The sequence below is a fragment of the Modestobacter sp. I12A-02662 genome (assembly GCF_041028325.1).
GTDB lineage: Bacteria > Actinomycetota > Actinomycetes > Mycobacteriales > Geodermatophilaceae > Modestobacter.
On sequence record NZ_JABGDE010000015.1, the window covers coordinates 1 to 112,281 of the forward strand.

Consider the following 112,281-nt stretch of genomic DNA (forward strand, 5'->3'; position numbering starts at 1 on the left):
TCCCGGGCTCTACGGACGGCCGCCCACGATTCTCATCCTTGCTGGTGCCCCGCAGGGGCATCCGGGACTGAGTGGGCCGTTCGGGGACACCGGATCCACGAGGCGGCCTCTGGGACATCGACAGCGCCCGGGGAACGGCGGCCGAGCCGACCACTGGTCCTCCCGGACCGGGTGTTCGGGAGGACCTGCTGGGGGTAGTGGCAGCCCCCTGGCCGTCCGCACCTGGCGGCAGCCCTCGACTGGAAGGTCGGCATGGCCGAGAAGAGCGGTAAGGGCAGCGCCACAGCCAAGAAGGCGAACGCCAAGGCGAAGAAGGAAGGGAAGAAGAACCCCCGCAAGAGCTCGGCCGCACAGAGCGAGCTGGGGAAGAAGGGCGGCAAGAAGGGCGGCAAGAAGTCCTGACGCAGCGCGGCTGTCGTCCTTGCTGCCGCCGGGACGAGTAGCGCACCCGACCGCCCACGCCCACAGCGCGGAACGGTGAGCTGCTCGGGCTGGAAGCATCGGTAGGACGCCGGACCGGACGATCGCCAGTGTCCCTGACACGATGATCCCCCCAGGCAGCAGAGCACGAGCAGCCCAGAGCAGTGTGCGGCGGGAGGCGAGACGCTCGCCCACGTTCCCGCGGGAACGCCGTCGTCTGCGAATGGAACCGCTCAGGGCCTCGGCTGGCGTCGCCTCGCATCGCACCATCGCCGAATGCTGCGACGAACAGCCGGTGACGCGCCGGGCTCCCAAGGACCATCGTCGGGGACAGCATGGGACCGGTGCGCACCACTCGCGAAGCGTCGTGGTCGTGGTCGCGTCACTGAGTCATCGACGGGCCCGTGTCTCCCGGCATCAGTGTGCGGGTGACCCGCTCGAGGACAACGGACGCGGGCCCGGACGGCGCCGATCGCCCGCGCTCAGCCGTAGGGCGTGAGCAGCTGGTCGACCGGGGCGAAGTCGTCGGTGAGGACGGCGGCGTCCCCGACGAACCGGTCCAGCTCGCCGCCCTCCACCACCTGCCAGGCGAGCTGCCGGTCGGCCAGGCCGGCGGCGATCGCCACTGCGGGCAGCGGCCGCTGGGAGGCGACGGCCACCACGTTGCCGCCGTCCTGCCCGGCGACGACCGGAGCGCGCGCCAGCAGCAGGACGTGGTCGAAGACCGCGCGCAGAGTGGCGAGCTCCGCGCGGACGAAGCGCAGCGGCGGGTGGTCGATGAGGTTGACCGCGTAGACGCCGTCCGCGGTGAGCGCGGCGTCGACCAGCTCGAGCGCCTCGGTGGTGGTCAGCTGCCAGGGCACCGACAGGCCGCCGAAGGCGTCGCCGACCACGAGGTCCCGCTCCCCCGCCGGCTCGTCCAGCAGCCCGACCCGCGCGTCGCCCACCCGGACCTCCAGGGACGGGGAGGTCCGCAGCCCCAGCTCCTCCTCGTCGACCGCGACCACCCCGGGGTCGACCTCGAGCACCCGGCTCACCGTGCCCGGGCGGACCTCGGCCAGGTACCGCGGCAGCGTCAGCCCGCCGCCCCCCACGTGCAGGGCCGACAGCGGCTCACCGTCCGGGGCCAGCGCATCGGTGACCGCGGCGACCGCGCGGACGTACTCGAACTCCAGGTACGTCGGGTCGGCGAGGTCGACGTAGGAGTGGCGCAGCGTGTCCAGGCGGAGCACCCGGCCGGTGTCCCGCCCGGGGTCGGCGTCCACCCGCGCGCAGTGGTAGGCCGTCTCCCGCTCGCACGGGGTGGGCGCGACGACGGCGAGGCCCGGTGCCGCCAGGGCGAGGACCAGCAGGCCGACCGGCAGCCGGCCGGCGGCCCCCGGCGCGCGGCGCCGCAGCAGCAACGCCAGGGCCACCCCGACGAGGACGACGAGCAGCCCCGCCCCGACCAGGATCACGCTGCTCGGCAGCACCGCGACCAGCACGAAACCGGTCGCGAAGGTGGCCACGATCCCGCCGAGCGTGCCGATCCCGGACAGCCGGCCCACCACCGACCCGGTCTCGGCCAGGCTGCCCAGCTGCAGCTTGACCACCATCGGCGGCACGGCCGACAGCAGCGCGGCCGGCACCCCGACGGCGACGAACGCCAGCAGCAGCACGTTCCCCGCCTGGGCGCCGGTGAGCAGCGCACCGGCGAACCGCACCACCGGGACCACGGCGACGACCAGCGCACCCCCGCCGACCAGCAGCGGTGCGATCAGCCGCCGCGGGTCGCTGCGGTCGGCGGTGGTGCCGCCGGCCCAGGCCCCGAGCGCGATGGCGGCCAGCGCGCAGCCGATCACCGCCGTGCTGGTCTGCAGCGTCACCCCGACGTAGGGGGCGATCAGGCGCAGGCCGACCACCTCGAGCACCAGGACGGTCCCGGAGGCGAGGAAGGTGACCGCGGCCGCCACCCACCCGGGCAGCGCCCGCGGGGCCGGGTGGGGGTGCGGCGGCGCGGCGGACGGGCGCGGCGTCTCGGTGGTCAGCGGGTCACCTCGTGGGCTCGGGTCGGGCTCAGAACAGCGCAGGCTGATCGGCCGGCGCGCTCACCGACTCCAGGCGGGCGGTCAGCTGCGGCCCGTTGTTGGCCACGTTGCCCACCGCCGGGCCGACCGGGCGGATCTCCAGCCGCTCGACGTACTCCGGCGGGGTGGGCGTGGCCAGCTCGGCGACGTCCTGCCGCGCCGGGTCCAGCCACTCGGCCCACCGGTCGCGGGGCAGCACCAGCGGCATCCGCGGGTGCACCTCGGTGAGGGCACCGACGGCGGGCGCGGTGACCACCGTGCACGTGTACAGCCGGTCCTCACCCCTCCCCCAGACCTCCCAGAGGCCGGCGAAGGCCAGCCCGGACCCGTCCTCCGGCGTGACGTAGTACGGCTGCTTGCCCGGCCGGTCTTGGTGCGGCGCCCACTCGTACCAGCCGTCGGCGGGGACCAGGCAGCGCCGGGTGGCGGCGGCCGTGCGGAAGGCGGGCTTCTCGGTCAGCGACTCGACCCGGGCGTTGAGCAGCCGGTTGCCGATCGAGGCGTCCTTGGCCCACGAGGGCACCAGCCCCCAGCGGACGGCCCGCAGCTCCCGGTGCCCGCCGCCGGTGAGCGCGCCCTCGGCGTCCCGCTCCTTCTTGTGCCGGACGACGTACACGTCCTTCGTCGGCGCGACGTTGTAGTCGGCCGGCAGCGGGGGCTGCCCCTCGGCGGGCACCGCCTCGAACTCGACCGTGAGGTCCTCGGGACGGCGGCTGGCGGCGTACCGACCACACACGGCTGCTCCCTCCCCGGGCGGGCCGGTGCCCGGTCCCGTGGCCCCCGAGCCTAGGTGGGGGCACCGACGGTCGCCGCTCCCGCGCGTGCGCTCCCGCGGACGGGTAGGACGGAGCCGACGACGACCAGCCGACGGAGGCACGACGACGTGACCAGCGACCAGGCCCCGGCCAGCGGGCACCCCAAGACCGCCAGCGACGCCGGGGCCCGCCCCTACGCGACGGTGGACCCCTGCACCGGGGAGACCGAGCGGGAGTTCCCGTTCCTGGAGACCGACGCGGTCGACGGCGTCGTGGAGCGGGCGCACGCCGCCTTCGGGGAGTGGCGGCGCCGGCCGGTCGAGGAGCGGGCCGCCGTCGTCCGGCGGGCCGCGGACCTGATGCGCGAGCGGCAGGGCGACCTCGCCGCGCTCATCACCCGGGAGATGGGCAAGCGGATCAAGGAGGCCGCCGGCGAGGTGCGGCTGGCCGCGAGCATCCTCGACTACTACGCGACCCAGGGCCCGGGCTTCCTGGCGCCGAAGCCGATCGACGTGGCGCAGGGCGAGGCCGTCGTCGTGAACGAGCCGCTCGGCGTGCTGCTGGCCATCGAGCCGTGGAACTACCCGCTGTACCAGGTGGTCCGGGTGGCCGGCCCCAACCTGGTGCTGGGCAACACGGTCCTGCTCAAGCACGCGGAGCTGAACCCGCAGTGCGCCCTCGCGCTCGAGCAGCTGTTCCGCGACGCCGGGGCGCCCGACGGGGTCTACACGAACGTGTTCCTGCGCATCGCCGACGTGGAGCGGGTGATCGCGCACCGGCACGTGCGGGGCGTGACGCTCACCGGCAGCGAGCGGGCCGGCGCCAGCGTCGCGGAGATCGCCGGCCGGCACCTGAAGAAGTCCGTGCTGGAGCTCGGCGGCAGCGACCCGTTCGTCGTGCTCGACGCCCAGGACGTCGGTCGCACCGTCAAGGCCGCCACGATGGGCCGGATGGCCAACACCGGGCAGGCCTGCATCGCCGCCAAGCGGTTCATCGTGCTCGACGAGGTCTACGACCAGGTCGTGGGCGGCCTGCAGCAGGCGTTCGCCGGCTTCACCCCCGGCGACCCGGCCGATCCGTCGACGACCCTCGGCCCGCTCTCCTCCGAGCGCGCCGCTCAGGACCTCGTGGCGCAGATCCAGGACGCGGTCGACAAGGGCGCCACCGTGCTCGCCGGCGGTGGCCGCCCCGACCGCCCCGGCGCCTTCGTCGAGGCCACGCTGCTGGCCGACGTCACCCCGGACATGCGCGCCTGGTCCGAAGAGCTCTTCGGGCCCGCCGCCGTCGTGCACCGGGCGGCCGACGAGGAGGAGGCCGTCCGGCTGGCCAACGACAGCGAGTACGGCCTGTCCGCGGTCGTGTACTCGAGCGACCTGGAGCGGGCCCGGTCGGTCGCCGACCGGATCGAGTCGGGCATGGTCTGGATCAACCAGCCCACCGGCTCCTCGCCCGAGCTGCCCTTCGGCGGCGTGAAGCGCTCCGGCTACGGCCGCGAGCTGTCCGAGCTGGGCATGTTCGAGCTCGCGAACCGCCGGCTGGTGCGCACGCTGCCGGCGCAGAAGGCCGACGAGCCCGCCGGTGGGTGACCCCGGCACCCGGGACTGCCATCCTCTGCGGCCATGAGGTTCTCCACGACGGTGGTGCTGGGCGGCAGGACCGCGACGGGCCTGGAGGTGCCGGCCGAGGTCGTCACCGCACCGGGCGCCGGGAAACGGCCCCCGGTGACGGTGTCGGTGGGCGGGCACACCTACCGCAGCACCGTCGCGCCGATGGCCGGCAGCTGCTGGCTGCCGCTCGCCGCCGAGCACCGCACCGCGGCCGGGGTGGCGGCCGGGGACACCGTCGAGGTGGACGTCGAGCTCGACGAGGCGCCGCGGGTGGTGGAGGTGCCCGCAGACCTGGCCGCGGCGCTGGACGCCGAGCCCGAGGCGCGCCGCCGCTTCGACGCGCTCTCCTGCAGCAACCAGCGCCGGCACGTGCTGGCCGTCGAGGGCGCCAAGGCCGAGGCCACCCGGGCGCGGCGGGTCGCCGCCGCCGTCGCCACGCTGCGGGAGGGATGACCCGGCAGGGCAGGATGGAACCCATGGTCGAGGTCTGGACGACGCCGCGCTGCGGCGCGCCGCTGGACGCCGTGGTCTCCCTGCCCGGGTCCAAGTCGCTGACCGCGCGCGCCCTCGTGCTCGCCGCGCTGGCCGACGGGCCGAGCCGGCTGGTCCGGCCGCTGCGCGCCCGGGACACCGAGCTGATGGCCGCCGGGTTGCGCGCGCTCGGCGTGGGCGTCACCGACGACGGCTCCGCCTCCGACCCGGACTGGCTGGTCACCCCGGGAGAGCTGCGCGGGCCGGCCGAGGTCGACGCCGGCCTCGCGGGCACCGTGCTGCGCTTCCTGCCGCCGGTGGCGGCCCTGGCGACCGGCCCGGTCCGGCTGGACGGCGACCCGCGGCTGCACGACCGGCCCAACGCCGGGCTGATCGCCGGGCTGCGCGCGCTCGGCGTGCAGGTCGACGACGGCGGCCGCGGGCGGGCACCGTTCACCGTGCACGGCACCGGCGCGGTGCGCGGTGGCGCGGTGACCGTCGACGCGAGCGAGTCCAGCCAGGTGGTCTCCGGCCTCCTGCTGGCCGCGCCCCGGTTCACCGACGGCCTGGACCTGCGGGTGGCCGGGGAGCTCCCCTCGATGCCGCACGTGGAGATGACCGTCACGGCGCTGGCCGAGCACGGGGTGGACGTCGTCCCGACCGACGGCGGCTGGCGGGTGGCCCCCGGGCCGATCGCCGCCCTGGACCGGGTCCTCGAGCCCGACCTCTCCAACGCCGCGCCCTTCCTCGCGGCAGCGCTGGTTTCCGGGGGGCGGGTCACCGTCCGGGACTGGCCCGCCGGCACCACGCAGCCCGGCGCCCAGCTCGACCGGCTGCTCAGCACGATGGGTGCCGAGGTGACCCGCACGACCCAGGGCCTGCAGGTCACCGGCGGTGCGCGGATCACCCCCCTCGTGGCCGACCTCGGCGAGGTCGGCGAGCTCACCCCCGTCCTCGCCGCGCTGTGCGCCCTCGCCGACGGGCCGTCCCGGCTCACCGGCATCGCGCACCTGCGCGGGCACGAGACCGACCGGCTGCAGGCGCTCGACGAGGTGCTCACCGCGGTCGGCGCGCGGGTCCGGCAGCTGCCCGACGGGCTGGAGATCGAGCCCGGCCCGCGGCGGCCGGCCCGGCTGGGCTCCTACGCCGACCACCGCATGGTGCACGCGGCCGCGGTGCTGGGGCTGGCCGTCGAGGGCGTCGAGGCCGAGGACCCGGGCGCGGTGGGCAAGACGATGCCGGACTTCGTCGAGCGGTGGACGCAGCTGCTGGGCCAGCAGGTCGGGGCGGACCGCTGACGCCCCGGGACCCCGCATGAGCCGCCGGCACGACAGCCGCTCGGACGAGGACGACATCCGGGTCCGGCCCAGCCGGCGCGGCTCGCGGCCGCGCACCCGGACCCGGCCGGCGCACGCCGACGCCGTCCCCGGGCTCGTGGTGGCGGTGGACCGCGGCCGGATGCAGGTGCGGATCGAGGGCCCCGACGGCGCCCCGGTGGAGGTCACCGCGATGCGCGCCCGGGAGCTCGGCAAGCACGGGGTGGTCGTCGGCGACCAGGTGCGGCTGGTCGGCGACTCGTCCGGCCGGCCGGACACCCTCGCCCGCATCGTCGTCATCGAGGACCGGGTGACGTCGCTGCGCCGCACCGCCGACGACACCGACCCCACCGAGCGTATCGTGGTGGCCAACGCGGACCAGCTCGTCGTCGTCACCGCGGTGGCCGACCCCGAGCCGGCGCTGGGCTTCCTGGACCGGTGCCTGGTCGCCGCCTACGCCGGTGGTCTCCAGCCGCTGCTGTGCCTGACCAAGACCGACCTGGCCAGCGCCCAGCCGCTGCTGGACCGCTACGCCGGCCTCGAGGTCGAGGCGGTGCCGATGTCGCGGGAGACGCCGCTGGACGAGCTGCTGGTCCGGATCTCCGGGCGGATGAGCGTGCTGGTCGGGCAGTCCGGCGTCGGCAAGTCGACCCTGGTGAACCGGTTGGTGCCCGACGCCTTCCGGGCCACCGGGGACGTCAGCAAGATCGGCAAGGGCCGGCACACGTCGTCCTCGGTGGTGCTGCTGGACCTGCCGGGGGGCGGCACGGTCATCGACACCCCGGGCATCCGGTCGTTCGGCCTGGCCCACGTGACCGCCGACGACGTGCTCCAGGCCTTCGACGACCTCGCCGAGGCCGCCGTCGACTGCCCGCCCGGCTGCGGGCACGGCGCCGAGGACCCCGACTGCGCCCTCGACGGATGGGCGGACCAGGGACCCCCGGCCCGCCGGGAGCGGCTGGCCAGCTTCCGCCGGCTGGTCGACGCCGTCGGCCAGGTGACGTGAGGGAACGGCCCCCCAGCAGGGGTCCCGCCGCGAGCGAGCGGCGGGCCCCTGCAGCGGGCCGTCAGATCAGGCGGGCGGCCACCGGGCGCTCGGTCCAGCCGCCGTCGCCGTCCGCCCGGACCCGCCAGGCCCGGGCACCCGGGCGGACGGTCACCGCCTCGGCCAGCTCGGTGCCGATGTAGTGCAGCCCGACGCCGTCCTCGGTGGCGTAGCCGGGCGGCAGCACCGACTCGGCGACCAGCCGGCGGTACACCTCCCGCCGGGGCTGGGTGGTCCGGTCGTCGTGCACGCCGTTGCTGTGCGGCAGCAGGCGCAGGCCCTGGCCGAACGGCGCGAGCCCGGTGGACCACGAGTCGGTCGGCCCGCCGGCGTGCCAGCACAGCGAACCCTCCCCCTGGCCGACGAGCACGATCCCGGCCTCCCAGCACTCCCGCAGCACCGCGGGCAGGCCGTGCGCCCGCCAGACGGCCATCAGGTTCACCACGCTGCCGCCCTCGACGAACACGACGTCCTGCTGGAGCAGGTGGGTCCGCAGGTCGGGGACGCTGGGCCGGGGGAACAGCCGCAGCGAGGTCAGGACGACGTCCGGCCGGCCGCCGAAGACCTGCGCGTAGACGGCGACCGCCGCCGGGTCGTCCCCCACCGCGGTCGGCAGGTAGCAGAGCCGGACCGGCCCGTCGGCGCTCCGCCGAGCCCGCCCGAGCGCCAGCGCGTGGTCGACGAGCGGACGGTTGCCCCGCTCACCGGCCCGCGGCTCCAGCACCCCGGAGAAGGCGAACACCTGCCGTCTCACCCGTCAGCCTCCCCATCACACGTCGACGACACTGGCCGCGTTCCGGTCGCGGTCCGCTCCTCGTCGCTGGCGCTCCCTGCGTGCTCCCGCCACCGTCACACGTCGACGTAACCACCGCTGCGCCAGTACACCCCGGCGTCCCGGGAGAGCAGGGCCTCGTCCACCAGGTACCGCCGGAGGGCCGCCACGTCCGGGTGCCAGGCTGCCAGCAGCGCGTTGACCTCCCGCTCCGGGTACCGGACGCCGGGCTCGAACACGTGCACCAGGTGCTCCAGCACCACGCGCCGCTTGCTGTGCTGGGCGGGGATGGAGACCAGCCGGCCCTCGCGCAGGAACGACCGGAGGACGGCGTCCTGCGCCGGGTCCCCGGACAGCGGCTCCGCCGCCGGGGCGCCGGCCGCCGCGGCCCGGGCGGCCTCCCCGAACCGCTCTGTGTGCAGCGCCAGGTCGTGCCCGTCGCGGCGCACCAGCCCGGCCCGGGCCAGCCGCCGCGCGGCGAGCGCGACCTCCTTGAGCGACAGCCCGGAGGCCTGCGCGACCTCCTCGATCGTGCCGGCGCCGAGCGCCAGCGCGGAGACGACCCGCAACCGGACCGGATCGGCCAGCAGCCCCACGATCGTCCCGGCGTCCACGGCCCGACGGTATCCGTGCACCGGTCGGGCGGCTGGGGTACACCGGGCGGCACGGGGGTACGCCGGGCTGCATGGTGAGCCCCATCGACATCCAGAAGGCCCTCGGCGGCATGGACTACCCGGCCACGAAGGAGCAGATCGTCAAGCACGCCGAGGACAACGGCGGCGGCAAGGACGTCCTCGACGCGCTGAACGGGATCGAGGACCGCGAGTACGAGGGTCCGAGCGGGGTGAGCGCCGCCGTCTTCGACTGAGGGAGGACCGGCACGTCGCCATCGCCCGCGACCGGCCATGTTGGCCAACATGGCCGGTACGCGGCCGATAGGTTGCCTGCCATGACGTCGGCGCAGCGGGGCTACAACGAGGACATGCGCCTGGCGCACGTGCTGGCCGACCAGGCCGACTCGATCAGCCTGGACCGCTTCCGGGCGCAGGACCTGCGGGTGGACACCAAGCCGGACCTCACCCCGGTCACCGACGCCGACCGCGCGGTCGAGGAGCAGCTCCGCCAGAGCCTCGCCCGTGCCCGCACCCGGGACGCGGTGCTCGGCGAGGAGTTCGGCAGCACCGGCCGCGGCGATCGGCGGTGGGTCATCGACCCGATCGACGGCACCAAGAACTTCGTCCGCGGGGTGCCGGTGTGGGCCACGCTGATCGCGCTGATGGACGGCGACGAGCCGGTCGTGGGCCTGGTGTCCGCCCCGGCGCTGCACCGGCGGTGGTGGGCGGCCGCGGGCGTCGGGTCGTGGACCGGCCGGCGGCTGGAGAACGCCACCCGCTGCCGGGTGTCGCAGGTCGGCACCCTCGCCGACGCGAGCCTGTCCTACTCGAGCCTGACCGGGTGGGAAGAGCGGGGCCGCCTCGACGGCTTCCTCGACCTGACCCGGTCGGTGTGGCGCACCCGCGCGTACGGCGACTTCTGGAGCTACATGATGGTGGCCGAGGGCGCGGTGGACATCGCCTGCGAGCCCGAGGTCTCCCTGTGGGACCTCGCCGCCCTGGACGTGATCGTCCGCGAGGCCGGGGGCACCTTCACCGACCTGACCGGCGCGCCGGGGCCGGCCGGGGGCAGCGCGCTGGCCAGCAACGGCCTGCTGCACCCCGACGTGCTGACGGCGCTCGCCCCGCGGACGGGACGAGCGCCGTCGGTCTGAGCCGCGATCAGTAGGAGCGGCCGGTCCCGCTGCCGCCCCGGCCGCCCTGCATCCGACGCCGCGCGTCGTCGATGCGGGCGCGCGTCTTCGGGTCCTTCGCCATCTGCTGGGCCTTGTCCGTGGCCTGACGGATCACCTGCCGGCCCTTGGGGCTGTTGGCGAACTGGACGACCTTGTTGAACAGCGACGACGCCATGACGCGCCTCCCTCCCTCTGCGAGGAGCCACACCGGCCCCGTCCGTTCCGCTCAACGGTGCCAGGTGCCCGGACGTTCCGCGCGTCGAGCGCGATCACCCCAGCGCAGCGGCCCACCGGTCCCGGGCCGCGACGAGCCCCGGATGCGGAGCGGGCTCCACCACCGGACCGGCCACCCGCCGGGGGACGACGTCCCGCCCCACCCCCCGGGCGGCGAGCACCGCGGCACCGGCCGCCGACGCGCTGCGCACCTCCAGGTGCTGGACCGGGTCCCCGAGGACGTCGGCGAGCAGCTGCAGCACCCGGGGGTCGCGGGCGCCGCCGCCGGTGACCACCACCTGCTCCTCCCCGACCGGGCCCAGCAGCCGCCGGGCCGCCGCGACCGCGAACACGACCCCTTCCAGCGCGGCCCGGGCCAGGTCCGCGCGCGTGGTGTCGGCGGACAGCCCGGTCCACGCGCCGCGCGCCGAGGGGCCGGCGACGCCGCCGCGCTCGCCGGTGAGGAAGGGGCTGAAGACCGCACCGCCCGCGCCCGGCTCCGCCGCCGACAGACTGCCGACGAACGCCGTCCAGTCCAGCCCGAGCACCTCCTGCACCCACGACCACGCGGTGCCCCCGTTCCGCAGCGCGGCCATGCCGTACCAGCCGTCCGCGGCGTCGGCGTAGCAGTGGACGACGGGGTCCAGCGCCGGCGCCGGCGTCACCCCCGGCCGGATCAGCTGCACCCCGGACCCGAGGTTGACCTGGACCCCGGCGCGCGTGCCGGCGGCCAGCAGCGCCAGCGGGGTGTCCGCGCCGCCCACGACGACCGGCACCTCCCCCACCGGGGTCGCCGCGGTGCCGACCACCTCGGTCCCCGGGCGGACCGCAGGGAGCAGGCGCTGCGGAACACCCGCGGCCGCGAGCGCGGCCGCGGACCACTGCTCCCCGGGGACGTCCCACAGCAGGGTGGCCGATGCGTCGCTGCGGTCGGTGACCGCGCCGGGCACCAGCGTCGCGCGCACGGCGTCCTTGGGCAGCAGCACCGCGGCCGCCCGGTCGAGCAGGTGCGGCTCGTGCTCGGCGAGCCAGGCCACCATCGGGCCGGTCATCCCGGGCACCAGGGGGTTGGCCAGGGCGGCCCGGTCCGCGGCGGGCAGCGCCCGCCACCGGTCGACCTGGGCAGTGGCGCGGGCGTCGGGCCACAGCAGCGCCGGGGCGAGCGCCGTCCCCCCGCCGTCGACCAGCACCGCGCCGTGCATCTGCCCGGACAGCCCGAGGGCGGCCACCCGGCGACCGCCGAGCCGGCCGGCCAGCTCGGCCAGGGCGCCGTCCAGCGCCTCCCGCCAGACCGCCACCTCGGTCTGCGCCCAGCCCGGCCGCGGCCGCTGGACCGGGTACGCCGCCTCCGCCTCGGCGACCACCGCGCCGTCGGGGTCCAGCGCGGCGACCTTCAGGCCGCTGGTGCCGAGGTCGGCACCGGCGACGAGCTCGGCCACGCCGCTGCTCAGGCCCGCTCGGGGCTGTTCCCGTACGCGTAGGACGCGTCGGCGTACCGGCCGCCCTCGGCGACCCCGGGCGGGGCGATCTCCGCCAGCCGGGTCAGGTCCTCGGCGGTCAGCGCGACGCCGGCCGCGCCGACGTTCTCCTCCAGGTAGCCGCGCCGCTTGGTGCCCGGGATGGGGACGACGTCCTCCCCCTGCGCCAGCACCCAGGCCAGCGCCAGCTGGCCCGGGGTGACCCCCTTCTCCTCGGCCAGCGCCCGGACCGCGTCGACCAGCCGCAGGTTCGCGGTGAACGCCTCGCCGGTGAAGCGGGGGTGCGTGCGGCGCCAGTCGTCCTCGGCGAAGTCGTCGGGGCTGGTGATCGCGCCGGTCAGGAAACCCCGGCCGAGCGGGCTGAACGGCACGATGCCGATGCCGTGCTCCCGGGCGACGCCCACGACCTCGAACTCCAGGTCACGGGTCCACAACGACCACTCGCTCTGCAGGGCGGCGATCGGGTGGACGGCGACCGCCCGGCGGATCGAGGCCGCGCTGGCCTCGGACAGCCCCAGGTGGCGGACCTTGCCCTGCTGCACGAGCTCGGCCATCGCACCGACGGTGTCCTCGATCGGCACCCGCGGGTCGACCCGGTGCTGGTAGTACAGGTCGATCACCTCGACGCCGAGCCGGCGCAGGCTCGCCTCCGCGCACGCGCGCACGTTCTCGGGGCGGCCGTCGATGTCGTTGCCCCCGCGGTCGTTGCGCCGGAGGGAGAACTTGGTGGCCAGCTCGACCTCGTCGCGACGCCCGGCGATCGCCTCTCCGACCAGCTCCTCGTTGTGCCCGCTGCCGTAGACGTCGGAGGTGTCCAGGAAGGTGACCCCGAGGTCGAGGGCGCGGTGGATCGTCGCGATGGACTCGGTGCGGTCGGCGGCGCCGTACATCTGGCTCATGCCCATGCAGCCCAGGCCCAGGGCGGACACCTCCAGGCCGCCGAGGGTTCGCCGGGGGACGGTCGGCAGGCTGCGCGTCATGGGCGCATCCTGACGCCCGCGGCCGACCGCGCGCCAGCCGGTCAGGCGCCGGGCAGCGCCCCGGTGGAGACCAGCTGCTCGGCGACGTCCCGCAGCTTCACGTTGGTGCGCTGGGAGGAGTGGGTGAGCAGGGTGAACGCCTGCTCCGCGGTCACCTTGTACCGCTCCATGAGGATGCCCTTGGCCTGCTCGATCACCGCGCGGGAGACCATCGCCCGGCGCAGGTTGTCGGCGTCGGTGGTCGCGCGGGCCGTGGCCTCGGCGTTGGCGACCGCGATCGCCACGAAGGCGGCGACCTCCTCCCCCAGCGGGACGTCGGCCTCGCCGAACGAGCCCGCCTCGGTGGAGTAGATGTTCAGCGCCCCGATGGACGCCCCCTGGAACGGCAGCGGCACCGACAGCGAGCTGCCCACCCCGAGTTCCGCGGCGTGCCGGGTGTAGTCGGGCCAGCGGTCCTCGGTGTGCATGTCCGCGATCAGGAACACCTCTCCGGCCCGCCCGGCGTCCAGGCAGGGGCCGTAGCCGCGCACGTACTGCATCTCGTCGGCGTCCATGGCGATCTGCCCGTCGAAGGCGGCGGTGAAGGCCTCCTCCTGGCGGATCAGCGTGATCGACACGGCCTCGGCGCCGGGCAACGCCCGCCGGGAGATGCCCACGACCTCGGTGAGCACGTCCGGCAGCTCGCGGTCCACCAGGACGACCCCGGCCAGCTCGGCGTGCAGGCGGCCCAGCCCCTCGCTCATGTCCTGCTGGTCCTTCCCGTCGGCGGTCCCGCCGCTGCTCAGGACGGCCTCCTGGCCGAGCTCGAACCCGGCGGCGGCAGCGTATCCGCCGTGGACGACCAGCCGGCCCGGTCCGCGTGCCGCCGCACCGTCGCTGCCGTCGCCGGCGCGGTCTGATGGGATGAGGTCCACAGCCGGCAGCGTCACCCCGCCGCCGGCTCCCGCCGTCCGCCAGGGAGATCCCGTGCAGTACGCCGAGTCCGTCGTCGACCTGATCGGCGACACCCCGCTGGTCCGGCTCCGCCGCGTCACCGAGCACCTGGGACCCGACGCGCCGCTGGTCCTCGCCAAGGTCGAGTACCTCAACCCCGGCGGCTCGGTGAAGGACCGGATCGCGCTGCGGATGATCGAGGCCGCGGAGGCCTCCGGGGCGCTCCGGCCGGGCGGCACCATCGTCGAGCCGACCAGCGGCAACACCGGCATCGGGCTGGCCATCGTGGCCCAGCAGCGCGGGTACCGGTGCGTCTTCGTGTGCCCGGACAAGGTGGGCCAGGAGAAGATCAACGTGCTCAAGGCCTACGGCGCCGAGGTGCACGTCTGCCCCACCGCCGTCGACCCGGCCGATCCCCGCTCGTACTACTCGGTGTCCGACCGGCTGGCCCGGGAGATCCCCGGCGGCTGGAAGCCCGACCAGTACTCCAACCCGGCCAACCCGCGCTCGCACTACGAGACCACCGGCCCGGAGATCTGGGCGCAGACCGACGGGCGGATCACCTGCTTCGTCACCGGCGCGGGCACCGGCGGGACGATCAGCGGGGTCGGGCGCTACCTCAAGGAGGCCTCCGGCGGGCGGGTGCGTGTCGTCGGCGCGGACCCCGAGGGCTCCGTCTACTCCGGCGGCACCGGACGGCCCTACCTGGTCGAGGGCGTCGGCGAGGACTTCTGGCCCTCGACCTACGACCGGACCGTCGCCGACGAGATCGTCGCGGTCTCCGACGGCGACTCCTTCGCGATGACGCGCCGGCTGGCCCGCGAGGAGGGGATGCTGGTCGGCGGCTCCTGCGGGATGGCCGTCGTGGCGGCGCTGCGGGTGGCCGAGCGGCTGAGCAAGGACGACGTCCTGGTGGTGCTGCTGCCCGACGGCGGCCGCGGCTACCTGAACAAGATCTTCAACGACGAGTGGATGGCCGACTACGGCTTCCTGACCGCCGCCGGCGGCGAGACCGTCGGTGAGCTGCTCGACGCCAAGGCCGGGCAGACCCCCGCGCTGGTGCACACCCACCCCAACGAGACGGTGCGCGACGCGATCGACATCCTCCGCGAGTACGGCGTGAGCCAGCTGCCGGTCGTGCGCGCCGAACCGCCGGTGACCGCCGGCGAGGTGGTCGGGTCGGTCGCCGAGCGGACGCTGCTCGACGCGCTGTTCGCCGGCCGGGCCAACCTGTCGGACCCGGTGGAGCGGCACATGTCCGCGCCGCTGCCGATCATCGGCTCCGGCGAGCCGGTGACCGCCGCGGTGAGCGCGCTCGGCGACGCCGACGCGCTGCTGGTGCACGTGGACGGCAAGCCGGCCGGGGTGGTGACCCGGCAGGACGTGCTCGGGCACCTCGTGGGCCTGTCTCCTACGGTCGGCGCATGACCCAGCCCGGTTTCAACACCCGCGCCATCCACGCCGGCCAGGAGCCGGACCCGGCGACCGGGGCGGTGATCCCGCCGCTGCACCTGACGACCACGTACAAGCAGGACGGCGTCGGCGGCCTGCGCGGTGGCTACGAGTACAGCCGCAGCGCCAACCCGACCCGGGACACCCTGCAGACGGCGCTGGCCGCGCTCGAGCAGGGCACCCGCGGGATGGCGTTCGCCTCCGGGCTCGCCGCCGAGGACACCCTGCTGCGCACCGTGTGCCGGCCCGGCGACTCGGTCGTGCTCGGTGGCGACGCGTACGGCGGCACCTACCGGCTGATCTCCCGGGTGCTCGAGCCGTGGGGCGTCACGCACCAGCCGGTCGACCTCAACGACCTGGACGCCGTCCGCGCCGCCGTCGCCCCCGAGACGACCCGGGTGGTCTGGTGCGAGACCCCGAGCAACCCGCTGCTCAACGTCGCCGACATCGCGGTGCTGGCGGAGATCGCGCACGCCTCGGGCACGCTGCTCGTCGTCGACAACACCTTCGCCTCGCCCTACCTGCAGCAACCGCTGACCCTGGGCGCCGACGTCGTCGTGCACTCGACGACCAAGTACCTGGGCGGGCACTCCGACGTGGTCGGCGGGGCGCTCGTGGTCGCCGACACCGAGCTCGGTGAGCGGCTGGCCTACCACCAGAACGCGATGGGTGCGGTCGCCGGCCCGTTCGACGCGTGGCTGGTGCTGCGCAGCCTGAAGACCCTCGGCGTCCGGATGGACCGGCACGGCGCCAACGCCGCCCGGATCGCGGAGTGGCTGCTGGAGCACCCGGCGGTGGGCGAAGTGCTGTACCCGGGGCTGCCGCAGCACCGGAACCACGAGATCGCGGCGAAGCAGATGTCCGGCTTCGGCGGGATGCTCTCGTTCCGGCTGCGGAACGGCGAGGAGGCGGCGCTCGAGGTGTGCGAGCGGACCCGGCTGTTCACCCTCGCCGAGTCGCTGGGCGGGGTGGAGTCGCTCATCGAGCACCCGCACCGGATGACCCACGCGAGCGCCGCCGGTTCGCCGCTGGAGGTGCCCGGCGACCTGGTGCGGCTGTCGGTGGGCATCGAGGACGTCGACGACCTGCTCGCCGACCTCGAGCGAGCACTGAGCTGACGTCGGCGTCGCCGTTGTGCGCTCGTTGCTGCCACGGAGAGCCCGAGACAGCCATGAGCGCACAACGGTGGACCGTCAGCTCCGCGGCCTCGTGAGGATGCGCGGGCCGTCCGCGGTGACCGCGACCGTGTGCTCGACGTGCGCCGCGCGGCTGCCGTCGGCGCTGCGCAGCGTCCAGCCGTCGGCGTCGACGCGGTAGTCGTCGTTGCCGCCGGCCAGGAACCACGGCTCGATGGCGATCACCAGCCCGGCGCGCAGCGGCACGCCCCGCCCGGCCCGGCCCTCGTTCGGGACGTGCGGCGCCTCGTGCATCGTCCGGCCCACGCCGTGACCGCCCTGGTCGGTGTTGATGCCGCAGCCCCCGGCCCGGCCGACCGCCGCGATCGCCGCCGAGATGTCCCCGACCCGGTTGCCCACCACCGCCGCCGCGATCCCCGCCTGCAGCGCCCGCTCGGCGGTGTCGACCAGCGCCAGGTCCTCCGCACGCGGTGTACCGACCGCGAAGGTGGTCGCCGAGTCCCCCACCCAGCCGTCGAGGGTGGCACCGGCGTCGACGCTGAGCAGGTCGCCGTCCTCGAGCTCGGCCAGGGTGGGGATGCCGTGCAGCGCGACGTCGTTGACCGACAGGCAGACGACACCCGGGAACGGCGGGGTGGTCGGCTGCGGGGCGTACCCGAGGAAGGGCGACGTCGCGCCGGCGTCGGCGAGGACGGCGCGGGCCACCTCGTCCAGCTCGGTCAGCCGGACGCCGGGGGCCGCGGCCGCCCGGACGGCGGCGAGCATGTCGGCCACCACCGCCCCCGCGGCCCGCATGGCCTCCAGCTCACCGGGGGTGCGCAGCTCGATCACGCCCCGACTCTGCCAGGACGCCCCCCGCCGGCCGCGGGAGCCCCTCCGGTAGACAGCGGGGGTGCACCGCGTCAGCGTCGTCGTCGCCACCCGGGACCGGCGGGAGTCGCTGCTCCGCTCGCTCGCCCGCCTCGACCAGCCGCACGGCCCACCGGTGGTGGTGGTCGACAACGCCTCCGCCGACGGCACCGTCGCCGCGGTGCGCGCCGGGCACCCCCGGGTCGAGCTCGTCGCACTGCCGGCCAACGCGGGCGCGGTCGCCCGCACCGACGGCGTGCGCCGCACGTCGACGCGGTACGTCGCCTTCGCCGACGACGACTCCTGGTGGGCGCCCGGCGCCCTGGAGCGCGCCGCCGACCTGCTCGACGCGCACCCGCGGGTCGCCGTCGTGGTGGGCCGGGTGCGGCTGGCCGCCGACGGGTCGGAGGACGCCGTCACCAGGAAGCACCGGGCGGCGGTGCTGGGCCGCTCCCCCGGCGCGCCGGGCCCCGACGTCCTCAGCTTCCCGGCGTTCGCCGCCGTCGTCCGGCGGGACGCCTACCTCGCCGTCGGCGGGTTCTCCCGGCTGCTGTTCTTCGGCGGCGAGGAGCACCTGCTGGCCCTCGACCTGGCCGCGGCGGGCTGGCAGCTGGTGTTCTGCGAGGACGTCGTCGCCTGGCACGACCCGGCCGGCCCGGACCGGCCCACGCCGCAGCGCTGGGCGGTGCAGACCCGCAACGACGTGCTCGTCGACTGGCTCCGCCGGCCGCTGCCGGTGGCCCTGGCCGCGACCGTCCGGCTGGCCCGTCGGGCTCGCCTCGACCCGGCCGCCCGCCGGGCCCTGCTCGGCGTGCTCAGGCTCCTCCCCCGAGCGCTGCGCGAGCGCCGGCCGGTCCCCGCCGACCTGGAGCGCCGGTTCGCCACCGCCCAGCGCCCGCTGGGCTGACCATCGGACGCGGGGCGGACATGTCTCCCCGCACGCTCGTGCTCTGAGTGCCGTCCGCACTCAGAGCACGAGCGTGCGGGAGACTGCCTGCTGCATCCCACGGGACAGCGACAGGAGGCCGGGGTGGCTGCGACGACGGCGGCCGGGACGACGGTGGCCGAGGTGGTGGCCGAGCTGGCCGCGCTCGAGGACCCGCGGGCCCGCGAGGTGAACGAGCGGCACGGCGACGACCACGGGGTCAACCTCGGCAAGCTGCGCGCGGTCGCGAAGCGGCTGAAGACCCAGCAGGACCTCGCGCGCCGGCTGTGGGAGACCGGTGACACCGCGGCGAGGCTGCTGGCGCTCCTGATCTGCCGCCCGAAGGCGTTCGAGCGGGACGAGCTGGACGTGATGGTGCGCGAGTCCCGCACTCCCAAGGTGCACGACTGGCTCGTGAACTACGTGGTCAGGAAGAGCCCGCACGCCGAGGAGCTGCGCACCGCCTGGTCGGCCGATCCCGATCCCGTGGTGGCGAGCGCCGGCTGGGCGCTGACCACCGAACGCGTGGCGAAGCAGCCCGACGGCCTCGACCTCCCCGGGCTGCTCGACGTCATCGAGGCGGAGATGCGGGACGCCCCGGACCGCCTGCAGTGGGCGATGAACCACTGCCTGGCCCAGATCGGGATCGAGCACGCCGAGCACCGCGCCCGGGCCATCGACATCGGTGAGCGCCTGCAGGTGCTCAGGGACCACCCGACTCCCCCGAACTGCACGTCGCCGTTCGCGCCCGTCTGGATCGCCGAGATGGTGCGCCGACGGCACGAGCAGTAGCGAGCAGGCCGGTGCGGGTCAGCCCTCCGCGAGCTGCTCGGTGAGCCACGCGCGGGCGTGCGCGTTGCCCGCCGCGCCGCGCCGCCGGGCCTCGGCGATCTCGTCGCCGAGCGTGCCGGACAGCGCGTGCTCCAGGGCCGCGTCCAGCGTCGTCGCGTCCACCTCACCGGCACGGAGCACGACGGGCCATCCCAGCGCGGCCGCCTGCGCGCTGACCTTCGCGCCGCCGGCGACCCCGTCACAGGCCACCACCGGCACCCCGTGCGCGAGGGCCAGCACCATCCCGTGCAGCCGCATGGTGACCACCACGTCCGCCCGCCGGATCAGCGCCTCGACCTGCGAGGGGAAGCGCTCGTACGGCTTGTCGTACAGGTCCATGTCCAGCTCGAACCACGGCAGGGCCCGCGCGCGCAGCCAGCCCTCGATGGCCGCGCGCACCTGGTCGGCCTGGCTGCGCGCGCCGTACTCCTCCTGCGGCGGCGCGAACGCCACCGCCACGACCGGGACGTCGGGCGTCGACGTGCCGATCGCCAGGTCCGGCCGCGCGACGCCGCCCGGGGCGTCGCGCTCCCAGACGCGGTGGAACAGCGGCCGGGCGTCGTCGGGCACCACGGAGACGTTGACCGCCCACCGCTGCGCGTGCTCGAACGCCGCGGTCAGCTCACGCATCAACGGCATGTCCATCAGCGGGCCGCTGACGAACAGCAGGTGGGTGTACTGCGTGGGGTCCACGTCGCGCCAGTGCGGGCCGCGCTGCAGGTAGGGCGCCCAGGCGACGTCGTGCTCGAGGCCCAGCTCGTCGAGCCAGCCGGTGACCACGTCGGCCCCCAGCTCGTCGCCGATGGTGGCGACCACCTCGTCGAAGCTGAACCACCCGGCGACCAGGAAACGCATGCGCCCACCCTGTCAGGCGGCCGGGCGGCACCCGGGCACCGGGTTCACTGCTCGGTCGCGACCAGGTCCCGGTACTCGGGGTGCCGCTCGATCCAGCCGCGGACGAACGAGCAGTGCGGGACGACGGTCCCGCCCTTGCCGCGCACGTCGTCCAGCGCGGCCCGGACCAGGCGGCTGCCCAGCCCCGAGTGCTCCTCGTCGTCGTCGACCTCGGTGTGCGTGAACACGACCTGGCTCCCCCGCAGCTCGTAGGCCGCGATCCCGAGCAGCCGGTCGCCGTCCCGGATCTCGTAGCGGCTGTCCTGCGGTGCGTCGGTGACGGTCGGCTCCATGCCGTCCCGAACCCGCTGCCCGGCCGGGGTGTTCCCCGCGGTGCTCAGCAGATCCGGCGGGCGGCCGGGCCGGAGGTGACCGTCAGGGTGACCGGCTCCGCCAGGCCCCGCTGCCGGCAGGCGGCGAGGACCGCGTCGCCCACCGCCTCGGCGTCCCCGGGCCGGATCAGCGCGATCGCGGAGCCGCCGAAGCCGCCGCCGACCATGCGGGCGCCCAGCGCACCGGCCTCCCGGGCCGCGGCGACGACCACGTCGAGCTCCACCGCCGAGACCTCGTAGTCGTTCCGCAGCGAGGCGTGCGAGGCGTCCAGCAGCGGGCCGATCTCGGCCACGCGCCCGGCCCGCACCAGCTCGACCACCGTGTCGACCCGCTGGTTCTCGGAGACCACGTGCCGGGCCCGGGCCCGCAGGCGCGGGTCGGCCAGCCGCTCGACGTCGGCCGGGCCCGCGTCGCTGAGCCACTCCAGCCCCAGCTGCCGGGCGGCCTCGTCGCAGTCGGCGCGGCGCTCGGCGTACTGGCCGTCGGCGAGGGTGTGCGACACCCGGGTGTCGATGACCATGAGCTCCAGGCCGGCCTCGGCGAGGCCCAGGTGCACCGGCTCGGTGCGGAGGTCCCGGGTGTGGATGAGCAGCGCCGAGCCCTCCTCGGCGAGCAGGGCGACGGTCTGGTCCATCCCGCCGGTGCCGGCGCCGACGACCTCGTTCTCCGCCCGGATCGCGGCCCGGATGAGCAGGTGCCGCAGCGCCTCGTCGTCGTCCCGGCCGGCCAGCTCGGCCGCGGCGATCGCCACGGCCGCCTCCAGCGACGCGGAGCTGGACAGCCCCGCGCCCAGCGGGACGTCGCTGCTGACGGCGAGGTCCATGCCCGGCACGTCCACGCCCGCCTGCTGCACCGCCCACAGGGTGCCGGCGGCGTAGGCGGCCCAGCCGGAGACCGCGCCCGGGCCCAGGTCCGCCAGGGTGCCCTCGAACGGCGCGGCGGAAGGGTCGGTGCTGGCCAGCCGCACCCGGTCGTCGTCCCGGCGGCGCGCCGCCGCGGCGGTCACCCGGGTCAGCGCCAGGGGCAGGCAGCGGCCGCCGTTGTAGTCGACGTGCTCGCCGATCAGGTTCACCCGGCCGGGAGCAGCCCAGACGCCGTCCGGCTGCACGCCCCAGGCCGAGCGCAGCTCGGCGACCGCGAGCTCCGCCTGCTCCTCCGCACTGCTCACGAACCGACCTCGCGCAGCCGGTCCGCGATCCGCTCCGGCGTCGTGTCGTTGATCCACGCGCCCATGCCCGACTCCGAGCCGGCCAGGTACTTCAGCTTGCCCGGCGCGCGCAGCAGCGAGAACAGCTGCAGGTGCAGCCGGCCGAGCTCCCGCGCCTCCCCCGTCGGCGCCTGGTGCCAGCCGGCGATGTAGGGCACCTGGTCGACCCCGGGGTGGAAGCGGTCGACCCGGCGCAGCAGCTCCTGGTACAGCCCGGCGAGCTCGGCCCGCTCCGGGTCGTGCAGGGCGGCGAGGTCGGGCACGTCGCGGTGCGGCGCGAGGTGCACCTCGACCGGCCAGCGCGCGGCCCGGGGCACGTAGGCGGTGAAGTGCTCGCCGCGGAGCACCACCCGGGTGCCCTCGGACCGCTCGGCGTCGAGCACGTCCCGCAGCAGGTTGTTGCCGGTCGCCTGCCGGTGCCGGCGGGCCTGCTCGAGGAACTGCGCCGTCCGGGGCGGGACGAACGGGTAGGCGTAGACCTGCCCGTGCGGATGGCTGAGCGTCACCCCGATCTCCTCGCCCCGGTTCTCGAAGACGAAGACCTCGGCGATCCGCGGGTCGGCCGAGTGGGCCTCGGTGCGCTGCGCCCACGCCTCCACGATCGTGCGCATCCGGGCGGCCGGCAGCTCCACCACCGACGCCGCGTGGTCGCTGGAGAAGACGACGACGTCGCAGTGCCCGTAGGCGGTCCCGTCGGCCGGGCCCAGGACCGGCGGGTGTGGTGCGCCCGGGTCCACGGTGAGCGGCGCCAAGCTCGGGAAGCGGTTGGCGAAGACGGCGACGTCGTAGTCGCGGTCGGGGACCTCGCTGGGCCGGGCGGGGTCACGCGTCGGGCACAGCGGGCAGTCCGCCGCGCTGGGCAGGAACGTCCGGTTCATCCGGTGACCGGCGATGGTGACCCACTCGCCGGTCAGCACGTCGAAGCGGACCTCGCCGGCGCGTGGCGGCTCGGGCAGCGGGCGGGTGTCGACGGCGTCGTGCACCGGCTCCGGCGTCGCCTCGTCGTCGAAGTAGTGGATCGGCCGGCCGTCGGCCATGGCCCGCTGGGTGACCTGCCCGGGCCAGTGGTGCGGCGCGGGCTCCGCTGACGTCGCGGTCGAGGGTCCCGGTCCCATCCGTTCCTCCTGTTCCGGTCCACCGCTGGCGCAGCGGCAGGCAGACAGACGGAGGGCCCGGTCACCGCGTGCGGCGACCGGGCCCTCCGGTTGGTAGCGGGGACAGGATTTGAACCTGTGACCTCTGGGTTATGAGCCCAGCGAGCTACCGAGCTGCTCCACCCCGCGTCGGTGGGATCAGGTTACCCCAGGCCGGCAGGACGCCGCGCAGGGGGTGGGGAGCCCGGTCATCCCGCCGTCGCCGGGCGCACGGAGAAGGCGGTGAGCACGGCGTCGACGACGGCGTCGACGTACTCGCGGGTGACCGGGTCCCGGGTGATCAGCAGGCGCGTCCAGATCGGCCCGATCAGCAGGTCGATGAGCAGCTCCTGGTCGACCTGGGGCGCCAGCTCCCCCCGCGCGACGGCCAACGCCAGGACGCGCCGGTACGCCTGGCGGCGGGTGTGGAGCACGGTGGCGAGCAGGTCGGTGATCTCCGGGTGGTGCCCGGCCTCGCGCATCAGGCGCGGCACGAACTGGCCGCGACCGCGGGCGAAGGTCTCCACGGCGTTGTGCAGCAGCGCGTGCAGGTCATCCCGCAGGCTGCCCGAGTCGGGGACGTCGACGCTCTGCAGCGCGAGCAGCTCCACGCCGGCCGCGGCGACCGCGGCCTTCGACGGCCACCGGCGCAGGACGGTGGTCTTGGCGACGCCGCTGCGTGCGCTGGACCTGGCGGGTGCACCACTACGGCTACTCGGCCCTGGGCACCGACCGCTACCCGCCCTTCACGCTGGCGGACCTGCCGGACTACCCGGCGCGCCTCGACGTGCCCCACCCGGAGCGGCTCTCGCGCGGGCTGGTGCTGGTGAAGTGGTGGCTGCTGGCCATCCCGCACTACTTGGTGCTGTCGATCCTCGTCGGCGGCGGGATCTACGCGGGCAGCCAGGCGAGCTCCCCCGACGGGACGGAGACCGAGTGGAGCAGCGGACTGGGCCTGCTCACGCTCCTGGTGCTCATCGCCGCGGTCGGCGTGCTGTTCACCGGCCGCTACCCCCGCCCGCTGTACGACCTGGTCGTGGGCGTGAACCGCTGGGCGCTGCGGGTGACCGCGTACGCCGCCCTGATGACCGACCGTTACCCGCCGTTCCGCCTGGACATGGGCGGCGCCGACCCGGGGGCCGTCCCGACCGGTCCGCCGCCCGCGGCGCCCGGTGGAGCGGCCGCGAGCCCCTACGGCACCCGCACCGACGACGTCGCCGCCGGCTCGCAGGCCTGACCCGGCGGTCTCACCGGAGGGCTGCCGGACGGGTGGCCAGGTGGGCGGTGAAGCTCTGCCGTCCGTACGGCGCCCCCGGGACCAGGGCCGCACCCGATCGGTAGGCCGCGAACAGCTTCCCCGGCAGGGCCAGCGGCAGCACCGGCCGACGGGTGCCGGTGGCCCGCGCCCACATCCGGGCCAGCTCCGGGAGGCCGTGCTGCTCCGGGCCGCCGATGTCGGCCACCCGCCCGGCCGGGGCCGCGCCGGCGAGCTCGGCCAGCCGGTCGGCGACCTCCTCGACGGCGATCGGCTGCAGGCGGATCGCCGGCGCGACGACGACCGGCGAGCGGCGCTGCGCGGTGAACATCGCCTCGACGAAGGAGTGGAACTGGGTGGCCCGCAGGACCGTGGAGGGCAGGCCGGACTCCCGGACGAGCCGCTCGATCACCACCTTGTCCCGGTAGTAGGCCAGCGGGATGTCGTCGATCCCGACGATCGAGATGAGCACCAGGTGCCGCACCCCGGCGGCGGTGGCGGCGTCGAGCAGCCTGCGGGTCGCCTCGACGTCGCCCTTGCCCCGGGGCCCGGTGGCCAGGTGCAGCACCGTGTCCGCGCCGGCCACTGCCTCGGGGAGACCGGCGCCGGTGAGCAGGTCCCCCGTAGTCAGGCCAGGGCCGCTGCGCCGGCTGAGGGCGCGGACGTCGTGACCGGCGGCACGCAGCCGCTGGACGGTGGGGACGCCGAGTGCGCCGGTCGCCCCGGTGACCATGGTGGTCGTCATGGGTGGTTCTCCCTTCCTCACCCGCTCAGACCGGACAGCCCGCCGATCCGTGACAGCTGGCCCTGGACGTAGGTCAGCTTCTCCGGGTTCACGACCAGGTCCAGCCCGGCCAACCGCTCGCCGTCGGTCTGCAGCACCAGGACGGCGCGCAGGTCGCCCGCGTCGGTGAAGGCCACCGCCGGAGCGCCGTTGACCTCGACGAGGGCCGGGAGCAGCCCCTGCTGGAAGCGGTGGACGAGCCCGATGACGTAGCGGGCAACGTCGTTGCGTCCCCGCACCGGGCGGCGCGCCGCGTGCACCACGCCACCGCCGTCGGCGCGCGCCACCACGTCGGCGGCCAGCAGGGCCTCCAGCCCGGCGAGGTTCCCGTCCCGGGCGGCGACCAGGAACCGGGCGATGAGGTCCTGCCAGTGAGCGACGTCCACCTCCCGGGACTCGGCCACCGCGACGTGCCGCCTGGCCCGGGCGTGCAACTGCCGGGCGTTGGCCTCGCTCGTGCCGATCAGGTCGGCCACCTCCCGCGGGCTGTACGCGAAGGCCTCGCGCAGCACGTAGGCGGCCCGCTCCGCCGGGGGCAGCCGCTCCAGGAGCGCCAGCAGCGCGAAGGAGACGGCCTCCCGCTGCACGGCGTCCTCGAGCGGACCGAGCTCGGGCTCGGCGTCGCGCCCGGTGAGCACCGGCTCGGGGAGCCAGGGCCCGACGTACACCTCCCGGCGCGCGCGGGCCGAGGTCAGCGCGGTGAGGCACAGGTTGGTGACGGTGCGGGCCAGGAACGCCGCCGGGTCCGCCACCCGGGCCCGGTCGACGCCCTGCCAGCGCAGCCAGGCGTCCTGCAGCACGTCCTCGGCGTCGGTGGCCGAGCCGAGCATCCGGTAGGCGATGCCGAACAGCCGCCGGCGCTGTCCCTGGAACTCGTCGAGCGCCGTCGTCACGCGCGCCATCCTGGCAGCGGCCGGGCGCACGTCGGCGAACCCGGGAGCCGTGTCACGAGCGGCGTCCGCGTTGTGTGGGGGACCCGGGCCGAGAAGAGTGGGCTGGGCCGCCGACATGACGGGGGTGGGTATGGCACGCATCGGGGTGCGGGGCGGCGCGGGGGCCGACGCCCTGCGGCGGATCACGGTCAACGACGTGTCACTGGCCTACCGGGAGGTGGGGTCGGGCGACGCGGTGGTCTTCGTGCACGGTGGCGTCAGCGACCTGCGCACCTGGGCAGGACAGCTGGAGCCGATCGGCACCCGGGCGCGGGCGATCGCCTACAGCCGCCGCTACGCCTGGCCCAACGACGACATCACCCCGGGGGCTGCCGACCCGATGTCGCCGCACGTCGACGACCTCGTGGCCCTGCTCCACGTCCTGGACGCCTCACCGGCGCACCTGGTCGGCAACTCGTGGGGTGGCTTGATCTGCCTGCTCACCGCGGTCCGGCACCCGGAGGTCGTCCGCAGCCTGGTGCTCGAGGAGCCGCCACTGCTGCCGCTGGTGCTCGGCGCGGGCCCACGCCCTCGTCCCGGCACGCTGGTCTCCAGCCTGGTCCGCCGGCCACGCGCGACCCTGGCGGCCCTGGTCGTCGGGGTGCGGACGTTCGCCCCGATGGCCTGGGCCCACCGGCGAGGCGACGAGGAGCACGCCTGGCGGGTCTTCGCCCGCGGCGTCCTCGGCCGGGATGCCGTCGCCCGGCTGACACCCGAGCGCGAGCAGCAGATGCGCGACAACGCGTCCCTGCTGCGGGCGGAGCTCCGGGCCGGCTTCCCGCCTCTCTCCGAGGCGGACGTGCAGGCCATCGACGCTCCCACCCTGCTGGTCTCCGGCGGCCGGAGCCCCGCGGTGGTCACTGCACTCAGCGACTGGCTGCCATCCCTGGTCCGGCAGGCTCGGCAGGTACGCGTGCCGGACGCCTCTCATCTGGTGCACGAGGACGACGCGCCGTTCGTCAACGCCCTGGTCCTCGACTTCATCTCCGACCTCGGGGAGCGACGGTCGGGCGGGTGACGGGCTCTGGGACGGTGCCCCGTGCGGCACGCCGCGTGGCACGGGAGTGGCACGTGCTGAGCAGCCGCACCGAGCGGCCGGAGGCGTTCGACCCCGCGGTGCTCGACGGCCTGCCCGAGCCCGCCCGCCGGTGGCTGACGCACGCCATCGCACCCGGCACGCCGCTGTGGCAGGCGGTGGAGCTGTCCATGCGGGGCGAGATCCGCCTCAGCTCCTGGCGCCCGTTCACCGCGCGCCAGGTGCTCGCGCCGCCGGCCGGTTTCGTCTGGGCCGCCACCGCGCGCCTCTTCGGGCTCCCCGTGACCGGCTTCGACCGGCTCAGCTCGGGGTCCGGCGAGATGCGCTGGCGCCTCGGCGGGCTGGTCCCGGTCATGTCCGCGTCCGGGCCGGACGTCGCGCGCAGCGCCGCGGGGCGCCTGGCCGGGGAGGCGACCCTGGTGCCGACGGCGTTCCGCGCCGCCACCTGGGCGACGGGGTCCGCCGCGGACCGGGTCGTCGCCACGTGGCACGTCGGTGGGCGGGACGAGAGCGTCGAGCTGCACGTGGGCCCGGACGGCCGGCTGCTCGGCGCCGAGATGGACCGCTGGGGGAATCCCGGCGGCGAGCCGTTCGGCCGGCACCGCTTCGGGGTGGCCTTCGAGGCGGAGCGGACCTCCGCCGGCGTGACCATCGGCTCGGTGCTCCGCGCCGGCTGGTGGTGGGGGACGGACCGCCAGGCCGAGGGCGAGTTCTTCCGGGCCCGGATCACCGGCGCGACGTTCCGGTGACCCGGGCCCGTCGGCCGGGTCAGGAGCGCAGGCGGTAGAAGCGCCAGAAGCCGAACCCCTCGATCGGCAGGACGTCGACCGCCGCGAACCCGGCTCGCTGCGCGAGGTCACGCACGGTGGACGACCGGATCACCGTCCCGGTCGCCGCCGACGGCTGGTGCGACCGGGCGTCGGGCAGGCAGACCAGCGTGCTGAACCCGTAGAGCAGCCGCTCGACGTCGCCGGCCGGCGCGGTGAACTCCTCCTCGGCGGCCTCGTCCATCACGACGACCACTCCTCCGGGCCGCAGGGCCCGCCGCGCCGCCGCCAGCACGTCCACCGGGTGGGGCAGGTCGTGGAGGCACTCGAAGGCGAAGACGGCGTCCACCGACGCCTCCGGCAGCTGCGTGGCGACGTCGCCGGTGACGAACCCGACGCGCTCACCCAGGCCGGCCGCGGCGGCGTGCTCTGCCGCGGCGGTGGTGGACGGGGCGTCGACGTCGTACCCGTGCAGCGCGGCTCGCGGGTACGCCCGGGCGAGGGCGACCGTCGACCAGCCCTCACCGCACCCGACGTCGGCGATCCGGGCGCCCGGCCGGTCGAGCAGCTCGTGCAGGTCCGGCACGCGACGCAGCGCCGGGGCCAGCTCCTGCTCGTACCAGGGGCGGTTCATGTCGGCCTGGCCGGTGCGGGCGTCCGGGCCGAACTGCGCCCAGCTCACCCCGGAGCCGGTCCGGTAGGCGTCCGCCAGTGCGGGCAGCTGCCCGGCTGCGGCGGCCACGAAGCGGGCCAGCGGCGCGAGGTAGGCCAGGCTGGACCGGTCGGTGAACACCTCGGCCGCTCCCGGTGGCAGCTCGAACCGGCGGGGCACGCCCGGTCCGGCCGGCTCGACGGCGGTGAGCAGACCGCCGGCGGCCTGCTGCTCGAGCCACTCGCGGGCGTAGCGCTCGTCGGTGCCGGTGCGGCCGGCCAGCTCCGCCGGGGACAGCGGGCCGGCGCCGGCCATCGCCTGGTACCAGCCCAGCCGTTCGCCGAGGTAGATGGCCAGCGTGTCGAAGGCGCCGAGCGCGGCCTGGAACACGCGCTCGGCCACCTCGTCGGCGGTCGGTGCGGCAGCAGCCGGGGCGGCGGGGTCCTGGACGGTGGTCATCGGGTTCCTCCTCAGGGTGTGGGGGTCAGGCCGCACGGGCCGGGACGGCGGCGGTCGCGGCGATGAAGCGGGCGACCACGTCGTGCACCTGGGCGCGGTCGCACTCGTTGAGGACGTCGTGCAGGTCGCCCGGGAAGGCGACGATCGAGGCGTTCGGCAGCTGCGCCGCGTCGGCCCGCCCGTCGGCGAGCGGGACCACCTGGTCCTCCTCGCCGTGGACGAAGAGCACCGGGAGGTCCGGACGGCCGGCGTCCAGGCCGGCCCGCACCTCCGGCCAGGCCTCCACGATGGCGCGCAGCGTCTCGTGCCGGAACCCGCCGTGCCAGGTCAGCGGGTCGTGCAGCAGCGCGTGCACGTAGTCCGGGTGGCGGCTGAAGACCTCGGTGGGATCGACGTCGGCGGGCTCGGCCGGGGTCCCGCCGGCCAGCTCCTCCGTGATCCACGCCAGCGGGCGCAGCGGCGGCGCGGACAGCACCAGCGCGTCGGCGACCGACGGCGACCGGAGGGCGAGCAGGTAGGCGGCCAGGCCGCCGCCGGAGTGCCCCGCCAGCACCAGCGGACCGACCGGGTGCTCGGCCCGCGCGATCGCGGCCAGCCGTCGGGCGTCCTCGACGTAGGAGTCCCACGTGGCGATGACCGCCCGCTCCCCGTCGCTGCGGCCGTGGCCGCAGGCGTCCATCGCGTGCACGGCCCAGCCGTCGGCGGCGAGCCGGCGGCCCAGGGCGTCGTACAGCCCGGCGTGCTCGCCGTAGCCGTGCAGGAGGACGACGACGCCGCGCACCCCGCCCACGGGATGCCAGGCGGTGTGGTGGATGCGTCCGACGGAACCGCGGAACCAGGGCATGGACGTGCTCCTCTGCGCTCGGGAGGGGACAGCGGCCGGTGGCGGTGGCGCCACGCGGGGAACCGGTGCGAGGAGCCTGCGGGGGACGCCTGTCGGCGCGGTGTCGTCGTGCTGTCGCCGGCCCTGCGGGCGTGTCAGACTGCCCCGGTCAACCGTCGAGGTGGCCGCCGACATGTTCCGTGTGCTCGGTCCGCTCGAGGTCGAGGACGGCGACGAGCGGATCCTCCTGCCGGGCGTCCGGCTGCGCGCGCTCCTCGTCGCCCTTCTCCTGCAGCCGCGCACCACCGTTCCGGCGCACCGCCTCATCGAGGTGCTCTGGGACGAGGACCCGCCCCAGGTCCCCGGCAACGCGCTGCACCAGGTGGTCCGGCGGCTGCGGACCGCCCTCGGCCCGCTCGGGACGGCGGTCCGGACCCGGCCGGCCGGCTACGAGCTCGCCGTCGCCACCGGGCTGGTCGACGCCGAGGTGTTCGAGGCGGCGTACCGGGAGGCCGGGGCGCTGTCCGCCGCCGACCCCGACGCGGCCGCGGCCGTGCTGGACCGCGGGCTGGCGCTGTGGCGTGGACCCGCCTACGGCGAGTTCGCCGAGGGCTTCGCGCGGGCGCCGGCCGTCCGGCTGGAGGAGCTGCGGATCGCCGCCCTCGAGGAGCGGGCGGCGCTGCAGCTGGCGCGCGGCGCCGTCCCCGAGGCCGTCGCCGCCGGCCGCCAGCTCCTCGCGGGGCATCCACACCGGCCGCGCACGGTCGAGGTGCTCATGCGGGCGCTGTCCGCCGACGGTCGCGCGGCCGAGGCGCTCGACGTCTACCGCCGGCACCGGGAGCTGCTCGCCGACGAGCTGGGCATGGACCCGCGCGAGTCGCTCCGGGAGCTGCAGACCCAGATCCTGCGCGGCGCGGTGCCGGCGCCCCGCGAACCACCCCTCCGGCCGCCCCGGCCAACGCCGGCCGGAGCCGTCCGCGCGCTGCCCTGGCGGCCCGGCCCGCTGCTCGGGCGGGCAGCGGACCTGGCCCTGCTCGGCGACTGCCTGGCCGAGCAGCGGCTGGTGACCCTGGTCGGACCGGGCGGGGTCGGCAAGACCCGGCTGGCCGTGGAGGCGGCGCACCGCCGCGCCGGCGCCGACGCCGCGGTGTGGTGGGCGGACCTGTCGACGGCGACGCCGCAGCGGCTGGTCGGCTCCCTGGCGGAGGCGACCGCGGTCGACCTCCCTCGCGGGTCTGATGCCCCCGGGGCGCTCGCCGAGGCCTTGCGCGACGCCTGCGGCCTGCTGTGCCTGGACAACGCCGAGACCGTGCTGGCCGACCTCGCTCCGCTGGCGGAACGCCTGCTGGCCGAGGTCCCGGACCTGGCGCTCCTGGTGACCAGCCGCGAGCGGCTGGACGTGGCGCACGAGCACGTCCACGTCCTCGCGCCGCTGCCCGTGCCCGCCGACGCGGCCCGGGACACGCCGGCCGTGCGGCTGTTCATCGACCGGGCACCCGGGCTGGAGGCCGGCGCGCTCTCCGACGACGACGTCGCGGTCATCGCGGACACCTGCCGCCGGCTCGACGGTCTGCCGCTCGCGATCGAGCTCGGCGCCGCACGGGCCCCGACGTTCGGGCTGCGCGAGTTCGCGGCCCGCCTGGCGCAGGGCCTCGACCTGCTCTCCGGCGGGCGCCGCACGGCCGCCGCCCGGCACCGCTCGGTGCGCGCCGTCGTCGACTGGTCGTTCCGCCTGCTCCCCGACGACGAGGCGCGCCTGTTCACCCGGCTGGCGGTGTTCCCGTCCTCGTTCACCCTGGACCGGGCCGAGGCGGTGTGCGGAGGACCGCCGCTGACCACGCCCGCCGTCGCGCCGCTGCTGGCCCGGCTCGCCGAGAAGTCGCTGGTGCAGGCCGGTGACGGCCGGTTCTGGCTGCTGGAGACCCTGCGCGCCTTCGCCGACGAGCACCTCGGCGACGACGAGCGACGCGCGGTGCGCGCCCGGCACGCGGAGGACACCGCCGGGCGCCTGGCCGGGTGGAGCGCCCTGCTGTGGACACCTCGCGAGCCCGAGGCGGTGGCCGCGCTCGGCGTCCTCACGGCCGACCTCCACGCGGCCTGGGCGCACGCGGTGCGGGACGACCGGCCGCTCGCCGTCCGGCTGGCCGGTGACGTGCACGACTTCGCGTACTACCACCAGCGCGCGGACCTGCTGGAGTGGGGCCTCACCGTGGCCGGGTGGGAGGTCGAGCACCCTCGGCTCCCCGACGCGATGGCCACCGCGGCCGCCGCCGCGTGGGCGGTCGGCCGGATGGCCGACGCCGAGGAGCTGACCGGCCGGGGCCTGGTGGCCGCCGGCGGGCCGGACTCCCCCACCGCGGCCCGGGTGATGGACCAGCGGGCCGGACTGGCGATGTTCGCCGGGCAGACGGAGGAGGCCGTCCGGCGCTACCGCCGGGCCGCGGACCTCTACCGGCGGGCGGGCGAGCCCGTCCTCGGGCTGACGATCGACCTGTCGGTGTGCCAGGTCATGACCTACGACGGGGGCGCCGCCGAGGCCGCCGCCCGCGCCGCCGACCTGCGGGCCGCCGTCCGCGCGAGCGGCAACCCGAGCGCCCTCGCGTGGTGGCACTACGTCCTGGGCGAGGCGCTGGTCCACTCCGACCCGGCCGGCGCGCTGGCGAGCTACACGGCAGCGGTCGAGCACGCGTCCCGGGTGGACAACCGGCTGCTGGTCATGCTGGCCCGCAGCTCCGCTGCGCCCCTCCTCGGCGAGCAGGACTCCCCTCCGGTCGCGCTGCGGGAGCTGGGCCGTCTGCTCGACCAGTGGCAGGACCTCGGCAACACCGCCTCCCAGTGGTGGGTCCTGCTCAGCCTGGCGGTGCTCCTCGGGGAGCTCGGTGCGGACCGGGACGCCGCACTGCTGGCCGGGGCCGTGCGGTCCAACCAGCAGCACCAGCCCGCCTTCGTCCGGGACCGGCAGCGGCTCGAGCAGGCGCTCACCGCCGTCCGCCGCCGGCTGGGGGACGAGGCCACGGACGCGGCGTCGGTCGAGGGGGCGCGGATGCCCCTGCAGGAGGCACTCGCGGTCGCCCGGCAGCTCATCCCGACCGCGGGGACCCTTGCCCCGCCACCCCGGACCGAGGAGCGTGTGCCCGGCGTGACGCGACGGGAGGGCGCATGAGCGGCATCGCGGTGCTCGGTCCCGGCGGGGTGGGCGGGCTGCTCGCCGGGCTGCTGGCGCGCCGCGGGCAGGACGTCACCTGCCTGGCCGGCCCGGCCACCGTCGACGTCCTGGCCCGCGACGGGCTCCGTGTCGAGAGCCGGCAGTTCGGCACGTTCGCCGTCCGGGTGCGGGCCGCCGAGCGGCTCGACGACGGCGTCGACGTCTGCCTGATCGCGGTCAAGGCCACGCAGCTCGCCGACGCGCTGGAGCGCCTCCCGGCCGACGCGGTCGGCGGTGCCCTGGTGGTGCCGTTGCTCAACGGGGTCGAGCACGTCGACCTGCTGCAGCGCCGCTACCCCGGCGCCGGCGTAGTCCCGGCCACGATCCGCTGCGAGTCCACCCGCACGGCGCCCGGCGTCATCCGGCACGACAGCCCGTTCGTGCGGGTGGAGATGGCCGCGACCGGCCGGTCGGCCGACGCCGTCCGGCGCTTCGCCGACGACCTCACCGACGCCGGGGTCAGCGCGCAGGTCAGTGACGACCCGGCCACGGTGATGTGGAGCAAGCTGACCTTCCTGGCCGCGTTGGCCCTGCTCACCACGGCCGCGGGCGCCCCGGCCGGCGAGGTCCGGGAACGACGGCGCGACGACCTCGTCGCGCTGGTCGGCGAGGCCGCCGCGGTCGCCCGGGCCGAGGGCGCGGCGGTCGACGCGGCGGCCGTCGTGGCCTTCTTCGACGGCATCCCGGCCGGCATGCAGTCGTCGATGCAGCGCGACGCCGAGGCCGGCCGCCCTCTCGAGCTGGACGCCGTCGCGGGCGCGGTCGTGCGCACGGCCGCCCGGCACGGGATCCCCGTGCCGGTCACCTCCCGCTACGTCGACCTGCTCACCGACCGCAGCCGCTCCGCACTCCCCCGGGATGCCACCTGAGCCGACCGAGCCCACCTGGAGCGCCCGTGCCCGAGCACCGGACCGCAACGCTGCCCGCCGCCGTCCTCGTCCTGACCGCAGCCACCGGCTGCTCGGTGTTCGCCGATCCCGGCCCGGACACCACCCAGGACCGCCCCGTCGCCGACGTCACCAGCGTCCGGCTGGAGACGAGCGGGGACCTGTCCGTCGGGGCCGGCGACCGTCCGCAGCTCACCGTGACCGCCGGGAGCGAGGTGATCGACCGGCTCACCAGCGACGTCGTGGACGGGGTCCTCGTGCTGGGGATCGACGGCCGGGTCCTCGAGCTGGGGGACGTCCACTACTCCCTGACCCTCCCCCGGCTGGACGGCCTCGTCGTGGACGGATCCGGTGACGCGGAGGTCGCGTCGGTGCCGACCGACGCGCTCTCGCTCGCGGTCAACGGCTCCGGGGACGTCGAGGTGAGCGGCGTGGCCGTCCAGGACCTGCAGGTGGCGCTGGCCGGCTCGGGCAACGTGGAGACCGAGGGCACCGCCGCGGTCCAGGACGTGCTGGTCGAGGGGTCCGGGGACTACGACGGCTCCTCGCTGGACAGCCGGCAGGCCACCGTCACCGTGAGCGGTTCCGGCGACGCCGACGTCCGGGTCACCGGGGAGCTCACCGCCGTCGTCAACGGCAGCGGGGACATCGAGTACACCGGCGGGGCCCAGGTCACCAGCACCGTCCAGGGGTCCGGCCAGGTCGTCCCGAGCTGAGTTGCGTCCTCCGGGCATCATCGGTCCATGAGGGCCATCGACACGCCTGATCCGCGGGGCGAGGACCAGCTGGCGGACGAGGTCGTGGTCCGGCTCACCGACGACCTGGCCGGCCTGCACCGCGGCGTGCTCACCCGCGACGAGGTCGAGGACGTCGTCCGCTCGTCCTACGAGGAACTGGCCAGGAAGGCACGGATCACCGCGTTCCTCCCGGTGCTCGCCCGTCACCGCGCGGAGGACCGGCTGGTGGACCTGGCCCGGCAGCGCCACGAGTCCGCGCGCCCGGTGCCCAAGGTGGTCTTCGTCTGCCGGCACAACGAGGGCCGGTCCCAGCTCGCCGCCGCCCTGCTGGACCACCACGCCAAGGGCCGGGTCGACGTCCGCTCGACCGGCATCGAGCCGACCGGGCGGCTCAACCCGGTCGCGGTCCAGGCACTCGCCGAGCTGGGGGTCCCGCTCGCCGAGCCCTACCCCGAGCCGCCCTCGGACGCGCTGATCCGCCGGGCGGACGTCGTGGTGAACATCGGGGCGGCGGACGCCCGCCCGGACATCCCCGGTGCCCGCTACGTGGACTGGGACCTGCCGGACCCGGCGGGCCGGCCCCTGGAGGAGGTCCGGGAGCTGCGCGACGAACTCGATCGCCGAGTCCGCGTCCTGCTGGACGAACTCACCGCCTGAGCCCGGCCGCCGGCGGTCAGAGCGGCGGCGTGGTCGGCGGCGGCGTCCGGTGCCCGGTCGCCTCCTCGTACCCCCGCCCGGCGGCCAGCAGCAGCGGCTCGTCGAACGGGCGGGCCAGGAACTCGACGCCCACCGGCACCCCGATCGGCGCGCTCGCCGTCGGCTCGCTGAAGCCGCCCGGGAGGGTGAGGGCCGGGAAGCCGGTCAGCGCCCCGAGGATGCCGTTGCGGTCCCGCTGCTGCTGCTCCACGACCGGCTCCACCAGGCGGCTCTGCATCGGGTAGAAGAGCAGGTCGAGGTCCTGCTCGTCCATCATCGCGAGGACCCGGTCGCGGAGCTCCGCGATGCCGTCGAGCCGGGCGGCGTACTCGGCGCTGGCCCGGCCGTCCCCGGTCTCGTCCGCGGTGGCGAGGAAGTTCTCGACGGTCGGGTGCAGCGGGCCGGTCGCCCGGATCTCCTCGAGCGTGTCCACGGGGGCGTTGGTGGTGGCGAGGTAGCTCTCCAGCAGCGGCTCGAACTCGAACCGCTGGACGTCGTAGCTCGCCGACAGCTCGGCGGCCGTGGCACCCAGGTCGACGTCGACGAGCGTCGCGCCCTGCGCGGTGAGGTCCGCGCGTGCCCGGTCGACGACCGCGTTCACCGGGTCGTACAGCTCCCCCTCGAGCAGGAAGTTCGTGACCACGCCGATCCGGGCGCCACCGAGCACCTGGTCGTCCACGGCGGCCACGTAGTCCGGGAGCTCCCGCCCGACCAGGACGTCGGTGTAGGAATCAGCCGGGTCGTGGCCGGCCATGACCTGCAGGACTGCGGCGGCGTCGGCCACCGACCGGGCGATCGGGCCGGCGGCGTCCTGGGTCGAGGACACCGGCACGATGCCGTCCCGGCTGACCAGCCCGCGGGTGGGGCGCAGGCCGACCAGGCTGTTGGCCGAGGATGGCGACCGGATCGAGTTGACCGTGTCGCTGCCGGTCCCCACGGTGGCGAAGCCGGCCGTGATGCCCGCGCCGGTGCCGCCGCTGGACCCGCCGGGGGTCCGGGTGAGGTCGTAGGGGTTCAGCGTCTGCCCGCCCAGGGAGCTGGCGGTGACGCCGGTGACGGCGAACTCGTGCATGTTGGCCTTGCCGATGACGATCGCGCCGGCCTCGCGCAACCGCGCCACCGTCGTGGCGTCGTCCGGCGGCTGGGCGCCCTCCAGCGTCGCCGACGCGGCGGTGGTCGGGAGGTCCGCGGTGTCGTAGTTGTCCTTCAGGAGCACCGGCACGCAGTGCAGCGGGCCGGCGAAGCCCTCCTCCGCGTACTGCTCGTCGAGGGCCGCAGCGGTGCTCAGCGCGTCGTCGTCCACCTCGAGCACGGCGTTCAGCTGCGGGCCCTCGTCGTCGTAGGCCTCGATCCGGGCCAGCGACTCCTCGACCACGTCCTGGCAGGTGGCGGAGCCGTCCTCGATCGCGGCGCGGATCGACGCGACGCTGGCCTCTTCCACGGGGAGACCGCCGACGTCCGCTGCCGCCGGCGAGGCCCCGCCGACCGTGGCCGTGGCCGTGGCGACCAGTGCGGTGGCGGCGACCGCCGTGGCCAGTGCCCGTCTCCGCGTGATGTGCCCCATGCCGCGGAACGTAACACCGGGGCAGGCCCCCCGCTGGCGGATCAGGTGACCCTCGTCGCAGCCGGGACCCGGGTCCCGACAGTCGTCAGATCGTGAACCACCGGGACGGATCGTCCATCGGGATACCGGCGGCGGACAGCTCGGGCACGACGTCCGACTCGAGCGACCAGGCCAGCCAGCGATCCGGTGTCACGACGATGGTGACGTCCTCCACCTCGTGCAGCAGGCCGCCGACGACGTCCAGACCCTCGGCGGTCATCCACAACGCGTAGAGCCGGTGGTTGAGCTCGCGCGACTCCGGGCCGGTGAGCAGCTCCGCCGTGCCGACCGCGGACACCCACTCGATGGTCGTGCGGTCGTCGACGGTGACCGTGACCGCGGGATCAGCAGCCAGGTTCCGCACCTTCCTGGTGGCCGAGGACGTGGCCACGAGGAAGCGGTCGTCGGTGAACAGGTAGACGACCGGCACCAGGTGCGCCGACGCGTCCGGGTTGCGGGTCGCCAGGCTGAGGTAGCGGTGCCGCCCTAGGAACTCGCGCATCCGGCCGGTTGGTTCGCCTCCCGGCCGGATCGGGGTCGGCTCGGTCATGACGGGCCGGCCCTGGTCCCGTCGGGGTCAGCGGCCCACGGGGGTCCCGCCTGTCCGGTGCATGCACTCATCAACCGACAGCCTCATCCCCAGTGAGCCGGGCGACGACGTCGTGAGCGGAGGGTACGCCGGGCAGGCCGGCAGGGGTCCCGCGCGCGGCGCGGCGGGACGATCGGCACGACGATCGCTCGCACGGTGGGTGCCCGCAGTCTGAGCGAAGCCGCGCGCCCGGCGAGGTGGTTCCCGGCGGAAGTGGGTGCTGCCACGGATTCCGCGGCGGTCGCCGGGGCGGCGACCATGCGGAGGACACGGAACGGCCGCCAGCTGACGGGTCCGGGAGGAGGCCGTGTGCACCCTGCCGCCGAGGCCCTGGCCGACCACCCGGCCGCACTCCGGCGTGCCCCACTCCCCGGTGAACGACGTCCACGGTCACCGCGGAGGGAGGGGACGTGTCGGTCGCCGAGCTGAACGTCGTCGTCCTGGCGGTGACCGCCCTCCTGCTGATCGCCGTCGCGGCCGTGCGGCTGTCCACCCGGGCCGGGCTGCCGACCCTGCTGCTCTACCTCGGCCTCGGCGTGGTCGTCGGCGAGGCCGGGTTCGGTCTCGAGTTCGACGACGCCCAGCTCACGCAGGTGGTCGGCCTGGTGCTGCTGGCCATCATCATCGCCGAGGGTGGCCTCACCACGCGGTGGGAGGTGATCCGCCCGGTCCTGGCCCCATCGCTGCTGCTGGCGACGCTCGGCGTGGCCCTCAGCGTGGCGGTCACGGCCGCCGTGACGTACGCGCTGCTGGACGTGGACCTGCGGACCGCCCTCCTGCTGGGGGCCGTCGTCGGTTCCACCGACGCCGCAGCGGTGTTCTCCGTGCTCCGCCGCTTCCCCCTGCAGCGGCGACTGCGTGCCACCCTCGAGGCCGAGTCCGGGTCCAACGACCCCCTGGCCATCATCCTGGTCACCCTCATCGTGTCCGACGGGTGGGAACAGGCCGATCCGCTGGTGGCGGCCGCGCAGGTGCTCTACCAGCTGGTGGTCGGCGCCGTCGTGGGTCTCGCGGTGGCCCGGGTCGGCGAGAGGGTGCTGCGCCGCAGTGCGCTTCCGTCGGTGGGGCTGTACCCGATCGCCACCGTCGCCATCGTCATGTTCGCCTTCGCCGCCGCCGGCGTGGTGGCGGCCTCCTCGTTCATGGCGGTCTACGTCGCCGGCCTGTGGCTGGGCAACGCCCGACTGCCGCACCGCAACGCCACCCTGGGCTTCGCGGAGGGCCTGGCGTGGCTGTCCCAGATGGGGTTGTTCGTGCTGCTGGGGCTGCTGGTCAGCCCTGAACGGCTGCCCGCCGCGCTGCTGCCCGCGCTCATCGTGGGCGGGGGCCTGCTGCTGCTCGCCCGCCCGTTCTCCGTCCTGGTGTGCGCCGCGCCGTTCCTGGTGCCGTGGCGGGAGCAGGCGTTCATGTCCTGGGCGGGGCTGCGGGGCGCGGTGCCGATCGTCCTGGCCACGATCCCCCTCAGCACCCCGATGCCGGCCGCGCAGCAGGTCTTCGACATCGTGTTCGTCCTGGTGGTCGTCTTCACCCTCGTGCAGGCGCCCGCGCTGCCGACGCTGGCCCGGCGTCTGCGCGTGGGCGACGAGGAGGGCGCCGCGGAGGTGGCCATCGAGTCGGCTCCGCTGGCCAGCATCGACGCCGACCTGCTGCAGTTCGCCGTCCCGAGGGGCTCCCGGCTGCACGGCGTCGCGATGTGGGAGCTGCGGCTGCCGCCGGGGGCAGTGGTCTCCGTGATCGTGCGCGACGGCCAGCCGATCGTCCCCGACGCCCGGACCACCCTCCGCACCTACGACCAGCTGCTGCTCATCGTGCCCAGCAGGGCGCGGCGGCAGGTCGAACGCCGCCTGCTCGCGGTGCACCGCGCCGGTCGCCTGGCCAGCTGGCTCGGCGAGCGTGGGGACGCCCGTCCGCGGCCTCCCGAGGGCCGCGCTCCGCGGCCCCCCCGCCGACGGGACCGCGCCGACCGGCGGTTCCTCACCGCGGCGCGACGCCACGTGGGCCGGCGCAGCGACGACGAGAGGACCCCCGAGGTGCAGCGGGACGTGCGGGTCGGGCCCGGCCGATGACCGTCGTTCTGCTCCGCGGAAAGCGGCATCGACTGGAACGCCACCTTTCTGCTGTCGGGATGATGGTCATCGTCGGCGTCCTCAAGCAGACCGGGCTGTTCGACTACCTCGCCGTCTGGGCGGCCCAGAGGTAACGCGGCCGCCCGTTCCGGCTGATGGTGCTGCTGATCGTCGTGACGGCGGGCGCATCGGCCCTGCTCGACAACGTCACCACCGTCCTGCTGGTCGCGCCGGTGACGCTGATGATCTGCGAGAAGCTCGGCCTGCGCCCGGTGCTCTACCTGACCGGTGCCTCCTCGTCCTGGGACTGGTCACGACCGGGTTCTCGCTGCACTCCTGGCTCCACGTCCAGCCCTGCCTGATCGCGCTGCTCGGCGCCGGGACGATGGTCCTGGTCTCCCGCGCCACGCCGGCCCAGTTCCTGGAGGAGGTGGAGTGGCCGACGCTCGTGTTCTTCATGGCTCTGTTCGTCCTGGTCGGGGGCCTGGTCGAGGTGGGCGTGATCGACCGGCTGGGCCAGGCCGCGGTCGACGCCACCGATGGCAGGTTCTTCCTGGCCGCGACGGGCCTGCTGTTCGGCTCGGCGGTGCTGGGGGCGTTCGTCGACAACATCCCCTGCACCGCGACGATGGCGCCGATCGTCGAGGACCTGGCCGACGCCGCCCCCACCGCCACGCAGGGCGAGGCGCTGTGGTGGGCCTTCCCGCTGGGAGCCGACTTCGGCGGCAACACCACCGCGGTCGCCGCGGGCGCCAACGTCGTGATCATCGGCATCGCGGCCCGCCACCTGCACCCCATCAGCTTCTGGGAGTCCACCAGGTACGGCCTGTTCGTCACCGTCGTGACGCTCGTGCTCACCTGGCCCTACGTCTTCCTCCGCTACTTCGCCTTCGGCTGAGCCCGCGACGTCGGGCCCCGGGCACCGGTCCGGACGGCGACGACGGTCAGCGCGCCGCGGTCAGCGCGTCCGTGAGCAGCGTGACGAGCGCCTCGTGCTGCACGTCGGCCGACGACTGCACCTCCTCGTCGGAGCCGTCCAGCGCCCGGGCGGCGAGTCCCGCCTTGCTGTCGATCAGCTCGGCGATCCGCGCGTCGATGGTCTGCGCGGCGATGATCCGCCAGGCGGTGACGGGGTCGGTCTGCCCGATGCGGTGGCTGCGGTCGATGGCCTGGGTCTGCTCCGCATCGGTCCAGGAGAGCTCGGCGAGCACGATGTTGGAGGCGACCTGCAGGTTGATGCCGACGCCGGCCGCGGTCAGGGAGCAGACCGCGACGGCGACGCCGCGGTCGTTGACGAAGGCGTCGATGTGCTTCTGCCGGGCGGTGGGCGTCTGGTCGCCACGGATCGACGAGAACCGGATCCCCAGCTTGGTGAAGGTCTCCTCGGCGACGTCCATCACGTCGACGTGCTTGGCGAAGAAGACGACCTTGCCCGCGCTCCGCGCGAGCTGCGCGGTGTAGTCGGCGGCGAGGCCGGCCTTCGCCTGGCCGATGCGCCGCATCATGCCGAAGACGTTCTCGCCGGCCTCCGCCGTCGCCGCGTCCTTCAGCTCCCACCGGGCCACCCTGCGCACCAGTTCGTGGTCGATGCCCTCGACGGGGGCACCGGACTCGCGGGCCGCGAGCGCGCTCTCGTACCGCGACACCAGCCGGCGGGCGAGGTCCCGCTCGGCCGCCCGGATCGACCGGCCGGCCTTGTCGTCCAGCTCGACGGGGAGGTCCGCGATCCGGCGGGCGGGGATGTCGGCAGCCACGTCGACCTTGCGGCGACGGACGACGCCGAGGTCGATCACGCACCGGCGGGCGGCGGCGTGGAACCCGGGGTCGGCCGGAGAGAGGCCGGTCTCCTCGAGCGCGTCCATCAGGTCGGCGAGCGGCTTGGTCTCGTCGATCCAGCCGAGGAACTGCCAGATGGCCCGGAAGTCGTCGATGTCGTTGATCAGCGGGGTGCCGGTGAGGGCCATCAGCAGGGGGCGCGCGGTGCGGGACCGGATGCGCTCGGAGAGCTCCAGGACGTGCTGCGACCGCTGGGAGGTCTTGTTCTTGATGAAGTGCGCCTCGTCGACGACCATGCCGCGGAACCCGAACTCGCCGATCCAGCCCACGTGGCGGTCGAGCACCTCGTAGTTGACGACGACGATGTCGGCGAAGCCGTTGACCGTGTCACCGTTGCCGTGGACGACCGTGGCCGAGCGGTGCGGCGTCCAGAGGCCGGCCTCGCGGGCCCAGTTGGTCTTGACGACGCTCGGTACGACCACGAGCAGCGGGTAGGCGTTCGCCGCCTCCGCGGCGAGCAGCGCCTGCGCCGTCTTGCCCAGGCCGGGCTCGTCGGCGAGCAGGAAGGTGCGGTGGCCGGCGGCGGCTGCGGCGACCAGCTGCGCCTGGTGCGGCATCAGCTCCCGGCCACCCGGCGCGTGCCGGTCGGACGGCTCGGGCAGGGCCATGCACGCCGGGGCTCCGCCGCCGGCGCGCTCGAAGGAACTGAGCAGCGGGCCGAGCAGCTCCCACCCGGCCAGCCGGTGCGGCCGGGCCGTGCTGCTCTGCCGGACGGAGTCGTAGTCGGGGGCGAGGAAGGGGTTGGCCAGCTGCCGGGAGACGACCGACTGGGGCACGACCCGGCGCTCGGGCGGGGCGGACGCGGCCGCGCGCTCCGACGACGGGACCCCGTCGGGGGCCCCGACTCCGACGACGCCCCGCAGGTCCCGCCCGACCGACCTGGCCGGGTCGGCGGCGACGGCGTCCGAGGCGAGCAGCGCGAGGAGCGCGGGGTCGCGCACGGCGGTCCGGGCGAGGACGGTCGCGATCCCGTCGAGGCGCTTGAGCTGCTCCGCCCGGTGGCTCTCGCTGCTGGCCTGGTCCCCGCGGACCCGGGCGCGCTCCTCACGCAGCTCCAGCGCCACGGCCTGGAACTTCGTGCGCACGGCGGGCGTCACGGGACCGCGCTGGGCGGCTGCCTCGACCTCCCGGACGGCCCGGGCGAGCCCCGACAGCACGTCGTCGCGGGCGCGTCGCTCGTCCCGCGGGGCGGAACGGCGGGTGCCCGTCGGGCGCTGGCCTCGTCGAGCCACGGACTCCTCCTCTGGAATGCCCGGCACGGCTGCCGCGGCGGCGGGATGCCGCGCGCGGTCCCGCCGTCGCGGGGATGACGTCGTGGGATGACGTCGCGCGGCGCGGGCCCGGGGGAACCGCTCCGCGCACGCGACCCGGCCTCCGGATCCGCGAGACGCCGACGCCTCGGCCCGTCCACGGTGGAGAACCGTCGGCCACGTGTGGATGGCCTGGGCACCGACCGCGGAGGGCGCGCCGCCCGGACGAGCGGCGTCACCCGGGTCGGTGCTCGACCGATGCTAGCGCCTCGGCCCGGACGGGGACGGCCGCACGGACGGGAACGGCCCCACGGTGACTGTGGGAGATGTCGTACCCCGACCTCACAATCGCGGCGTCCGGGACGTCTACCCGGTATGGAGACGCGAACGATGAGCAGGACGCACACCGTGGTGCCCTCGCCGATCGGCCCGCTGACCGTCGTCCGGGAGGACGGCGCGCTGGTGCGGCTGGCCATGTCGCCGCCCGGGCTGTTCGTGGACGCCGAGCTGGGCGAGCGCACCGACGACGGGTTCGCCGACGTGACCCGGCAGCTCGGCGAGTACTTCGCCGGCGAGCGGACCGCCTTCGACCTGCCGCTACGGCCGGTCGGCAGCGACTTCGAGCTGGCCGTGTGGGACCAGCTGACCCGCATCCCGTACGGCGCGACCCGCTCCTACGGATCGGTCGCCGCGGCGGTCGGTCAGCCGGGCGGCGGGCAGGCGGTCGGCGCCGCCAACGGGCGCAACCCGCTGGCCATCGTCGTCCCCTGCCACCGGGTGATCGGCGCCGACGGCAGCCTGGTCGGCTTCGGCGGCGGGCTGGCCCGCAAGCGGTTCCTGCTCGACCTGGAGCAGCGCGACAGCCGGTTGTTCTGACGTGCCCCTCGAGCCGTTCGAGGCGGTCGTGCGGCGGCACGGACCGACCGTGCTGCGCGTCTGCCGCGCGGTCGTCGGTCCGGACGCCGCCGACGACGCCTGGTCCGAGACGTTCCTCGCGGCGCTGCGGGCCTACCCCGCGCTGCCGCTGGGCAGCGACGTCGAGGCATGGCTGGTGACGATCGCCCGCCGGAAGGCGGTCGACCAGCTGCGGGCGGCCGCCCGACGCGCCGTACCCGTCGCCGAGCCGCCGGAGGTGCCCAGCACCACCGGCCTGCCCGGCGAGCGGGACGGCGAGCTGTGGGCCGCGCTCGCCGGGCTGCCGGAGAAGCAGCGGCAGACCGTCGCCTACCACCACCTCGCCGGCCTGCCCTACGCCGAGATCGCCGCCCTCGTCGGCGGCACCCCCGAAGCCGCCCGCCGCGCTGCCGCCGACGGGATCGCGGCGCTGCGCCGCACCTACCGAGGAGCTCCCGATGACCGCTGATCTCGACCGCCTGGCCGCTCGCCTGGCGCGCGCCGCCGACGACGCCGGCCTGCTCGACGTCGCGTTCACCACCGTGGACACCCCGGTCGGGCCGCTGCTGCTGGCCGCCACCGGCCAGGGACTCGTCCGCGTGGCGTACGCCGCCGAGGACCACGACGCCGTCCTGCAGTCCCTCGCCGACCGGATCAGCCCGCGCGTGCTGCGGGCCCCGGCCCGGCTCGACCCCGCAGTCCGGCAGCTCGAGGAGTACTTCGCCGGCCGGCGCCGTGCCTTCGACCTGCCGCTGGACCTGCGGCTGTCGGCCGGGTTCCGCCGCGACGTGCTGACCCGGCTGCGCGAGGTCGGCTACGGGAGGACGGCCAGCTACGCCGCCCTCGCGGCGGCCGCCGGCAGCCCGCGGGCGGTCCGCGCGGTCGGGACGGCGTGCGCGACCAACCCGCTGCCGGTCGTCGTCCCCTGCCACCGGGTGGTGCGCAGCGACGGCGCGCTCGGCGACTACGTGGGCGGCGTCGCGGCCAAGCGCACGCTGCTGAGCCTGGAGGCAGCGGCATGAGCGACCGCGTGGACGCCCTCGGCCGGCTCGCGCTCGCCGCCGAGGCGCGCCGGCCTTGTACCGCACCCGTTGCCGATCGCCCGGGAGTGGGCGCCCCGGCCGCTACAGCGAGCACGTGAGCGCTCCATTCTGGTGACGACGCGCCGGCCGCCCGCGACGTCAGGTCGGTGAGGCATGCGCGACTGCATCTCCAGGTCGACGGGCTCGGAAGTCCGGGCACCCACACCGACGCCCCCCAGGGGCCGGACCCACGGAGATCAGCATGCGATCCACCCGAGCCATCCTCACCACCACCGCCGCCACCGCCGGAGCCCTGGCGCTCAGCGTCTTCGCCGCGCCCGCCGCCGGCGCCGACGAGGTCGGCGGCGTCACCACCGTCGTGCTGAACCCCGACGTCGTCCCCGTGCTGGTGGACGACCTGCACGTCGGCCTGATCGAGCCCGGCGAGCTCGGCGACGCGAGCGGCCTGGCGCAGTTGGCCTTCCCGATCACCGCGATCGAGGACGAGGACATCCGGCACAGCGGCGGCCTCAGCTTCACCACGCTCGACGGCGCGACGCTGGAGATCACCGAGTTCGCGATCCAACCCGGTGACGGCGAGCTCGAGGCCGAGGCCGCGCTCGACGGGGCGGCGCTGGAGGACGACGTCGACGTCTTCGACCTCGGCGACGTGCAGGCGATCGACGGCGAGCCTTCGTGCGACGGCGTCGCGGCCGGCCTCACCCTCGCCGACGAGGCGGCCGCCGCGCTGGGCGCCCCGGAGTTGGAGGGCGTCTTCATCGGCAACGCCTGCGTGCAGCCGGAGGCCTGAGTCCGGTCCGGTGCCCGACGGTCGGGGCGGCCGGAGCGGTGTCCCGCTCCGGCCGCCCGCCCAGCCTGTTCGGCGCCATGACCGCGACCACTCCATCGAGGTGTGCCTGGCCCTCGACGGTGAGATGTGGCTGATGCTGCACTGCGGCTCCCGCACCATCGGCACGGAGCTCGCCGAGCGGCACACCGGCGTCGCCCGGGGACGGAGGCGTTGGCCGGCGTCGCCGAGCGGGCGCCGGCGACCAGCAGGACGAGTGCGGCGGCGACCGCGGGCAGCGTGGCGGTGTCGAGGGCCGTCTCGGTGGCGTCCTGCTGAACGAGGACCCGACCCCGCAGGCCACGATGAGCGCGATCAGGATCCCGTCCACGGGGCGCTTCCCGCCCTGCGCCCGACCGCCGCGGCCGCCGGCCGATCGGCGGCCGTCGTCCCCGGCCCGCGGAGCATCACCCAGGTGCGCGGGCCACCGCAGGGCAGGTCGACGACGTCGGTCACCGCGAAGCCGAGGCTGCGGTAGAACCGCACGTTGAGCTCGGCGCTGGTCTCCAGGTGCACTGGCAGCCCGTCCCGGTCGGCGCGGTCGAGGCCCGGAGCCAGGGTCGCGGCACCGAGGCCCCGTCCCTGCCGGTGCGGCACGACACCCACGCTGGCCAGGGTCAGGTGCGGCTCACTCGGTCGGCGGTCGGCCAGCGCCGCCTCGGCCTCGGCCGCGGCCGCAGCCCGTTCTCCCGCCAGCTCGGCGGCCGCCGGGCCGACCCGTGCCCGCACGTCGTCGGGCAGCGCGGTGCTGGGCATCCACACCGCGACGCTCACGAGCTCCTCCCCGACCTGGCCGACGTCCACCTGCCCGAAGGGCACTGCGACGGCGGACAGGAACAGGTGGTGCAACGCCCGTAGCCGATCGCCGTGGCCGTCGGCGTCGACCGTCCACCGGGTCCACGGGTAGTCGGCGAAGGCGTCGGCCAGCGCCTCGGCGGCGGCTGGGACGTCGTCGAGCGCCGCCGCGCGCACATGCAGTGTCATCTTGGTTCCTCGGTCCGTTCTCGGGGCGTCCACGGCGGGTGGACCCAGTGGTCGAGCGGCGGCGGCCGCACGCTGATCGCAGCATGCGGGGCCGCCGGGTCCCGCGGTCAGGTGGCCTCGACGGTGAACGGCGCCGTGACCACGTCGCCGTCGGCGAGCCGGAACTGGGCCCACAGCTGGTAGGTCCCGGCGGTGGCGAACTCGGCGTGCACGTCGAGCTCGGGACCGAAGGTCTGGCCGGGCAGGGCGAAGACCGGGCGACCGGAGGCGTCCTCGACCTCGGCGTGCTCGTGGGCGAACGTCGTCCCGTCGGCCCGCATGACCACGACGTGGCCGGCAGCGGCGAGGTAGGGCTGCAGGTCGTCGACCGGCCGGCCGGTGGTGGCGTCGGTGATGGTGAAGTCCAGGTCGCTGCGCCCGCCGACCTCGGCGTCTCCCTCCAGCTCGACCCGGACCCCGTCGACGACGACGCTCCGCGGCCCGGCCGCCAGGACCACCGGCTCCGGTGCCACGCCGGCCACGGTGATCACCTGCCGGGAGTGCACATCACCCATCTCACCCTGCCGCCGGAACTCGGTGTTGACGATGTACTGGCCGGCGGTCGGGAACGTGACCTCCACGGCCAGCTGCCCGAGCTCGCCGGTGGGCTGCGGGTGGACGTGCGCGAAGGTGCCCAGGTCCTCCCGGGTGGCGATCAGGTGCATCCACGCCTCGTGGCTGCGGGTGAGGTCCTCGATCGGCTCCCCGGTCCCGCCGTCGACGACGGTGGCGACCAGCCGGGTCGGCTGCCCGGGGCGCACGCCGGCGGGCAGGTCGAGGCGGACGTCGAGACCGGCGTCGGTGGCGTCGGTGGGCGGCACCTCGGCGGTCATCATCTCGCTCATCGCCGGGCGCATCGGCATGCCGGTTCCCTGTGCCCAGGCCAACTGGCCGTTCATGCCGCGCTCGGCGAAGTCCATCCGCGACACGGCGGTCAGCCCGGCGCCGAGGGCGAGCGCGACGACCGCCACGCCGGTCAGGTAGGCGTACTGGCCGATGCGGGCGCGCAGCGGCGGGGACAGGATCTCGGCGGCCGTGGCCGGGCGGCGGAAGCGGCGCAGCCGCAGCGCGTTGGTGACGACGCTGACCGAGCTCATCGCCATCGCCGCCGAGGCGAGCACCGGGTCCAGCAGCAGCCCGTTCCACCAGTACAGGGCGCCGGCCGCGACCGGGATCAGCAGCAAGTTGTAGCCGAACGCCCAGCCCAGGCCCTGCTTCATGGTGGTCACGGTGCGGCGGGACAGTGCGATCGCCGAGACGATGCCGCGCAGGTCTCCGCCGACGAGGGTGATGTCGGAGGCGGCGATGGCCACGTCGGCGCCGGTGCCGATCGCGATGCCCACGTCGGCGGCCGACAACGCGGCGGCGTCGTTGATCCCGTCCCCGCAGAAGGCGACGACGTGCCCCCGCTCCTGCAGGCGGCGGACCTGCGCCGCCTTGTCCGCGGGCAGCACCTCCGCCAGCACGTGCTCGATGCCGACCTGGTCGGCGATCGCGGCGGCGGTCGCGGCGTTGTCGCCGGTGAGCATCCACACCTGCAGGCCCAGCGCCTGCAGCTGGGCGACGGCCTCGGCCGACTCGGGCTTGACGGTGTCGGCGACGGTCAGCACCGCGGCCGGCTGCCCGTCGACGGCGACGAACATCGGCGTCTGTCCCGCGGCGGCGGCCGCAGCGGCGGTGCTGGCGAGCGCGTCGACCTCCACGCCGCGGGCGGCCATCAGCGCGGCGTTGCCCACCAGCACGTGTCGCTCGCCGACGACGGCGTCGATGCCGTGACCGGGGACGGCGTCGAAGGAGCGCAGCGCCGGCAGGTCGAGGAAGCGGGCGGCGGCGGCGGCGACGAGCGCCTCACCGACCGGGTGCTCGCTGCCGGCCTCCGCGGCAGCGACCAGCGCCAGGACGTCGTCCTCGGCCCAGCCGCCGGTGGTGGTGACGCCGGTGAGGGCCGGCTTGCCGCGGGTGATGGTGCCGGTCTTGTCCAGCACGACGGCGGTGACCCGGCGAGCGGTCTCGAGCGCGTCGCCGTCGCGGATCAGGATGCCGAGCTCGGCGGCGCGGCCGGTGCCGACCATGACCGCGGTCGGCGTGGCGAGCCCGAGAGCGCACGGGCAGGCGATGATCAGCACGGCGATGGTGGTGGTGATCGCCATCGTCATCGCGCCGGTGTCCGGGCCGAGCAGCGCCCAGGCGGCGAACGTGGCCGCCGCCAGTCCCAGGACGATGGGCACGAACCAGGCCGAGACCCGGTCGGCGAGGCGCTGCAGCGGCACCTTCCCGCCCTGCGCGTCCTCCACCAGGCGGACGATCTGCGCCAGAGCCGTGTCGGCGCCGACCGCGGTCGCCCGCAGCACCACGGTGCCGGTGCGGTTGATCGTCGCGCCGATGACGGAGTCCCCGACCGTCTTGTCCACCGGCAGGCCCTCGCCGGTCAGCATGCTCTCGTCGACCGCGGTGGCGCCGTCGGTGACGACGCCGTCGACCGGCACCTTCTCCCCGGGCCGCACCCGCACCCGGTCGCCGACCACGACCTGCTCGACGGGGATGTCGACCTCGGCGCCGTCGCGCACCACCCGGGCTGTCCTCGGCGCCAGGCCGACCAGCGCGGTGATCGCCGCGGCAGTGGCCTTCTTGGCGCGGGCCTCCATCCACCGGCCGGCCAGGACCAGGGCGAGGATCACCAGCGAGGTCTCGAAGTACACGTGCAGCGGCAGCCCGAATCGCTCGGCGGCGGCCGGCCACAGGGTGACGAAGGCGCTGTAGACGTACGCGACGCCGGTGCCGAGGGCGACCAGGGTGTTCATGTTCGTCGACCGGTGCCGGGCCGCGGTCCACGCGGCGCGGTAGACGTCGCGGCCGGCCCAGAACTGCACGATGGTCGCGACCACGAGGATGGCCGGCATCAGCCAGTCCATCGTGTCCAGGTACAGCGGCACGTACATCAGCGCCATCAGCCCGAGGCCGGTGGCGAGGGTGACCTGCCACCTGCGCTTGAGCGCGGTCAGGTGCGCCTCGTCGTCCCGCCCCGCGGTGGCGGCGGGCGGCGCGGTGCCGGCGTCGGGCTGCGTGTCGCGGCGTGGGGTCGCGGTGTACCCGGCCCGGGTCACCGCGGCGGTCAGCTCCTCGAGGCCGACCTGGGCCGGATCGAAGCGGACGGTGGCGACCTCGGTGGCCAGGTTGACCTCCGCGGCGGCCACGCCCGTGAGCTTGCGCAGGGCCTTCTCCACGCGCCCGACGCAGGAGGCGCAGGTCATGCCGCCGACGTCGAGGGTGCAGCTGGCGGGCTCGGTCGCCGCGGCGGCGGGGGCCGGTGCGGTGGTCGTCATCGCGGTCTCCTGGTGGACGGGCCGGGTCGGCTACGGGTCGATCGTCAGTGGCGGTGGGCGGGCTCGGACCGGGGAAATCGCCAGGTTCGGCCGGCCCGGTGGTCGGCGCGGCCTGGTGGGATCAGGTGTCGGCGGCCAGCGCGGTGTACGCGGCGGGCGGCCAGGTGGCGAGGATCTGGGGCCGCAGGGCGGCGCCGAGGCGGCGGTAGAACCGCTGGGCGTGGAGGTTGCCGACTTCCATGCCTCACCGGATGAGCAGCTGCTCAGGTTCGGCCAGGTCGGCGAGGGCGGCCATGAGCCGCCGGCCCGACACCGGCGTCGCGGTGCCCGGGCCGGACGTAGAGGTCGTCGAGGTCGAGCACGTCGCCGCCGGTCCACAGGTGCAGCTGCCGCAGGGCGGAGACGTAGCCGACGGCTGCGCCGCCGCGCTCGGCGAGCAGCACGACCACCTCGGGCCGCTGTAGGAGGGTGCGCCACTGGGCGTCGAGAACGTGCACGTGCGCGGCCTGGTCCTCGTGCGCGGCGATCTCACGGACCATCGCCGCCACCTCGGTGGCGTCGGCCGGGGTGGCCCGGCGGACTCGGGTAGCGGGAGCGGCCACGGCGGTCTCCTGGAGGGGTCGGGGGCGCGGCGGGAGGGGCGGGCCGCTCCCGCCGCGCCGGTGGGCACGGGGCGGGGCGCCGCGGGTTCAGCAGTGCGCGTACTCGTGCGGGCGCAACAGCATCGCGGCGGCCATCGCCGGGAGCATGAGCACGTGGCCCCAGAGCATCAGGGCGCCGGTGCCGATGAGCCCGAGGGCGAGCGGGACGAAGAGCACCAGGAAGGGCAGGTACATGGCCGCGCCCATCTCGACGATGGGCCGCCAGCGGTGGCCGCGGACCTTCATCCACGCAGACATGGCTGCGGTCATGTTCGTCGCCATGATCAGCGAGCCCGTGTAGGGGTTGTCCATCAGGCCGGGAGCACCGAGCGCGTCGAGGACGAGGGTCCACACCGGGTGCAGGGCCACCATGCCAACGACCATCGCGACGACCATCTCCAGGAAGTGGAGGGTGAACTTCCTGGCGCTCAGGCCGTGCGCGGTCTCGGCGTGTGTGGTGGCGGGGCTGTGCGTGCGGGTCGTGGTGGGCACGGAAGGTCTCCGAGAAGAGTCGAGGTGGGCGGGGATCACGGGACGAGGGCGTAGCCGGCCTCGTCGACGGCGGCCGCGATGTCGGCCCGGTCCACGGGGCGCTCGGCGGTGACGGTGACGGCGCCGGAGGCCAGGTCGACGGTGACCGACGCGACGCCGTCGACGGCGGCGATCTCGTCGGTGACGGCACGCTGGCAGTGGCCGCACGTCATGCCGGTGACGGTGAAGGTGGTCGAGCCGATGAAGGTGCGCGGCGTGCTGGAAAGCATGGGATCTCCTCGAGGTTGCGGGTGGTGGTGCGGTCGGGGAGAAGCGTCGGCGCGGGGGTGAGGGCGTCTCACCGGGGAAATCGCCGGGATCTGAACCGGGAGGGTCAGGCAGCGACCGGGCCGTGGGGTGTGACCGTCGGCGGGGATGGCTTGCGGTCAGATGCCGCAGCAGCGGAAACGTCGCCACCGGGGCCGGAAGGGTTGCAGGCACCGGACGAGTGGGCCCGTTGCGCGTCGCGGATGAGCTCCTGCACGCGGGAGTGGGCCAGTGCTCCTGGGTGAAGGGCATGCGGAACTCTGGACGGGACGGGCGGTGGCGTGCCGGGCGGGTGGGGAGCCGCCGCGGGTGCTGCGGTGGTGGGCTGGCCGGATGCCGGTGCTCGAAGCGGATCGTCGGTCGTCCCGCTGAGCTGGTGCGCGGGCCGGTGAGCACGGGGCGGGCGGGCGGCGGCGATGCCGGCACTGGGCCTCGGCCGGTCCACGGTGGCAGTGGCGGGGCGGCGGACGTGGTCGACGCTGCGCCGGGCGGTGCGGCAGATTTCTCCACCGCACCGCCCGGCTGCCCGGAGCTCAGTGGCCGTGCGCCCCATGGGCGCCCGCACCGGCTGCGGGCTTGCCGGCGGGCACGGCGAACAGGGTGAGCACGAACAGCGCACCCAGCGCGCCGGCGGTGACGGTGAAGGCCCGGCCGTAGCCGTCGACGAGGCCGGCGGGGGTGGCCAGGTGGCCGGCGATCGCGGTGAGCGCGGCAACGCCGAGGGCAGCGCCGATCTCGTGGCCGGTCATCATCAGCCCCGAGGCCAGCCCGGAGCGCTCGGCGGGCACGTCGCTCATCGCGGCAACGGCGATGGCGACGAACATCGGGCCGACGCCGGCACCGACGAGTAGGAACCCGGGCAGGACATCCGCGGCATAGGAGGTGCCTCCGGCGCCGGTGGCCAGCAGCAGCACGCCGGCGGCCATGACCACCAGCCCACCGAGGATCAGGGGGCGCGCGCCGAGGTGGCCGATGACCTTCGACGCGGCGGCGGCCGCGGCGGTGATCGCGGCGGCCAGCGGCAGGAACTGCAGCCCGGCGACGACCGGCGACGATCCCACGATGGCCTGCAGGTACAGCGACGTCAGGAAGATCGCGCCGACCACCACACCGGTCACGCCGGCCATCACCGCCGAGGCGGAGACCAGCGACCGGATGCGCCACGTCGCAGGCGGCACCAGCGGGTCGGCGGCGCGGCGCTCCAGCCGGGCGAACGTCGTCAGCAGGACGGCCGCGGCGGCCAGCGCCATCCACGTGCGCGGCGCGCTCCAGCCGGCCGAGCGGGTGGCCTCGATGCCGGACACCAGCGCCAGCAGCCCCGCGACGAGCGTCAGCGCGCCGGGCACGTCCAGCCGGCGCAGCGCGCCGGGCCGGGAACCGCCGCGGGCCACGGCTGCCAGGGTTCCGGCGACGACAGCGAAGCCGATCGGGACGTTGATGAAGAACACCGACCGCCAGCCCAGCGCGCTGGTCAGCGACCCGCCGAAGAGCACACCCGCGGCGATGCCGAGACTGCCCACGGTGCCCCAGACGGCGAGCGCGGTCTGCCGCTGCCTGCCGGTGTAGGCGGTCATGGTGATCGACAGCGCGGCCGGGGTGAGCAGCGCCGCCCCCGCGCCCTGCGCCGCCCGGGCCAGGATGAGCGTCAGCGGGGTCTGCGCCAGACCGCTGACCAGCGAGGCAGCGGTGAACAGGCCGATACCGGCGAGGAACGCGCCGCGCCGGTCGAAGAGGTCGGCGATCCGGCCACCGAGCAGCAGCAGCCCACCGGAGAGCAGCACGTAGGCGCTGATCGTCCACTGGTGGTCCGCCGCGGACAGCTGCAGGTCCTCGCTGATCGACGGCAGCGCGACGTTCACCACTGACACGTCGAGGATGACCATGAACTGCGCGGCGATCATCAGCGCGAACACCGTCCACGGCCGGCGCAGCTTGTCGGCGGCCGTGGACGGGTGGCCGTGGGCGTGCCCGCCGGAGGCGTGCTGGTGCTCGTGGGCGGGGGCCGCCGGTTCGGCGGCGGGGTGGGCCGACATGGCTCCTCCTCGAGGTGGGGACTGCGGGACTGGCTGCCACGCTCGCCGCCGCCAGGTGTCCTGACGCCGGGAGAACCACCAGGTCCACGATCACCGGCCCCGTCCGCTGCGGTCGGTACGGTTCCGCCCGTGCTGGCCGGACGGGACGCCGAACGCGCGGCGATCGCCGCCCTGCTCGACGCCGCGCGCAGCGGAACCGGCGGCGCGCTGGTCGTCCGTGGCGTGGCCGGGTCGGGCAAGTCGGCACTGTTGGCCGACGCCCTGGACGACGCCGGGGACCTGCGGGTGCTGCGCACCTCCGGGGTGGAGTCGGAGTCGCCGCTGGCCTTCGCCGCGCTGCAGCGGCTGCTGTGGCCGCTGCGCAGCCGCCTCGACGCGCTGCCCGCACCCCAGCGGGCGGCGCTGGGGGCCGCGCTCGGCGAAGCCGCGGGCGCGGGCGACCGGTTCCTGGCCTTCCTCGGCACGCTGAGCCTGCTGGCCGACGCCGCCGAGGACAGCCCGGTCGTCGCCGTGGTCGACGACGCCCACTGGCTCGACGACGCCTCGGCTGCCGCGCTGCTGTTCGTCGCCCGCCGGCTGCAGGCCGAACGCATCGGCCTGCTGTTCGCCGCCCGCGACGGCAGTGAGCGCGAGTTCGAGGCCGAAGGTGTGCCGGCCATCGTGCTGGGCGGGGTCGCCGGCGAGGCCGCGGACGCGCTGCTGACCGGCCGGGCCGGGGTTGCAGTGGATCCGGCAGTGCGGGACCAGCTGGTGGCTTCGACCGGTGGCAACCCCCTGGCGCTCGTCGAGCTGGTTCCCGCGCTCACCACCGAGCAGTTGTCGGGCCGGGCACCGCTGCCGGCGCAGCTGCCGCTCACCGGCGGCGTGGAACGCGCCTTCCTGAACCGTTGCCGGCGGCTGGCCGAACCCGCGCAGCGCTTCCTGCTCCTCGCCGCCGCCGACGACACCAGCCGGCTCACCGTTGTCCGCGACGCCGCCGACCGGCTCGAGATCGATGACGACGCCCTGGACGCGGTCGAGCAGGCCGGGCTGCTGCGCATCGACGGCGATGACCTGGCCCTCCACCACCCGCTGGTGCGCTCGGCGGTGTACCAGGCGGCCACCAGCGCGCAGCGCCGCGCCGCGCACCGGGCGCTGGCCGATGCCCTCGGCGCCGACCCCGACCGGAGGGCCTGGCACCTGGCCGCCGCCGCCGACCGCCCCGACGAGTCGGTGGTCGCCGCCCTGGAGGGCGTCGCCGACCGCGCCGCTGCCCGCGGCGGCCACGAAGCCGCGTCTGCCGCCTGGGCACGCGCCGCCGAGCTGAGCATCGACAGCGAGGCCCGGGGCCGGCGGCTCTTCCTGGCCGCATCGTCTGCCTGGCTCGGCGCCCATCCGTCCCGGGCGACGGGGCTGGCGGCCGCCGCGGCGGCCGACGTGACCGACCCGGTGCAGCGCGCCCAGCTGCTGACCCTGCAGGGTCAGATCGAGTGGAACACCCACTCCCTCAGCGAGGGCTACGACCTCGTCCTGCAGGCCGCCCAGCTCGCCGCCGAGGTCGACGAGGCGACGGCGCGGCCGCTGGCCATGCTCGCCGCATCGCTGTCGGCATTCGGGGCGCGCTCGCCGCGCCCGGTGGACCCGGCCGCGCTCGTGTCCGAGCCTGCCGCCGACGCACCGGCCACGGCCCGGGCCGCCTGGGCGCTGCTGCAGGGATTCGCCGCCGTCGGCCGCCGCGACTGGGCGACCGGCGCGAGCTCCTTCCGGCGCGCCTTCGACCTCACCGACGCCGAGCCGCTCGACGGCGACCACGTGCTGCAGCCCAACCTCGGCATCGCCGCCTGGCAGATCGACGAGGACGAGCGCACGCTGCGGCTGCACGAGGAGCAACTGACCTCCGCGCGCCGCGCCGGTGCACTGAACATGGTCGAGCACGCCCTCACCCGGGGCTTCCACGCCCAGCTGGCGACCGGCGCGTGGGCGAAGGCCGCCGCCGCAGCCGCCGAGGCGCTGCCCCTGGCCGCCAGCACCGGCTCCACCGGTCTGACGGCGCTACCCACCGCCCAGTTGGCCGTGGTCGCGGCGCTGCGCGGGGATGAGGCCGCCGACCGGCACCTGGCCGAGGTCACCGCGATCCGCGCGGCGCATCCGGTCGGCATCACCGACAGCCTCGTGGCCGACCTGGCGCACTGGGCGCAGGCGCTGCGCACCGCCGGGCAGCCCGCGCCGGCGCTGCACCACCTGGAGCAGATGGGGCTCCCGATGCTGCGCCGGATGGCCGCTCTCGACGTGCTCGACGTCGCCATCCGGGCCGGCCGGACCGACGTCGCCCGCGCCTGGCTGGCCGAGGTCGAGCAGTTCGCCGCTGCCACCGGCACCGCGTCGGCGGTCGCCGTCACCGAGCACGGCCGCGCCCTGCTCGCCGACGGCGCCCATGCCGAGAAGCACTTCCTGGCCGCGCTGGACGCGCACGCCGGCTCCCCGCGCGTGCCCGACCGGGCCCGCACCCACCTGGCCTACGGCGAACACCTGCGGCGCGCCCGGCGGCGGATCGATGCCCGCGAGCACCTGCGGGCCGCCCTCACCCTGTTCGAGGAGCTGGGCGCGGCCCCTCACGCCGAACGCGCCGCCCAGGAGCTGCGCGCCTCGGGAGAGACCGCCCGACGCCGTGACGTCACCACCACCACGGAGCTGACCGCGCAGGAACGCCAGGTCGCCGGGCTGGTCCGGCAGGGGCTGTCCAACCGGGACGTCGCCGCGCGGCTGTTCGTGTCCCCCCGGACCGTCGACTTCCACCTGCGCAACGTGTTCAGCAAGCTCGGCGTGGCCTCCCGAGCCGAGCTCACCGCCCTCACGCTGGACTGACGTGCAGTCCCGGAGTCGCTCCGACCCCAGGGGCTGCACCCGCCAACCTGGCGGTTCTCCCGGCGTGACGCCGCCGACCCGCACCTAGCGTCCGAGACAGACCAGCCCGGACGAAGGAGCCCCCATGAGCAGCACCACCGCGGCGATCGCGGAGTCCACGACCCGCCGCCCCGGCCTGCGCGGCACACTGGCCCGCCGCTGGCCGACCGCCCTGGGCGCCGTCGCCGCCGTCAACACTCTCGTGCTCATCGCGCGCCTGCCCGAGCACACGCAGGCCTGGATCAGCGCCTGGTGCGTGCTGCTCGCCGCGGTCATCTACCTCACCTGGGGCACCGCCCGCGGCGACCTCGGCGACCGCGGGCTGCTCACCGCTCAGACCGCCGCGGTACTCGCCTTCGGCGCCGTGGCCCTCGCTGCGGTCGCCGTCGACCCGGACGCCGCCCGCTACGTGCTGGCCGCCGGCTGGCTCGCGCACGCCGCCTGGGACATCGCCCACCACCGCATCGGCCGGGTCGTGCCGCGCTGGTACGCCGAGACCTGCCTCGTCGCGGACCTCACCCTCGCCACCGCGCTGCTCGTCGTCTGCTTCGGCTGACCTCTCCGACCCGCCCGCCGCTGCGTCCCGCCCTCGCCTCACCTGGAGCACCCATGCCCGAGCCCGTGCGCCTGTCCCTGTCCACCGACGACCGCGCAGTCCTCGACGTGCTCGTCGTCGGAGCCGGTCAAGCCGGCCTCGCCCTCGGCCACCACCTCACCCTCGCCGGAGCCCGCTTCCTGTTGGTGGACGCCGGCCCGGAGATCGGACACGCGTGGCGCTCCCGCGGGGACTCCCTGCGGCTGTTCAGCCCCGCCCAGTACGACTCGCTGCCCGGCCTGCCGTTCCCCGCGCCGGCCGACACCCACCCCGGCAAGGACGACGTCGCCGACTACCTCGCCGGCTACGCCGCCCACTTCGCACTGCCGGTGCGGCTGAACTGTCCGGTGCTGCGGCTGCACCGCAACGCCGACGGGAGCTTCGCGGCCACCACGCCCACCGGCACCGTGCGCGCGAAGCAGGTCGTCGTCGCGACCGGGCCCTTCCAGGTCCCCCACGTGCCCGCCGTCGCCGACCGGCTGGACCCGGGCGTGCCGCAGCTGCACAGCGCCGACTACCGCAACCCCAGGCAGCTGCCCGGCGCCGGCCGGGTGCTGGTGGTCGGTGCGGCCAACTCCGGCCTGCAGATCGCCGCCGAGCTGGGCGCTACCCAGCCGGTCACCGTGGCGGTCGGTACCCGCCCGACCGAGCTGCCCCAGCGGATCGCCGGCCGCGACCTGTTCTCCTGGCTCACGAGATCCGGGTTCCTCACCGTGCCCGCGCACACCCGCATCGCCCGCCGGCTGCGCGCCCGCGGCGACCTGGTCATCGGCACCCGCAGCAGGGCCCTGCGCCGCCGCGGGATCGACTTCCGGCCGCGGTTGACCGACCTCGGCGGGCGCACCGCCACCTTCGCCGACGGCACCACGGTCGACGTCGACGCGGTCGTGTGGGCCACCGGCTACCGGCCCGACCACTCCTGGCTGCACGTGCCCGGCGTCGTCGTCGACGGGCACGTCCGCCACACCGCCGGGGTCACCGAGGTGCCGGGCCTGTACTTCCTCGGCCTGCCCTGGCAGACCTGCCGCGGCTCGGCGCTGCTCGGGTTCGTCGGCGCCGACGCCGCCAGACTCTCCGACCGTATCGCCACTGACGCCGCCCGGTGCTCCGCCCGCACGACCGACCGCGACCCGGCGGTTCTCCGGGCGTGACCTCCAACTGCCTCCCTGGCACCCCCGGCCGAAGGAGGCACCGGTGTCCCCCGCGGCCCTGGGCCATCCCCTCGTGCACGACGTGCCGCGGCGTCGGTCCCGACGACGCGCCCGGCCCCGGCGGCGGCGCCCTCGCCGGCGCACCGAGCGCCTTGCGGGAGGTGACACGGCTCCGGACGGCCGCGCGCAGCGTGCGCACATGCGAGGGGCCCTCACAGTCACTGTGAGGGCCCCTGCAGTTGTAGCGGGGGCAGGATTTGAACCTGCGACCTCTGGGTTATGAGCCCAGCGAGCTACCGAGCTGCTCCACCCCGCGTCGGTGGGACCACCATACCCCAGCCCCCGGCTCGTTGCCGCCAGGGGGTGGCCGGGCCGCCAGGACGGCGGCCCGGCCACCGGGATCACCCGGTCGGGCTCGCGCCCGCCTGTCCGACCGCCGCCTGGTACGCCTGGATCGCGGCTTGCAGGTCGGCCTGGGCCCGACCGATGCCCTCGAAGTCCGCGTTGCGCTGCGCCTCGGCGAGGGCCTCGAGGGCCGCGTTGATCTGACCGACGGCCTGGTCCCGCGCCGGGTTGTCCGAGCCGCCGTCGCCAGCCGGTGGCTCCGCGGTCGGTGACGGCTGGGCGTTGGGATCGGCCGGCGGCTCGGTGGTGGGCGCCTCGTCGTCCACCCCGGTGTCCGCGGCGTCCCCGCTGTCGGCGGCCGCCTCGCCCGCGCCCGCGCCGAACACCTGGTCCAGCGCCTCGGAGAGGGTGTTCGCGTAGCCGACCCGGTCGCCGTAGTTGACCAGGACCTTCTGCAGCAGCGGGAAGGCGTTCTCGCCGGACCCCTGGACGTACAGGGGCTCGACGTACAGCAGTCCGCTCTCCCCGATGGGCAGGGTCAGCAGGTTCCCGAACACGGCCTCGGAGTTGGCGCTGTTGAACAGCGTGAGGTCCGGTCTGACCTGGTTGTTGCTCAGGAACGAGTTCTGCACCTGCTGCGGCCCGCGGAACGGCGTGTTGCCCGGCAGCCGCAGGATCTGGATCTCCCCGTAGGTGGCCGGGTCGCTGGACGCGGAGATGAACGCCGACAGGTTCTCCCGTTCGAACGCGTTGAGCGCGCTGGTGAGCTGGAAGCTCGCGCCCTCGTCACCCGGCCGCTGGGCGAGGATGTAGTACGGCGGCTGGTCGTCGGTCGCGTTCGTGATGGTCGGGTCGCTCGGCACCTGCCAGCGGTCGTTCTGGTTGTAGAAGTCGACCGGGTTGGCCACGTGGTACCGGGTCAGCACGTCCCGCTGCAGCTTGAACAGGTCCTCCGGGTACCGGACGTGGCTGACCAGTTCGTCGTCCATCGCGCTGCGCGGCTCGATCACGCCGGGGAAGGCCTTGCGGTAGGTCTGCAGCACCGGGTCGCTCTCGTCCCAGGCGAACAGCTTCACCGTGCCGTCGTAGGCGTCGACCGTGGCCTTGACCGAGTTGCGGATGTAGTTGAACTGCTGGTCGGGCAGGGCCGTGGTGCCCGTGCCGGTGAGCGCGTCGGTCGCGCCCTCCCCCAGCGACATCTGCTCGGCGTAGGGGTAGGCGTCCGAGGTCGTGTAGCCGTCGAGGATCCACACGATCCGGCCGTCCACCACCGCCGGGTACGGGTCGCCGTCCACCTCGAGGAAGGGCGCGGCCTTCTCCACCCGGTCCCGGGGGTCGCGGACGTAGAGCACCTTGGACTCGTCGTTCACGGCGCCGGAGAGGATGAAGTTCCGCTCCCGGTAGTAGATGGCGTAGGTCAGCTGCCGGAAGAAGCTGCCCATCGAGACGCCGCCCTCGCCGTCGTACGTCGAGTTGATCTGGCCCTCGTCCGAGCCGCCCTCCGGCTGGTCGAACTCGCGCGGGTCGGCCCCGCCGACCACCGAGTACACGTCCTGGCCGTTGTCGTTGAGCAGCTCGCCGTAGTAGATGCGCGCCTGCTCGACCTCGATGTCGCCGCGGGTGGGGAGGTCGCCGGTGGTGAAGTTCGGCTCGCCGCCCTCCTGGCCGGCGACCACCTGGTTGGCCGGTGCGGCGACGAAGCCGTTGCCGTGGGTGTAGACGGTGTGCCGGTTGATCCAGCTGCTCTGGTTCTCACTGAGCCCGGAGCTGTTGAGCTCGCGGACGGCCACCACGTAGTCCTGGGTGACCCCGTCGATGGTGTACCGGTCGATGTCCAGCTTCTCCGGGAAGCCGTAGACGTTGCGGATCTGCTGGCGCGCGGTGAACGTCGGCGCCAGGACGTTGGGGTCCAGCAGCCGGGCGTTCGGGATCGTCTCGGTGTCGTTGCGCAGCTCGGCCAGCGCGGCCTGGGTGTCGGCCTCGCTGCCCGAGGACTCGGTGGCGTAGTTGACGTACTCGACCTCGGAGAGGTTGTAGGCGTCCAGCGTCGACCCGATGGCCCGCTGGATGTACTCCTGCTCCTTCTGGTCGGCCGAGGGGCGGACGACGAACTGCTGCACGATAGCGGGGTACGCGACCCCGATGACCAGGCTGGCGAGCAGCAGGAGCACCAGCGCGGCGGCCGGCAGCAGGGTGTTGCGCACCACGATGTTGGCGAAGAAGGCGATGGCGCAGATCGCGGCGACGAACACCAGGATGTTCTTCGCCGGCAGCAGCGCGTTGACGTCGGTGTAGGACGCCCCGGTGAACACGTCACCGCGGTCGGAGTAGACCAGCCCGAAGCGGTCCAGCCAGTAGGCGAAGGCCTTCAGCGCGACGAACAGGCCCAGCAGCACCGACAGCTGCACCCGGGCGGCGCTGCTGAGCTTCTGCCCGGGGGTCTGCAGCCGCAGCCCGCCGAAGACGTAGTGCGTGAGCACGGCGCCGATCAGCGACAGCAGCACGATGGCGAAGCCGAAGCCGAGCACCAGCCGGTAGAAGGGGTAGTCGAAGACGAAGAACGAGATGTCCCTGCCGAACTGCGGGTCGGTCCGACCGAAGTCGGTGCCGTTGCGGAACTGCAGCCAGGTCTGCCAGCTGCCCTGCGCGGTGAACCCGGCGAACAGGCCCAGCACCGCGGCGATCGCGGTCAGCACCGCCTTGCGGCGCGGCTCCAGCGACTGCCGGTAGCGCTCCAGGTTCTGCTGCTCCAGCGACATCGGCCGGAAGGTCGGCCGGAACCGGTACGCGAGGTGGACCGACAGCGCCACCAGCCCGCCGGTCGCCAGGCCGGCGACGGCGAACAGCAGCGCGCGGGTCTGGACCTCGGTCCAGAAGACCTCGGTGTAGTTGGTCTCGTCGAACCACAGGTAGTCGACGTAGACGTTGGTCAGCGTGCCGATGACGGTGAACAGCACCAGCAGCACGGCGACGGCGCCGATGACCAGCTTGGCGCGCCGGGACAGCGTCGGCACCGGCACGGGGGGCCGCATGGCCACGGTCGGTCTCCTGTCTTTCCTACGACCTCGGTGGTGGCGCGATTGCCACCGGACGGCGACCACGGGCGTCGGCACCGCCGGGAGGCGGGACGGGCCACACGGGTCCGTTCCCTCAACTTCTCCCGGCGACGGCGGGTTCCCGGTGTCGGCACAAGCACATCACGGTTCTGTGACAGCCGGTCCGGCGGTGTCCGCGGCCGGCGGTCAGCAGGGCTCCGGCGTCCTGCCCGCGCGCAGGTCGGCGAGCGCCTCGAGCGCGTCGTCCAGGGTGGCGACCTCGGCCATGGCCAGGCCCGGCTGGGCGTTCTGCACGGCCTCGGCGCAGTTCCCCGCCGGCACCAGGAACAGCTCCGCGCCGATCTCGCGGGCGGAGACCATCTTCAGCGGGATGCCGCCGATCGGGCCCACGGTCCCGTCGCCGTCGATGCTGCCGGTGCCGGCCACGACCGCGCCGCCGGTCAGGTCGACGTCCCCGACCAGGTCGATGATGCCCAGGCTGAGCATCAGGCCGGCCGACGGCCCGCCGACGTCGTCCACCTCGATCGAGACGTCGAACGGCGCGTGCGGCGTCAGCAGGACCATGACCCCCAGCGCGGACCCACCGCCCTCCGCGGCGGGGCCGGTCGTCACCGTGCCCGAGCCGGGGACGCCCAGCCGGGTGTAGGCGACGGGCACCGCGGTCCCCGGGGCGATGTCCGCGAGGACCGCCGAGAGCGTGTCCAGGTCGGGCGTCGCGGTGCCGGCCACCGCATCGATCGCGTCGCCCGCCTCCAGCTGGCCGGTGGACGGCGAGTCCTCGGTGAGGTCCTGGACGACGACCTTCTCCGGGTACCCGAGCTCCCCCAGCGCGGCGCTGCGCGCGGCCTGCTCGGAGGTGAGGAAGGCCTGCCGGTTCTGCTCCTGGGTCTCCTCCACCGACCGGTCGGAGGGGTACACCTGCTCCCGCGGGACGACGGTGACCTCGTCGTCGAACCAGCCCTGCACCGCCCCCACCAGGGTCAGCGGCCCCTGCGGCACGCCGACGGTGGTCAGGTTCAGGTTGCCCGAGCTGTCGTTGACCTCCCGGCCGGTGACGGTGATGATCGGCTGCCCGTCGATGTCGCCCAGCGTGTTGTAGGTCGGCCCGGGGACCTGCGCGATGTAGGGCACCGGCAGCAGGGCGCCGAGCACGCCGAAGACGAACAGCAGCACCGTCCCGGTGGCCAGGACGGTGGTCCGACGGCTCACGTCTCCTCCTCGCACGGGCGGCGGGACCCGGGCCCGCCCCGTCGAACGGCGAGGGTAGGCGACCGAGCTGACCGCCCGGCCGGGCGACGTCCGCTCAGGGCGGACGGCGGAGCCGCCCCGCACCCCTGCGCGGGCGCTCCGAGCAAGGTCAACCCGTCTACGGTGGTGCCATGAGCGATGTCCCCTTCGGCTTCGGGCTCCCCGACCGCGACCCCGAGCGCCGGGGCGAGCCCGGCGCCGGCGGCAACGACCCGTTCGGCTTCGGCGCCCTGTTCGGCGGCGGCGCGGGCGGCGGCGGCACGCCCGAGGAGCTGCTGGGCAAGATGCCGCTCTTCGCCGAGCTCCAGCGCCTCATGAGCTGGTCCGGCGGGCCGGTGAACTGGGACCTCGCCCGGCAGGGCGCGATCAGCCAGCTGGCACCGGGGCACCAGCCGACGTCGGCGGGCGAGCGGTCCGCCGTCACCGAGGCGCTGCGCCTGGCCGACCTCTGGCTGGACCAGGTCACCGAGCTGCCCTCGGGCGTGGACCGGGCGCTGGCCTGGTCCCGCGTCGAGTGGGTGGAGCAGACGCTGCCGGCGTGGACCGCGCTCATCGACCCGCTCGCGGAGCGGGTCGTGGCCGCCATGACCGGCGCGCTGCCGCAGGAGGCCGCCGCGATGGCCGGCCCGCTGAGCGGGCTGATGAGCCAGGTGGGCGGCGTCATGTTCGGCGCCCAGGTGGGCCAGGCCCTGGCCAGGCTCGCCGACGAGGTGGTCACCAGCACCGACGTCGGCCTGCCGCTGGGGCCCACCGGCGCCGGCGTACTGGTGCCGCAGAACGTCGCCGCGTTCGGTGCCGGCCTGGACCGGCCGGACGACGAGGTGCGCCTCTTCATCGCGCTGCGCGAGGCGGCCCACCAGCGCCTGTTCGCGCACGTGCCGTGGCTGCGCCAGCAGCTGTCCGACGCCGTCCACGCCTACGCCCGCGGCATCCACGTCGACCGCGAGGCGATCGAGCGGGGGCTGAACGAGGCGATGGGCGGCGGCCTGGGCGGCGGCTTCGACCCGAGCGACCCGGAGAGCATCCAGCGGCTGCTGGGCAGCGGCGTGCTGGAGCCGGAGGAGACCCCCGAGCAGCAGATGGCGCTGCGCCGGCTGGAGACCCTGCTCGCGCTGGTCGAGGGCTGGGTGGACAGCGTGGTCGCGGCCGCCGCGGCCGACCGGCTGCCGGGCTACCCGGCGCTCGCCGAGACGATGCGCCGGCGGCGGGCCTCCGGCGGCCCGGCCGAGCAGACGTTCGCCACCCTGGTGGGCCTGGAGCTGCGGCCCCGCCGCCTGCGCGACGCGAGCACGGTGTGGGGCGCCATGGCCCAGCAGCACGGGTCGGCCGAGCGGGACCGGCTGTGGTCGCACCCCGACCTGCTGCCGACCTCCGACGACCTCGACGAGCCGCTGGACTTCGTCGCGCGGCAGGGCGCGGCCGACCCGTTCGCCGAGCTGACCGGAGGGGACGCCGGGCAGGGCGGCGGCGACGACGAGGGCCCCGAGCCCCGCAGCTGATCGGCCCCCTGCAGGGGCCCGCCGCGGGCCTGCGAGCGGTGGGGGGTGGGGGTCCTTCCTCAGTCGACGGCGCCGGGCTCCAGCTCGTCGTCCTCGCCCGCCGGCGGCAGTGCGCCCGCGGCCCGGGACTCCACGCCCTCCAGGAAGCCCAGCGCGCGCTCCATCCGCGGGTAGACCTGCACCAGCCCCCAGAAGCGTGCGTCGTGACCGGGCTCCAGCAGGTGTGCCAGCTCGTGGACCAGCACGTAGTCGACGACGTACTCGGGCATGCCGCGCAGCCGGCTGGACAGCCGGATCGTCCGGTCGGCCGGGGTGCAGGAGCCCCAGCGGCGGTTCTGGTTGTCGACCCAGCGCACGCTCGCCGGCACGGCCCGGCCGCCCAGCCACGCCGCGGAGAGCTCCTGGGCGCGGGCCATCAGCTCGTCGTCCGACGTCAGGCCGCGCGACCGGCGCTCCTCGCGGGTCTGCAGCTTGGCGACCATCCGGTCGACCCAGCGGCGCTCCTCCGCGGCGCTGAAGGCGGCCGGGATTAGCACGACGGTGCGTCCGTTCTCGCGGTAGGCCGTCACCGTCCGCCGGCGGCGGGCGCTGCGGCGGACCTCCACCGGCTCGGTGGCCGTGTGCCCCGTCGACCCGAGCGCCGCCTGCCCGGGGGGAACGGGGACGGCGGCGGCGGGCGCAGCCGGCAGGCCGCGGTCGAGTCGCTGTTGCACGAACGCACCGTAGCCATCAGGCGACGGCCCGCCCAGCCCGGGGACACCCGACCGGGGGCAGGTGCACACAGGCGGTGGACAGCGGGTGGCCAGGGGTCCCCCGTTCGGTGGACGGCTGCCCGCCGTCCACAGGCGGGGGACGCCGTCCGCGCAGCTCAGCCCGCGGAACGGCGGACCGGTCGAGGAATTTTCCCGGGCCGGCCCCCCGTCGGTGCACAGCGACACTCCGACGGTTCCCCACCGTGTCCACAGTGTCGTCCACAGGCTGTGGGCAGCGGGCGCCGACCGTGCCGGGCGCTGGCACCCTGCGGCGGTGACCGAGAGCCCGCACCCCCTGCTCCCGCCCGGCACCGCGGTGCTGCGGCTCGGCGAGGACGAGTTCACCGGTGGAACGGTCCAGGTCGGCGGCGTGGACGGCGCCGACGGCGTCCGCATCTGCCCCGCCGGGCCGGGGATCGACGCGCTCCTCCGCCGGCTGGACGGGCGCCGCTCCGAGCGGCAGGTGCGCGGCGAGTCGGCCGCGGACGGCACCCCGGCCGACGTGGTCGACGACGTGCTGGGCGGGCTCCGCGCCGCGGGACTCGTGCACGACCTGACCGCCGCCGACCTGCTGGCCGTCGACCCGGGCCCGGCCGCCGCCGCCCGCGCCCTCCCCGAGCTGCCCTCGGCCGGAGCCCGCGCCGGTGCGGGCGGGCGCTGGCGGGACCGCCGGCAGAGCGCGGTGGTGGTCGACGGCGCCACCCGGGTGGGAACTCCGCTGGCCGCGGTCCTCGCGGCCAGCGGCGTGGGCCGCGTCCACGTGCGCGACCGGGGCAGCACCCTCGCCGCCGAGGCCGTGGTCGGCGGGGTCGCGGCGAGCGACGAGGGACGCCCCCGGTCCCTGGCCGCCGCGGACGCGGTCCGCCGGGTGAGCCCGCTGACCGAGCTGGGCCCCCTGCCGCCGGGCCGGTCCCCGGACGTGGTGGTGCTGTGCCGGCCGTGGGCGGCGCTTGACCCGCTGACGACCGCGCTGCAGCGTGAGGGCACCCCGCACCTGGTGGCCACCGTGCGCGGCGAGACGGGGGTGGTGGGGCCCCTCGTGCTGCCGGGTAGCAGCAGCTGCCTCCGCTGCGCCGACGCCTGGCGCCGGGAGGACGACCCGGCCTGGCCGCGACTGGCCACCCAGCTCAGCGCCCGGGAACCCGCCCACAGCGGGGCGACCGTCACCTGCCTGCTCACCGCGCTGACCGCGGCCGTCCAGGTGCTCGCCCACCTCGACGGGGACGCCACCCCGGCGGCGGTCGACGCCACGCTCGAGTTCCGTCCTCCCGCGCTGCTGCCCCGGTTGCGCCGCTGGCCGCGGCACCCGGGCTGCGCCTGCTCCGGCCCGGCCGGGGGCGCCGCGACCGGCCAGCATGGACAATGACCTGGTGACTGACACCGGACGGGACATCCCCCGTGGGACGGTCTCCCGGACGGCGAAGCTGGCGTCCCTGCCCCTGGGCGCCGCCGGGCGGGCCACCCTGGGCATCGGCAAGAGGTTGTCCGGGCGCTCGTCCGACGAGGTCAACGCCGAGCTCCAGCAGCGCACCGCCGAGCAGCTGTTCGCCGTCCTGGGGCAGCTCAAGGGCGGTGCGATGAAGCTCGGCCAGCAGCTGTCGATCTTCGAGGCCGCCGTTCCCGACGAGGTGGCCGGGCCGTACCGCGAGGCGCTGGTGAAGCTGCAGGAGGCCGCTCCGCCGATGCCGGTGAAGACGGTGCACGCCGTGCTGAACCAGCAGCTCGGCGGCCGGTGGCGGGAGCGGTTCCGGGACTTCGACGACGCGCCCGCCGCCGCCGCGAGCATCGGCCAGGTCCACCGGGCCACCTGGCGTGACGGCCGGGAGGTGGCCGTCAAGATCCAGTACCCGGGAGCCGGCCCGGCGCTGATGGCCGACCTCACCCAGCTGGCGCGCTTCGCCCGGCTGTTCGCGGCGCTGTTCCCCGGCATGGACGTCAAGCCGCTCATCGCCGAGCTCAAGGACCGGGTGGTCGAGGAGCTGGACTACGGGCTCGAGGCCGACGCGCAGCGGGCCTTCGCCGCCGCCTACGCCGGCGATCCGCAGATCGCCGTGCCGCGCGTCGTGGCGAGCGCGCCGAAGGTCATCGTCTCGGAGTGGCTGGAGGGCTTCCCGCTGTCCCGGGTCATCGCCGAGGGCACCCGCGAGCAGCGGGACCGGGCCGGTGTGCTCCTGGCCGAGCTGCACTTCTCCGGTCCGCAGCGGGCCGGGCTGCTGCACGCCGACCCGCACCCCGGCAACTTCCGGCTGCTGGCCGACGGCCGGCTGGGTGTCATCGACTTCGGCGCCACCGCGCGGCTGCCCGAGGGGCTCCCCGAGCCGATCGGCCGGCTGGTGCGGTGGGCGCTGGACGGCCGGGCCGACGACGTGCTGACCGACCTCCGCGCCGAGGGCTTCATCCTCCCGAGCGTCGAGGTCGACGCGCAGGGCGTGCTCGACTACCTGCTCCCCTTCCTGGACCCCATCGCCGCCCCGCGCTTCAAGTTCACCCGGCGCTGGATGCAGGAGCAGGCGGCCCGGATCGGCGACCCGCGCAGCGACGCCAGCCGGCTGGGCCGGCAGCTGAACCTCCCGCCGGCCTACCTGCTCATCCACCGGGTGACGATCGGGTCGATCGGGGTGCTCTGCCAGCTGGACGCCGAGGCGCCCTACCGGGGCGTGGTCGAGGAGTGGCTGCCCGGCTTCGCGGCGTGAGCCCGGCGGTCAGGTGCGGATGTGCTCCTCCTGACCGCGGTCCGGGTGCCAGGACCGGATGCGCAGCGCCGTCCGGTCGTCGGTGAGGCCGGTCCACACCACCTCGGTGAGGTCGAGGCGGAAGACGTGCGCGCCGCCGTCGCCGGGTGCCTCCTCGACCACCCGCCCGGCGACCTTCGCCTCTCCCGGCCAGGTCGACCCGTCCTCGCCCGGGTCGGCGGTGGGGCTGTGCAGCGCCACCCGCGGGTCGCGCAGCAGGTCCTGGGCCTTGCGCGCGCCCGGCATGGACCCGATGCGCAGCTCGCCGTCGTCGCCGAACTCCACCTCGGTGCCGCTGATCCGCGGTGCGCCGCTCGCCCGCAGGGTCGCCATCGTCGCGTGCCTGGCGGCCGTGAACGCCGCGCGGACGACGGCGGCCAGATCAGGGGTTGCTTCCTCGACCTCTCGCCAGCTCGCCATGCCCAGGAGTGTGACGGCGGGTGCCGACCGCGCACTCCCTCTCGAGCGCGCCGTCAGTGGGTGAGCTTGAGCCCGACGACGCAGCCGACGATGCCCATCAGCAGCAGCACGCGGACGACCGACACGGGCTCCTGCCCGGTCCACATCGCGTAGCCGGCGGTGAGGGCGGCGCCGATGCCCACCCAGACGGCGTACGCGGTGCCGATCGGCAGCCCGCGCATGGCGTAGGCGAGGCCGGCCATGCTGGCGGCGAGGGCGCCCGCGAAGACGACGGTCGGGGCCAGCCGGGTGAACCCCTCGCTCCGGCCGAGGGCGGTGGCCCAGACGGCCTCGAGGACGCCGGAGAGGACGAGGACGAACCAGTGCACGACAACTCCTGGAACGCCGTCTTGTCGCTGTCCGGGTACGGCGTACTCGTCCGGGAGTCCTGTCGCGGGACCCGTCCCCAGGATCTCACGACCGGCGCCGGTCGGGGCGGTGACGATGACCACCCGGCGGCCAGGCCGTGCCGGGCCGGGCGGCTCAGCGCTGCTCGTTGATCCGGATCAGGTTGCCCGCCGGGTCGCGGAAGGCGCAGTCACGGACGCCGTAGGGCTGCTCGGTCGGCTCCTGGACCACCTCGGCGCCGCCGGCCTGCAGCCGCTCGAAGGTGCCGTCGAGGTCCTTGGTGGCCAGCAGGATCATGGCGTAGGTGCCCTTGGCCATCATCTCGGAGATGGTGCGGCGCTCGTCCTCGGTGATGCCCGGGTCGGCGGCCGGCGGGTGCAGCACGATCGACGTGCCGGGCTGGTCGGGCGAGCCGACGGTGATCCAGCGCATCCCGCCGTAGCCCACGTCGTTGCGCACCTCGAAACCGAGGACGTCGCGGTAGAAGGCCAGGGAGGCGTCGGGGTCGTCGTGCGGGAGCATGGTCTGGTGGATGGCGAGGTCCATGGCGATCACGCTAGGTGCGGCTCGGCGGCCGGTGCTTCTCGATTCCTGACCGGTCTGGTCACCTGCTTGGCAACGCACGGCGGCATCCCCGCCGCAGCCTCCGAGGCGAGTCGCCGGTAGGCGCTGGGCGGCATCCCGACCAGCTCGGTGAAGCGGGTGCTGAAGGTGCCCAGCGACGAGCAGCCGACCGCGAAGCAGACCTCGGTGACGCTGAGGTCGCCGCGCCGCAGCAGCGCCATCGCCCGCTCGATGCGCCGCGTCATCAGGTAGCCGTACGGCGGCTCGCCGTAGGCCGCCCGGAACTCGCGGCTGAGGTGCCCGGCGGACATGTGCACGCCGCGCGCCAGCGCCTCGACGTCCAGCGGCTGCGCGTACTCCCGGTCGATCCGGTCACGGACCCGGCGCAGCCGGGCGAGGTCCCGCAGCCGCTGCGCCGCGGCAGGTGTGCCGGTCACCTGCCCGATCGTGCCGCATCGCACCGGCCGCCGGCGGTCCGGTCGTCGCGCGCGCAGGGGCCGGGCCCGGACGCAGCGCGCGTCCGGGCCCGGCGGTGCAGGAACGGGGTCACCACACGGCAGCGCTGAGCCGGGCGGCACGCCGGGACGCGCGCTCTGCCTTGCGGTTCCACCGGCGAGCGGCGGCGAGGCGCCGGGCGCGGGCGGCCCGGTCCGCCTCGGCGACCCGCTCCGCCATGTAGGCGCGGGTCAGGTCCTGGTCGATCAGGTACATCTCACGTCCTCGGGGTGTCGGCGCGCCGTGCGGCGCGTGCTGGTGCATCGGGTGGCAGGTCCCCCGGCGCCGGGGCGCAGGACGGAGGACGGTCGGGTGCTGCGGTGGGAGGTCACGCGGCGTCCTCTGCGCGGACCTTGCGCGGGCGGCCGCGCGGGCGTTTGCGGGCGATGACGACCCCGTGGTCGAAGATCTCGCCGCCCCAGACGCCCCACGGCTCCCCGCGGTCGAGGGCACCGGCCAGGCAGGCGGCCCGCACGGGGCACTGGTGGCACCACGTCTTGGCCTCCTCCAGGCGGGCCGGGCTCTCCGCGAACCACAGCTCGGGGTCCTGGACGCGGCAGGGCAGCACCCGGCGGGTGGGCGCGGTCTCGCGCTCCCTGGTGGACACGTGCGTGCGGTCGAACCCTCGCCGGCGCTGGGACGCCGCGGAGTCGATCGTGGTCGGCACGGCCGGTCCTCCTCTTCCTTCGTCGTGCGGCCGGACGGCGGATCCCGCCGACCGGTGGTCGGGGTCGGGTCCGCGGGGCCATCACAGGACGAAGGCCGCGGATCCCGGTGTCCGGGTTCCGCGGCCTCGAGGAGGACCAGCTGAGCGCGCTAGCTCAGTGGGTCTTCCGGGGGCAGGTCACCCGGGGTGGTGCGCTGCGCGGGGACGCCGGGAACGGCGAGACCCGTGCGGGTCTGGTGCTGGACGGAGGCGGGCGTGCCGGTGGACGCACCGGTGGCCTCGGGCGCGAGATCGCGCAGCCGGACCGTGGTCGCGGCGACGGGCAGACCGGTCCCCTGGAACGGAGCGGCGTACGGCGCCATCCGGACGACCTGCTCGGTCCAAGCGGGGGTGCACGCGCCGACGGCCGGCGGAGGGGTCGCGATGCCCGCGCCGGTGACGACGAAGTCGATGCTGATCACGGGGCCCCTCCTCTCCGGGGTCGGAGCCGGCCTGCCGGCCGGTCTCGCTGCGCATGCTGCGTCCTGGGTCACGACCAGGTGGTGCACGAAGGCTAGGGGAGCCCGCGGAAGCGGGTCAAACGAATTACGAGAACTTCCCGAGAAAAGATGAACTCGCAGGTCAGCGGCGCGTCAGGCGTCGACGGCCTCCAGTACGCCGGCGCCGTAGAGCTCCAGCTTGCGGGCCCCCACACCGGGCAGCGCGGACAGCTCCCGCAGCGACCTCGGCCGCGTCTCGGCGATCGCCTGCAGCGTCGCGTCGGTGAAGACGACGTAGGCCGGCACCGAGGCCTCCTGGGCGGTGGCGCTGCGCCACGCCCGGAGCCGTTCGAACAGCTCGCCGGCCTCCCCCTCCAGCACCACCTTCGGGCGCTTGGCCGGCCGCCGGGGAGCCGCCGGGAGGTCAGGGGTCAGCCCCTCGAGGAACCGGCTGCGCGGCCGGGACCGCCGCCCCCCGGGGTTGCGGGCCAGCGACCAGGACAGGTTCAGCTGCTCGCGCGCCCGGGTGACGGCGACGTAGAGCAGCCGCCGCTCCTCCTCCACCGACCCCGGGCGGGACAGCGACTGGGCGATGGGGACGACGCCGTCCACCAGCCCGACCACGAACACCGCGTCCCACTCCAGGCCCTTGGCGGCGTGCATGGACGCGAGCGTGACCCCCTGCACCGTGGGCGCGTGCTGCGCGTTGGCGCGCTCGGCGAGGTGGGCGACGAAGCCGGCCAGGTCGAGGCCGGGCTGCTCGGCCACCAGGTCGACGGCCAGGTCGACCAGCGCGGCCAGCGACTGCCAGCGGTCCCGGGCCGCGCCCCCGGCCGGCGGCAGGTGCTCGGCCCAGCCGGTCGAGGCCAGCACGTCGCGGACGGTGGGCACCAGCGCGCCGGCCTCGTGGCCGCCGGCGGCCGCGCCGCGCAGGAGGAGCACCGCCTCGCGCACCTCGGGCCGTTCGAAGAACCGCTCGCCGCCCTTGAGCACGTAGGGGACGCCGACGTCGGTCAGCGCGTTCTCGTAGACCTCCGACTGGGCGTTGATCCGGAACAGCACGGCGATCTCGCTGGCGGGCATCCCCTCGTCGATGAGCTGCCGGCACGCCCGGGCGACCGCGGCCGCCTCGGTGGGCTCGTCGGGGTGCTCGGCGAACCGGGGCGCCGGGCCTTCCGGGCGCTGGCCGAGCAGGCGCAGCCCGGGCAGCCCGCGCCGCAGCGGCGCCTGCCCGATCAGCTTGTTCGCCAGCGCGACGACCTGGGGCGTGGAGCGGTAGTCGCGCTCCAGCTTGACCACCTCCGCGTCGGGATACCGGTCGGCGAAGCCGAGCAGGTGGTCGGGGTCGGCGCCGGTGAAGGTGTAGATGGTCTGGTTGGGGTCACCGACGACGCAGACCTCCACCCGCCCGCCCAGCCAGGCGTCGAGCAGCCGCTGCTGCAGCGGGTTGACGTCCTGGTACTCGTCGACGACGAAGTGGCGGTACTGCGCGCGGACCTCGCGGGCGACGTCGTCGTGCTCCTCGATCGCGTAGGCGGTGACCAGCAGGAGGTCCTCGAAGTCCAGGACGCCGTCCCGCTGCTTGGCCGCCTCGTAGCTGCGGTACACCTCGGCCACGGCCGCGGCGTCGAAGGGGAGCTCCCGGCCGGCCGCCGCGGCCCGGGCCGGGTAGTCCTCGGGCGTGGCCAGCGTGGTCTTGGCCCACTCCACCTCGCTGGCGAGGTCGCGCAGGCTGGTGCGGTCGGTGCTCAGCCGGTGCCGGGACGCCGCGCCGGCGACGAGCCGCAGCTTGTTCTCGACCAGGCCGGGCATCGGACCGCCCAGCACCCGCGGCGCGAAGTAGCGCAGCTGGCGCATCGCGGCGGCGTGGAAGGTGCGGGCCTGGACACCGCCGACCCCGAGCGCCTGCAACCGCCCCCGCAGCTCCCCCGCCGCGCGGGCGGTGAACGTCACGGCCAGCACCTGCTCGGGGACGTACTCACCGAGGTGCACGCCGTACGCGATGCGGTGCGTGATGGTGCGGGTCTTGCCGGTGCCCGCGCCGGCGAGGATGCACACCGGTCCGCGCACCGCCGACGCGGCGGCCCGCTGCTCGTCGTCCAGCCCGGCGAGCACCGCCTCCGCCCCCGTCAGCGCCGCCCCGTCCACCCGTCCTGCTGTCCCCGGCGTCCCCACGTCCCCGATCCTCCCAGCCCGGGCCGACGACCCGGGGGAAGCATCCCCAGGCGATGGGTGTTGCCCTCAACTGACGAGCCCCGTGGCGCCTCCTCCTCCCTGGGGTGGTCGGCCCGGGGTGGAACGAGGGAGGATCCACCCGATGAGCGCCTCAGCGTCCACGGTGACCATGTACACGACCGACTGGTGCGGCTACTGCTTCCGGCTGAAGAAGCTGATGCAGCGCGAGTCGATCGACTTCGCCGAGGTGAACATCGAGCACGACGCGCAGGCCGCCGATCTGGTGATGCGCGCCAACGGTGGGAACCGGACGGTGCCGACCCTCCTCTTCGCCGACGGCACCGCGCTCACCAACCCGACCATCGACCAGGTCAAGGCCCAGATCGAGCAGCTCTCCGGCGCGTGATCCCGGACCCGCGGCCCCCAGCGGGTCATGATCCCCCGTAACGGGGGCCGCGGGGGTGCCCCGTCCGACACGTCGCCGGTACTGGGAGAGGGTGTGATGGACGCCTTCGCGGACCCCGCACGCCCGGACGTCCCCGCCGACCTCCTGCGCACCCCCGGCGGGCTGCCCGCCGCGCTCGTCGTCCGCAGCCATCGCGGCTGGACCGTGCTGGGCCCCGACGGCCCGGTGGACGCCCGGACCTCCGGTGCGGCGCTCGACGGGCTGTCGCTGGTCGAGGCGATGACCCTCGCCGACCTCGTGGCCGAGGAGCTCGGCGCGCACCCCGAGCCGGGTCGCCAAGCCCGCCGGGCCGCTCGCGGCTCGGCCACCGTGGCGGGTCCGGACGACGACCCCGGGGCCGCCGAGCTCGCCGAGCTGCGCCGGACCGTCGGCCAGCTCGAGCACGCCCTCGCCGCCCGCGTCTCGATCGAGCGGGCCATCGGCGTGCTCGCCGAGCGGCACCGCACCACGCCCCGCGTCGCCTTCGAGGAGCTGCGCCGCCGCGCCCGCTCCCAGGGCCGCCCCGCCCAGGAGCTGGCCGCGGAGGTGCTCGAGACGCTGTCCGGACCCGTTCCGGACGAACCCCCGGCACCCGTCCCCGGCCCGCTGCCGGAGGCGCCGCGCGTCGTCCGCCCGCGGCCGAGCCGGGTGCCGTCGGCGGACGGCGCCGTCCCGGAGACGTACAGCTGAGTCCACCGGTCCCGCTCTCCCCGGCCGCCCTCGCCGACCGGCTGGCCGGGCTGCTCGCCGACGTCCCGCCGGCGCCGGGGGCCGCGGCGCTCCGGGTCGCCGTCGACGGGCCCGACCTGCCCGTCCCCCCGGGCGGCACCGGGCCGCACGCGCTCGCCGCGGCGCTGGCCGATCGGCTGCCCGTGCACAGCCGGCCAGCGGTCGTCGTGCCGGTGGAGGGCTTCTACCGGCCGGCGTCGCTGCGGCTGGAGCACGGCCGCACCGATCCCGACGCGCGCTACACCGACTGGCTCGACACCGCCGCGCTCGCCCGCGAGGTGCTCGACCGCAGCGGGCCGCAGGGGCCGGGCGAGTACCTGCCGGCGCTGTGGGACCTCGCCCGCGACCGCGCGGCCCGGGAGAGCTACCGGCCGGTGCCGCCGGGCGCGGTCCTGCTCGTGCCGGGGTCGCTGCTGCAGGGGCTGGGACTGGCCTTCGACGTCGTCGTGCACCTGCGGGTGGGCCCGCAGGCGCGCCGCCGCCGGATGCCCGCGGACCGCGCCTGGGAGCTGCCGGCGTTCGACCGCTACGACGCCGAGGTCGACCCGGTGGCGCTCGCGGACGCCGTCGTCCTGGCCGACCACGCCGACCGCCCCGCCCTCGTCCTGCAAGGGAGATTCCTGTAGGCCCCGCTGCAGGGGCCCGCCACGAGCCTGCGAGTGGTGGGGGGCAGCGGGGTCCTTCAGCAGAGGTCGCCGGCGGCCCAGCGGTCGATGATGTGCCGGGCGATGGACACCGCGGGCGGCAGCGCCCGCGGGCCGGTGCCGGCGCGCAGCTCCTCCCGGCTGAACCAACGCGCCTCCTCGATCTCGTCCTCGTCGACGCGCAGGTCGGTGCCGACGGCCCGGGCGACGAACCCGAACATCAGGGACTGCGGGAACGGCCACGGCTGGCTGGCGACGTACCGGACGTCGGTGACCTCGAGCCCGACCTCCTCGGCGACCTCGCGGGCGACCGCGGCCTCCGCCGACTCCCCCGGCTCCACGAAGCCGGCCAGGATGGAGAACCGGCCGGCCGGCCAGACCGCCTGCCGGCCGAGCACGCACCGGTCGCCGCCGTCGTGCACGAGCATGATCACGGCGGGGTCGGTGCGCGGGAAGACCTCGACCCCGCTCTCGGGGTCGCGCTGCACCCAGCCGGCCCGCTCGACCGTGGTGCGGGCGCCGGTGAGCGGGCTGAACCGGTTGCGCTCGTGCCACTCGACCATCGCGACCGCCTCGGCCAGCAGCCCGGCGTCCAGGTCGCCGAGCGCGCCGCCCACCTCCCGCAGGCCGGCCCAGCGGTCCACCGTCCGGCCGGGGACGCCGACCCCCTGGGGCGTGCGGACCGCGGCGTACGCGACGCCGTCGGCCCGCCCCAGGTAGATGCCGCCCTCGGGGAAGTCCGCCCGCTCGTCGTAGACCAGCTCCGGACCGGCCCCGCCCTCCCGCACCGGCACGGTGCGGCGCTCGTCGACCAGCAGCACCCGCACCGGCCGGCCCTCGGCCGGGTCGGGCAGCGACCGGGCCAGGTGGCCCCGGTCGTGCCCGGTGCGCGACAGCAGCGGGACGTCGGTCGTCCGCCCGACCCGCCGGTCCTCGGGCCAGTCCCCACGGGCCGCCGGGGGCGGGTTGTCGGCCGGGGTGCTCCCGCCCGCCGGGACGCTCACGTCGTCAGCGGGACGGCGGGGGCGGTGACCTCGACCGGTCCCAGCGCACCGAGCGGCACGGCGATCTGCGCGGCGTCCCCCACCACGACCGCGGTGAGACCGGCCGGGGCGAGCCAGCGCCGGGAGGCCTCGGTGACCTCCTCGACCCCGACCGCGGCCAGGGCCCGCTGGTGGTCGGCCAGCCACTCGGCCGAGAGGCCGGCACCGAACAGCGAGGACAGCGTGCTGGCCAGCCCGGCGTGCGTGGCGGTGCGGAGGGCGAGGCTGCCCAGCAGGTACCGCCGAGCGGACTCCAGCTCCGCCGCGGAGACCGGGGTGAGGGCCATCCGGCCCAGCTCGTACCAGGTCTCCAGCAGAGCCGGTCCGGTCACGGCGGTGGCGACGTCGGCGTCCACGGTGAACGAGGAGCCGCCGCGCAGGTGCTCGACGGAGCTTCGCGGGCTGTAGGTGTAGCCGCGCCGCTCGCGGATGTTCTCCACCAGCCGGGAGGAGAAGTAGCCGCCGAAGACCATGCCGGCCAGCCGGGCCGCGGGCAGCTCCGGATCGGTGCGCCCCGGGGCGGGGCCGCCGAGCCGGATGTTGGACTGCACCGCGCCGGGCCGGTCGACGACCTGCAGCGCGCCCGGCTCGAGGGCCGGGACGGGCGCGGCGGTGACGGCACTGCCCTCCGCCGTCCAGCCGGTCAGCGCACCGGCGACCGCGTCGGCGGCGGCCGCGGGGTCCACCTCGCCGACCAGGACCAGCGTGCTGCCCGCCGGCAGCACCCGGTCGCGGTGCAGCTTGCGCAGCGCGGCCGGGGTGACGCCGGCGACCAGGTCGGCGTCGGGCAGCTGCTGCGCGTAGGGGTGCGAGCCGTACAGCCGGGCGGCCAGCGCGGTGCGGGCGATCACCCCGGGCTGCGACCGCGCGATGCGCAGCCGCTCGACCACGCGGGACCGCTCGGCGTCGACCTGCGGCGCGGCGTAGGCCGGCCGGCTCAGCAGCTCGGCGAGCACGCCGAGGACGGCGCCGAGCCCCTCGGGCAGCAGGGTGGTGCTGAACTGCAGCCGGTCGGCGTTCGCGGAGACCGAGAGCTCGGCGCCCTGGGCCTGCAGCAGCTGGGCGATCTCCAGCTGGTCGTGCGTGCCCGCGCCCAGCAGCAGCGCCCCGGTCAGCACGGAGGTGCGCGCCACGTGGGCGGGGGCGGAGCGCCCTGAGGACGCGGCGAAGGGCACCCGCAGCCGGAGCTCCACGAGCGGAACACCCGGCCGGGGCACGACGACCAGGCGCAGCCCGCTGGGCAGCGAGGTCTCGTGCACCTGCGGGACCGCGGCCGGGCGGGACTCGCCCAGCGGCGGGACGAGGGACAGGTCGAGCACGGGTGCGGTCATCGGGCGGCTCCGGTCGCGCGCAGCTCCAGGACGGCGGCGGTGTCCCGGGAGAGCCCGCCGGCCGCCGCCTGCACCTGCTCGGGGGTGACCGTGGCCAGCCGGGCGGCCAGCTCCCCGGCCAGCTCGGCCCGGCCGTGGACCAGCTCGGCGGCGGCGAACCCCAGCGTGCGACCCAGCACCGAGTCGGCCTGGCGCAGCAGCTGCGCTTCGGCCCGGGCCTGCACCCGGGCGAGCTCGTCGGCGCCGACGCCGTCGGTCGCCAGCCGGTCGATCTCCTCCTGGACGGCGTCCAGCACCTTGTCCACCGGCACCTCCGCAGGGTGGTGCACCTGGGCGACCAGGAGGGTGGCGTCCCGGACGTCGAAGGGGTCGCCGAACAGGCCGAGGTAGCTGTGCTGCGCCACGGCGAGCCGGTCGGTGTGCAGCAGCCGGCGCTCCAGCCGGGAGGCGTCGCCCTCGCTGAGCACCTCGTTGAGCAGCACGGTGCCGAGGTAGGTGTCCAGGTCGCCCACCGGGTCGGGCACCCGCCAGCCGACGGCGACGGCCGGCGCGGGGGCCAGGGCGTCCTCGACGACGCCGCGGCGGACCGTGGTCGGCGAGGGCTCGCCGGTGTTCGGGACCGGCGGGGCCGGGCGGGCCGGCACGGGGTCGAACCACCGACGCACCAGGACCTCGGTCTGCGCCGGGTCCAGGTCGCCGCCGATGCACAGCACCGCGTTCGCGGGGGTGTAGTAGCGGTCGAAGAAGTCCTGGGCGTCATCCACCGTCGAGGACTCCAGGTCGACGAAGGACCCGTAGCCGTCGTGGGTGTTGGCGAAGCTCTCGAAGGCGATCGGCGGCAGCTGCAGCCAGGGGAAGGCGCCGTAGGGCCGGTTGAGCACGTTGACCCGGATCTCCTCCTTCACCACGTCGATCTGGTTGCGGAGGTTCTCCTCGGTGATCGCCGGGGCGGCCATCCGGTCCGCCTCGAGGAACAGCGCGCGCTCCAGCGCCTCGGCGGGCAGCGCCTGGTAGTAGTTCGTGTAGTCCTGGTGCGTCGAGCCGTTGAAGGTGCCGCCGGCGGCCTGGACCAGCCGGGCGTGCTCCATCTTCGGGACGTGCGCCGAGCCCTGGAACATCATGTGCTCGAACAGGTGCGCGAACCCGGTGCGGCCCGGTGGCTCCGAGCGCATGCCGACGTCGTAGAAGACGCTGACGGCGACGACGGGGACGCTCCGGTCGGGGGCGAGGACGACCCGCAGCCCGTTGTCGAGCGTGAACCGCTCCACCGGGTGCCGCAGGGTCAGTGGGGCTGTCACGGGACCGACCCTAACCGCGCCGCGAGGCCCGTCGCCGCCCGGTTCCCCGATCAGATCAGCTGGACGTCGGCCAGCACGCGGTCGATCACGCCGTACAGCTCGGCGTGCGTGTTCGGGATCGAGAGGTAGAGCAGCGCGGGCGCCGGCCGGCCGACGTCGACGAGCAGCAGGGCCGCCCGCTCCCCCGTCGAGTCGTAGCCCGCGACGTCCCAGGAGAGGTCGAACTCGTGGACCCAGCCGGCGGCGCCGTCCACGGTGACCGCCTCGTCCCGGCGGACGGTGCGCTCGTTCGGCGTCGGGTAGTGCGCCGCGCGGACGTAGTCCGCGATCGCGGTGGTGGTCGCCTGCAGGCTCTCCGGGCCGCTCCACCCGAAGCCCTCCCCCAGCGGCCCGGACGTGCACTGGGCGATGAACACGTCGAAGCCGTCGGGGAGGTCCTCCTGGGTGACGAAGTACTGCCCCGCCGTCTCGGTGGTCTCCAGCTGCGGCCCGCGGTCCCACTCGTACCAGCCGTCGCCGAGGAAGGGGTAGGAGATGCCGGCGGGCTCGTCGAAGATGCGCACCGTCCCGGGCGGGAAGGTGGGGCCGGCCTGGGTCGGCGGCACCTGGAGCGGCGGGTCCGCCACCTCCTCCGTCGATCCGCCGGACAGCACGCCGGCGAGCACCAGGACGGCGACCAGCAGCAGCGCACCGAGCCCGGCGACCCACGGCCACCGGCGCCGGCGGCGGGGCTGCTCCGGTGCGCCCCCGCCCCACTGCTCCCCCTGCGGTGCCGCCGTCGGCTGGAAGGGGGCGCCGACCTCGACGCCGGGGCCGACCGGGGTGGTCACGTCCGACCAGGTCATCCCGTTCCACCAGCGGACCAGGCCCGGCGCTCCGTCGGGGTCGGGGTACCAGCCGGGCGCCGGAGCGCCCTGCGGCCCGCTCACCGTCGCCGTCCGGTGCCCCGCCGCCGGCGCAGGACGGCGGCGGCCAGGACGGCGAGCAGCGCGGCGGCGCCGGCGAGCACGGGCGGACGCGGCGCCGGTGCCGGGTCGCCGGTCGTCGCCGCGGCACCGTCCGGGGGCCGGGCGACCTCGACGCCGCTGAGCGCCAGCGCAGCGCGGGCGGCAGCGGCCATGCCGCCGGCGGAGGTCCAGCGCTGCTCGGGGTCGGCGGCCAGACCGCGCTGCACCACGCCGTCCAGCTCCGGGGGCAGCCCTTGGCGCAGCGCCGAGGGCGCCGGCGGGCCGGCGCCGTCCCCGGGTCGCGCACCGGTGAGCAGCTCGAACAGCAGGCCGGCCAGCGCGTGCACGTCGGCGCGGGCGTCTCCGGGCCCACCTCCGGCGAGCTCGGGGGCCGGGTGCTCGGGGTCCCGCCCGGCGCCCGGCGCGGTCCCGAGGTCGGCCAGCAGAACGGCGTCCCCGTCCGCGCCGGTCGGCCGGGCCCTGACCAGCACGCTCGAGGCACCGACGTCCCGGTGCACGAGGCCCGCGGCGTGGACGACGTCGAGCGCGCGGGCCAGCTGACCGACCACGTCGACGGCGCGCGCCGGGTCGAACGGACCGGTGCGGGCGAGCACGTCCGCCAGGTGCTCCCCCTCGACCAGCTCGGTGGCGACGAACAGCCGGCCGCCGACGTCGCCGTACCGGTGCACGCGGACCAGGTGCGGCTCGGTCAGCCGCAGGACGACGGGCAGCTCGCGGAGGAACCGCTCCCGCCGGCCGGGCCGCGGCGCCAGCACCCGGAGGGCGACGTCCCGGCCGAGCGCGGGGTCGTGCGCCCGGACCAGCTGGTCGGTGTCGCCGTCCTGGAGGACGTCCAGCAGCCGGTAGCCGCCGAACCTCCCGTGCCCGCCTCCGTCCCCCGCCACGGGATCAGCGCGGGAACGGGACGGTGGCGAGCTCCCGCCACAGATGGGCGGCCGCCTCCGCGCCCCGGTGCAGCATGGGCAGCAGCACCCGCTCGTTGGGCGAGTGGATGCGGTCGGTGGGCAGCATGGCGCCCAGGAAGACCAGCGGCGCGCCGAGGATGCCGGCGAGGTCGGCCTCCGGGCCGCTGCCGCCCTCGCGGGTGAACAGCACCTCGCCGGGGTCGGTGTCGAAGGCCTGCGCGATCGACCGCAGCAGCGCGTCCATGGCCGGGTGGTCCAGGTCGCTGGCGCAGGGCGCGACACCGCCGGGCGGGACGTGCACGTCGGCCTCCATGCCGGCGGGCAGGTTCGCGGCCACCCAGGCGCGCACCTGGTCGCCGAGGTCGGCCGGCGCCTGGTCGGCGACCAGCCGGAAGCTGATCTTGGCGTGCGCCTCGGCGGGCACGATGGTCTTGTGGCCGGGGCCGGTGTAGCCGCCCCACATGCCGTTGACCTCAGCGGTCGGCCGGGCGCCGATCCGTTCCAGGGTGCTGAAGCCCGCCTCGCCGCTGGCGACCCGGGACGCCGCCGGGCCGGCCAGCCAGGCCTGCTCGTCGAAGGGCACCCGGCCCATCAGGTCGCGCTCCCGGTCGGTGAGCGGGCGCACCTCGTCGTAGAAGCCGGGCAGGGTGACCCGGCCGTCAGCGTCGTGCAGGCCGGCGAGCAGGGTGGCCAGGGCGTGCAGCGGGTTGGGGACGCCGCCGCCGAAGGACCCCGAGTGGAGGTCCACCCGCGGCCCGCGCAGCGTGATCTCCGCGCCGGCGAGCCCGCGCATGGCGGTGACCGCGCTGGGCACGTCGGGGGCGGCCATGCCCGTGTCGCTGACCACGACGACGTCGCAGGCGAGCCGGTCGGCGTGCGTGCGGAGCAGGTCGGCGAAGTGGGGTGAGCCGGACTCCTCCTCGCCCTCCACGATCAGCTTGACGGTGACCGCGGGGGTGTCCCGGCCGGTCGCAGCGAGGTGGGCGCGCATGCCGAGCAGGTGGAAGGCGACGTTGCCCTTGTCGTCGCTCGCGCCGCGGCCGTGCAGCTCCGGCCCGTCGGGCCCCTCGACCAGGGTCGGCTCGAACGGCGGGTGCTCCCACAGCGTCACCGGGTCGACCGGCTGGACGTCGTGGTGCCCGTAGACCAGGGCGACGGGGGCGCCGGCGTCGGCCGACGGCCACTCGGCGAACACGGCCGGGGCACCGGCGGTCTCCCAGACCTCGACGGTCGGGAACCCGGTGCGCCGCAGCGCCTCCGCGAGCCACTCCGCGCTGGCCCGCACGTCCGGGGCGTGCGCCGGGTCGGCGGAGATCGACGGGATGCGCAACCAGGCGTCGAGGTCGGCGTGCAGGTCGTCGCGGTGGGCGGTGACGAAGTCGCGTTCGGCGCTGCTGCTCACGGTCCTGACCGTATCTCCCGGCGCCGCGCGGCCCGGGCGGGGACCGGGCTACGTTGCGTGCATGGGCGTGGGGATGCTGCAGGTGGACGTCGGCGACCTGACCTTCGACGTCCGGACCGACGGGCCCGAGGACGGGCCGCCCGTGCTCCTGCTGCACGGGTTCCCGGAGACCTCGCTGTCCTGGTCGGCGGTGACGCCGCTGCTCGCCCAGGCCGGGCTGCGCACGTACGCGCCCGACCAGCTCGGCTACTCCCCCGGCGCCCGCCCGCCCGACGTCGACGCCTACGCGCTGCCCAACCTGGTCCAGGTCACCGCCGATCTGATGACCGCGCTGGACGTGCCGGTGGCGCACGTCGTCGGGCACGACTGGGGCGCGGTCGTGGCGTGGGGCCTGGCCGCCTGGCACCCGGACCGGGTGCGCACGCTGACCGCGGTCTCGGTGCCGCACCCCACCGCGTACACGCTGGCCTACCGGGGCGATCCGGAGCAGAAGGAGCGGTCGAGCTACATCGCGCTGTTCCGGCAGGAGGGCAGGGCCGAGGAGGCGCTGCTGGCCGACGACGCCCGGCGGCTGCGCCGGGTGCTGGAGGCGCCCGGGGTGCCGGCGGAGGCGGTCGACGCCTACGTCGCCCAGCTGTCCGCACCGGGCGCGCTGACCGCGGCGCTGAACTGGTACCGCGCGATGGGGTCGGGCACCCACGTCGACCCGGTGGACGTGCCCACCACCTACGTGTGGAGCGACGGCGACGTCGCCGTGGGCCGCACCGCCGCCGAGGCGTGCGCGGACCAGGTGACCGCCGACTACCGCTTCGTGGAGCTGTCCGGGATCACGCACTGGGTGCCCGAGCAGGCCCCCGAGCAGCTGGCGCGCACCGTGCTGGACCGGATCGCCTCCGCCGGGGCGCTCACGCCCTGACGTGCACCCGCGACCCCGGGTACGGAGGGGCGCCGGGGCATTGCCGGGCGGGGCCGCGTGCTGTCAGCATCCCCGGTCGAGTGCCCGGCGATTCGCTGCGGTGCCGGTTGATGGGGATGGACGCCATGACGCGACCCCGCCTGATCGTCCTCTGTTGCACTGTCGCGCTGCTCCCGCTGGCCGGGTGCGGGGGTGGTGACGAGCCGAGTGCCGGCGGCGCCCCGACCGGCGCCGAAGCCGAGCTCCCGGCGGACGTCCCGGTCGACGCGGACGTCCCCACCGAGACGCCGGCTGTCGACCCGTGCAGCCTGGTCAGCAACGAGGCGATGGCCGGGATCCTGACCGAGCAGTTCCCCTCCGACGAGGGCGACGTCACCGTGACCTCCCAGCCGCTCGGCGTCCTCGGTACCACCTGCGAGTACTCGTGGACCCGGAGCTCGTGGGGCGAGGGCTCGGGCAAGGAGTTCGCCGTCGCGGTGCTCGCGCCGACCGACCTGGAGTACGCGGCCGCCATCGGCGAGCGCACCCCGATCGACGGCGTCGGCGACGAGGCCTTCGAGGTGTCGGAGAACTACTTCGCGCGCGTGGGCGACACGGTGGTCCACGTCGTGAACCTCGAGACCCCCGAGGCATCGGTCGCGGTGCTCGCCGCGGCTGCCGGCGCTCTGTAGGGACGTCGGGCCGGTCAGCCGGCGCCGGTGACCAGGGCCAGCAGGCCCGCCTCGTCGAGCAGGTCGACCGGGCGCAGCGTCCGGTTGGCCGCGACGTGGTGGAAGCCGGCGCTGACCCGCTCGACCGGCACCCCGGTCAGCCGGGACCAGCCGAGCCGGTAGGCGGCCAGCTGCACCCCGGCCGCGGCCAGCTCGGCCGGGCCGGGGACGGGGCCGGTCTTCCAGTCGATGACCTCGAAGCCGCCCTGCCCGTCGGCGAACACCGCGTCGATCCGCCCCCGCAGGGTCAGGGGACCCAGCGGCGTCTCGAACGGCGCCTCCACGTCGACCGGCTGGCGGTCGGCCCACTCGCTGGCGAGGAAGGCCTCCTGAAGGGCCGTGAACGCCTCGTCGGGGGCCGCCTCCGCGTCGCCGGAGCCGGGGAGCTCGTCGAGGTCGATCAGCCGGGACGTACCGAACCGCTCCTCGAGCCACGCGTGGAACGCCGTTCCCCGGCGGGCCAGCGGCGCCGGGGCGGCGGGCATCGGCCGGCGGAGCCGGCGGGCGAGCTCGCCCGGGTCGCGGCGCAGCGCCACGAGCGCGGACACCGACAGGTGCGGCGGCAGCGGCACGTCGACCACGCCGCGGCCCGCCTCGGCGCGCTCGCGCAGCAGCAGGTCGGCGTCGCGCAGCCAGTCGGCCACCAGGGGGTCGTCGGTGGCGCGCAGCGCCTCGTCGGTGAGCGGGTGCGGCTGCGAGACGGCCACCAGCTCGGCGGCCGCGGACAGGGCCCGCCGGCGGCCGGAGGACAGCGGGTCGGCCGGCCAGGTCCCGACCGGCCACTCGGCCAGCGCGGGGTTCTCGGCGTCGTCGGCCGGCGGCGGCGCCCAGGCGTCGACCACCCCCGCACCGGCCTCGACCGCGTCCTTGACCGCCAGGAGCAGGGACGAGGGGCCGCAGGCGGTCTTGCCGTCCCGCCACCAGCTGCCCGAGCACAGCAGCAGGTGCTTGGCGCGGGTGACCGCGACGTAGCCCAGCCGGATCTCCTCGGCCAGGCCGAAGTCCTTCCACTCGGCGACGTACTCCTCCAGCGCGTCGCGGACCGCGGCCTGGTCCCCGGAGCCGGGCACCGGCAGGTGCAGCCGCGGCAGCTCGGCGCGGTCGGTGAGGCGCAGGTCGACCGGGACGGCGCCGGGGTCGCGGATCCAGGAGTCGGAGGCGTCGGACCTCGCCGGGAACTGGTCCCTGGTCATGCCGGGCACGGCGACGACGTCCCACTCCAGGCCCTTGGCGGAGTGCCCGGTCAGCAGCTGCACCGCCTCCTTGTTCACCGCCACCTCGCCGGGCTCGAGGCCCCGCTCGCGGACCTCGGCGTCGGCGAGGTAGCCGAGGAACGCCGGCAGCGAGGGCAGCTCGGCCAGCTCGGCGAACTCCGCGGCGACCTCGTGCAGGGCGTCCAGGTGGGTGCGCGCGCCGCCGGGCGTCACGTCGGGGTGGCTGGCCAGCTCCGTCTCCAGCCCGAGGGCGCGCACCACCTCGTCGACGAGGTCGGGCAGCGACTCCCCCAGCCGGCCGCGCAGCGAGCCGAGCTCCGCGCCCAGCCGGCGCAGCCGCCGGTACCCCTCGGGCGAGTAGGCCTCGGGCCGGCCGAGGTCGTCCAGCGCCTCGACGATGCTGCCGCGCTCCCGAGGGAGCTCGGGGGTGGGCGCGTCCGCTCCGCCGTCCGGTGCGGGGCGGGCCGAGGAGCGCTCCTTGACCAGCGCCCGTGAGCGGGACTCGAGCGCGGCCAGGTCGCGGGGGCCGATCCGCCACCGGGCGCCGGTGAGCAGCCGGCCCAGCGCGTCACCGGCGCTGGGGTCGACGAGCACCCGCAGGGTGGCCACGACGTCGGACACCTCAGGGACGTCGAGCAGGCCACCGAGCCCGACGACCTCCACCGGCAGCCCGCGCTCGCGGAGGGCGGCCGCGATGCCGGGGAGCTGCGCGCGGCGACGGGCCAGCACCGCGATGGTCGGGCGGTGCCCGTTCGCAGCGGTACCCGTCCAGCACTCCGCGAGCCGGTCGGCCAGCGCGGCGGTCTCCTCGGCCACGGTCTCGTGGAGCCCGACGCGCACCGCCCCGGGACCGGCCACCGGCGAGGGCGTCAGGTCCGGCAGCGGCTGCTCCGGCTCCGGCAGCGCGGCGGCCACGGCGTTGGCCACGGCGAGCACGGCGCGGTCGTTGCGCCAGCTGGTGGACAGGGTCAGCCGCTCCGCCGGCCGGTCGGGGGTGCCCGGGAAGGTCCGGGCGAAGCGCTCGATCGTGCCGGCCGAGGCGCCGCGCCACCCGTAGATCGACTGGCGGGGGTCGCCGACGGCGAGCACCGGGTGCGCGCCCGGGCCGCCGAACAGCGCCTCCAGCATGCGCAGCTGCCCGACGCTGGTGTCCTGGTACTCGTCCAGGAGCACGACCCGCCACCGGGCCCGCTCCCGGCGGCCGACCTCCGGGGAGCTGACCGCCACCCGGGCGGCGAAGGCGACCTGATCGGCGTAGTCGATCGCGCCGGCCGCGCGCTTGCGCGCCTCGAACGCCTCGACCATCGGCAGCAGCGCGGCGCGGGCCCGCTGACGGCCGAGCATCTTCAGCACATCGGCGTAGGGGCCGCGCTTCTTGGGGGCGTCGGGGTAGCCGCGCAGCCGCTGCTCGAAGCGGGTGGTCCAGGCGCGCAGGGCGGCCGGGCTCACGTCGTGCTCGCCCAGCTCGGCGGCGAGCTGCAGGACGTCCTCGGTGGTGGTGACCAGTCCGAGGTTGACGTCGGCCATGTCGCCGGTGTGGGCGGCGACGACGGTGGCCGCCTGGCCCCAGCACATCGCCGGTCCGAGCACGCCCGCGCCGGGCTCGACGCCGATCCGCAGACCGTGCTCGGCGACGATGCTCGCCGCGTAGCCGTGGTAGGTGGCGACCGTGGGCGCGGCGACGGCCAGCCGCTCCCGCAACGCGGGGTCCGTCTGCGGGTGGTCGGCCAGCGCGCCCAGCCGCAGCCGGACCCGCGCGTTCAGCTCGCTGGCCGCCTTGCGGGTGAAGGTGAGCCCGAGCACGGCCTCCGGGGCGACCAGCTGGTTGGCGACCAGCCAGGCAACCCGGGCGGCCATCGTCTCGGTCTTGCCGGAGCCGGCGCCGGCGACGACCACGAGCGGCCGGTCGACCGGCGCGGACACCACGCCGGCCTGCTCCGCGGACGGCGCGTACGTCAGCCCGCAGCGGGTGGCGACCTCGGCCGGCGTGAGCAGCCGCGGCACCTCCGGCCGCCCCGCCGGTTCCAGCCCGGGCAGGTCGAAACTCAGCTGCGTCACGACGCCTCCTCGTTGGCGCTCGTCGGCGCCGCGCCGCGGCGTGCTCGGCTCCTGGGCGACCTCGCGAGCTCGGTCACCTGGTCACCTGCCGGCCGGACTCCTGCATCGGGCAGCTGCGCCGGAACGCGCAGCGCTCGCAGTCGGTGTCGGTGCGCGCGGCGAAGCTGCCGCCGCCCATCCCCTCACCGACCTCGGCGATCAGCCGGCCGGCCCAGGTCTCACGGGGTTCGACGTCGGCCGGCAACGGCGGCTGGTGGTGCTCCTTGGCCGCCTTCTGGGCTCCGCCGACCTGGAGCAGCGCGGCGCCGCCGGGCACGGTGCCGTGCTCGGTGAAGGCGCCCTCGGCCACCGCCACCTGGTAGGCCGCGAGCTGGCCGTGCTCCTCGACGGTGCGCGGCGGCGTCTTGCCGGTCTTCAGGTCGACGACGACCAGCCGGCCGTCGGCGTCGCGCTCCAGCCGGTCGACCTGGCCGCGCAGCCGCGCCCGGCCGACGACCACGTCGAAGTCCTCCTCGGCGGCGATCAGCTCGCGATCACCGCGGGTGTGCCAGGCGACGAACTTCGCCAGCATCTCCTGCGCGCGCTGCCGCTGGCGCTGGTCGAACCACCCCGGGCCGAGGTCGAGGCCGTCCAGCTCGGTGTCGAGCACCGCGGCCGCCTCGGCCGGCGGCAGCCCCTCGGCCACCTGCTGCGCGACGTCGTGCACCGCGGAGCCGACGGTGCGGGTGGCCTCCGGCGCCGCCTCGGCGCCCACGGAGCCCAGCACCCAGCGCAGCGGGCAGCGCTGGAAGGTGTCGATCGCCGAGGGCCGCACCGGGACGACGGCATCCGGGTCGACGAGGGGCGCGTCGTCGGAGAGCGCGGCCAGGCCCCACCAGCCCGCCGGGTCGGCACCGGGGACCCGCTCGTCGGCCAGCCGGCGCAGCACCGCGGCGGCGCTCGCCCGGCGCGGGGCCGGGGTGTGCGGATCGGTGAGCTGCCGGCGCAGCTCGGCCACCAGCGCGGGCAGGGTGAGCTGCCGGGGCAGCGGCGTGTGCGGCCGGGTGCCCTCGGCGCCGGGTGGCGGCGGGGCGACCAGGTCCAGGAAGCGGGACGCCGTCGCACCGGCGTCCCCGCCCTCCAGCGCGCCGTCGACGGCGGTGACGAGCAGCCGGCGGCGGGCCCGGGTGCAGGCGACGTAGAACAGCCGTCGCTCCTCGGCCAGCGCCAGCGTGCGGCGGTCGAGGGTGGCCGGGTCCGTGCCCCCGGCCGCCTCCACGAGGTCCTCGGCACCGAGCAGGCTGGCCCGGGTGCGCAGGTCCGGCCACACGCCCTCCTGCACGCCGGCGACGCAGACCAGGTCCCACTCCAGGCCCTTGGAGGCGTGCGCGGTGAGCAGCCGGACCGACTCGCCGGCCGGTGCGCGGGCGGCGCCGCTGTCACCGGGCAGCTGCTGGGCGACCAGGTGCTGCACGAAGGCGGCCACACCCGCGTGCGGCAGCCGGTCGACGAACCCGGCCGCGGCGTCGAACAGCGCGACGACGGCGTCCAGGTCGCGGTCGGCCACCGCACCGGACGGACCGCCCGCCGCGCTGGCCCGCGCCCAGCGGCCGGCCAGCCCGCTGGCCTGCCACATCGCCCACAGCACGTCCTCGGCCGACCCTCCCCCGGCCAGGCTCACCCGGCCGGCGGCCAGCACCCGGGCCACCCGGTGCGCCGCGCGGGCCACGTGCTCGGGCAGCGCGTCGAGCAGGGTCGCGTCGAAGAGGACCGCGGCCAGCGGCGCGCCGCGCCCAGCCGGGTCCTCGCCGCGGGCGGCCATCGCGCGGCGCGCGGCGCGGCGCAGCCGCCGCAGGTCCAGCACGGTGGCACCGCCGAGCGGGGAGGCGAGCAGCGCCTCGGCTCCCGGCTCGTCCAGCCCGGTCTCACCGGCGACGCCGTCCGGGCCCGGCGCGGCCGGCAGCAGCGCGCCCACGGCGGCGAGGAAGGGCTGGACCGCCGGCTGGGCGGCGAGCGCGACGTCGTCGGCGTTGACCGCGACCGGCACCCCGGCCTGGGTCAGCGCCCGCCGGACCGGGCCCAGGCTCGCGGTGGCCGAGCGCACGACGACCGCCATCTTCGACCACGGCACCCCGTCGAGCAGGTGCGCGCGGCGCATCGTGTCGGCGAGGAACGCGGCCTCCATGGACGGCGAGTCGAAGACGTGCACCTCCGCCGTACCCGGGTCGATGCCCTCCCCGGGGGTGAGCCGGCGGTGCTGCCGCGGGCCGGGCAGCCGCTCGGCCACCCGCCGGCTGACGGCCAGCAGCTCCGCGCCCGAGCGGCGGCAGACGCCGAGGGACACCTGGTCGGCGGGACGGCCGTCGCGGTGCCGGAACCGGGTGGGGAAGTCGGTGATCCCCCGGGGCTCGGCGCCGCGGAACGCGTAGATGGCCTGGTCGGGGTCGCCGACGGCGACGAGGTTGCCCCCGCCGCCAGCCAGCAGCTCCACCAGCTCGACCTGCGCCGGGTCGGTGTCCTGGTACTCGTCGACGAACAGCCAGCCGGCCCGGGCTCGCTCGTCGCGCAGCAGCGCCGGGTCGTCGCGCAGCTCGTCGATCGCCGCGCGGACCAGCTCGGCGGGGTCGTAGCCGCTCGCGCCGCCGCGCGCCGCGGTGGTGAAGGCGGTGACGCCGGCGTACTGGTCGGCGAACGCGGCGGCGGCCTCCCAGTGCGGGAGCCCGCGGGCCCGGCCCCACTCGGCCAGCTGGACGCTGCCGATCCCCCGTTCGGTGGCCCGCAGCAGCAGCTCGCGCAGCTCGTCGCGGAACCCGTCGGTGCCGAGGGCGGCCGCGAGCCCGCCGGGCCACCGCACCGCGCCGTCCTCGTCGGCGTCGCCGCGCAGCAGCTCGGCGACCACGGCGTCCTGCTCGGCGGCGGTGAGCAGCCGGGGGGGCGGCTCGCCGCGCAGCACCGCGGCGCGGCGGAGGACGCCGAACGCGTAGGAGTGGAAGGTGCGGGCCACCGGCTCGCGGATGGTGCGGGCGACCCGCGCGGTGATGCGGGTGCGCAGCTCGACGGCGGCCTTGCGGCTGAAGGTGAGGACGAGCATCCGCTCGGGGTCGACGCCGTCGTCGATCCGGGCGGCGACCGCCTCGACGATCGTCGTCGTCTTGCCGGTGCCCGGGCCGGCGAGCACCAGGAGCGGGCCGCCGGGGTGCCCGACCACGGCCTGCTGGGTCGGGTCGAGGCGCGGCCGCACGAGCGGAACGGCCGCCGGCTGGACCAACCGGTAGACCGGTGCCGCGTCGTCGGTCAGCTGTCTCGTCTGCCCCCGCACCCCTCGATGACACCACGGGGTGCCGACAGTTCCGTCGGCTCCGTCCCGGTTGCCCAGCGAGCTCGCGAGCGGAGGGGAGGACGGGGTCCTTCACCACCGCTCGTCGGGCCAGCCGACCGCGGCCAGGTCCACCCGGGACCCCCGCAGCGGCACGCCCTCGCCGGCCAGCAGCGCGAGCTGGCGGACCCGGACCGGCTCGGCCGCCGTCCCGTCCGCCCGCACGACGCGGTGCCACGGCACCGCCGCGCCGCCGCCCCCGGACAGCGCGCGGGCGACCCGCCGGGGCCCCACCCCGACGAGCCGTCCGATCGCGCCGTAGGTGCTCACCCGGCCCGGCGGGATCCTCTCGACCGCGTCGAAGACGGCCTCGTCGACGTCCTCCGCCGACCGGTCCGCCGGTCCGGGTGCCCGCACCGGCGTCCTCCCGCGCTCAGCCCTGGTAGTCGGAGTTGTCCGTCCACCACTCGTACAGCGCGGCGACGTCCTCCTGGGTGCTGCCCGGCGACCGCACCACGCCCTCGGTGAGGAACTCGTCGTCGGTCCAGGCGATGAGCGCGTTGCCGTCCTCGGTGACCGCGCAGACCACCTGGCCGCCCACGCTGCCGTCCGGGTAGGTCCACTCGCCGGAGCCCATCGCGGTCGCGCAGTCGCCGTCGGCCGGCAGCTCCGGGGTGCCCAGGCCGGCCACGTCGGTGGCGAAGACGTCGTCCAGCGTGGCCTTGTCCGGGTACAGGTAGAAGTCGGCCTGCGCCGGGCCGGGCTGGGTCAGCGCCGCGCCGCAGGAGGCCGCGGCGATGTCGCCGTCCCCGGCCAGCGGCACCTCGGCGCAGTCGGTGAAGTCGAGCGGGAGGGTGGCGACGAACTCCTCGTCGCCGTCGCCACCCGAGCCGGCCGGCGGCGGAGCGGCGGTGAACCCGCCGCCCGAGCTGCCGGACGGCGTGCTCGGCGACGACGACGGAGGTGCACTCGTAGCGCTCCCGGCGGCCGCGTCCTCCTCCGGGTCGCCGCCCAGCGTGAAGAGCAGCACGGCGGCCACGACGGCGAGGACCACGAGGCCGGCGATCAGCGCGATCACCCCGGTGCGCTTCCCGCCGCCCCCGCCGGCCGCACCCGGAGCGCCGGGGCCACCCGGGCCTCCCGGGCCGCCCCAGCCGGTCACGCCGGGCTGCGGCGGCTGGCCGGGGATCCCGAACACCTGGGTGGGCGGCGGCCCGCCCGGCACCGGCGGCTGGCCCCAGCCACCCGGCGGCGGCTGCTGTCCGGCGGGCTGACCCCAGCTCCCGCCCGGGCTCGGGTGCCCCGGCGGCTGGCCCCAGCCACCCGGCGGCGGCTGCTGCCCGGCGGGCTGACCCCAGCTCCCGCCCGGGCCGGGCTGGCCCGGCGGCGGGCCCCAGCCCGGCTGCTGCCCCCCCGGCTGGCCCCAGCCGCCCGGGCCTGGCTGCTGGGGAGGAGGACCTGGCTGCGGGTGCTGCGCAGGCGGACCGGACGGCTGCTCCCAGCCACCGCCCTGGCCCGGCTGGCCGCCGGACGAGGACCGGTCGTCCGGTCCGGTGGGGACCTGCCCCTGGGGTGGCTGGCTCATCGGTGACCCTCTCTGCCGTGCACTGCCGGGGAGGCAGCCTAGGGGGTCGGGGCGACGGTTCGGCCGGACGCGGACGCGGGGGTCCGGCGCTCAGGCCCGCCGGCCGAACCGGGCCAGCAGCCGGGTCTGCGGGTCGGCTCCGGGGGGCACCGGCACCGGTGGGTCGATCAGCCCGGGGACGCCGTCGTCGCCCAGCCGCTCCTCCGCGTACCGGCCGGCCGCCGTGACCAGCTCGGGGTCCAGCTGGGTCACCCCGCCGATCGCGCGGGCCAGGTCCCAGGCGTGCACGGTGAGGTCGGCGGTCATCTCGACGAGGTAGTCCGCCGCCGGCGCCGGCCCGCCGGAGAGCTGGACGCTGCGGTCCAGCGCGGCCAGCGACGCCCACGCGGTCAGGGCGGCGTCGGCCGCGGTCTCCCAGGCGGCGAGCGGATCGCCGCCCAGCAGCTCCGCGGGGTCGGTCGGGATGCGCGGGGCGACGGCGTCCGGCGACTCCCCCGCCAGCAGCGGCGGCACCCACAGCTGCTCGCTGGTCAGATGCGCGACGAGGTCGGTGACGCTCCACGCGGGCAGCGCCGGGGCGTCCCACTCCCTCGGCGCCACGGCGTCCACCCGGTCGGTGAACTGCGCCTGGGCCCGTTGGAAGAGCAGCAGCAGGTCGGCGTGGCTCGCGTCGGGCATGCGGTCAGTAGAACGCGCCGGGGCCCGGCACGCGCAGTGGCGTGCCGGGCCCCGACGGGTGGTGCGCTGCGATCAGTAAGTGGGCAGGGTCTTGTCGATCCGCGTCGCCCAGGCCGTGACGCCACCCTGGACGTGCACGGCGTCCCGGAAGCCGGCGTTCTTCACCGCGGCGAGCACCTCGGCGGAGCGCACCCCGGTCTTGCAGTGCAGCACGATCGGCTTGTCGTTCGGCAGCTGCGCCAGCGCCCGGCCGGAGAGGATCTCGTCCTTGGGGATCAGCCGAGCGCCGGGGATGGAGACGATCTCGTACTCGTTCGGCTCGCGGACGTCGATGAGGTCGAAGTCCTTTCCGGCGTCCAGCATGTCCTTGAGCTCGTCGACGGTGATCGTCGCGCCCGCCGCGGCCTGCTGCGCCTCGTCGGAGACGACGCCGCAGAAGGTCTCGTAGTCGATGAGCTCGGTGATCGGCTCCGCCTCCGGGTCCTTGCGCACCTTGATCGTGCGGAAGGTCATCTCCAGGGCGTCGTAGACCATCAGCCGGCCGAGCAGCGTCTCGCCGACGCCGGTGATCAGCTTGATCGCCTCGGTGGCCTGGATCGCGCCGACGGTCGCGCAGAGCACGCCGAGGACGCCGCCCTCCGCGCAGCTCGGCACCATGCCGGGCGGCGGCGGGACCGGGTACAGGTCGCGGTAGTTGGGACCGTGCTCGTCCCAGAAGACCGACACCTGGCCGTCGAACCGGTAGATCGAGCCCCAGACGTAGGGCTTGCCGAGCAGCACCGCGGCGTCGTTGACCAGGTAGCGGGTCGCGAAGTTGTCGGTGCCGTCGACGATCAGGTCGTACTGGCTGAAGATGTCCAGGACGTTCTCGCTGTCCAGCCGCGTCTCGTGCAGCCGGACGTCGATGTTCGGGTTGATCTCCTTGATCGAGTCGCGCGCGCTCTCGGCCTTGGACCGGCCCACGTCGGACTGGCCGTGGATGATCTGGCGCTGCAGGTTCGACTCGTCGACGACGTCGAACTCGACGATGCCCAGGGTGCCCACGCCGGCCGCGGCCAGGTACATCAGCACCGGGGAGCCGAGGCCGCCCGCGCCGACGGCGAGCACCTTGGCGTTCTTGAGCCGCTTCTGCCCGTCCATACCGACGTCGGGGATGATCAGGTGGCGGCTGTAGCGGCGGACCTCGTCGATCGACAGGTCCTCAGCGGGCTCCACCAGGGGTGGCAACTGCACGGGGCGCTCCTCATCGGGCTGTGTCGTCAGGGCGGGCCGGCCCGGGAGCCGGCGTCCTGAGGTGCTCAACAGCCTGGCACGCCCTCCGCATTCCGCCGTGCGGGTCGTGACCGGCGGCCACTCAACGCGGACGGGCGGCCATCACCACGACGTCGCCGTGGGTGCCGTAGCCGAGCACGTCCTCGTGCCACGCCGTCCCGTCGAAGGTGACCATCCACCAGGGTGCCCGGCGTCCCTCCCCTGCCCGGACCACCGCGGGGTGCGGGATGTTGGTCCCGTAGGGCGCGTCCAGGTCGCCCAGCCGGCGCATCCGCAGGTCGTAGACCGGGTACCGGCGGGCGTCCCCGTCGCTGGCGAGCACGTACCACCGCGCGCCGATCGGCGTCAGCATGCTGCCCTCGGTCTGCTCGAGCGCGGTGTCCGCGGCGACCAGGCGCAGGCCGTCGGCGTAGTCCGGCCCGGTCGCGACGGCCAGCGCGGGGTGGAAGGTGTAGCGGGGCGTGAACGTGACGCACTCCACGAACGCCAGGTGCCAGCGCCCGTCGACCAGGGCCAGCGACGGGTCCCAGGCGCTGACCTCGGTCGGCACGTCGAGTCGCTCCGTCTCGAGCACGTGCACGCCGGTGAGCAGGTCCTCCCCGGTGGTGGTGTGCCGCACGTGCACGCCCACCGTGGTGTCGTGGTCGCCCCAGGAGGAGACCACGACGATCGTCCGGCCGGCCGGCTCGTCGACCACCAGGTGCCCGGCGTGGTCGCCGAGCACCAGCCCGTCGCGAGCGGAGAACAGCGCGCCGACCTGCTCGAGCCGGGCGGGGTCGGCGAGGTCCAGCGTCCAGACGCCCCAGTGGGCCTGCTGGAAGAAGCCGAGACCGGCGCTGGTCAGGGTGAGGTACAGGCGACCGTCCACGACGTACGGCGTCCCGTCCGGCCGGCGCACGACCTGCGGGTCCCGCACCCCCGCCGGGCCGGACAGCCCGGCCCGGACCCGGCGGACCCCGGCCGCGCTGCTGCCGGCCCCCCACGCGTACTGCAGGCCGCCCAGGACCGCGGGGTCCCGCAGGTCCAGCGCCGCGCGGACCGGGTCGCGGGAGGTGAGCAGCGGGCGCAGCTCCTCCCCGGCGGAGGCGGCCAGGACGGTGACCTGGTTCTCGTTGACGACGACGGCGACCTGCCCGGCCGGCTCCGGGTACAGCGCTGCCGTCCCGGCCACGGTGACGCCGTCCGGCTCGGTGACCTCGATCCGGACCTCCCCGGCCGCGGCGTCCCACCGGGCGAGCACGGACCCGGCGGTCCCGGAGAGCCCGGCGACCAGCCCGTCGCCGACCCCCTGCGGGCCGAGGTCGAGCACGACTGCGCAGAAGGGCGCCACCGGTCCGGACCCGAGCAGCCGGAGCCCGCCGTCGCGCGGGGCCTCCGGGTGCGCTTCGTCGACGGCGACGAACGGCGAGAGCACCGAGCGCGGCCGGTGGCGGTGGACCTCCTCGAAGCGCAGTCGCAGGGGGTCCAGCTCACGTCGGCCGAACACGGCCACCTCCGCGGGTCGCGAACGGCCGGCTCACGGGAACGGCCGGCTCACGGGAACGGCCAGCTCACGGGAACGGCCAGCTCACGGGAACGGCCAGGCGTTCTTGGCGCAGCCGTCCAGCCCGAGCGTCTGCTGCTGCATGACCGGCGCCACCTGGCCGGCCCCCGGGCACTGCTGGTGCCCCTCGCCCAGGGCGTGCCCGACCTCGTGGTTGACGACGTACTGCCGGTAGGTCGCCACGTCCCCGGCGTAGTCGGGGACGGCGGTCTCCCACCGGGCCAGGTTGATGACCGCCCGCTCGCCGTAGCGGCAGGACGTGTACCCGCCGGTGCCGACGCCCGGGCAGTACCTCTCCATGCTGCCCGGGCTGATCAGGCTGACCCGGAAGGCGTAGTCGCCCGCGGCGGCCTCCGCGGCGCCCACCCGCTGGAAGGACATCGCGCCGCCGTGCCCCCAGGACCGGCCGTCCCCGAGAGTGGCCTCGACCGCCGCGGCGAAGCCGGCGGCGTCCACGCCGATGCCGTCCTCCACCTCGACGACGAACTTCTGCAGCGGCCCGCTGCCGTACACCGCGGAGGCGCCGTCCACGACGGTGACGGTGCCGGCGCCCTGCTCGACGAACGTGGCCGGTGCCGCGCTGGGCAGGGCGGCGGTGGGCAGCCCCTCCCCCTCGGCCGGCGGCGGCACGGGCGTGCCGGAGGCGGCCGGGGCGGCGGCCGTGGCCGTGCCGTCGGCGGGCAACGCCCGAACGGACCCGCCGTCGGCGGTGGCGGCCACGTCGACGACGGTCAGCAGGGTGGCGACGGTCAGCAGCGGGAGGGCGTAGGCCCGCCAGCCGTGCCGGCGGACGAAGCGCCGGACCCAGCCCTCCGGCTCGGCGACCCGCCGGCGGCGAGGTGCGGGGCGGGGCAACGGCCCGGTGGCCGGCCCGTACCGGTCCCGCGGCGCGAGCCGGGGTGGCGGACGGTGGGGCACGGCACCGGGCGGCACGGCACGACGCGCGTACGGGCCCAGTGGTCCCGTCGCGCGAGGTGTCCCGGCAGGCGTCCGCACGGGCGGTCCGGCGGACCGGTCCGGGTGGTCCGGCCTGGTCATCGCGGTCAGGCTCTCACGCGGCGGTGCCTGGGCGGCGCAGCCACCCGGGCACCGGGCCCGTGTCGGCCGCGGCTCACCCGCGCGCCGCCGCCTGGCCTGCCGCGACGGGCGCCGCGGCGTCCTCGGCGAGCGCGAGGACCGCCCGGGCGGTGGCCTCCGGCGCCTCGAGCATCGCGAGGTGCCCCACGCCCTGCTGCATCTGCAGGCGGGCGTGCGGCAGCACCCCGACCAGCCGCTCGGCCAGCCCCGGGTCGACGAGCTTGTCCCGGTCGCCCCACACCACCAGCGTGGGCGCGCGGACCGAGCGGGCCATCCGCCAGGCGTTGGCCCGGCCCAGGCGCAGGTAGGAGGTCATCAGGCCCCGGAGGCTGCGGGTCAGCGCCTGCCCGGCCCACGGCTGGGCGTCGTACTGGCGCAGCTCCTCGACCGCCTCCTCGTAACGCTCCTTGGGCACCCGCCCCGGGTCGCCGAAGCACATCTGCAGCAGCCCGCGGACCCGCTGCTCCGGGCTGACCCCGGTGATCCGCCGCTCCGCGAGGGCGGGCACACCCGGCAGCAGCACCAGGGTGATCGCCCGGTCGAAGGCCGGTGGCACCCGGTAGACCGGCATCGCCGGCGAGATGAGCGTGAGGGTGGCGACCAGGTCGGGCCGGCGGGCGGCGACCCAGACGCTCACCAGCCCACCCAGGCTGTTGCCGAGCAGGTGCACCGGCCGCCCCTGACCGGGGCCGGGACGGGCGACGATCCACTCCAGGACGTCGACGACCGCCTCGACGTGGCGACGCATGGAGTAGTCCCGCGCCGTGGGCGCGGACCTCCCGAAACCGGGCAGGTCGAGCGCGTAGCCGTCGAAGCGGACGGCGAGCAGCGCGGCCAGGTCGGTCCAGTTCGTCGACGCGCCACCGAGCCCGTGCACGTAGAGCGCGCGCTCGTGGGGCGGGTCGTCCGCCGGCTGCGCGGCGTCCACCGGCCCCCGCCAGGGGGTGCAGCGGACCAGGACCTCACCACCCCCCGACACCGGCACCATCTGCCCGGGCCACGGCGGGATGGGCGCACCCGGGGCCCCCACCCGTGGGAGTGGTGTCGTGGACAGCCGTGCGTCGGTCACCTGACCGACGGTAGGACACCGCCGCTCGCACCCGCCCGGAGGAGGGCGGTCCGGCTGATCCGCACCAGCCGGACCGGCCGCCGTAAGATCCCCGGGCCATGCAGCCCAGCCGCCCCGTCCCCGCGCCGCCGGCCCCGCGCCGGACGACCCGCCTGCCGCGGGGCGCGCGCCGCGTGCAGCTGCTGCAGGCGGCCCAGGACGTCTTCGTCGCGCAGGGCTTCCACGCGGCGGCCATGGACGACATCGCCGACCGCGCCGGGGTCAGCAAGCCGGTGCTCTACCAGCACTTCCCGGGCAAGCGGGAGCTGTACCTGGCGCTGCTGGAGCAGCAGGTCGAGGAGCTCACCGACCGGGTGCGCCAGGCGATGGCCGGCACCGACGACAACCGGGCCCGGGTCAACGCGGCGGTGGGCGCCTACTTCGCGTTCATCGACGCCGACGGCGAGGCGTTCCGGCTGGTCTTCGAGTCCGACCTGCGCAACGACGCCGAGGTGCGGGAGGTCGTCGACCGGGGCACGCGGGCGTGCACCGAGGCCATCGCCGAGGTCATCGCCGCGGACACCGGCGCCGACCAGGAGCGCGCGCTGCTGCTGGCCTCGGGCCTGACCGGCCTGTTCGAGAGCAGTGCGCGGTGGCGGATCGCGCACCGGGGCACGCTGTCCCGGGAGGAGGCGGTGTCGCTGATGTCGACGCTGGCCTGGCGGGGCATCTCCCGGTTCCCGCGCCGGGACGACGTCGAGGCGGACTGAGCGCCCTCCCCGTTCGCTGTCGGCGCATGCGCCGGGACGGCTGGCCCGCAGCGCCTGGACTAGCGTGGTCGGCAGCAGCCAGACCTGAGGAGGCATCTGCACGTGGAAGTCAAGATCGGTGTCCAACACTCGCCCCGTGAGCTGGTCATCGACAGCCCGCAGAGCCCCGAGGAGATCGCGGCGGAGGTCTCCCGGGCGATGACGTCGGCGAAGGACGGCCTGTTGACCCTGGTCGACGAGCGCGGCCGCCGGATCGTCGTGCCCACGGAGAAGATCGCCTACGTCGAGATCGCCGAGGCCGACCAGCGCCGGGTCGGCTTCATCGCCGGCTGAGCGCCGGAGGCGCGCCCGACCCGACCTGTAGGAACGGCCCCGGTGCAGGGCCCGCGCCGAGCGCGGGGGCACCGGGGCCGTTCTTCAGGGGTTCAGGCCGAGCGCCCGCATCCGCAGGCCGTGCGCGGTGGTGAGCCGCTGCAGCAGCTCACCGACCCCGGCCATGCTGCCGGTGCCGGTCATGATCAGGTCGGCGAGCTGCTCGTGCTCGGCGATCACCGCCTGCGACTGGGTGAGCGCCTCACCGACCAGCCGGCGCGCCCACAGGGCCAGCCGCCAGCCGACCGCCGGGTCCGCGGCGATGGCCGCCCGCACCTCCCGGACGGCGAACTCCGCGTGCCCGGTGTCGGCGAGCACCTCCTCGACCAGCGCCCGGTCCGGCTGGGGCAGGAACGCGGCGACCTCGCGGTAGAAGTCCGCCGCCAGCCCGTCGCCGACGTAGGCCTTCACCAGCCCCTCGAGCCAGGTGCTGGCATGGGTGCCGTCGTGGAAGGCGTCCAGCGCGGACACGAACGGGGCCATCGCCTCCGTCGGGTCCACGCCGAGCTCGACCAGCCGCGCGGTGAGCCGGTCGTGGTGGGCGACCTCGCGGGCCGCCATCCGGGCGACGGCGGCCCGGCCCTGGATCGTCGGGGCCATCCGGGCGTCCTCGGCGAGCCGGTCGAACGCGGTCAGCTCCGCGTAGGACAGGACCCCCAGCAGTTCCACGACCGCCTTCTGGTCGACCTCGCCCACGTGCACTCCCCCTCCGGACCGGCCGGCCCTCCCCTCGGGTGGTGTTCCGGGGTGTCGAGCGGGCAGCGGAGGCAGGCTAACGGGAGCCGCGGGCTACGATGGAATGGGACAGCCGCTCGGCTCGTTCCACCTTGTGCAACCCGATGTGCGCTGATGGCCGCCGGATGACGCTCCACCCGGAGCTCTCCCGGGCAGTCTGCACTCGACGCCCGGTCGACTGGCCGCGTCGGCGCTGGATCGACATCCCGGAACCGACCGGGACCGGCGAGCGTCGCCGGGCGCCCCGACGACGGGCCGCACGGCGACGCGGACGGTCCCCCATCAGACCTGAGGCGAGAGAACTGACCTCCACCGAGAACACCCCCACCGCGGCTCCCGAGCTGGACCACGCCGAGACCGGCGCACCCGCTCCCGAGGAGCTGGAGTCGACGGTCGAGCAGCTGGGCGGCGCCCCCGTGGCCAGCGACAGCCCGCTGTTCACCGACTTCGACGTGCACCCCGACATCGTCGCCGCGCTGGCCGAGGTCGGGATCACCCGCACCTTCGCCATCCAGGAGCTCACCCTCCCGCTGGCGCTGGCCGGCCACGACCTGATCGGCCAGGCGCGCACCGGCACCGGCAAGACCCTGGGCTTCGGCGTCCCGATGCTGCAGCGGGTCGTCCCGGCGGCCGAGGGCGGCGACGGCGTCCCGCAGGCGCTGGTCGTCGTCCCCACCCGTGAGCTGTGCGTGCAGGTCTCCCGCGACCTGGCCGCGGCCGGCGCCAAGCGCGGCATCCGCGTGCAGGCGATCTACGGTGGCCGGGCGTTCGAACCGCAGGTGCAGTCGCTGCAGTCCGGCGTCGAGATCGTCGTCGGCACCCCCGGCCGGTTGCTCGACCTCGCGCAGCAGGGCCACCTGGTCCTGGGCAAGGTCAAGGTCCTCGTCCTCGACGAGGCCGACGAGATGCTCGACCTCGGCTTCCTGCCCGACATCGAGCGGATCCTGGCGATGGTCCCGGACAAGCGGCAGACCATGCTGTTCTCCGCGACGATGCCCGGCCCGATCGTCACCCTGTCCCGGTCCTTCATGACCCAGCCGACGCACATCCGGGCGCACGGCAACGACGAGGGCTCCACGGTCCCGCAGACCACGCAGTTCATCTACCGGGCGCACAACCTGGACAAGCCCGAGCTGCTCTCCCGGGTGCTGCAGTCCCGCGACCGCGGCCTGGTCATGGTCTTCTGCCGGACCAAGCGGACCGCGCAGAAGGTCGCCGACGACCTCGTCGAGCGCGGTTTCGCCGCGGCCGCCGTGCACGGCGACCTCGGTCAGGGCGCTCGCGAGCAGGCGCTGCGCGCCTTCCGCAGCGGCAAGGTCGACGTCCTGGTCGCCACCGACGTCGCCGCCCGCGGCATCGACGTCACCGGCGTCAGCCACGTCGTGAACTACCAGTGCCCGGAGGACGAGAAGACCTACGTGCACCGGATCGGCCGCACCGGCCGCGCCGGCTCCACCGGCATCGCGGTCACCCTGGTCGACTGGGACGACATCCCCCGCTGGCAGCTGATCAACAAGGCGCTGGAGCTGGACTTCGCCGACCCGCCGGAGACCTACTCCACCTCGCCGTGGGTCTACACCGACCTGGACGTGCCGACGACGGCGACCGGTCGGCTCCCCCGCGCCCAGCGCACCCGCGAGGGCCTGGACGCCGAGGTGGTCGAGGACCTGGGCGAGACCGGGCGCAAGCACCGGCCGGCCGGCCGCGCCGACCAGCACGCCGGCCCCGGCCGGGAGGACGCCGAGCCGTCGGCCGGCCCGAGCAAGAGCCGGCCCCGCCGGCGGACCCGCGGAGGTGGCGCCGCCGCCGAGGCCGGTGCGGCACCCACGGGGGCCGACGCCGCGACCGCGCCCGTCGAGACCGCGCCCGTCGAGACCGCCGCCTCCGAGGGCGGCGAGGACGGCGCGCCCCGCCGTCGGCGCCGGCGGCGCGGCGGTGCCAAGCGCAGCGGCGGGGGCTCCGAGTCCGCCGCCTGATGAAGGACCTGCCTTCCCCCCGCCCCTCGCTCCGCTCGGGGCGGGCCCCTGAAGGCAGGCCGTTCCAGCGGGTCACCCGGCTGCGGCGCCCCCCGCTGCGGATCTGGGTCTGGACGGCGGTCACCCTCGTGGTGGCCGCCGTCGCCGTCGTGCTGTGGCGCACCTCCGACGTCGTCGCCACCTCCACCACAACGGCAGCAGCGCCCACCGTGCCCGACGCGGCGCCGGCCGACGAGCTCGCGCCGGCCTGGACGGCGAGCACCACCGACGGGCCCCGCCGGGTCGTCGAGGGCGGCCGGGTGCTGGTGACCGACGAGCACGGGGTGGCGATGCTCGACGCCGGGACCGGTACCGAGGCCTGGCACTACCGCCGGTCCAACGCCACGCTGTGCGACGCCACCGCCGTCGACGGCGTGGTGATCGCCGTGTTCCGCACCACCGGCCGGTGCAACGAGGCGGTCGCGCTGACCGCGACCACCGGGGAACGGGACTGGTACCGCAACGTCCGGTTCCGCACGGACGTCGACCTGGCCAGCACCACGCAGATCCTGCTGGCCGCCAGCCCGACCGGGATCGTCACGATCGACCCGACCGGCAACAACACCCGCTGGCGGTACGCCCCGGCGACCGGCTGCCGCTTCGTCGGCGCCGACGTGGGCAGCTCCGGCGTGGTGGTGCTCCAGCGCTGCGAGGGCTCCACGCCGCTGCAGGTGCAGCTGCTCGACGGGTTCGGGGGCACCGTCATCTGGACCCGGGACCTGGACACCGAGGGCCGCACCGCGCGCCTGGCCGGGGTCGGCCGCCTCGTGGACGTCGTCGTCGGCGACACCGTGCACGTGATCGACCCCGACGACGGCACCCTGCGCGAGCCGCTGCCCCTGCCCGCGCTCGCCGCCGGGGACGACGTCCGCTCCGAGCCGCTGCAGCAGGCAGAGGTCGGGGACGTGACGCTGCTGTGGGCCCGCGGCACCGCGTGGGCGCTGGACCAGGAGACCGGCCGGCCGCGCTGGTCGGTGCCGGCCACGGGTCTGCCGGCGCTCGGCGAGGACGACACCGTCGTCGTCCCCGAGGACGGCGCGCTCGTCCGCCGGTCCGTGGCCGACGGCAGCGAGCGGGACCGCTCCGCCGCTGCCGGGACACTGCCGGCCGGGGGCCGCACCGCCCTGCTCGGGCCGGTCGTGGTCTACGCGACGTCGGACCAGGTGCTCGGCCTGCGGTGAGGAAGGACCACCCTTCCCCCCACACCTCGCAAGCTCGGCGCGGGCCCCTGAAGGGTGGCCGCACCGCAGGGATGGCGGCACGGCCGCCGATCGCGAGGCAGACTCTGGTCATGGTCCTGCCTGGAGGCTCCGAACACGCCGCCCCCGACGACCTCCGCCAGCTGGCCACGCACGACGCGGTCCGGGTCACCTTCCCCGGCGGCGCGGGTGAGCTGGCCGCGCTCGACACCGGCCGCGCCGAGGGGGCCACGGTCCTGCTGGTCGCCGGGTTCACCGGCAGCAAGGAGGACTTCGCCCCGCTGCTGTCCCCGCTGGTCGACGCCGGGCTGCGGGCGGTGGCGATCGACCAGCGCGGCCAGTACGAGTCCCCCGGCCCGGACGACCCGGCCGCCTACTCCGTCACCGAGCTCGCGGCCGACCTGGTCGCCCTCGGCCGGCGGCTCCGCGAGGGCGGTGCCGGCCCGCTGCACCTGCTCGGGCACAGCTTCGGGGGCATCGTCGCCCGCGGCGCGGTCCTCGCCGAGCCGGCGCTGTTCGACTCGCTGACCCTGCTGGGCAGCGGCCCCGCTCGGCTCACCGGCCCGCGCCGGCAGCTGCTCGACCACCTCTCCCCCCTGCTGGACGCCGGCGGCGTCCAGCTGGTCAGCCAGACGCTGGAGCAGCTCGCGATGACCGACCCGCGGGCGCAGGCGGTGCCGGCCCCGACCCGCGAGTTCCTCACCCGCCGGTTCCTCGCCAACAGCGAGGCCGGCCTGCGCGGCATGGCCGACGCGATGCTCACCGAGCCGGACCGCGTCGCCGAGCTCGCCGCCACCGGGGTGCCGGTGCTGGTGGCGCACGGGGTCGCCGACGACGCGTGGACCCCGGCCGTCCAGGCGGACATGGCCACCCGGCTCGGCGCCCGGCACGAGGTGATCCCGCGGGCGGTCCACTCCCCCGCGATCGAGAACCCCGCGCGGACGCTGCAGGTGCTGCTGGACTTCTGGGCCGCGGTCCCGGCCCGGCCGCCGGGCGGCGTCCTCCGGTGAAGCCCACCCCGTCCATCCGCGACTTCACCGCCGAGCAGGACCTGCTCGGCTTCTTCGGCCCGGGCAGCGTCAGCTGGCGCATCCACGCCGACCCGGCCTTCTCCGTCGCCGGCATCCGCGCCCTGCTGCTGCAGGCGCTGCACCCGGTCGCGATGGACGGCGTGCACCAGTTCTCCGCTGCCTTCACCGCCGAGCCGTGGGCCCGGTTGACCCGCACCGCCGAGTACGTCGCCACGGTGACCTTCGGCACCCGCCGGGACGCGCTGCGGGCGGTCCGCCGCGTGCGCGGCCTGCACCGGGACAAGTCGGCCGTCGAGGAGACCACCGGCCGCGCCTACCGGGTGGACGACGCCGACCTGCTGCTGTGGGTGCACTGCTGCGAGGTCGAGTCGATGCTGTCGGTGGCGCGCCGGGCCGGGGTCCCGCTGACCGACGCGGACGCCGACCGCTACCTGGCCGAACAGGTGACCGCCGCGGTGCTGATCGGCTGCGTCGAGGCCGACGTCCCGGCGACCGTGGCCGAGCTCGACGCCTACCTGGCGCGGGTGCGCCCGCAGCTGGCGGTCACCCCGGCGGCGCGGAACGCGTCGCGGTTCGTCGTCGTCCCGCCGATGCCCCGCTGGGTGCAGCTGCTCACCCCGGCCCGCCCGGCCTGGAGCACGCTGGCCACCCTGGGCGTCGTCACGCTGCCCCGCTGGGCCCGCCAGCTGTACGGGCTGCCCGGATTCGGTCTCACCGACCGCGCGGCCACCGCAGCGCTGCGGGCGTTCCGCCAGGCGGCGCTCGCGATCCCGGGCCGGGTGCGGGAGTCGCCGATCGTGCGCGCTGCCCGGGAGCGCACCGCCGGGGCCGTCCCGGTCACCGCCTGATGAAGGACCCCGTCCTCCCCCACCCTCCGCAAGCTCAGGGCGGGCCCCTGGACAGGGCCGCTGTCACGACCTGCCGGGCGCATCATGGTCGAGCGCGTCGCGGGCCGCGGCGAGCACCGCGTCGGCGACGCGGTCCAGAGACGGGGTGCGCAGCTTCCACTGCTGCCAGTACAGGACGACGTCGACCGCGCCGTCCGGGTCGAGGTCGACGAGCTCCCCGGCCGGTTCCTGCTGCGCGGGCACCATCCCCCAGCCGAACCCCAGCCGCACCGCGCTGACGTAGTCCGCGGACGCCGGCACGAGGTGCAGCGGCGGCGCGGCCGGGTCCACCCCGCGTTGCCGCAGGTAGCGGTGCTGCAGGTCGTCGGCGCGGTCGAACACGACGACCGGCGCCCGGGCCAGCGCGGCGACCGTGACCCCGTCGGGGAACCAGCGGTCCGCGGCGGCGGCGGTCGCCATCGGCCGGTACCGCATGCCGCCCAGCCGGGTCACCGCGCAGCCGGGCACCGGCTCGGCATCCGCGGTGACCGCGGCCATCACCCGCCCGTCGCGCAGCAGGGCGGCGGTGCGCTCCTGGTCCTCGCGGTGCAGGTCGAAGGCCAGCTCACCGGCCAGCGGGGCGAGGGCGGGCAGCACCCAGGTGGCCATCGAGTCGGCGTTCACCGCGATCGGCAGCGTGATCCGCTCCTCGCCGACCAGCTCCCGGGCGGCGTCGGCGGCCAGCAGGGCGATCTGGCGGGCCAGCCGCAGCACAGCCTGCCCGGACTCGGTCACCCGCACCGGCTTGCTCCGCACCAGCAGCACCCGGCCGGTCGCCGTCTCCAGTGCCTTGAGCCGCTGGCTGACCGCGCTCGGGGTCACGTGCAGGGCGCGGGCGGCGCCGTCGAGGGAGCCGGCGGTGACGGTCGCCTCGAGGGCACGCAGCTGACCGAGGTCGAGGTCCACCGCACCATTAGAGCTGCTTCAGGTGCTTCAGGGAGATGAGCGGTGATGACGGACGACGGCGGTTAGCTTCGTCTGCGTGTCCCCCGCCCTCCTCGCCGCCGTCTCCGGGCTCGGCCTCGGCCTGTCGCTGATCGTGGCGATCGGCGCCCAGAACGCCTTCGTGCTGCGCCAGGGACTGCGGGTCGAGCACGTGGCGGCCGTCGTCGGGGTCTGCCTGGTCTCCGACGTGCTGCTGATCGCCGCAGGGACGGCGGGCGCGGGGGCCCTGATCAGCCGAGCGCCCGAGCTGCTCACGGCCGTCTGCTTCGGCGGAGCGGCGTTCCTGCTGGCGTACGGGCTGATGGCCGCCCGGCGGGCGGTTCGGCCGGCGACGCTGGTCACCGAGGAAGCCGGCCGCCGGGCCGGGCTCCTGGTCACGGTGACCACGTGCCTGGCGCTGACCTGGCTCAACCCGCACGTCTACCTGGACACCGTGGTGCTGCTCGGCTCGCTGGCCAGCACCTGGGAGGGCCGGCGCTGGTGGTTCGCCGGCGGCGCCGCACTGGGCAGCGCCGTCTGGTTCATCGGGCTCGGGTACGGCGCGCGCCTGCTGCGGCCGGTGTTCGCCCGGCCGGCCGCCTGGCGGGTGCTGGACGCAGTGATCGCCGTCGTCATGGTGTCGCTGGCCGTCTCCCTGGCGATCCGGGGCGTCCGCGGCGGCTGATGCGGTCCGGAGCCGGCCCGTTGCCCGGGCGCCGTCCGCGCCGCTGGCCTCCGCCATGACTGCCGGGTCGGCCTCGCACCGTGCACGGATCGGACGCCCGGCCCGCGCGTGAGCGTCGGGTGGCCCCGCGGGCCGCCCTCCCGAGCAGCACCTCCTCGACCCGGCCGCCGCGCGTGCGGCTGACCCGTCCTGCTCCGGCCCGCCGGCGGCCACGTCCTCGCCGGCGCCCTCTGCCTGCCCTCAGGAGTCCGCTCGTGCCCGGTACCACCGCTGCCCTGCACAACATGATCATCGGCGTCGCCGACCGCGACGCCGCCGTCCGCTGGTTCGTCGACCTGCTCGGACTCCGGGAGCCCTGGGAGAACGGGTTCTTCCAGTCCGTCCAGCTCGATGACCTCGTCGTGCTGAACTTCGCCGCCGCCCCGGCGCCCGCCGAGCCGCAGCACTACGCCTTCCTCGTCCCCGAGCAGCACTTCGACCGGGTCAAAGCCCGGTTCGACGCCGACGGCACGCCCTACCAGGCCGACCCGCCCGGTCGCCGGCCCGGGGAGGTCGGCGAGGTGAACGCCGACGGCACCGGACGGCGGCTGCACTCCCGCGGCCACGGCCACCTGCTCGAGGTGCTGACCGCCCGCTACACCGACGTCCCCGGGGCCTCCCGGCCGACCTGACTCACCCGTCGGCGGCGGGCTCCTCGGGCAGGAAGCTCCACGTCTCCCGGGCCGGCGCCGCCGCCTGGCCGACCGGGCAGCTGGGCCGGAAGTCGCACCAGCTGCACTGCCGGCCGGGGACCGCCGGGAAGGCGTCGTCCGGGCTCTGCCCCGCCGCCACCGCCTCGGTGGCTGCCGCGATGTCGGCGGCGATGTCCTCGGCGCGCCGCACGTGGTTGGCGAGCGAGCGGTCGGTGTGCTCGAAGGCGGCCACCGTGCCGCTGGGCAGGTGGTGCAGCTCGACCCGGTTGCACGGCCGGCGGAGGGTGCGGCGGACGCCCAGCACGTAGGCGGCCAGCGCGGGCGACCCGCGGGCCTCGTCGTCGGTGGAGGGGACGCGGCCGGTCTTGTAGTCCACGACCACCAGCTCGTCGCCGCGGCGGTCGATCCGGTCGACGCGGCCGGAGAGGGCCAGCCGCTCGGTCGTCGTCCCGACGGTGCGCTCGGTGCCCACCGGCTCGTCGATGGGGTCGAGCCCGGCCACGTAGTCGGTGAGCCAGGTGGCCGCCCGCGCCCGCCACCGCTGCGACTGCTCCTCGTCGCGGAAGCCGGTCTGCGACCAGGCGCCGTACAGCAGCTGCCGGGCCGCGGCCGTGGTGCGCCGCGGCACCGCGAGCTCCCACCACGAGCGCAGCGCCCCGTGCACCGCGGCGCCCACCGTGTTGTGCGCCCACGGCGGACCCTTGGGCGGAGCGGGCCGGTCGACGTAGGCGAACCGGTAGCGGCGCGGGCAGTCGGCGAAGGTGGCCAGCTTGCTCGGCGTGCACGGGAACAGCCGCCGCGGCATGCCGGGCATCTCCAGCTGGGCGCTCATCGCCGGCTCTCCCCCACGCAGGTCACGGTAGCCGGGGGGTGTGACAGTCCTCAGTCGGCGAACGGGGCGCAGCCGGTCCCGGCGGTGACGATCGCGGCGTACTGGTCGGGCTCGGTGGTGCAGGCCGCGATCGCGGTGGTCTTGTTGGTGCCGTGGTAGTCGCTGGACCCGGTGCGGATCAGGCCCAGCTCGTCGGCCAGCTCGCGCAGGTGGGCGCGTTGCTCGGGGGTGTGGTCGGGGTGGTCGACCTCCAGGCCGAGCAGACCCGCCTCCGCCATCGCCCGGATCGCCGCGTCGCCGACCACCCGGCCGCGCGAGGTGGCCAGCCCGTGGGCGAAGACCGGCACCCCGCCGGCGGCCCGCACCAGCCGGATGCCGTCGAGCACGTCGGTGTCGGCCTTGGTGACGTAGTGCGGGCTGCGGTGGCTGAGCAGCGTGGCGAACGCGTGGTCGACCGACTCGACGACCCCGGCCTCCACCAGGGCCAGGGCGATGTGCGGGCGCCCCACCACGCCTCCGCCGCTGCGCTCGACGATCTCCCCCCACACGACGGGGTAGCCAGCGCCGGCGAGGTTGGTGGCGATCCGCTCGCCGCGGGTGAGCCGTTCGGTGCGCAGCCGGGCCCGCTCCGCGGCGAGGCCCGGGTGCTCCGGGTCGAACAGGTAGGCCAGCAGGTGCACGCTCATCGGCGGCTCGTCGGCCGGGAACCACCGGCAGGACAGCTCCATCCCCGGGACGACCACCAGGCCGGCGGGCCGTGCCTCGGCGGCGGTCGACCAGCCGGCGGTGGTGTCGTGGTCGGTGAGCGCGACGACGTCGAGGCCGGCGGCGGCCGCCGCCGCCACCAGCGCGGCCGGGCTGTCGGTGCCGTCGGACGCCGAGGAGTGGGTGTGCAGGTCGATGCTCACCCGGTCAGCGTGCCCCACCGGCGTCAGCGGTCCCGGTACCGCGGGATGGGCGCGGTGTCTTGGCCGCGACCGGACGGCAACGGCCGGGGCGCCTGCCGCTCGGGGGCGTCGCCGCGCTCCCGCCCGTCTGCCTCCACCGACCCGTCGGCGTCCTCGTCCCGGCTCACCGGGCCGCCGGCGGTGTCCTTGCCGAACATCAGCTCGCTCAGCCGCCGGTACATCGCGTCGGCGTGCGGCACGAAGGTGATGACGTCGAGGCCCTGCGCCTGGCCGGCGGACTCGAACCGGAAGGTGCCGTAGCCGAGCAGCTGCCCCCAGAAGGTCTCCTTCCAGGTGAGATCGGTGATCCGGCGCACTGGCATGACCGCGACGGTCCTGATGATCACGCCGGAGGTGAGCAGGACACGGCGGCGGGTGACCAGGAAGTGCCGCACCCACCACTCGGCGGCGTGCAGGCCGAGGTAGGTGAGGGCACCGAGGACGAGGACGAGACCGACGATCGCGATCAGCCGGACGTCCTCGGCCACCGAGAGGAGCAGCCCGCCCAGGAACAGCACCGGGATCCCCCGGGAGAACGGGCGGACGAGCACGGCCGGGTGCCGACGGGTGGCGACGACCGGCGGCTCGTCGGGGAGCAGGTACTTGGCCGCGTCCTTGCCCCACCGCGGGCTGCGGGCGCGCGGGCCGGACACGGCCGGGCTCAGACCAGCGAGCCCACGAAGGCGGCCAGCGAGGTCGCGGCGTCACTCAGCGCGGAGCCCGCGCTGCGCACGATGTTCGCGGAGTCCTCGGGCCGCTGGATGATGTAGAAGATCACGAAGGCCACGACCAGCCAGGTGAGCACCTTCTTCAGCAAGGGACTCGCACCGCTTCCTGTGTCGTGTGTCGGTCGGCGAGCTGGACCCTGATGCCCACCATCGTCCACCGCGGCCGGGAAGACCGCGCCCCATGCGTAACAGCCGCCTCAGCAGCCGCGCCAGCCGCCACGCCGCAGAGTCGCGGGATCACCGGGCTCAGCGGCCGGGCAGGAGCCGTTCGGTGGGCGGGCCGAGGGGCAGGTCCGGGTAGACCCGCTCGCGCAGGTCGAGCAGACCCAGGTCGTCGGCGAGCAGCCAGGCGGCCGAGGACGGCCACAGGACGATCCACAGCCACACCCCGTAGGCCTCGCCCACGAACGCGGCGCGGTCCTCGCTGGGCGTGGGCACGGTCCACAACGGCGCCCGCTGCCCGGCCGCGCGGACCGCGGTGGTGGACGGGCCACTGATCAGGTCACCGGGGTCGACGCCGGGCAGACCGGCGTACCCGCAGCCCAGGCCCGTGCCCGGCTCCTCGGCGACCAGCACCGCCTCGGCCGGCTCCCCGAGGGGCGCCGGCCCGGCGCAGGCGACGACGATCGCCCGGGCACCCGGCTCACCGCCCCAGGCCAGCCCGGTGACGGCCCAGCCGGGCGGCATGGGGTCCGGCACCCAGGCGGGCACCCGCGCGTCGGCGGTGACGGCGGAGAGCGTGTCGTGCGCGACGACGGCGGTGTGGTGCAGCGGGGTGACCGCCGCGTGCAGGTGGCACCAGCCCAGGGCGGTGGACCCGGGCTTCACCACGAGGGCCTCGCCGCAGCGGGGACACACCGGGGAGACGCTCATCGCCGCTCACCGTGCTGTTCCGAGCCGCTCGCGTCAAGCGCTGGCCGGTGCGCCGGGCGCTCCGACGGGTGCCCGTCGCCCGGTCGCGGACCGGCCGTAGCCTCGCCGACGTGGGCGGGCCGATGCCGGAGGTGCCGTGCGTCGGCGCGGTGGTGCACGACGAGGCCGGCCGGCTGCTGCTGATCCGGCGCGGGCACGCCCCCAGCGCGGGTCTCTGGTCGGTGCCCGGAGGGCGGGTCGAACCCGGGGAGACCGAGGCGGAGGCGGTGGTGCGCGAGGTCGCCGAGGAGACGGGGCTGCGGGTGGTGCCCCGGTCGGTGGTCGGGCGCGTGCGCATCCCCGGGGACGGCGTGGTCTTCACGGTGACCGACTGGCTGTGCACCCTCGCCGGGCCGGACCAGGTGCCGGTGGCCGGAGACGACGCGGACGACGTCCTGTTCGTCGATGCCGGCGCTCTCGCCGCCCTGGAGATGGCCCCCGGGGTCGTGAGCGCGCTCGGCCGCTGGGGAGTGCTGCCCCGCTGAGTTGCCCGCTTCGACCCCGCCGCCCGCCCGGCACCGGTGCCGCTGGTGCGCGCGGGACGCCAGGTGGCCGTGCGCCGTCCGCGGACCGGCAACGGCCCGTCGTGGCGCAGGACCCACCCGTCCGGACCGGCGCCGAACCTACGATGACCGGGTGTTCCCGCAGTCCGCGCCCGACCGGCCGGCCGAGGGCGAGGTCGTGCGGCTCCGCACCACCGGTCGCCGGGTCCGGCTGGCCGCCACCACCGTCGTCCTGGCGCTGATCCTCGCCGGGACCGTGTGGGGCACCGACGACGACTTCCCCTTCGGGCCGTTCAAGATGTACTCGACCCGCGCCGACCCCGACACGCCGGTCGTCTCGACCCGGGTGGTGGGGCTGACCGCGCTCGGTGAGGAGGTGCGGCTCTCCGGCGGGCAGGTCGGCCTGCGCCGCGCCGAGTTCGAGGGGCAGCTGCCCCGCATCGTCGAGCACCCGGAGCTGCTCGGCCTGCTCGCGGACTCCTACGCCGAGCGGCACCCCGGGGCGGAGGAACTCGTCGAGGTGCAGGTGGTGCTGCGCCGTTTCGGGCTCGTCGACGGCCAGCAGACCGGGACGTGGTCCGACGACGTCCTGGTCTCCTACGACCTGGAGGACGGCGCGTGACCACCACCGCGCACACCGCGGCCACCCCGTCCGCACCCGACGTGCCGGCGCTGCCGCTCACCTCCCGCTGGTGGACCCGCCCGGTCCCGCTGGCCCGGATCGCGGTCTTCCGGGTGATCGCCTACCTGTTCATCCCGGTGGACGTCTTCCTCACCACCGCCTGGGTGCGCGCGCACGCCGACGTGCCGACCGAGTGGTACCAGCCGCTGTCCATCGCCCGGTGGCTGCACCTGCCCGCCCCGACCGCCACGCTGGTGCTGCTCGTGCAGTGGGCCCTCGTGGTCGCCGCCCTCGCCGCCGCGACCGGCCGGGCGCCCCGGCTCCTCGGCACGGCCGTCTTCCTGCTGTACGCGGAGTGGATGGTCATCGCGATGAGCTACGGGAAGGTCGACCACGACCGCATCGCCTTCCTGGTGGCCCTGGCCGTGCTGCCGACGATCGGCCGGGCCCGCTTCCGGGACCGCCGCTCGTCGGAGGCCGCCGGCTGGGCCATGGCCGCCGTGCTGGTGACCGTGATGCTCACCTACTTCCTGGCCGCCTGGGCGAAGATCCGGTTCGGCGGCTGGGACTGGGCCACCGGCTCCACCCTCACCCGCGCCGTGCTGCGCCGCGGCACCGACCTGTCGACGTGGACCCTGGACGTGGCCTGGCTGCTGCCGACCGTCCAGTGGGTGATGCTCGCGTTGGAGTTCGCCGCGCCGCTCATCCTGCTGGTGCGCAGCGACCGGGCCCGGATCGGCCTCGTGCTGTTCCTGCTCGGCTTCCACGTGATGGTCTACGCCGGGGTCACGATCATCTTCCTGCCGCACTGCATCGCGATCCTGTCGATCCTGCCGTGGGAGCGGCTGACCGCGGCCCGCCCGGCACCGGGCGGTCTTCCGCACGCCACGTCGCGGGACGATCCCCTGACGAGGGCGCGCACGGCACCGGGACGCTGACCGCCTGGTCGCGGCTCAGCGGGGAAGGACGTCCTGGAGCGGGACGAGCTTGTAGTTCTGCGCCGCGCCGTCGTTCTTGCCGTCCTGCGCGACGAAGACCCCCGCGGGGAACGACGGCCCGAGGGGGGCGGTGGACACGTCGATCCCGTCGGTCTCCTCCACGCCGTCGATCCCCCGGCCGGCGACGATCCGGAAGCTGCCGACGTAGCCGTTGTCGCCCTCCCGCCGGAACATGGCGTAGGAGTCGTCGCCCTGACTCGAGGCGATCAGGTAGCCCGCGCCCCCGTCCGCGTGCACGAGCGTGAGTCCTTCCACGTCCGACACGAGCGGCCCGGACGGCGAGACGGACGCGATCAGCGCTCCGGAGTCGCCGGCATCGGGCTCGGCCCCGAACTTCCAGATCCCCCTGGTCTCCTCACCGAGGTAGAAGTCGCCCCGCTCGTGGTCCGCGACACAACCCTCCACCTGCGACTCCACCTGGAACGAGCGGACCCGCTGTCCCCCGACCCGGCCCGACCCCGCGTCGGTCAGCTCCCACTGCTCGACCTCGCCCTCCTTGCTGTCCACGAAGGCGTACAGCTTGCCGGTCGCGGCACTGTGGTAGATGCAGGAGCCGTAGACCTCCAGGTCGGGCCGGATGGCGTCGTCCGCCACGTCCCGCAGCTGGCGGGTGTCCGGATCCAGGACGAACACCCCGATGGCGTTCGTGCTGCGGTTCCCGGCGACGACGAGCGCGACGGGGCGGCCGTCCAGGGTGAAGCCGTCGGCGGCCGGGCGGACGTCGACGTTGTTCACCTCGCCGACCGGCAGGTACTGGACCGCCTCGCCGTCCAGGTCGTACACGATCAGCCCGCCCTGCTTGTCGGTCGCGACGATCGCGCTCATCGCGGGGTCGACCGGGTTGACCCAGACGGCCGCATCGTCGGCGGCATCCCCGTCGTGGGGAACCGGCTCCGTCTCGACGGTGGACGAGACCTCCGCGACCACGGTGGCGGCACGAGCCGAGTCCCCTGCGCCGGTCCGGGACAGCGGGGCCCCGCTCGAGCCGCATGCGGCCACGGCCACCGCGACGCACACGGTCAGCCCGCCGCGGAACCCGAGCGCACGCGGACCCGCG

Annotated in this window: 110 protein-coding genes, 2 tRNA genes and 1 riboswitch (1 of these 113 only partly in view); of the genes, 49 read left to right on the forward strand and 63 right to left on the reverse strand. The window is 75.7% G+C overall.

Annotated features, from left to right (window positions below; genetic code table 11):
* The first annotated feature begins 252 nt into the window (after positions 1–252).
* Positions 253–402 carry a hypothetical protein gene (locus tag HL189_RS20005; RefSeq protein WP_369135484.1) on the forward strand — a complete coding sequence of 50 codons (150 nt, stop codon included), beginning with the start codon at positions 253–255 and terminating at the stop codon, positions 400–402.
* Between the two features lie 500 nt (positions 403–902).
* Here HL189_RS20005 and HL189_RS20010 read toward each other — a convergent pair whose 3' ends face one another.
* Both HL189_RS20010 and HL189_RS20015 read right to left on the reverse strand, forming a co-directional pair.
* The gene (locus tag HL189_RS20010) at positions 903–2,372 is read right to left on the reverse strand and encodes a fused MFS/spermidine synthase (RefSeq protein WP_369135485.1); all 1,470 of its coding nucleotides are present in this window, start codon (positions 2,370–2,372) and stop codon (positions 903–905) included.
* Between the two features lie 103 nt (positions 2,373–2,475).
* Positions 2,476–3,222: an SOS response-associated peptidase gene (locus HL189_RS20015; RefSeq protein ID WP_369135486.1), complete on the reverse strand. Its 747-nt coding sequence runs from the start codon at positions 3,220–3,222 to the stop codon at positions 2,476–2,478.
* Between the two features lie 147 nt (positions 3,223–3,369).
* On the opposite strand from HL189_RS20015, the gene HL189_RS20020 reads away from it, so the two are divergent.
* Genes HL189_RS20020 through rsgA form a run of 4 tightly spaced genes read left to right on the forward strand, consistent with a single transcriptional unit; the run spans position 3,370 to position 7,641 of the window.
* Entirely contained in the window at positions 3,370–4,827 is a 1,458-nt protein-coding gene (locus HL189_RS20020) for an NAD-dependent succinate-semialdehyde dehydrogenase (protein ID WP_369135487.1), read from the forward strand.
* Positions 4,828–4,860: 33 nt separating this feature from the next.
* Positions 4,861–5,301, forward strand: coding sequence for a DUF1905 domain-containing protein (locus HL189_RS20025; protein WP_369135488.1), 441 nt, complete (start codon positions 4,861–4,863; stop codon positions 5,299–5,301).
* Positions 5,302–5,324: 23 nt separating this feature from the next.
* The gene (aroA, locus tag HL189_RS20030; protein ID WP_369135489.1) at positions 5,325–6,617 is read left to right on the forward strand and encodes a 3-phosphoshikimate 1-carboxyvinyltransferase; all 1,293 of its coding nucleotides are present in this window, start codon (positions 5,325–5,327) and stop codon (positions 6,615–6,617) included.
* A gap of 16 nt (positions 6,618–6,633) precedes the next feature.
* Entirely contained in the window at positions 6,634–7,641 is a 1,008-nt protein-coding gene (rsgA, locus tag HL189_RS20035; protein WP_369135490.1) for a ribosome small subunit-dependent GTPase A, read from the forward strand.
* 61 nt (positions 7,642–7,702) lie between these two features.
* On the opposite strand, the gene HL189_RS20040 is transcribed toward rsgA, so the two are convergent.
* Positions 7,703–8,434 carry a Type 1 glutamine amidotransferase-like domain-containing protein gene (locus HL189_RS20040; protein ID WP_369135491.1) on the reverse strand — a complete coding sequence of 244 codons (732 nt, stop codon included), beginning with the start codon at positions 8,432–8,434 and terminating at the stop codon, positions 7,703–7,705.
* A gap of 95 nt (positions 8,435–8,529) precedes the next feature.
* Positions 8,530–9,066, reverse strand: coding sequence for a DUF2087 domain-containing protein (locus HL189_RS20045; protein WP_369135492.1), 537 nt, complete (start codon positions 9,064–9,066; stop codon positions 8,530–8,532).
* Between the two features lie 71 nt (positions 9,067–9,137).
* On the opposite strand from HL189_RS20045, the gene HL189_RS20050 reads away from it, so the two are divergent.
* Positions 9,138–9,320 (forward strand): DUF2795 domain-containing protein, encoded by a 183-nt coding sequence (locus HL189_RS20050; RefSeq protein ID WP_369135493.1) that lies wholly within the window; start codon positions 9,138–9,140, stop codon positions 9,318–9,320.
* 81 nt (positions 9,321–9,401) lie between these two features.
* Positions 9,402–10,220: a histidinol-phosphatase gene (gene hisN / locus HL189_RS20055; RefSeq protein WP_369135494.1), complete on the forward strand. Its 819-nt coding sequence runs from the start codon at positions 9,402–9,404 to the stop codon at positions 10,218–10,220.
* Between the two features lie 7 nt (positions 10,221–10,227).
* Here hisN and HL189_RS20060 read toward each other — a convergent pair whose 3' ends face one another.
* The 4 genes from HL189_RS20060 to HL189_RS20075 form a co-directional block, all read right to left on the reverse strand.
* Positions 10,228–10,416, reverse strand: a complete 189-nt coding sequence (locus HL189_RS20060) for a hypothetical protein (RefSeq protein WP_369135495.1) — start codon at positions 10,414–10,416, stop codon at positions 10,228–10,230.
* Positions 10,417–10,510: 94 nt separating this feature from the next.
* Positions 10,511–11,893 (reverse strand): FGGY family carbohydrate kinase, encoded by a 1,383-nt coding sequence (locus HL189_RS20065; protein WP_369135496.1) that lies wholly within the window; start codon positions 11,891–11,893, stop codon positions 10,511–10,513.
* 8 nt (positions 11,894–11,901) lie between these two features.
* Positions 11,902–12,912: an aldo/keto reductase gene (locus HL189_RS20070; RefSeq protein WP_369135497.1), complete on the reverse strand. Its 1,011-nt coding sequence runs from the start codon at positions 12,910–12,912 to the stop codon at positions 11,902–11,904.
* 41 nt (positions 12,913–12,953) lie between these two features.
* Complete coding sequence (locus HL189_RS20075; RefSeq protein ID WP_369135498.1) at positions 12,954–13,841, reverse strand: GAF and ANTAR domain-containing protein; 888 nt, start codon at positions 13,839–13,841, stop codon at positions 12,954–12,956.
* Positions 13,842–13,878: 37 nt separating this feature from the next.
* Here HL189_RS20075 and HL189_RS20080 point away from each other — a divergent pair, with 37 nt between their 5' ends.
* Positions 13,879–15,273 carry a cystathionine beta-synthase gene (locus HL189_RS20080; protein ID WP_369135499.1) on the forward strand — a complete coding sequence of 465 codons (1,395 nt, stop codon included), beginning with the start codon at positions 13,879–13,881 and terminating at the stop codon, positions 15,271–15,273.
* On the forward strand, positions 15,270–16,415 hold the full coding sequence (locus HL189_RS20085; RefSeq protein ID WP_369135500.1) for a cystathionine gamma-synthase: 1,146 nt from the start codon (positions 15,270–15,272) through the stop codon (positions 16,413–16,415). Before HL189_RS20080 ends, HL189_RS20085 begins: the two co-directional genes overlap by 4 nt.
* Before the next feature lie 75 nt (positions 16,416–16,490).
* Here the strand turns inward: HL189_RS20085 and map are convergent, their stop codons facing one another.
* The gene (gene map / locus HL189_RS20090) at positions 16,491–17,264 is read right to left on the reverse strand and encodes a type I methionyl aminopeptidase (RefSeq protein ID WP_369135501.1); all 774 of its coding nucleotides are present in this window, start codon (positions 17,262–17,264) and stop codon (positions 16,491–16,493) included.
* 61 nt (positions 17,265–17,325) lie between these two features.
* Here map and HL189_RS20095 point away from each other — a divergent pair, with 61 nt between their 5' ends.
* Entirely contained in the window at positions 17,326–18,189 is an 864-nt protein-coding gene (locus HL189_RS20095; RefSeq protein ID WP_369135502.1) for a glycosyltransferase family 2 protein, read from the forward strand.
* Positions 18,190–18,312: 123 nt separating this feature from the next.
* Positions 18,313–18,999 carry a DNA alkylation repair protein gene (locus tag HL189_RS20100; RefSeq protein WP_369135503.1) on the forward strand — a complete coding sequence of 229 codons (687 nt, stop codon included), beginning with the start codon at positions 18,313–18,315 and terminating at the stop codon, positions 18,997–18,999.
* An 18-nt stretch (positions 19,000–19,017) separates the two neighbouring features.
* On the opposite strand, the gene HL189_RS20105 is transcribed toward HL189_RS20100, so the two are convergent.
* The 6 genes from HL189_RS20105 to HL189_RS20130 all read right to left on the reverse strand — a co-directional run bounded on the left by HL189_RS20105 (position 19,018) and on the right by HL189_RS20130 (position 23,216).
* Entirely contained in the window at positions 19,018–19,893 is an 876-nt protein-coding gene (locus tag HL189_RS20105) for a polysaccharide pyruvyl transferase family protein (protein ID WP_369135504.1), read from the reverse strand.
* A gap of 44 nt (positions 19,894–19,937) precedes the next feature.
* Positions 19,938–20,225, reverse strand: a complete 288-nt coding sequence (locus tag HL189_RS20110) for a GNAT family N-acetyltransferase (RefSeq protein WP_369135505.1) — start codon at positions 20,223–20,225, stop codon at positions 19,938–19,940.
* 44 nt (positions 20,226–20,269) lie between these two features.
* Positions 20,270–21,433: a galactokinase gene (gene galK, locus HL189_RS20115; protein WP_369135506.1), complete on the reverse strand. Its 1,164-nt coding sequence runs from the start codon at positions 21,431–21,433 to the stop codon at positions 20,270–20,272.
* Positions 21,430–22,587, reverse strand: coding sequence for a galactose-1-phosphate uridylyltransferase (galT, locus tag HL189_RS20120; RefSeq protein ID WP_369135507.1), 1,158 nt, complete (start codon positions 22,585–22,587; stop codon positions 21,430–21,432). Before galT ends, galK begins: the two co-directional genes overlap by 4 nt.
* A gap of 91 nt (positions 22,588–22,678) precedes the next feature.
* Positions 22,679–22,755, reverse strand: a tRNA-Met gene (locus HL189_RS20125).
* A gap of 59 nt (positions 22,756–22,814) precedes the next feature.
* Positions 22,815–23,216, reverse strand: coding sequence for a TetR-like C-terminal domain-containing protein (locus HL189_RS20130; RefSeq protein WP_369135508.1), 402 nt, complete (start codon positions 23,214–23,216; stop codon positions 22,815–22,817).
* A 68-nt stretch (positions 23,217–23,284) separates the two neighbouring features.
* Here HL189_RS20130 and HL189_RS20135 point away from each other — a divergent pair, with 68 nt between their 5' ends.
* A complete protein-coding gene (locus HL189_RS20135) occupies positions 23,285–23,842 on the forward strand; it encodes a DUF4389 domain-containing protein (RefSeq protein WP_369135509.1) in 558 nt (185 codons plus the stop codon).
* Between the two features lie 10 nt (positions 23,843–23,852).
* On the opposite strand, the gene HL189_RS20140 is transcribed toward HL189_RS20135, so the two are convergent.
* Positions 23,853–24,605 (reverse strand): SDR family oxidoreductase, encoded by a 753-nt coding sequence (locus tag HL189_RS20140; protein WP_369135510.1) that lies wholly within the window; start codon positions 24,603–24,605, stop codon positions 23,853–23,855.
* 17 nt (positions 24,606–24,622) lie between these two features.
* The gene (locus tag HL189_RS20145; RefSeq protein WP_369135511.1) at positions 24,623–25,537 is read right to left on the reverse strand and encodes an RNA polymerase sigma-70 factor; all 915 of its coding nucleotides are present in this window, start codon (positions 25,535–25,537) and stop codon (positions 24,623–24,625) included.
* A 130-nt stretch (positions 25,538–25,667) separates the two neighbouring features.
* Here HL189_RS20145 and HL189_RS20150 point away from each other — a divergent pair, with 130 nt between their 5' ends.
* Positions 25,668–26,594 (forward strand): alpha/beta fold hydrolase, encoded by a 927-nt coding sequence (locus HL189_RS20150; RefSeq protein WP_369135512.1) that lies wholly within the window; start codon positions 25,668–25,670, stop codon positions 26,592–26,594.
* Positions 26,595–26,647: 53 nt separating this feature from the next.
* The gene (locus HL189_RS20155; RefSeq protein ID WP_369135513.1) at positions 26,648–27,361 is read left to right on the forward strand and encodes a DUF6544 family protein; all 714 of its coding nucleotides are present in this window, start codon (positions 26,648–26,650) and stop codon (positions 27,359–27,361) included.
* 19 nt (positions 27,362–27,380) lie between these two features.
* Here HL189_RS20155 and HL189_RS20160 read toward each other — a convergent pair whose 3' ends face one another.
* Both HL189_RS20160 and HL189_RS20165 read right to left on the reverse strand, forming a co-directional pair.
* Positions 27,381–28,490: a class I SAM-dependent methyltransferase gene (locus HL189_RS20160; protein ID WP_369135514.1), complete on the reverse strand. Its 1,110-nt coding sequence runs from the start codon at positions 28,488–28,490 to the stop codon at positions 27,381–27,383.
* Between the two features lie 25 nt (positions 28,491–28,515).
* Positions 28,516–29,334, reverse strand: coding sequence for an alpha/beta fold hydrolase (locus tag HL189_RS20165; protein WP_369135515.1), 819 nt, complete (start codon positions 29,332–29,334; stop codon positions 28,516–28,518).
* A gap of 172 nt (positions 29,335–29,506) precedes the next feature.
* Between HL189_RS20165 and HL189_RS20170 the strand changes: the two genes are divergently transcribed.
* The 4 genes from HL189_RS20170 to HL189_RS20185 are packed head-to-tail and all read left to right on the forward strand — an operon-like array spanning position 29,507 to position 34,799.
* Positions 29,507–32,476 carry a BTAD domain-containing putative transcriptional regulator gene (locus tag HL189_RS20170; protein ID WP_369135516.1) on the forward strand — a complete coding sequence of 990 codons (2,970 nt, stop codon included), beginning with the start codon at positions 29,507–29,509 and terminating at the stop codon, positions 32,474–32,476.
* Complete coding sequence (locus tag HL189_RS20175) at positions 32,473–33,387, forward strand: ketopantoate reductase family protein (RefSeq protein WP_369135517.1); 915 nt, start codon at positions 32,473–32,475, stop codon at positions 33,385–33,387. The genes HL189_RS20170 and HL189_RS20175 overlap by 4 nt, the downstream gene beginning before the upstream one ends.
* A gap of 26 nt (positions 33,388–33,413) precedes the next feature.
* Positions 33,414–34,121, forward strand: a complete 708-nt coding sequence (locus HL189_RS20180; RefSeq protein ID WP_369135518.1) for a head GIN domain-containing protein — start codon at positions 33,414–33,416, stop codon at positions 34,119–34,121.
* A 27-nt stretch (positions 34,122–34,148) separates the two neighbouring features.
* Positions 34,149–34,799 carry a three-helix bundle dimerization domain-containing protein gene (locus tag HL189_RS20185; protein ID WP_369135519.1) on the forward strand — a complete coding sequence of 217 codons (651 nt, stop codon included), beginning with the start codon at positions 34,149–34,151 and terminating at the stop codon, positions 34,797–34,799.
* A 16-nt stretch (positions 34,800–34,815) separates the two neighbouring features.
* Here the strand turns inward: HL189_RS20185 and HL189_RS20190 are convergent, their stop codons facing one another.
* On the reverse strand, positions 34,816–36,402 hold the full coding sequence (locus HL189_RS20190; protein WP_369135520.1) for an amidase: 1,587 nt from the start codon (positions 36,400–36,402) through the stop codon (positions 34,816–34,818).
* 85 nt (positions 36,403–36,487) lie between these two features.
* Positions 36,488–36,991: a pyridoxamine 5'-phosphate oxidase family protein gene (locus HL189_RS20195; protein ID WP_369135521.1), complete on the reverse strand. Its 504-nt coding sequence runs from the start codon at positions 36,989–36,991 to the stop codon at positions 36,488–36,490.
* A gap of 449 nt (positions 36,992–37,440) precedes the next feature.
* On the opposite strand from HL189_RS20195, the gene HL189_RS20200 reads away from it, so the two are divergent.
* Genes HL189_RS20200 through HL189_RS20215 form a run of 4 tightly spaced genes read left to right on the forward strand, consistent with a single transcriptional unit; the run spans position 37,441 to position 39,994 of the window.
* The gene (locus tag HL189_RS20200) at positions 37,441–39,096 is read left to right on the forward strand and encodes a potassium/proton antiporter (RefSeq protein WP_369135522.1); all 1,656 of its coding nucleotides are present in this window, start codon (positions 37,441–37,443) and stop codon (positions 39,094–39,096) included.
* Positions 39,093–39,230 carry a hypothetical protein gene (locus HL189_RS20205; protein ID WP_369135523.1) on the forward strand — a complete coding sequence of 46 codons (138 nt, stop codon included), beginning with the start codon at positions 39,093–39,095 and terminating at the stop codon, positions 39,228–39,230. Before HL189_RS20200 ends, HL189_RS20205 begins: the two co-directional genes overlap by 4 nt.
* Positions 39,231–39,251: 21 nt before the next feature.
* Entirely contained in the window at positions 39,252–39,458 is a 207-nt protein-coding gene (locus HL189_RS20210) for an SLC13 family permease (RefSeq protein ID WP_369135524.1), read from the forward strand.
* Positions 39,425–39,994: an SLC13 family permease gene (locus tag HL189_RS20215; RefSeq protein ID WP_369135615.1), complete on the forward strand. Its 570-nt coding sequence runs from the start codon at positions 39,425–39,427 to the stop codon at positions 39,992–39,994. The genes HL189_RS20210 and HL189_RS20215 overlap by 34 nt, the downstream gene beginning before the upstream one ends.
* Before the next feature lie 46 nt (positions 39,995–40,040).
* Here HL189_RS20215 and HL189_RS20220 read toward each other — a convergent pair whose 3' ends face one another.
* Complete coding sequence (locus HL189_RS20220; RefSeq protein WP_369135525.1) at positions 40,041–42,164, reverse strand: DEAD/DEAH box helicase; 2,124 nt, start codon at positions 42,162–42,164, stop codon at positions 40,041–40,043.
* A 408-nt stretch (positions 42,165–42,572) separates the two neighbouring features.
* On the opposite strand from HL189_RS20220, the gene HL189_RS20225 reads away from it, so the two are divergent.
* The 4 genes from HL189_RS20225 (at position 42,573) to HL189_RS20240 (ending at position 44,909) form a co-directional block, all read left to right on the forward strand.
* Entirely contained in the window at positions 42,573–43,058 is a 486-nt protein-coding gene (locus HL189_RS20225; protein ID WP_369135526.1) for a methylated-DNA--[protein]-cysteine S-methyltransferase, read from the forward strand.
* Position 43,059: 1 nt separating this feature from the next.
* On the forward strand, positions 43,060–43,545 hold the full coding sequence (locus HL189_RS20230; RefSeq protein ID WP_369135527.1) for an RNA polymerase sigma factor: 486 nt from the start codon (positions 43,060–43,062) through the stop codon (positions 43,543–43,545).
* Positions 43,535–44,098, forward strand: a complete 564-nt coding sequence (locus HL189_RS20235; RefSeq protein WP_369135528.1) for a methylated-DNA--[protein]-cysteine S-methyltransferase — start codon at positions 43,535–43,537, stop codon at positions 44,096–44,098. The genes HL189_RS20230 and HL189_RS20235 overlap by 11 nt, the downstream gene beginning before the upstream one ends.
* Positions 44,099–44,360: 262 nt before the next feature.
* Positions 44,361–44,909, forward strand: a complete 549-nt coding sequence (locus HL189_RS20240; protein WP_369135529.1) for a hypothetical protein — start codon at positions 44,361–44,363, stop codon at positions 44,907–44,909.
* 351 nt (positions 44,910–45,260) lie between these two features.
* On the opposite strand, the gene HL189_RS20245 is transcribed toward HL189_RS20240, so the two are convergent.
* The 6 genes from HL189_RS20245 to HL189_RS20270 all read right to left on the reverse strand — a co-directional run bounded on the left by HL189_RS20245 (position 45,261) and on the right by HL189_RS20270 (position 52,763).
* Positions 45,261–45,929 (reverse strand): GNAT family N-acetyltransferase, encoded by a 669-nt coding sequence (locus tag HL189_RS20245; protein ID WP_369135530.1) that lies wholly within the window; start codon positions 45,927–45,929, stop codon positions 45,261–45,263.
* 107 nt (positions 45,930–46,036) lie between these two features.
* The gene (locus HL189_RS20250; RefSeq protein ID WP_369135531.1) at positions 46,037–49,291 is read right to left on the reverse strand and encodes a heavy metal translocating P-type ATPase; all 3,255 of its coding nucleotides are present in this window, start codon (positions 49,289–49,291) and stop codon (positions 46,037–46,039) included.
* A gap of 263 nt (positions 49,292–49,554) precedes the next feature.
* Positions 49,555–49,893: an N-acetyltransferase family protein gene (locus HL189_RS20255; RefSeq protein WP_369135532.1), complete on the reverse strand. Its 339-nt coding sequence runs from the start codon at positions 49,891–49,893 to the stop codon at positions 49,555–49,557.
* Between the two features lie 87 nt (positions 49,894–49,980).
* Positions 49,981–50,424: a hypothetical protein gene (locus HL189_RS20260; protein ID WP_369135533.1), complete on the reverse strand. Its 444-nt coding sequence runs from the start codon at positions 50,422–50,424 to the stop codon at positions 49,981–49,983.
* A 35-nt stretch (positions 50,425–50,459) separates the two neighbouring features.
* Entirely contained in the window at positions 50,460–50,693 is a 234-nt protein-coding gene (locus HL189_RS20265) for a heavy-metal-associated domain-containing protein (RefSeq protein WP_369135534.1), read from the reverse strand.
* Between the two features lie 570 nt (positions 50,694–51,263).
* Positions 51,264–52,763 (reverse strand): MFS transporter, encoded by a 1,500-nt coding sequence (locus tag HL189_RS20270; RefSeq protein WP_369135535.1) that lies wholly within the window; start codon positions 52,761–52,763, stop codon positions 51,264–51,266.
* 129 nt (positions 52,764–52,892) lie between these two features.
* Between HL189_RS20270 and HL189_RS20275 the strand changes: the two genes are divergently transcribed.
* The 3 genes from HL189_RS20275 (at position 52,893) to HL189_RS20285 (ending at position 57,392) form a co-directional block, all read left to right on the forward strand.
* Positions 52,893–55,607: an AAA family ATPase gene (locus HL189_RS20275; protein WP_369135536.1), complete on the forward strand. Its 2,715-nt coding sequence runs from the start codon at positions 52,893–52,895 to the stop codon at positions 55,605–55,607.
* Positions 55,608–55,731: 124 nt separating this feature from the next.
* A complete protein-coding gene (locus HL189_RS20280; RefSeq protein WP_369135537.1) occupies positions 55,732–56,202 on the forward strand; it encodes a hypothetical protein in 471 nt (156 codons plus the stop codon).
* Positions 56,203–56,255: 53 nt separating this feature from the next.
* On the forward strand, positions 56,256–57,392 hold the full coding sequence (locus HL189_RS20285) for a flavin-containing monooxygenase (RefSeq protein ID WP_369135538.1): 1,137 nt from the start codon (positions 56,256–56,258) through the stop codon (positions 57,390–57,392).
* Between the two features lie 242 nt (positions 57,393–57,634).
* Here HL189_RS20285 and HL189_RS20290 read toward each other — a convergent pair.
* The 3 genes from HL189_RS20290 to HL189_RS20300 form a co-directional block, all read right to left on the reverse strand.
* Positions 57,635–57,708, reverse strand: a tRNA-Met gene (locus HL189_RS20290).
* 85 nt (positions 57,709–57,793) lie between these two features.
* Positions 57,794–60,769 carry a UPF0182 family protein gene (locus HL189_RS20295; protein WP_369135616.1) on the reverse strand — a complete coding sequence of 992 codons (2,976 nt, stop codon included), beginning with the start codon at positions 60,767–60,769 and terminating at the stop codon, positions 57,794–57,796.
* A 210-nt stretch (positions 60,770–60,979) separates the two neighbouring features.
* Positions 60,980–62,002: a PDZ domain-containing protein gene (locus tag HL189_RS20300; RefSeq protein ID WP_369135539.1), complete on the reverse strand. Its 1,023-nt coding sequence runs from the start codon at positions 62,000–62,002 to the stop codon at positions 60,980–60,982.
* 170 nt (positions 62,003–62,172) lie between these two features.
* On the opposite strand from HL189_RS20300, the gene HL189_RS20305 reads away from it, so the two are divergent.
* Positions 62,173–63,540: a zinc-dependent metalloprotease gene (locus HL189_RS20305; protein WP_369135540.1), complete on the forward strand. Its 1,368-nt coding sequence runs from the start codon at positions 62,173–62,175 to the stop codon at positions 63,538–63,540.
* Positions 63,541–63,599: 59 nt separating this feature from the next.
* Here HL189_RS20305 and HL189_RS20310 read toward each other — a convergent pair whose 3' ends face one another.
* A complete protein-coding gene (locus HL189_RS20310; protein WP_369135541.1) occupies positions 63,600–64,253 on the reverse strand; it encodes a M48 family metallopeptidase in 654 nt (217 codons plus the stop codon).
* Between the two features lie 313 nt (positions 64,254–64,566).
* On the opposite strand from HL189_RS20310, the gene HL189_RS20315 reads away from it, so the two are divergent.
* Together HL189_RS20315 and HL189_RS20320 are read left to right on the forward strand one after the other, a co-directional pair.
* Complete coding sequence (locus HL189_RS20315; RefSeq protein ID WP_369135542.1) at positions 64,567–65,658, forward strand: thiamine biosynthesis protein ThiF; 1,092 nt, start codon at positions 64,567–64,569, stop codon at positions 65,656–65,658.
* Between the two features lie 4 nt (positions 65,659–65,662).
* Positions 65,663–66,985: an ABC1 kinase family protein gene (locus HL189_RS20320; protein WP_369135543.1), complete on the forward strand. Its 1,323-nt coding sequence runs from the start codon at positions 65,663–65,665 to the stop codon at positions 66,983–66,985.
* Between the two features lie 9 nt (positions 66,986–66,994).
* Here the strand turns inward: HL189_RS20320 and HL189_RS20325 are convergent, their stop codons facing one another.
* The 8 genes from HL189_RS20325 to HL189_RS20360 form a co-directional block, all read right to left on the reverse strand.
* Positions 66,995–67,444: a pyridoxamine 5'-phosphate oxidase family protein gene (locus tag HL189_RS20325; protein WP_369135544.1), complete on the reverse strand. Its 450-nt coding sequence runs from the start codon at positions 67,442–67,444 to the stop codon at positions 66,995–66,997.
* A 53-nt stretch (positions 67,445–67,497) separates the two neighbouring features.
* Complete coding sequence (locus HL189_RS20330; RefSeq protein ID WP_369135545.1) at positions 67,498–67,812, reverse strand: multidrug efflux SMR transporter; 315 nt, start codon at positions 67,810–67,812, stop codon at positions 67,498–67,500.
* Positions 67,813–67,822: 10 nt separating this feature from the next.
* Positions 67,823–67,888, reverse strand: a riboswitch (guanidine-III (ykkC-III) riboswitch).
* A 78-nt stretch (positions 67,889–67,966) separates the two neighbouring features.
* Positions 67,967–68,377, reverse strand: a complete 411-nt coding sequence (locus HL189_RS20335) for a VOC family protein (RefSeq protein WP_369135546.1) — start codon at positions 68,375–68,377, stop codon at positions 67,967–67,969.
* A gap of 5 nt (positions 68,378–68,382) precedes the next feature.
* A complete protein-coding gene (locus HL189_RS20340) occupies positions 68,383–68,832 on the reverse strand; it encodes a helix-turn-helix transcriptional regulator (RefSeq protein WP_369135547.1) in 450 nt (149 codons plus the stop codon).
* Between the two features lie 109 nt (positions 68,833–68,941).
* On the reverse strand, positions 68,942–69,106 hold the full coding sequence (locus HL189_RS20345; protein WP_369135548.1) for a hypothetical protein: 165 nt from the start codon (positions 69,104–69,106) through the stop codon (positions 68,942–68,944).
* 112 nt (positions 69,107–69,218) lie between these two features.
* Positions 69,219–69,497: a WhiB family transcriptional regulator gene (locus HL189_RS20350; protein WP_369135617.1), complete on the reverse strand. Its 279-nt coding sequence runs from the start codon at positions 69,495–69,497 to the stop codon at positions 69,219–69,221.
* A 209-nt stretch (positions 69,498–69,706) separates the two neighbouring features.
* Positions 69,707–70,018 carry a hypothetical protein gene (locus HL189_RS20355; RefSeq protein ID WP_369135549.1) on the reverse strand — a complete coding sequence of 104 codons (312 nt, stop codon included), beginning with the start codon at positions 70,016–70,018 and terminating at the stop codon, positions 69,707–69,709.
* A gap of 171 nt (positions 70,019–70,189) precedes the next feature.
* Entirely contained in the window at positions 70,190–72,211 is a 2,022-nt protein-coding gene (locus tag HL189_RS20360) for an ATP-dependent DNA helicase UvrD2 (protein ID WP_369135550.1), read from the reverse strand.
* 142 nt (positions 72,212–72,353) lie between these two features.
* Here HL189_RS20360 and HL189_RS20365 point away from each other — a divergent pair, with 142 nt between their 5' ends.
* The 3 genes from HL189_RS20365 to HL189_RS20375 all read left to right on the forward strand — a co-directional run bounded on the left by HL189_RS20365 (position 72,354) and on the right by HL189_RS20375 (position 74,011).
* Complete coding sequence (locus tag HL189_RS20365; protein WP_369135551.1) at positions 72,354–72,617, forward strand: mycoredoxin; 264 nt, start codon at positions 72,354–72,356, stop codon at positions 72,615–72,617.
* Positions 72,618–72,713: 96 nt separating this feature from the next.
* Positions 72,714–73,346, forward strand: coding sequence for an ANTAR domain-containing protein (locus HL189_RS20370; RefSeq protein WP_369135552.1), 633 nt, complete (start codon positions 72,714–72,716; stop codon positions 73,344–73,346).
* A gap of 182 nt (positions 73,347–73,528) precedes the next feature.
* The gene (locus HL189_RS20375; protein ID WP_369135553.1) at positions 73,529–74,011 is read left to right on the forward strand and encodes a uridine kinase; all 483 of its coding nucleotides are present in this window, start codon (positions 73,529–73,531) and stop codon (positions 74,009–74,011) included.
* Between the two features lie 56 nt (positions 74,012–74,067).
* On the opposite strand, the gene nudC is transcribed toward HL189_RS20375, so the two are convergent.
* The 6 genes from nudC to HL189_RS20405 are packed head-to-tail and all read right to left on the reverse strand — an operon-like array spanning position 74,068 to position 80,976.
* Entirely contained in the window at positions 74,068–75,033 is a 966-nt protein-coding gene (nudC, locus tag HL189_RS20380; protein WP_369135554.1) for an NAD(+) diphosphatase, read from the reverse strand.
* Positions 75,030–76,403: a M16 family metallopeptidase gene (locus HL189_RS20385; RefSeq protein ID WP_369135555.1), complete on the reverse strand. Its 1,374-nt coding sequence runs from the start codon at positions 76,401–76,403 to the stop codon at positions 75,030–75,032. Before HL189_RS20385 ends, nudC begins: the two co-directional genes overlap by 4 nt.
* Positions 76,400–77,701: a M16 family metallopeptidase gene (locus HL189_RS20390; protein WP_369135556.1), complete on the reverse strand. Its 1,302-nt coding sequence runs from the start codon at positions 77,699–77,701 to the stop codon at positions 76,400–76,402. Before HL189_RS20390 ends, HL189_RS20385 begins: the two co-directional genes overlap by 4 nt.
* 50 nt (positions 77,702–77,751) lie before the next feature.
* Positions 77,752–78,630 carry a DUF2510 domain-containing protein gene (locus HL189_RS20395; protein ID WP_369135557.1) on the reverse strand — a complete coding sequence of 293 codons (879 nt, stop codon included), beginning with the start codon at positions 78,628–78,630 and terminating at the stop codon, positions 77,752–77,754.
* Positions 78,627–79,553, reverse strand: coding sequence for a serine/threonine-protein kinase (locus tag HL189_RS20400; RefSeq protein WP_369135558.1), 927 nt, complete (start codon positions 79,551–79,553; stop codon positions 78,627–78,629). The genes HL189_RS20395 and HL189_RS20400 overlap by 4 nt, the downstream gene beginning before the upstream one ends.
* A 4-nt stretch (positions 79,554–79,557) precedes the next feature.
* Positions 79,558–80,976, reverse strand: coding sequence for a M20/M25/M40 family metallo-hydrolase (locus HL189_RS20405; RefSeq protein WP_369135559.1), 1,419 nt, complete (start codon positions 80,974–80,976; stop codon positions 79,558–79,560).
* A gap of 61 nt (positions 80,977–81,037) precedes the next feature.
* Here HL189_RS20405 and HL189_RS20410 point away from each other — a divergent pair, with 61 nt between their 5' ends.
* Positions 81,038–81,892 (forward strand): alpha/beta fold hydrolase, encoded by an 855-nt coding sequence (locus tag HL189_RS20410; RefSeq protein WP_369135560.1) that lies wholly within the window; start codon positions 81,038–81,040, stop codon positions 81,890–81,892.
* A gap of 125 nt (positions 81,893–82,017) precedes the next feature.
* Entirely contained in the window at positions 82,018–82,563 is a 546-nt protein-coding gene (locus tag HL189_RS20415; protein WP_369135561.1) for a hypothetical protein, read from the forward strand.
* Between the two features lie 14 nt (positions 82,564–82,577).
* On the opposite strand, the gene HL189_RS20420 is transcribed toward HL189_RS20415, so the two are convergent.
* The 4 genes from HL189_RS20420 to HL189_RS20435 form a co-directional block, all read right to left on the reverse strand.
* Positions 82,578–85,874, reverse strand: coding sequence for an ATP-dependent helicase (locus HL189_RS20420; RefSeq protein ID WP_369135562.1), 3,297 nt, complete (start codon positions 85,872–85,874; stop codon positions 82,578–82,580).
* 73 nt (positions 85,875–85,947) lie between these two features.
* On the reverse strand, positions 85,948–89,172 hold the full coding sequence (locus HL189_RS20425; RefSeq protein ID WP_369135563.1) for an ATP-dependent helicase: 3,225 nt from the start codon (positions 89,170–89,172) through the stop codon (positions 85,948–85,950).
* A gap of 90 nt (positions 89,173–89,262) precedes the next feature.
* Complete coding sequence (locus HL189_RS20430; protein ID WP_369135564.1) at positions 89,263–89,586, reverse strand: MGMT family protein; 324 nt, start codon at positions 89,584–89,586, stop codon at positions 89,263–89,265.
* A 16-nt stretch (positions 89,587–89,602) separates the two neighbouring features.
* Entirely contained in the window at positions 89,603–90,367 is a 765-nt protein-coding gene (locus HL189_RS20435; RefSeq protein WP_369135565.1) for a hypothetical protein, read from the reverse strand.
* Between the two features lie 99 nt (positions 90,368–90,466).
* Between HL189_RS20435 and HL189_RS20440 the strand changes: the two genes are divergently transcribed.
* Positions 90,467–90,760 (forward strand): hypothetical protein, encoded by a 294-nt coding sequence (locus HL189_RS20440; protein WP_369135566.1) that lies wholly within the window; start codon positions 90,467–90,469, stop codon positions 90,758–90,760.
* Positions 90,761–90,844: 84 nt separating this feature from the next.
* Here HL189_RS20440 and HL189_RS20445 read toward each other — a convergent pair whose 3' ends face one another.
* From HL189_RS20445 to HL189_RS20465, 5 genes are all read right to left on the reverse strand, one after another.
* Complete coding sequence (locus HL189_RS20445; protein ID WP_369135567.1) at positions 90,845–91,432, reverse strand: TIGR03086 family metal-binding protein; 588 nt, start codon at positions 91,430–91,432, stop codon at positions 90,845–90,847.
* Between the two features lie 72 nt (positions 91,433–91,504).
* Positions 91,505–92,665 carry an adenylyltransferase/sulfurtransferase MoeZ gene (gene moeZ, locus HL189_RS20450; protein WP_369135568.1) on the reverse strand — a complete coding sequence of 387 codons (1,161 nt, stop codon included), beginning with the start codon at positions 92,663–92,665 and terminating at the stop codon, positions 91,505–91,507.
* A gap of 121 nt (positions 92,666–92,786) precedes the next feature.
* Positions 92,787–94,190, reverse strand: a complete 1,404-nt coding sequence (locus tag HL189_RS20455; protein ID WP_369135569.1) for a hypothetical protein — start codon at positions 94,188–94,190, stop codon at positions 92,787–92,789.
* An 81-nt stretch (positions 94,191–94,271) separates the two neighbouring features.
* Entirely contained in the window at positions 94,272–95,165 is an 894-nt protein-coding gene (locus tag HL189_RS20460; RefSeq protein WP_369135570.1) for a DUF3152 domain-containing protein, read from the reverse strand.
* Between the two features lie 193 nt (positions 95,166–95,358).
* On the reverse strand, positions 95,359–96,393 hold the full coding sequence (locus HL189_RS20465; RefSeq protein WP_369135571.1) for an alpha/beta fold hydrolase: 1,035 nt from the start codon (positions 96,391–96,393) through the stop codon (positions 95,359–95,361).
* Between the two features lie 98 nt (positions 96,394–96,491).
* Between HL189_RS20465 and HL189_RS20470 the strand changes: the two genes are divergently transcribed.
* Positions 96,492–97,142, forward strand: a complete 651-nt coding sequence (locus HL189_RS20470) for a TetR/AcrR family transcriptional regulator (RefSeq protein WP_369135572.1) — start codon at positions 96,492–96,494, stop codon at positions 97,140–97,142.
* Positions 97,143–97,244: 102 nt separating this feature from the next.
* The gene (locus tag HL189_RS20475) at positions 97,245–97,475 is read left to right on the forward strand and encodes a DUF3107 domain-containing protein (RefSeq protein ID WP_369135573.1); all 231 of its coding nucleotides are present in this window, start codon (positions 97,245–97,247) and stop codon (positions 97,473–97,475) included.
* An 84-nt stretch (positions 97,476–97,559) separates the two neighbouring features.
* On the opposite strand, the gene HL189_RS20480 is transcribed toward HL189_RS20475, so the two are convergent.
* Positions 97,560–98,210: a ferritin-like fold-containing protein gene (locus tag HL189_RS20480; protein ID WP_369135574.1), complete on the reverse strand. Its 651-nt coding sequence runs from the start codon at positions 98,208–98,210 to the stop codon at positions 97,560–97,562.
* A 164-nt stretch (positions 98,211–98,374) separates the two neighbouring features.
* On the opposite strand from HL189_RS20480, the gene HL189_RS20485 reads away from it, so the two are divergent.
* The 4 genes from HL189_RS20485 to HL189_RS20500 all read left to right on the forward strand — a co-directional run bounded on the left by HL189_RS20485 (position 98,375) and on the right by HL189_RS20500 (position 103,342).
* A complete protein-coding gene (locus HL189_RS20485; RefSeq protein WP_369135575.1) occupies positions 98,375–100,225 on the forward strand; it encodes a DEAD/DEAH box helicase in 1,851 nt (616 codons plus the stop codon).
* Positions 100,225–101,445: a PQQ-binding-like beta-propeller repeat protein gene (locus HL189_RS20490; RefSeq protein ID WP_369135576.1), complete on the forward strand. Its 1,221-nt coding sequence runs from the start codon at positions 100,225–100,227 to the stop codon at positions 101,443–101,445. The genes HL189_RS20485 and HL189_RS20490 overlap by 1 nt, the downstream gene beginning before the upstream one ends.
* Positions 101,446–101,555: 110 nt before the next feature.
* Positions 101,556–102,473, forward strand: a complete 918-nt coding sequence (locus tag HL189_RS20495) for an alpha/beta fold hydrolase (RefSeq protein WP_369135577.1) — start codon at positions 101,556–101,558, stop codon at positions 102,471–102,473.
* Positions 102,470–103,342, forward strand: a complete 873-nt coding sequence (locus HL189_RS20500; RefSeq protein WP_369135578.1) for an oxygenase MpaB family protein — start codon at positions 102,470–102,472, stop codon at positions 103,340–103,342. Before HL189_RS20495 ends, HL189_RS20500 begins: the two co-directional genes overlap by 4 nt.
* A gap of 63 nt (positions 103,343–103,405) precedes the next feature.
* Here the strand turns inward: HL189_RS20500 and HL189_RS20505 are convergent, their stop codons facing one another.
* Complete coding sequence (locus HL189_RS20505; RefSeq protein WP_369135579.1) at positions 103,406–104,287, reverse strand: LysR family transcriptional regulator ArgP; 882 nt, start codon at positions 104,285–104,287, stop codon at positions 103,406–103,408.
* 76 nt (positions 104,288–104,363) lie between these two features.
* Here HL189_RS20505 and HL189_RS20510 point away from each other — a divergent pair, with 76 nt between their 5' ends.
* Together HL189_RS20510 and HL189_RS20515 are read left to right on the forward strand one after the other, a co-directional pair.
* The gene (locus tag HL189_RS20510; RefSeq protein ID WP_369135580.1) at positions 104,364–104,990 is read left to right on the forward strand and encodes a LysE/ArgO family amino acid transporter; all 627 of its coding nucleotides are present in this window, start codon (positions 104,364–104,366) and stop codon (positions 104,988–104,990) included.
* A 254-nt stretch (positions 104,991–105,244) separates the two neighbouring features.
* A complete protein-coding gene (locus HL189_RS20515; RefSeq protein WP_369135581.1) occupies positions 105,245–105,661 on the forward strand; it encodes a hypothetical protein in 417 nt (138 codons plus the stop codon).
* Between the two features lies 1 nt (position 105,662).
* On the opposite strand, the gene HL189_RS20520 is transcribed toward HL189_RS20515, so the two are convergent.
* The 5 genes from HL189_RS20520 to HL189_RS20540 form a co-directional block, all read right to left on the reverse strand.
* Positions 105,663–106,514: a RecB family exonuclease gene (locus HL189_RS20520; RefSeq protein ID WP_369135582.1), complete on the reverse strand. Its 852-nt coding sequence runs from the start codon at positions 106,512–106,514 to the stop codon at positions 105,663–105,665.
* Positions 106,515–106,564: 50 nt separating this feature from the next.
* Complete coding sequence (locus HL189_RS20525) at positions 106,565–107,422, reverse strand: PHP domain-containing protein (protein WP_369135583.1); 858 nt, start codon at positions 107,420–107,422, stop codon at positions 106,565–106,567.
* A gap of 23 nt (positions 107,423–107,445) precedes the next feature.
* Positions 107,446–108,114: a PH domain-containing protein gene (locus HL189_RS20530; RefSeq protein ID WP_369135584.1), complete on the reverse strand. Its 669-nt coding sequence runs from the start codon at positions 108,112–108,114 to the stop codon at positions 107,446–107,448.
* Positions 108,115–108,122: 8 nt separating this feature from the next.
* A complete protein-coding gene (locus HL189_RS20535) occupies positions 108,123–108,278 on the reverse strand; it encodes a hypothetical protein (protein ID WP_369135585.1) in 156 nt (51 codons plus the stop codon).
* 157 nt (positions 108,279–108,435) lie between these two features.
* A complete protein-coding gene (locus HL189_RS20540) occupies positions 108,436–109,062 on the reverse strand; it encodes a DUF6758 family protein (protein WP_369135586.1) in 627 nt (208 codons plus the stop codon).
* A 110-nt stretch (positions 109,063–109,172) separates the two neighbouring features.
* On the opposite strand from HL189_RS20540, the gene HL189_RS20545 reads away from it, so the two are divergent.
* The 3 genes from HL189_RS20545 (at position 109,173) to HL189_RS20555 (ending at position 111,164) form a co-directional block, all read left to right on the forward strand.
* Complete coding sequence (locus HL189_RS20545) at positions 109,173–109,586, forward strand: NUDIX domain-containing protein (protein WP_369135587.1); 414 nt, start codon at positions 109,173–109,175, stop codon at positions 109,584–109,586.
* A gap of 151 nt (positions 109,587–109,737) precedes the next feature.
* Entirely contained in the window at positions 109,738–110,226 is a 489-nt protein-coding gene (locus HL189_RS20550) for a hypothetical protein (protein ID WP_369135588.1), read from the forward strand.
* A complete protein-coding gene (locus HL189_RS20555; protein WP_369135589.1) occupies positions 110,223–111,164 on the forward strand; it encodes an MFS transporter permease in 942 nt (313 codons plus the stop codon). The genes HL189_RS20550 and HL189_RS20555 overlap by 4 nt, the downstream gene beginning before the upstream one ends.
* A 15-nt stretch (positions 111,165–111,179) precedes the next feature.
* On the opposite strand, the gene HL189_RS20560 is transcribed toward HL189_RS20555, so the two are convergent.
* Positions 111,180–112,281: the 3' portion of a phytase gene (locus tag HL189_RS20560; protein ID WP_369135590.1), read on the reverse strand. Its footprint extends 29 nt past the window's final position; the window shows 1,102 of its 1,131 coding nt (coding positions 30–1,131); its start codon lies off the right edge, out of view; it ends in the stop codon at positions 111,180–111,182.

Excerpts from the sequence above, each read along its gene's own strand:
- HL189_RS20005 (WP_369135484.1), top strand. The coding sequence starts at position 253 with ATGGCCGAGAAGAGCGGTAAGGGCAGCGCCACAGCCAAGAAGGCGAAC.
- HL189_RS20025 (WP_369135488.1), top strand. The coding sequence starts at position 4,861 with ATGAGGTTCTCCACGACGGTGGTGCTGGGCGGCAGGACCGCGACGGGC.
- aroA (WP_369135489.1), top strand. The coding sequence starts at position 5,325 with ATGGTCGAGGTCTGGACGACGCCGCGCTGCGGCGCGCCGCTGGACGCC.
- rsgA (WP_369135490.1), top strand. The coding sequence starts at position 6,634 with ATGAGCCGCCGGCACGACAGCCGCTCGGACGAGGACGACATCCGGGTC.
- HL189_RS20050 (WP_369135493.1), top strand. The coding sequence starts at position 9,138 with ATGGTGAGCCCCATCGACATCCAGAAGGCCCTCGGCGGCATGGACTAC.
- hisN (WP_369135494.1), top strand. The coding sequence starts at position 9,402 with ATGACGTCGGCGCAGCGGGGCTACAACGAGGACATGCGCCTGGCGCAC.
- HL189_RS20060 (WP_369135495.1), bottom strand. The coding sequence starts at position 10,416 with ATGGCGTCGTCGCTGTTCAACAAGGTCGTCCAGTTCGCCAACAGCCCC.
- HL189_RS20070 (WP_369135497.1), bottom strand. The coding sequence starts at position 12,912 with ATGACGCGCAGCCTGCCGACCGTCCCCCGGCGAACCCTCGGCGGCCTG.
- HL189_RS20085 (WP_369135500.1), top strand. The coding sequence starts at position 15,270 with ATGACCCAGCCCGGTTTCAACACCCGCGCCATCCACGCCGGCCAGGAG.
- HL189_RS20105 (WP_369135504.1), bottom strand. The coding sequence starts at position 19,893 with ATGCGTTTCCTGGTCGCCGGGTGGTTCAGCTTCGACGAGGTGGTCGCC.
- HL189_RS20110 (WP_369135505.1), bottom strand. The coding sequence starts at position 20,225 with ATGGAGCCGACCGTCACCGACGCACCGCAGGACAGCCGCTACGAGATC.
- galT (WP_369135507.1), bottom strand. The coding sequence starts at position 22,587 with ATGGGACCGGGACCCTCGACCGCGACGTCAGCGGAGCCCGCGCCGCAC.
- HL189_RS20140 (WP_369135510.1), bottom strand. The coding sequence starts at position 24,605 with ATGACGACCACCATGGTCACCGGGGCGACCGGCGCACTCGGCGTCCCC.
- HL189_RS20150 (WP_369135512.1), top strand. The coding sequence starts at position 25,668 with ATGGCACGCATCGGGGTGCGGGGCGGCGCGGGGGCCGACGCCCTGCGG.
- HL189_RS20160 (WP_369135514.1), bottom strand. The coding sequence starts at position 28,490 with ATGACCACCGTCCAGGACCCCGCCGCCCCGGCTGCTGCCGCACCGACC.
- HL189_RS20165 (WP_369135515.1), bottom strand. The coding sequence starts at position 29,334 with ATGCCCTGGTTCCGCGGTTCCGTCGGACGCATCCACCACACCGCCTGG.
- HL189_RS20170 (WP_369135516.1), top strand. The coding sequence starts at position 29,507 with ATGTTCCGTGTGCTCGGTCCGCTCGAGGTCGAGGACGGCGACGAGCGG.
- HL189_RS20175 (WP_369135517.1), top strand. The coding sequence starts at position 32,473 with ATGAGCGGCATCGCGGTGCTCGGTCCCGGCGGGGTGGGCGGGCTGCTC.
- HL189_RS20185 (WP_369135519.1), top strand. The coding sequence starts at position 34,149 with ATGAGGGCCATCGACACGCCTGATCCGCGGGGCGAGGACCAGCTGGCG.
- HL189_RS20190 (WP_369135520.1), bottom strand. The coding sequence starts at position 36,402 with ATGGGGCACATCACGCGGAGACGGGCACTGGCCACGGCGGTCGCCGCC.
- HL189_RS20195 (WP_369135521.1), bottom strand. The coding sequence starts at position 36,991 with ATGACCGAGCCGACCCCGATCCGGCCGGGAGGCGAACCAACCGGCCGG.
- HL189_RS20205 (WP_369135523.1), top strand. The coding sequence starts at position 39,093 with ATGACCGTCGTTCTGCTCCGCGGAAAGCGGCATCGACTGGAACGCCAC.
- HL189_RS20210 (WP_369135524.1), top strand. The coding sequence starts at position 39,252 with ATGGTGCTGCTGATCGTCGTGACGGCGGGCGCATCGGCCCTGCTCGAC.
- HL189_RS20225 (WP_369135526.1), top strand. The coding sequence starts at position 42,573 with ATGAGCAGGACGCACACCGTGGTGCCCTCGCCGATCGGCCCGCTGACC.
- HL189_RS20235 (WP_369135528.1), top strand. The coding sequence starts at position 43,535 with ATGACCGCTGATCTCGACCGCCTGGCCGCTCGCCTGGCGCGCGCCGCC.
- HL189_RS20240 (WP_369135529.1), top strand. The coding sequence starts at position 44,361 with ATGCGATCCACCCGAGCCATCCTCACCACCACCGCCGCCACCGCCGGA.
- HL189_RS20245 (WP_369135530.1), bottom strand. The coding sequence starts at position 45,929 with ATGACACTGCATGTGCGCGCGGCGGCGCTCGACGACGTCCCAGCCGCC.
- HL189_RS20250 (WP_369135531.1), bottom strand. The coding sequence starts at position 49,291 with ATGACGACCACCGCACCGGCCCCCGCCGCCGCGGCGACCGAGCCCGCC.
- HL189_RS20265 (WP_369135534.1), bottom strand. The coding sequence starts at position 50,693 with ATGCTTTCCAGCACGCCGCGCACCTTCATCGGCTCGACCACCTTCACC.
- HL189_RS20270 (WP_369135535.1), bottom strand. The coding sequence starts at position 52,763 with ATGTCGGCCCACCCCGCCGCCGAACCGGCGGCCCCCGCCCACGAGCAC.
- HL189_RS20280 (WP_369135537.1), top strand. The coding sequence starts at position 55,732 with ATGAGCAGCACCACCGCGGCGATCGCGGAGTCCACGACCCGCCGCCCC.
- HL189_RS20285 (WP_369135538.1), top strand. The coding sequence starts at position 56,256 with ATGCCCGAGCCCGTGCGCCTGTCCCTGTCCACCGACGACCGCGCAGTC.
- HL189_RS20295 (WP_369135616.1), bottom strand. The coding sequence starts at position 60,769 with ATGCGGCCCCCCGTGCCGGTGCCGACGCTGTCCCGGCGCGCCAAGCTG.
- HL189_RS20305 (WP_369135540.1), top strand. The coding sequence starts at position 62,173 with ATGAGCGATGTCCCCTTCGGCTTCGGGCTCCCCGACCGCGACCCCGAG.
- HL189_RS20325 (WP_369135544.1), bottom strand. The coding sequence starts at position 67,444 with ATGGCGAGCTGGCGAGAGGTCGAGGAAGCAACCCCTGATCTGGCCGCC.
- HL189_RS20335 (WP_369135546.1), bottom strand. The coding sequence starts at position 68,377 with ATGGACCTCGCCATCCACCAGACCATGCTCCCGCACGACGACCCCGAC.
- HL189_RS20345 (WP_369135548.1), bottom strand. The coding sequence starts at position 69,106 with ATGTACCTGATCGACCAGGACCTGACCCGCGCCTACATGGCGGAGCGG.
- HL189_RS20365 (WP_369135551.1), top strand. The coding sequence starts at position 72,354 with ATGAGCGCCTCAGCGTCCACGGTGACCATGTACACGACCGACTGGTGC.
- HL189_RS20370 (WP_369135552.1), top strand. The coding sequence starts at position 72,714 with ATGGACGCCTTCGCGGACCCCGCACGCCCGGACGTCCCCGCCGACCTC.
- HL189_RS20385 (WP_369135555.1), bottom strand. The coding sequence starts at position 76,403 with ATGACCGCACCCGTGCTCGACCTGTCCCTCGTCCCGCCGCTGGGCGAG.
- HL189_RS20410 (WP_369135560.1), top strand. The coding sequence starts at position 81,038 with ATGGGCGTGGGGATGCTGCAGGTGGACGTCGGCGACCTGACCTTCGAC.
- HL189_RS20415 (WP_369135561.1), top strand. The coding sequence starts at position 82,018 with ATGACGCGACCCCGCCTGATCGTCCTCTGTTGCACTGTCGCGCTGCTC.
- HL189_RS20445 (WP_369135567.1), bottom strand. The coding sequence starts at position 91,432 with ATGCCCGACGCGAGCCACGCCGACCTGCTGCTGCTCTTCCAACGGGCC.
- HL189_RS20470 (WP_369135572.1), top strand. The coding sequence starts at position 96,492 with ATGCAGCCCAGCCGCCCCGTCCCCGCGCCGCCGGCCCCGCGCCGGACG.
- HL189_RS20485 (WP_369135575.1), top strand. The coding sequence starts at position 98,375 with ATGACGCTCCACCCGGAGCTCTCCCGGGCAGTCTGCACTCGACGCCCG.
- HL189_RS20490 (WP_369135576.1), top strand. The coding sequence starts at position 100,225 with ATGAAGGACCTGCCTTCCCCCCGCCCCTCGCTCCGCTCGGGGCGGGCC.
- HL189_RS20495 (WP_369135577.1), top strand. The coding sequence starts at position 101,556 with ATGGTCCTGCCTGGAGGCTCCGAACACGCCGCCCCCGACGACCTCCGC.
- HL189_RS20520 (WP_369135582.1), bottom strand. The coding sequence starts at position 106,514 with ATGAGCGCCCAGCTGGAGATGCCCGGCATGCCGCGGCGGCTGTTCCCG.
- HL189_RS20540 (WP_369135586.1), bottom strand. The coding sequence starts at position 109,062 with ATGAGCGTCTCCCCGGTGTGTCCCCGCTGCGGCGAGGCCCTCGTGGTG.